107 protein-coding genes, 2 pseudogenes and 1 riboswitch are annotated in these 111,030 nt (G+C 72.8%); of the genes and pseudogenes, 51 read left to right on the plus strand and 58 right to left on the minus strand.

Annotated elements, in window-relative coordinates:
- Positions 1-164: 164 nt before the first annotated feature.
- The gene (locus ABT070_RS29375; protein WP_351764894.1) at positions 165-1,838 is read right to left on the minus strand and encodes an FAD-binding dehydrogenase; all 1,674 of its coding nucleotides are present in this window, start codon (positions 1,836-1,838) and stop codon (positions 165-167) included.
- Between the two features lie 28 nt (positions 1,839-1,866).
- The gene (locus ABT070_RS29380) at positions 1,867-2,523 is read right to left on the minus strand and encodes a TetR/AcrR family transcriptional regulator (RefSeq protein ID WP_351764895.1); all 657 of its coding nucleotides are present in this window, start codon (positions 2,521-2,523) and stop codon (positions 1,867-1,869) included.
- Between the two features lie 141 nt (positions 2,524-2,664).
- Here ABT070_RS29380 and ABT070_RS29385 point away from each other — a divergent pair, with 141 nt between their 5' ends.
- The 3 genes from ABT070_RS29385 (at position 2,665) to ABT070_RS29395 (ending at position 5,596) form a co-directional block, all read left to right on the plus strand.
- A complete protein-coding gene (locus ABT070_RS29385; protein WP_351764896.1) occupies positions 2,665-3,294 on the plus strand; it encodes an alpha-ketoglutarate-dependent dioxygenase AlkB in 630 nt (209 codons plus the stop codon).
- A gap of 307 nt (positions 3,295-3,601) precedes the next feature.
- A complete protein-coding gene (locus ABT070_RS29390) occupies positions 3,602-4,351 on the plus strand; it encodes an MBL fold metallo-hydrolase (protein ID WP_351764897.1) in 750 nt (249 codons plus the stop codon).
- Positions 4,352-4,360: 9 nt separating this feature from the next.
- Positions 4,361-5,596, plus strand: a complete 1,236-nt coding sequence (locus ABT070_RS29395) for a DUF4032 domain-containing protein (protein WP_351764898.1) — start codon at positions 4,361-4,363, stop codon at positions 5,594-5,596.
- A gap of 1 nt (position 5,597) precedes the next feature.
- Here ABT070_RS29395 and ABT070_RS29400 read toward each other — a convergent pair whose 3' ends face one another.
- A complete protein-coding gene (locus ABT070_RS29400) occupies positions 5,598-6,470 on the minus strand; it encodes a universal stress protein (protein ID WP_351764899.1) in 873 nt (290 codons plus the stop codon).
- A gap of 62 nt (positions 6,471-6,532) precedes the next feature.
- Between ABT070_RS29400 and ABT070_RS29405 the strand changes: the two genes are divergently transcribed.
- From ABT070_RS29405 to ABT070_RS29450, 10 genes are all read left to right on the plus strand, one after another.
- Positions 6,533-6,889, plus strand: a complete 357-nt coding sequence (locus tag ABT070_RS29405) for a VOC family protein (protein WP_351764900.1) — start codon at positions 6,533-6,535, stop codon at positions 6,887-6,889.
- A 144-nt stretch (positions 6,890-7,033) separates the two neighbouring features.
- Positions 7,034-8,710, plus strand: coding sequence for an NAD(P)/FAD-dependent oxidoreductase (locus ABT070_RS29410; protein ID WP_351764901.1), 1,677 nt, complete (start codon positions 7,034-7,036; stop codon positions 8,708-8,710).
- Positions 8,707-10,188 (plus strand): ATP-binding protein, encoded by a 1,482-nt coding sequence (locus ABT070_RS29415; RefSeq protein ID WP_351764902.1) that lies wholly within the window; start codon positions 8,707-8,709, stop codon positions 10,186-10,188. The genes ABT070_RS29410 and ABT070_RS29415 overlap by 4 nt, the downstream gene beginning before the upstream one ends.
- On the plus strand, positions 10,185-10,538 hold the full coding sequence (locus tag ABT070_RS29420) for a UBP-type zinc finger domain-containing protein (RefSeq protein WP_351764903.1): 354 nt from the start codon (positions 10,185-10,187) through the stop codon (positions 10,536-10,538). The genes ABT070_RS29415 and ABT070_RS29420 overlap by 4 nt, the downstream gene beginning before the upstream one ends.
- Before the next feature lie 69 nt (positions 10,539-10,607).
- Positions 10,608-13,604 carry an ATP-binding protein gene (locus tag ABT070_RS29425; protein WP_351764904.1) on the plus strand — a complete coding sequence of 999 codons (2,997 nt, stop codon included), beginning with the start codon at positions 10,608-10,610 and terminating at the stop codon, positions 13,602-13,604.
- Between the two features lie 180 nt (positions 13,605-13,784).
- Positions 13,785-15,221, plus strand: coding sequence for a CAP domain-containing protein (locus tag ABT070_RS29430; RefSeq protein WP_351764905.1), 1,437 nt, complete (start codon positions 13,785-13,787; stop codon positions 15,219-15,221).
- 147 nt (positions 15,222-15,368) lie between these two features.
- Complete coding sequence (locus tag ABT070_RS29435; RefSeq protein WP_351764906.1) at positions 15,369-16,610, plus strand: tetratricopeptide repeat protein; 1,242 nt, start codon at positions 15,369-15,371, stop codon at positions 16,608-16,610.
- Positions 16,607-17,662 (plus strand): polyprenyl synthetase family protein, encoded by a 1,056-nt coding sequence (locus ABT070_RS29440; RefSeq protein WP_351764907.1) that lies wholly within the window; start codon positions 16,607-16,609, stop codon positions 17,660-17,662. Before ABT070_RS29435 ends, ABT070_RS29440 begins: the two co-directional genes overlap by 4 nt.
- A 374-nt stretch (positions 17,663-18,036) precedes the next feature.
- The gene (locus tag ABT070_RS29445; RefSeq protein WP_351764908.1) at positions 18,037-19,668 is read left to right on the plus strand and encodes a serine/threonine protein kinase; all 1,632 of its coding nucleotides are present in this window, start codon (positions 18,037-18,039) and stop codon (positions 19,666-19,668) included.
- A 121-nt stretch (positions 19,669-19,789) separates the two neighbouring features.
- Positions 19,790-23,185 carry a hypothetical protein gene (locus tag ABT070_RS29450; RefSeq protein WP_351764909.1) on the plus strand — a complete coding sequence of 1,132 codons (3,396 nt, stop codon included), beginning with the start codon at positions 19,790-19,792 and terminating at the stop codon, positions 23,183-23,185.
- Between the two features lie 142 nt (positions 23,186-23,327).
- Here the strand turns inward: ABT070_RS29450 and ABT070_RS29455 are convergent, their stop codons facing one another.
- Entirely contained in the window at positions 23,328-24,026 is a 699-nt protein-coding gene (locus tag ABT070_RS29455; RefSeq protein ID WP_351764910.1) for a tectonin domain-containing protein, read from the minus strand.
- 209 nt (positions 24,027-24,235) lie between these two features.
- The gene (locus tag ABT070_RS29460) at positions 24,236-24,757 is read right to left on the minus strand and encodes a hypothetical protein (protein WP_351764911.1); all 522 of its coding nucleotides are present in this window, start codon (positions 24,755-24,757) and stop codon (positions 24,236-24,238) included.
- A 222-nt stretch (positions 24,758-24,979) separates the two neighbouring features.
- Here ABT070_RS29460 and ABT070_RS29465 point away from each other — a divergent pair, with 222 nt between their 5' ends.
- Positions 24,980-25,684, plus strand: coding sequence for a hypothetical protein (locus ABT070_RS29465; protein WP_351764912.1), 705 nt, complete (start codon positions 24,980-24,982; stop codon positions 25,682-25,684).
- Between the two features lie 183 nt (positions 25,685-25,867).
- A complete protein-coding gene (locus ABT070_RS29470) occupies positions 25,868-26,098 on the plus strand; it encodes a hypothetical protein (RefSeq protein WP_351764913.1) in 231 nt (76 codons plus the stop codon).
- 85 nt (positions 26,099-26,183) lie between these two features.
- Here ABT070_RS29470 and ABT070_RS29475 read toward each other — a convergent pair whose 3' ends face one another.
- The 3 genes from ABT070_RS29475 to ABT070_RS29485 all read right to left on the minus strand — a co-directional run bounded on the left by ABT070_RS29475 (position 26,184) and on the right by ABT070_RS29485 (position 28,881).
- Complete coding sequence (locus ABT070_RS29475; RefSeq protein ID WP_351764914.1) at positions 26,184-27,359, minus strand: cytochrome P450; 1,176 nt, start codon at positions 27,357-27,359, stop codon at positions 26,184-26,186.
- A gap of 107 nt (positions 27,360-27,466) precedes the next feature.
- Positions 27,467-28,144 (minus strand): NAD-dependent epimerase/dehydratase family protein, encoded by a 678-nt coding sequence (locus ABT070_RS29480; protein WP_351764915.1) that lies wholly within the window; start codon positions 28,142-28,144, stop codon positions 27,467-27,469.
- Between the two features lie 56 nt (positions 28,145-28,200).
- Positions 28,201-28,881, minus strand: a complete 681-nt coding sequence (locus ABT070_RS29485; protein ID WP_351764916.1) for a TetR/AcrR family transcriptional regulator — start codon at positions 28,879-28,881, stop codon at positions 28,201-28,203.
- Between the two features lie 307 nt (positions 28,882-29,188).
- Here ABT070_RS29485 and ABT070_RS29490 point away from each other — a divergent pair, with 307 nt between their 5' ends.
- Positions 29,189-29,638: a spore-associated protein gene (locus ABT070_RS29490; protein WP_351764917.1), complete on the plus strand. Its 450-nt coding sequence runs from the start codon at positions 29,189-29,191 to the stop codon at positions 29,636-29,638.
- A gap of 274 nt (positions 29,639-29,912) precedes the next feature.
- Here the strand turns inward: ABT070_RS29490 and ABT070_RS29495 are convergent, their stop codons facing one another.
- Both ABT070_RS29495 and ABT070_RS29500 read right to left on the minus strand, forming a co-directional pair.
- Positions 29,913-30,683, minus strand: a complete 771-nt coding sequence (locus ABT070_RS29495) for an aminoglycoside phosphotransferase family protein (RefSeq protein WP_351764918.1) — start codon at positions 30,681-30,683, stop codon at positions 29,913-29,915.
- Positions 30,684-30,872: 189 nt separating this feature from the next.
- Positions 30,873-31,553: a class I SAM-dependent methyltransferase gene (locus ABT070_RS29500; protein WP_351764919.1), complete on the minus strand. Its 681-nt coding sequence runs from the start codon at positions 31,551-31,553 to the stop codon at positions 30,873-30,875.
- Between the two features lie 243 nt (positions 31,554-31,796).
- On the opposite strand from ABT070_RS29500, the gene ABT070_RS29505 reads away from it, so the two are divergent.
- From ABT070_RS29505 to ABT070_RS29525, 5 genes are read left to right on the plus strand one after another with little or no spacing between them, the layout of a single operon-like run.
- Entirely contained in the window at positions 31,797-32,360 is a 564-nt protein-coding gene (locus ABT070_RS29505) for an RNA polymerase sigma factor (protein ID WP_351764920.1), read from the plus strand.
- Positions 32,357-33,175, plus strand: a complete 819-nt coding sequence (locus tag ABT070_RS29510) for a zf-HC2 domain-containing protein (protein WP_351764921.1) — start codon at positions 32,357-32,359, stop codon at positions 33,173-33,175. The genes ABT070_RS29505 and ABT070_RS29510 overlap by 4 nt, the downstream gene beginning before the upstream one ends.
- Entirely contained in the window at positions 33,172-34,005 is an 834-nt protein-coding gene (locus ABT070_RS29515) for an ABC transporter ATP-binding protein (protein ID WP_351764922.1), read from the plus strand. Before ABT070_RS29510 ends, ABT070_RS29515 begins: the two co-directional genes overlap by 4 nt.
- Positions 34,002-35,399 (plus strand): hypothetical protein, encoded by a 1,398-nt coding sequence (locus tag ABT070_RS29520; RefSeq protein ID WP_351764923.1) that lies wholly within the window; start codon positions 34,002-34,004, stop codon positions 35,397-35,399. Before ABT070_RS29515 ends, ABT070_RS29520 begins: the two co-directional genes overlap by 4 nt.
- Positions 35,396-35,971, plus strand: coding sequence for a hypothetical protein (locus ABT070_RS29525; protein ID WP_351764924.1), 576 nt, complete (start codon positions 35,396-35,398; stop codon positions 35,969-35,971). The genes ABT070_RS29520 and ABT070_RS29525 overlap by 4 nt, the downstream gene beginning before the upstream one ends.
- Positions 35,972-36,167: 196 nt before the next feature.
- On the opposite strand, the gene ABT070_RS29530 is transcribed toward ABT070_RS29525, so the two are convergent.
- Complete coding sequence (locus ABT070_RS29530; RefSeq protein ID WP_351764925.1) at positions 36,168-36,761, minus strand: MBL fold metallo-hydrolase; 594 nt, start codon at positions 36,759-36,761, stop codon at positions 36,168-36,170.
- Between the two features lie 130 nt (positions 36,762-36,891).
- Between ABT070_RS29530 and ABT070_RS29535 the strand changes: the two genes are divergently transcribed.
- On the plus strand, positions 36,892-37,806 hold the full coding sequence (locus ABT070_RS29535) for a GlxA family transcriptional regulator (protein WP_351765078.1): 915 nt from the start codon (positions 36,892-36,894) through the stop codon (positions 37,804-37,806).
- Between the two features lie 14 nt (positions 37,807-37,820).
- A complete protein-coding gene (locus ABT070_RS29540; protein ID WP_351764926.1) occupies positions 37,821-38,780 on the plus strand; it encodes a phosphotransferase family protein in 960 nt (319 codons plus the stop codon).
- 52 nt (positions 38,781-38,832) lie between these two features.
- Here ABT070_RS29540 and ABT070_RS29545 read toward each other — a convergent pair whose 3' ends face one another.
- Positions 38,833-39,678, minus strand: a complete 846-nt coding sequence (locus ABT070_RS29545) for an RNA polymerase sigma factor SigF (RefSeq protein WP_351764927.1) — start codon at positions 39,676-39,678, stop codon at positions 38,833-38,835.
- Positions 39,679-39,951: 273 nt separating this feature from the next.
- Between ABT070_RS29545 and ABT070_RS29550 the strand changes: the two genes are divergently transcribed.
- Positions 39,952-41,670, plus strand: a complete 1,719-nt coding sequence (locus ABT070_RS29550) for a SpoIIE family protein phosphatase (RefSeq protein ID WP_351764928.1) — start codon at positions 39,952-39,954, stop codon at positions 41,668-41,670.
- Positions 41,671-41,707: 37 nt separating this feature from the next.
- Here the strand turns inward: ABT070_RS29550 and ABT070_RS29555 are convergent, their stop codons facing one another.
- From ABT070_RS29555 to ABT070_RS29580, 6 genes are all read right to left on the minus strand, one after another.
- Positions 41,708-42,901 carry a PP2C family protein-serine/threonine phosphatase gene (locus tag ABT070_RS29555; protein WP_351764929.1) on the minus strand — a complete coding sequence of 398 codons (1,194 nt, stop codon included), beginning with the start codon at positions 42,899-42,901 and terminating at the stop codon, positions 41,708-41,710.
- 217 nt (positions 42,902-43,118) lie between these two features.
- A complete protein-coding gene (locus tag ABT070_RS29560; RefSeq protein WP_351764930.1) occupies positions 43,119-43,415 on the minus strand; it encodes an antibiotic biosynthesis monooxygenase family protein in 297 nt (98 codons plus the stop codon).
- Positions 43,416-43,537: 122 nt separating this feature from the next.
- Positions 43,538-44,752 (minus strand): MFS transporter, encoded by a 1,215-nt coding sequence (locus tag ABT070_RS29565; protein ID WP_351764931.1) that lies wholly within the window; start codon positions 44,750-44,752, stop codon positions 43,538-43,540.
- Positions 44,753-45,172: 420 nt separating this feature from the next.
- A complete protein-coding gene (locus tag ABT070_RS29570; RefSeq protein WP_351764932.1) occupies positions 45,173-46,039 on the minus strand; it encodes a bifunctional 5,10-methylenetetrahydrofolate dehydrogenase/5,10-methenyltetrahydrofolate cyclohydrolase in 867 nt (288 codons plus the stop codon).
- Between the two features lie 23 nt (positions 46,040-46,062).
- Positions 46,063-46,151: riboswitch (ZMP/ZTP riboswitch) on the minus strand.
- 59 nt (positions 46,152-46,210) lie between these two features.
- Positions 46,211-46,708 carry a GNAT family N-acetyltransferase gene (locus ABT070_RS29575; RefSeq protein WP_351764933.1) on the minus strand — a complete coding sequence of 166 codons (498 nt, stop codon included), beginning with the start codon at positions 46,706-46,708 and terminating at the stop codon, positions 46,211-46,213.
- The gene (locus tag ABT070_RS29580) at positions 46,705-47,112 is read right to left on the minus strand and encodes a PPOX class F420-dependent oxidoreductase (RefSeq protein ID WP_351764934.1); all 408 of its coding nucleotides are present in this window, start codon (positions 47,110-47,112) and stop codon (positions 46,705-46,707) included. The genes ABT070_RS29575 and ABT070_RS29580 overlap by 4 nt, the downstream gene beginning before the upstream one ends.
- A gap of 333 nt (positions 47,113-47,445) precedes the next feature.
- Here ABT070_RS29580 and ABT070_RS29585 point away from each other — a divergent pair, with 333 nt between their 5' ends.
- Complete coding sequence (locus tag ABT070_RS29585) at positions 47,446-48,495, plus strand: aromatic acid exporter family protein (protein ID WP_351764935.1); 1,050 nt, start codon at positions 47,446-47,448, stop codon at positions 48,493-48,495.
- 227 nt (positions 48,496-48,722) lie between these two features.
- On the opposite strand, the gene ABT070_RS29590 is transcribed toward ABT070_RS29585, so the two are convergent.
- Entirely contained in the window at positions 48,723-49,385 is a 663-nt protein-coding gene (locus ABT070_RS29590) for a GAF and ANTAR domain-containing protein (RefSeq protein WP_351765080.1), read from the minus strand.
- Positions 49,386-49,611: 226 nt separating this feature from the next.
- Between ABT070_RS29590 and ABT070_RS29595 the strand changes: the two genes are divergently transcribed.
- Entirely contained in the window at positions 49,612-50,583 is a 972-nt protein-coding gene (locus tag ABT070_RS29595; protein ID WP_351764936.1) for an LLM class F420-dependent oxidoreductase, read from the plus strand.
- 120 nt (positions 50,584-50,703) lie between these two features.
- Positions 50,704-51,768: a hypothetical protein gene (locus ABT070_RS29600; RefSeq protein ID WP_351764937.1), complete on the plus strand. Its 1,065-nt coding sequence runs from the start codon at positions 50,704-50,706 to the stop codon at positions 51,766-51,768.
- 60 nt (positions 51,769-51,828) lie between these two features.
- On the opposite strand, the gene ABT070_RS29605 is transcribed toward ABT070_RS29600, so the two are convergent.
- From ABT070_RS29605 to ABT070_RS29625, 5 genes are all read right to left on the minus strand, one after another.
- Positions 51,829-52,326 (minus strand): DUF6328 family protein, encoded by a 498-nt coding sequence (locus ABT070_RS29605; RefSeq protein ID WP_451099816.1) that lies wholly within the window; start codon positions 52,324-52,326, stop codon positions 51,829-51,831.
- A gap of 94 nt (positions 52,327-52,420) precedes the next feature.
- Entirely contained in the window at positions 52,421-53,404 is a 984-nt protein-coding gene (locus tag ABT070_RS29610; RefSeq protein ID WP_351764938.1) for an aldo/keto reductase, read from the minus strand.
- 117 nt (positions 53,405-53,521) lie between these two features.
- A complete protein-coding gene (locus ABT070_RS29615; RefSeq protein ID WP_351764939.1) occupies positions 53,522-54,157 on the minus strand; it encodes a TetR/AcrR family transcriptional regulator in 636 nt (211 codons plus the stop codon).
- Entirely contained in the window at positions 54,154-55,647 is a 1,494-nt protein-coding gene (locus ABT070_RS29620; RefSeq protein ID WP_351764940.1) for an MFS transporter, read from the minus strand. The genes ABT070_RS29615 and ABT070_RS29620 overlap by 4 nt, the downstream gene beginning before the upstream one ends.
- Before the next feature lie 110 nt (positions 55,648-55,757).
- Complete coding sequence (locus ABT070_RS29625) at positions 55,758-56,975, minus strand: FAD-dependent monooxygenase (protein WP_451099814.1); 1,218 nt, start codon at positions 56,973-56,975, stop codon at positions 55,758-55,760.
- 350 nt (positions 56,976-57,325) lie between these two features.
- Between ABT070_RS29625 and melC1 the strand changes: the two genes are divergently transcribed.
- Positions 57,326-57,703 carry an apotyrosinase chaperone MelC1 gene (gene melC1 / locus ABT070_RS29630; RefSeq protein ID WP_351764942.1) on the plus strand — a complete coding sequence of 126 codons (378 nt, stop codon included), beginning with the start codon at positions 57,326-57,328 and terminating at the stop codon, positions 57,701-57,703.
- 41 nt (positions 57,704-57,744) lie between these two features.
- Positions 57,745-58,569, plus strand: coding sequence for a tyrosinase MelC2 (gene melC2, locus ABT070_RS29635; RefSeq protein ID WP_351764943.1), 825 nt, complete (start codon positions 57,745-57,747; stop codon positions 58,567-58,569).
- 8 nt (positions 58,570-58,577) lie between these two features.
- On the opposite strand, the gene ABT070_RS29640 is transcribed toward melC2, so the two are convergent.
- Together ABT070_RS29640 and ABT070_RS29645 are read right to left on the minus strand one after the other, a co-directional pair.
- Positions 58,578-59,294, minus strand: coding sequence for a ribonuclease H family protein (locus ABT070_RS29640; protein ID WP_351764944.1), 717 nt, complete (start codon positions 59,292-59,294; stop codon positions 58,578-58,580).
- Positions 59,295-59,325: 31 nt separating this feature from the next.
- Entirely contained in the window at positions 59,326-60,126 is an 801-nt protein-coding gene (locus ABT070_RS29645) for a VOC family protein (protein ID WP_351764945.1), read from the minus strand.
- 314 nt (positions 60,127-60,440) lie between these two features.
- Here ABT070_RS29645 and ABT070_RS29650 point away from each other — a divergent pair, with 314 nt between their 5' ends.
- The 4 genes from ABT070_RS29650 to ABT070_RS29665 are packed head-to-tail and all read left to right on the plus strand — an operon-like array spanning position 60,441 to position 64,815.
- Entirely contained in the window at positions 60,441-61,883 is a 1,443-nt protein-coding gene (locus ABT070_RS29650) for a family 2B encapsulin nanocompartment shell protein (RefSeq protein ID WP_351764946.1), read from the plus strand.
- Between the two features lie 16 nt (positions 61,884-61,899).
- Entirely contained in the window at positions 61,900-62,952 is a 1,053-nt protein-coding gene (locus ABT070_RS29655; RefSeq protein WP_351764947.1) for a family 2 encapsulin nanocompartment cargo protein terpene cyclase, read from the plus strand.
- A 50-nt stretch (positions 62,953-63,002) separates the two neighbouring features.
- On the plus strand, positions 63,003-63,881 hold the full coding sequence (locus ABT070_RS29660) for a geranyl diphosphate 2-C-methyltransferase (RefSeq protein WP_351764948.1): 879 nt from the start codon (positions 63,003-63,005) through the stop codon (positions 63,879-63,881).
- 58 nt (positions 63,882-63,939) lie between these two features.
- Positions 63,940-64,815 (plus strand): aminoglycoside phosphotransferase family protein, encoded by an 876-nt coding sequence (locus ABT070_RS29665; protein WP_351764949.1) that lies wholly within the window; start codon positions 63,940-63,942, stop codon positions 64,813-64,815.
- Positions 64,816-64,836: 21 nt separating this feature from the next.
- On the opposite strand, the gene ABT070_RS29670 is transcribed toward ABT070_RS29665, so the two are convergent.
- Positions 64,837-65,319, minus strand: a complete 483-nt coding sequence (locus ABT070_RS29670) for a VOC family protein (RefSeq protein ID WP_351764950.1) — start codon at positions 65,317-65,319, stop codon at positions 64,837-64,839.
- Positions 65,320-65,690: 371 nt separating this feature from the next.
- Here ABT070_RS29670 and ABT070_RS29675 point away from each other — a divergent pair, with 371 nt between their 5' ends.
- Together ABT070_RS29675 and ABT070_RS29680 are read left to right on the plus strand one after the other, a co-directional pair.
- Entirely contained in the window at positions 65,691-66,329 is a 639-nt protein-coding gene (locus ABT070_RS29675) for an ATP-dependent Clp protease proteolytic subunit (protein WP_351764951.1), read from the plus strand.
- A 1-nt stretch (position 66,330) separates the two neighbouring features.
- Complete coding sequence (locus ABT070_RS29680; RefSeq protein WP_351764952.1) at positions 66,331-66,933, plus strand: ClpP family protease; 603 nt, start codon at positions 66,331-66,333, stop codon at positions 66,931-66,933.
- A 21-nt stretch (positions 66,934-66,954) separates the two neighbouring features.
- Here the strand turns inward: ABT070_RS29680 and ABT070_RS29685 are convergent, their stop codons facing one another.
- A complete protein-coding gene (locus ABT070_RS29685; protein WP_351764953.1) occupies positions 66,955-67,392 on the minus strand; it encodes a helix-turn-helix domain-containing protein in 438 nt (145 codons plus the stop codon).
- A gap of 216 nt (positions 67,393-67,608) precedes the next feature.
- Between ABT070_RS29685 and ABT070_RS29690 the strand changes: the two genes are divergently transcribed.
- Positions 67,609-68,499, plus strand: coding sequence for an RNA polymerase sigma factor SigF (locus ABT070_RS29690; RefSeq protein ID WP_351764954.1), 891 nt, complete (start codon positions 67,609-67,611; stop codon positions 68,497-68,499).
- A gap of 103 nt (positions 68,500-68,602) precedes the next feature.
- Here the strand turns inward: ABT070_RS29690 and ABT070_RS29695 are convergent, their stop codons facing one another.
- Both ABT070_RS29695 and ABT070_RS29700 read right to left on the minus strand, forming a co-directional pair.
- Entirely contained in the window at positions 68,603-69,055 is a 453-nt protein-coding gene (locus ABT070_RS29695) for an ATP-binding protein (RefSeq protein ID WP_351764955.1), read from the minus strand.
- A 353-nt stretch (positions 69,056-69,408) separates the two neighbouring features.
- Positions 69,409-70,680, minus strand: a pseudogene (locus ABT070_RS29700) (DUF6777 domain-containing protein); the annotation flags it as partial.
- Positions 70,681-70,885: 205 nt separating this feature from the next.
- Between ABT070_RS29700 and ABT070_RS29705 the strand changes: the two are divergent.
- Positions 70,886-72,166 (plus strand): streptophobe family protein, encoded by a 1,281-nt coding sequence (locus tag ABT070_RS29705; RefSeq protein WP_351764956.1) that lies wholly within the window; start codon positions 70,886-70,888, stop codon positions 72,164-72,166.
- Between the two features lie 93 nt (positions 72,167-72,259).
- Here the strand turns inward: ABT070_RS29705 and ABT070_RS29710 are convergent, their stop codons facing one another.
- The 4 genes from ABT070_RS29710 to ABT070_RS29725 are packed head-to-tail and all read right to left on the minus strand — an operon-like array spanning position 72,260 to position 76,603.
- Positions 72,260-73,243: a serine/threonine-protein kinase gene (locus ABT070_RS29710; protein WP_351764957.1), complete on the minus strand. Its 984-nt coding sequence runs from the start codon at positions 73,241-73,243 to the stop codon at positions 72,260-72,262.
- A complete protein-coding gene (locus ABT070_RS29715; protein ID WP_351764958.1) occupies positions 73,243-73,791 on the minus strand; it encodes a hypothetical protein in 549 nt (182 codons plus the stop codon). The genes ABT070_RS29710 and ABT070_RS29715 overlap by 1 nt, the downstream gene beginning before the upstream one ends.
- A 10-nt stretch (positions 73,792-73,801) precedes the next feature.
- Positions 73,802-76,141, minus strand: coding sequence for an ABC transporter ATP-binding protein/permease (locus ABT070_RS29720; RefSeq protein WP_351764959.1), 2,340 nt, complete (start codon positions 76,139-76,141; stop codon positions 73,802-73,804).
- 51 nt (positions 76,142-76,192) lie between these two features.
- Entirely contained in the window at positions 76,193-76,603 is a 411-nt protein-coding gene (locus ABT070_RS29725; RefSeq protein ID WP_057605152.1) for a hypothetical protein, read from the minus strand.
- A 308-nt stretch (positions 76,604-76,911) separates the two neighbouring features.
- On the opposite strand from ABT070_RS29725, the gene ABT070_RS29730 reads away from it, so the two are divergent.
- Complete coding sequence (locus tag ABT070_RS29730) at positions 76,912-77,313, plus strand: nuclear transport factor 2 family protein (RefSeq protein ID WP_351765084.1); 402 nt, start codon at positions 76,912-76,914, stop codon at positions 77,311-77,313.
- Positions 77,314-77,385: 72 nt separating this feature from the next.
- Positions 77,386-77,673, plus strand: a complete 288-nt coding sequence (locus ABT070_RS29735; protein ID WP_351764960.1) for a DUF1905 domain-containing protein — start codon at positions 77,386-77,388, stop codon at positions 77,671-77,673.
- On the opposite strand, the gene mgrA is transcribed toward ABT070_RS29735, so the two are convergent.
- The gene (mgrA, locus tag ABT070_RS29740; RefSeq protein ID WP_351764961.1) at positions 77,663-78,655 is read right to left on the minus strand and encodes an L-glyceraldehyde 3-phosphate reductase; all 993 of its coding nucleotides are present in this window, start codon (positions 78,653-78,655) and stop codon (positions 77,663-77,665) included. The genes ABT070_RS29735 and mgrA overlap by 11 nt on opposite strands.
- A 123-nt stretch (positions 78,656-78,778) precedes the next feature.
- On the opposite strand from mgrA, the gene ABT070_RS29745 reads away from it, so the two are divergent.
- Both ABT070_RS29745 and ABT070_RS29750 read left to right on the plus strand, forming a co-directional pair.
- Positions 78,779-79,663, plus strand: a complete 885-nt coding sequence (locus tag ABT070_RS29745; protein ID WP_351764962.1) for a LysR family transcriptional regulator — start codon at positions 78,779-78,781, stop codon at positions 79,661-79,663.
- Positions 79,664-79,688: 25 nt separating this feature from the next.
- Complete coding sequence (locus ABT070_RS29750) at positions 79,689-80,204, plus strand: mycothiol transferase (protein ID WP_351764964.1); 516 nt, start codon at positions 79,689-79,691, stop codon at positions 80,202-80,204.
- Here ABT070_RS29750 and ABT070_RS29755 read toward each other — a convergent pair.
- Together ABT070_RS29755 and ABT070_RS29760 are read right to left on the minus strand one after the other, a co-directional pair.
- Entirely contained in the window at positions 80,186-81,256 is a 1,071-nt protein-coding gene (locus ABT070_RS29755) for an adenosine deaminase (RefSeq protein WP_351764966.1), read from the minus strand. The genes ABT070_RS29750 and ABT070_RS29755 overlap by 19 nt on opposite strands.
- Positions 81,257-81,283: 27 nt before the next feature.
- Entirely contained in the window at positions 81,284-81,679 is a 396-nt protein-coding gene (locus ABT070_RS29760) for a VOC family protein (protein ID WP_351764968.1), read from the minus strand.
- Between the two features lie 183 nt (positions 81,680-81,862).
- Between ABT070_RS29760 and ABT070_RS29765 the strand changes: the two genes are divergently transcribed.
- Complete coding sequence (locus ABT070_RS29765) at positions 81,863-82,321, plus strand: pyridoxamine 5'-phosphate oxidase family protein (protein WP_351764969.1); 459 nt, start codon at positions 81,863-81,865, stop codon at positions 82,319-82,321.
- A gap of 79 nt (positions 82,322-82,400) precedes the next feature.
- Here the strand turns inward: ABT070_RS29765 and ABT070_RS29770 are convergent, their stop codons facing one another.
- The 4 genes from ABT070_RS29770 to ABT070_RS29785 form a co-directional block, all read right to left on the minus strand.
- Entirely contained in the window at positions 82,401-83,321 is a 921-nt protein-coding gene (locus ABT070_RS29770) for an aldo/keto reductase (protein WP_351764971.1), read from the minus strand.
- A 243-nt stretch (positions 83,322-83,564) separates the two neighbouring features.
- On the minus strand, positions 83,565-84,890 hold the full coding sequence (locus ABT070_RS29775) for an aldehyde dehydrogenase family protein (protein WP_351764973.1): 1,326 nt from the start codon (positions 84,888-84,890) through the stop codon (positions 83,565-83,567).
- A 202-nt stretch (positions 84,891-85,092) separates the two neighbouring features.
- Positions 85,093-85,287: a hypothetical protein gene (locus ABT070_RS29780; RefSeq protein WP_351764974.1), complete on the minus strand. Its 195-nt coding sequence runs from the start codon at positions 85,285-85,287 to the stop codon at positions 85,093-85,095.
- Positions 85,288-85,309: 22 nt separating this feature from the next.
- Positions 85,310-85,660, minus strand: a complete 351-nt coding sequence (locus ABT070_RS29785; RefSeq protein ID WP_351764975.1) for a YciI family protein — start codon at positions 85,658-85,660, stop codon at positions 85,310-85,312.
- 97 nt (positions 85,661-85,757) lie between these two features.
- Here ABT070_RS29785 and ABT070_RS29790 point away from each other — a divergent pair, with 97 nt between their 5' ends.
- Positions 85,758-86,786 carry an acyl-CoA dehydrogenase family protein gene (locus ABT070_RS29790; RefSeq protein ID WP_351764976.1) on the plus strand — a complete coding sequence of 343 codons (1,029 nt, stop codon included), beginning with the start codon at positions 85,758-85,760 and terminating at the stop codon, positions 86,784-86,786.
- 70 nt (positions 86,787-86,856) lie between these two features.
- Here ABT070_RS29790 and ABT070_RS29795 read toward each other — a convergent pair whose 3' ends face one another.
- The 7 genes and pseudogenes from ABT070_RS29795 to ABT070_RS29825 form a co-directional block, all read right to left on the minus strand.
- Positions 86,857-88,122: a hypothetical protein gene (locus ABT070_RS29795; protein ID WP_351764978.1), complete on the minus strand. Its 1,266-nt coding sequence runs from the start codon at positions 88,120-88,122 to the stop codon at positions 86,857-86,859.
- Positions 88,123-88,155: 33 nt separating this feature from the next.
- Positions 88,156-88,593 (minus strand): peptidoglycan-binding protein, encoded by a 438-nt coding sequence (locus ABT070_RS29800; RefSeq protein WP_351764979.1) that lies wholly within the window; start codon positions 88,591-88,593, stop codon positions 88,156-88,158.
- Positions 88,594-88,704: 111 nt separating this feature from the next.
- Positions 88,705-89,850, minus strand: coding sequence for an LLM class flavin-dependent oxidoreductase (locus ABT070_RS29805; protein WP_351764981.1), 1,146 nt, complete (start codon positions 89,848-89,850; stop codon positions 88,705-88,707).
- Between the two features lie 98 nt (positions 89,851-89,948).
- The gene (locus ABT070_RS29810) at positions 89,949-91,133 is read right to left on the minus strand and encodes an SfnB family sulfur acquisition oxidoreductase (RefSeq protein ID WP_351764983.1); all 1,185 of its coding nucleotides are present in this window, start codon (positions 91,131-91,133) and stop codon (positions 89,949-89,951) included.
- A gap of 7 nt (positions 91,134-91,140) precedes the next feature.
- Entirely contained in the window at positions 91,141-91,695 is a 555-nt protein-coding gene (gene ssuE, locus ABT070_RS29815; protein ID WP_351764985.1) for an NADPH-dependent FMN reductase, read from the minus strand.
- Between the two features lie 73 nt (positions 91,696-91,768).
- Positions 91,769-91,951 (minus strand): annotated as a pseudogene (locus ABT070_RS29820) (dimethylsulfone monooxygenase SfnG); the annotation flags it as partial.
- Between the two features lie 145 nt (positions 91,952-92,096).
- A complete protein-coding gene (locus ABT070_RS29825) occupies positions 92,097-92,180 on the minus strand; it encodes a putative leader peptide (protein ID WP_350760414.1) in 84 nt (27 codons plus the stop codon).
- 137 nt (positions 92,181-92,317) lie between these two features.
- On the opposite strand from ABT070_RS29825, the gene ABT070_RS29830 reads away from it, so the two are divergent.
- Positions 92,318-93,235, plus strand: coding sequence for a LysR family transcriptional regulator (locus ABT070_RS29830; RefSeq protein WP_351764987.1), 918 nt, complete (start codon positions 92,318-92,320; stop codon positions 93,233-93,235).
- A gap of 69 nt (positions 93,236-93,304) precedes the next feature.
- On the opposite strand, the gene ABT070_RS29835 is transcribed toward ABT070_RS29830, so the two are convergent.
- The 3 genes from ABT070_RS29835 to ABT070_RS29845 form a co-directional block, all read right to left on the minus strand.
- Complete coding sequence (locus ABT070_RS29835) at positions 93,305-93,472, minus strand: DUF8839 family protein (RefSeq protein ID WP_199920247.1); 168 nt, start codon at positions 93,470-93,472, stop codon at positions 93,305-93,307.
- 73 nt (positions 93,473-93,545) lie between these two features.
- Complete coding sequence (locus ABT070_RS29840) at positions 93,546-95,654, minus strand: MMPL family transporter (protein WP_351764990.1); 2,109 nt, start codon at positions 95,652-95,654, stop codon at positions 93,546-93,548.
- A 201-nt stretch (positions 95,655-95,855) separates the two neighbouring features.
- Complete coding sequence (locus ABT070_RS29845; RefSeq protein ID WP_451099803.1) at positions 95,856-96,362, minus strand: MarR family winged helix-turn-helix transcriptional regulator; 507 nt, start codon at positions 96,360-96,362, stop codon at positions 95,856-95,858.
- A gap of 124 nt (positions 96,363-96,486) precedes the next feature.
- Between ABT070_RS29845 and ABT070_RS29850 the strand changes: the two genes are divergently transcribed.
- Entirely contained in the window at positions 96,487-98,004 is a 1,518-nt protein-coding gene (locus tag ABT070_RS29850) for an SDR family oxidoreductase (RefSeq protein WP_351764992.1), read from the plus strand.
- 102 nt (positions 98,005-98,106) lie between these two features.
- Positions 98,107-99,480, plus strand: a complete 1,374-nt coding sequence (locus ABT070_RS29855) for a cryptochrome/photolyase family protein (RefSeq protein WP_351764994.1) — start codon at positions 98,107-98,109, stop codon at positions 99,478-99,480.
- A gap of 44 nt (positions 99,481-99,524) precedes the next feature.
- Here ABT070_RS29855 and ABT070_RS29860 read toward each other — a convergent pair whose 3' ends face one another.
- Positions 99,525-100,472 (minus strand): LysR family transcriptional regulator, encoded by a 948-nt coding sequence (locus ABT070_RS29860; protein WP_451099801.1) that lies wholly within the window; start codon positions 100,470-100,472, stop codon positions 99,525-99,527.
- A gap of 130 nt (positions 100,473-100,602) precedes the next feature.
- Between ABT070_RS29860 and ABT070_RS29865 the strand changes: the two genes are divergently transcribed.
- Positions 100,603-101,298 (plus strand): type 1 glutamine amidotransferase domain-containing protein, encoded by a 696-nt coding sequence (locus ABT070_RS29865; RefSeq protein WP_351764997.1) that lies wholly within the window; start codon positions 100,603-100,605, stop codon positions 101,296-101,298.
- Between the two features lie 28 nt (positions 101,299-101,326).
- Here ABT070_RS29865 and ABT070_RS29870 read toward each other — a convergent pair whose 3' ends face one another.
- Complete coding sequence (locus ABT070_RS29870; RefSeq protein ID WP_351764999.1) at positions 101,327-102,292, minus strand: MerR family transcriptional regulator; 966 nt, start codon at positions 102,290-102,292, stop codon at positions 101,327-101,329.
- 139 nt (positions 102,293-102,431) lie between these two features.
- Here ABT070_RS29870 and ABT070_RS29875 point away from each other — a divergent pair, with 139 nt between their 5' ends.
- The 3 genes from ABT070_RS29875 to ABT070_RS29885 all read left to right on the plus strand — a co-directional run bounded on the left by ABT070_RS29875 (position 102,432) and on the right by ABT070_RS29885 (position 104,514).
- Positions 102,432-103,025: a sigma-70 family RNA polymerase sigma factor gene (locus ABT070_RS29875; protein ID WP_351765001.1), complete on the plus strand. Its 594-nt coding sequence runs from the start codon at positions 102,432-102,434 to the stop codon at positions 103,023-103,025.
- 155 nt (positions 103,026-103,180) lie between these two features.
- The gene (locus ABT070_RS29880) at positions 103,181-103,765 is read left to right on the plus strand and encodes a sigma-70 family RNA polymerase sigma factor (protein WP_171395289.1); all 585 of its coding nucleotides are present in this window, start codon (positions 103,181-103,183) and stop codon (positions 103,763-103,765) included.
- Positions 103,762-104,514, plus strand: coding sequence for an anti-sigma factor (locus tag ABT070_RS29885; RefSeq protein ID WP_351765003.1), 753 nt, complete (start codon positions 103,762-103,764; stop codon positions 104,512-104,514). Before ABT070_RS29880 ends, ABT070_RS29885 begins: the two co-directional genes overlap by 4 nt.
- Before the next feature lie 22 nt (positions 104,515-104,536).
- Here the strand turns inward: ABT070_RS29885 and ABT070_RS29890 are convergent, their stop codons facing one another.
- From ABT070_RS29890 to ABT070_RS29910, 5 genes are all read right to left on the minus strand, one after another.
- Positions 104,537-105,337 (minus strand): DUF1295 domain-containing protein, encoded by an 801-nt coding sequence (locus ABT070_RS29890; RefSeq protein ID WP_351765005.1) that lies wholly within the window; start codon positions 105,335-105,337, stop codon positions 104,537-104,539.
- Entirely contained in the window at positions 105,334-106,653 is a 1,320-nt protein-coding gene (locus ABT070_RS29895) for a class I SAM-dependent methyltransferase (RefSeq protein WP_351765007.1), read from the minus strand. Before ABT070_RS29895 ends, ABT070_RS29890 begins: the two co-directional genes overlap by 4 nt.
- On the minus strand, positions 106,650-107,936 hold the full coding sequence (locus ABT070_RS29900; protein WP_351765009.1) for a class I SAM-dependent methyltransferase: 1,287 nt from the start codon (positions 107,934-107,936) through the stop codon (positions 106,650-106,652). The genes ABT070_RS29895 and ABT070_RS29900 overlap by 4 nt, the downstream gene beginning before the upstream one ends.
- Positions 107,933-108,661, minus strand: a complete 729-nt coding sequence (locus ABT070_RS29905) for a DUF1365 domain-containing protein (RefSeq protein ID WP_351765088.1) — start codon at positions 108,659-108,661, stop codon at positions 107,933-107,935. Before ABT070_RS29905 ends, ABT070_RS29900 begins: the two co-directional genes overlap by 4 nt.
- Before the next feature lie 122 nt (positions 108,662-108,783).
- The gene (locus tag ABT070_RS29910; protein ID WP_351765011.1) at positions 108,784-110,106 is read right to left on the minus strand and encodes an NAD(P)/FAD-dependent oxidoreductase; all 1,323 of its coding nucleotides are present in this window, start codon (positions 110,104-110,106) and stop codon (positions 108,784-108,786) included.
- A gap of 236 nt (positions 110,107-110,342) precedes the next feature.
- On the opposite strand from ABT070_RS29910, the gene ABT070_RS29915 reads away from it, so the two are divergent.
- The gene (locus ABT070_RS29915; protein WP_351765013.1) at positions 110,343-110,783 is read left to right on the plus strand and encodes an SPW repeat protein; all 441 of its coding nucleotides are present in this window, start codon (positions 110,343-110,345) and stop codon (positions 110,781-110,783) included.
- Positions 110,784-111,030 lie beyond the last annotated feature (247 nt).

Consider the following 111,030-nt stretch of genomic DNA (forward strand, 5'->3'; position numbering starts at 1 on the left):
ACGGGTCCGGCCGACGGGTCCGGCCGACGGGTCCGGCCGACGGGTCCGGCCGACGGGTCCGGCCGACGGGTCCGGCCGACGGGTCCGGCCGACGGGTCCGGCCGACGGCCCGTCAGCCTGCCCGTCAGCCGGTCCGCCCGTCAGCCGATCTTTCGGTCTGCCCCTCAGCCGGTCTGTCGGGCCGCGGCCCGGCCGGCGGCACGGCCGGAGAAGAGGCAGCCGCCGAGGAAGGTGCCTTCGAGGGCGTTGTAGCCGTGCACGCCGCCGCCGCCGAAGCCGGCCACCTCGCCCGCCGCGTACAGGCCCTCGACCGGCTGTCCGTCGGCGCCCAGGGCGCGCGAGTCGAGGTCGGTCTGGATGCCGCCGAGCGTCTTGCGGGTGAGGACGTGCAGCTTGACGGCGATGAGCGGGCCTGCCCCCGGGTCCAGGATCCGGTGCGGGGTGGCGACCCGCCCGAGCCGGTCGCCGATGTAGCGGCGGGCGTTGCGGATGCCCTGGACCTGGGAGTCCTTGGCGTACGGGTTGGCGATCTGGAGGTCGCGGGCCTCGATCTGACGGCGCAGGCCGTCCACGTCGAGCAGCGCCTTCTCCGTCAGGCCGTTCATCTTCCCGACGAGCTCGTCGAGGGTGTCGGCGATGACGAAGTCCGCGCCGCAGTCGAGGAACGCCTGCACCGGCGCCGGGGCGCCCTTGCCGAGCAGCCGGTCGCGCAGGACGGCCTTGCGGTCCTTGGCGGTGATGTCGGGGTTCTGCTCGGAGCCCGAGAGCGCGAACTCCTTCTCGACGATCTTGCGGGTGAGGATGAACCAGGAGTGGTCGTGCCCGGCGATGTCCTCGGTCGTGCGCAGGTACTTGAGCGTGTTGAGGGTGTCGTAGCCCGGCAGGCACGGGTCGGGCAGGCGGCGGCCGAGGGCGTCGAACCACAGGGAGGACGGGCCGGGCAGGATGCGGATCCCGTGGCCGGGCCAGATCGGGTCCCAGTTCTGGATGCCCTCGGTGTAGTGCCACATGCGGTCGCGGTTGACCAGCCGGACGCCGGCCTCGGCGCTGATGTCGAGCATGCGGCCGTCGACGTAGGCGGGGACACCGGTGACCATCTCGGCGGGTGGGGTGCCCAGCCGCTCGGGCCAGTAGCGCCGCACGATCTCGTGGTCGGCGCCTATGCCGCCGCTGGTGACGACCACGGCTTGGGCGGTCAGCTCGAAGTCGCCGAGGCGGTCGCGGTTGGAGGCGACGCCGCGCGCGGAGTCGTCGGGGGCGAGGACCGTGCCGCGCACCCCGCGGGCGGCGCCGTCCTCGAGGACCAGCTCGTCGACCTGGTGCCGGTGGTAGAAGGTCAGCAGCCCGTCCTTCGCCGCCTGCTTGGCGTAGCGCACGAACGGGGCGACGACGCCGGTGCCGGTGCCCCAGGCGACGTGGAAGCGGGGCACGGAATTGCCGTGTCCGTCGGCGCGCAGGTCACCGCGCTCCGCCCAGCCGACGGTCGGCACGAAGGAGATCCCGTGCCCGGCGAGCCAGGTCCGCTTCTCCCCCGCCGCGAACTCGACGTAGGCGCGCGCCCAGCGCACCGCCCAGGAGTCCTCGTCGTCGGCGCGGTCGAACTGCGCGCTGCCCTGCCAGTCGCTCCAGGCGAGGTCGAAGGAGTCCTTGATGCCGAGGCGGCGCTGCTCCGGCGAGTCGACGAGGAAGAGCCCGCCGAAGGACCAGAACGCCTGGCCGCCGAGGTTGGCGGCGTTCTCCTGGTCGACCAGGGCGACCCGCCGGCCCCTGCTGGTGAGTTCGTGCGCCGCGACCAGGCCCGCGAGGCCCGCTCCGACGACGATGACGTCCGCGTCCATGGCGTCCGCTGCCTTTCTCCTGAAGAGGTCATTGGGGGGTGCCGCTGCCGTCGGTCAGCAGCGCGGTGAGCAGTTGCTTCAGCCAGACACGGGCGCCCTCGACGTCCTTGTCCAGCAGCAGTTGGGCGGTGACTCCGTCGTAGGCGGCGACCACGGCGTGCGCCGCGCTGTCGACGTCCCCGAGCACGGCCGGCGGTGCGGCGAGGCCCCGGGCCCTGGCGAGCCGGTCGGCGATCGCCCGCCGCAGCCGCGCCCGGTGTTCGAGCAGGGTCTGCGCGACGTCCGGAGCCCGCGCGGCGTGCACCAGGAAGTCCGTCTTCACCAGGAGCCAGTCCAGGTCGAGGAGGAGCACCTCGGTGACCCGGTCGACGGCCGCGGGCACGTCGAGGTCGGGTCCGTCGAGGGCCAGGGCCCCGGACACCTGCTCGGCGATCAGGTCGGCCCGTTGCCGGTAGAGGGCGAAGAACAGCTCGTCCAGGCTGTCGAAGTTGGAGTAGAAGGCGCCCCTGCTGTAGCCGGCGGCCTCGCAGACCTCCTCGATGGAGACCCGCCCGAAGCCCTTGGCGGCGAACACCTCGAAGGCGGCGTCGAGCAGCTTGGCCCGGGTACGGACCCGGCGCCTGGTGACGCGCCCGGTCGTCGGCCCGGTCCGCTCGGCCGTCTGTTCGGTCTGCTCCGCCGCCATACCGGACCTCCGTTCGATACGGGAATGTATCCGATACACCGATGTATCGAAAGCCCTGTCGAAGGCGGCCGCACCGCCCCACCACCCCCGGGCACGGCCACCGAAGGGAACATACTTTCGATTAAGGCGTACGCTGGAACCATGACCGCGCACCACCTCCAGGGCTCCCTCTTCGACCAGACCGACGACCTGCGCCTCGGCCCCCTCGACGGCATCCGCCGGACCACCCTCGGCGCGGGCGCCTGGATCGACGTGCTGCCGGGCTGGCTCACCGGATCGGACGCCCTGTTCGAACAGCTGGCGACCGAGGTCCCGTGGCGCGCCGAGCGCCGGAAGATGTACGACAACGTCATCGACGTACCGCGCCTGCTCGCGTTCTACGGAGCCGACGAGGAACTGCCCCACCCGGTGCTGGCCCGGGCACGCCGGGCCCTGTCCGCGCACTACGCCGAGGAACTGGGCGAGCCCTTCGTCACCGCCGGTCTGTGCCACTACCGCGACGGCCGGGACAGCGTCGCCTGGCACGGCGACCGGATCGGCCGCGGCGCCCGGCAGGACACCATGGTCGCGATCCTCTCCGTGGGCTCCCCGCGCGACCTGCTGCTGCGCCCGGCACGCGGGGGCGAGACGGTACGGCGCCCGCTGGGACACGGCGACCTGATCGTGATGGGCGGCTCCTGCCAGCGGACCTGGGAGCACTGCGTCCCGAAGTCCACCCGCGCCGCCGGGCCGCGCATCAGCGTCCAGTTCCGCCCGCGCGGGGTGCGCTGAAGCGATCCGACGTAGCTGTGTCTGGACGCGGGCTCCGGTGGGTCGCTCACGCGGTCGGCCCGTGTACCCCTGGGAGCGGGGACACAGCTACCGTCGGATCGCGGCCGGCCGGCGCCGATCAGCGTCAAGTACGCGGCGATCGCGACCGCTTCGCCGACGGTGATCCAGCCGGTCCACGAGCACGGGGTGCGCCCGACGCGGGTGACGGACTCCTGTTCGGGATGCGTGGAGCCCCACCGTCCGCATCCACCCGGTGATCTGCTTTGCTGTCCCCGTCGGGCACGAATCTCCAGGACACGGGACGGCCATGCGGGCAGACGTACGGCAAGTGGCGGACGGCACCTACCTGGTGCACGGCAGCAACACCAACTGGGTGATCCTCACCGAGGGGGACGCCGTCACCCTGATCGACACCGGCTACCCGGGAGACCGGCAACTGGTCCTGGACTCCCTCGCCTTCGTGGGCAGTTCACCGGAGGCCGTCACGGCCGTACTGATCACCCACGCCCACAACGACCACCTGGGCTCCGCCGAACACCTGCGCTCGGTGTACGGCACGCCGGTGTATCTGCACGAGGCCGAAGTGCCGCACGCCCGGCGGGAGTTCCTCCAGCAGGTGACCGTGGGCGAGGTGCTGAGGAACGCCTGGCGGCCCGGCGTGCTGCCCTGGACGGTGCACGCGCTGCGCTCCGGCGGCACCGAGCAGCACCCGGTCACCGCGCCCCAGGCGTTCCCGGGCGACGGCGGACCGCTCGACCTGCCCGGCCGTCCCGTCCCGGTGCACACCCCCGGCCACACCGACGGCCACGCCGTCTTCCACCTTCCGGGGGCGGGCGTCGTCGTCTCCGGCGACGCCCTGGTCAGCGGCCACCCGACCTCGCGCCTGAAGGGGCCGCAGCTGCTGCCGGACATGTTCCACCACGAGCGGAGCCGCGCGGTGGAGTCCCTGGACGTGATCGAGGGACTCGCGGCCGACCTGCTGCTGCCCGGGCACGGCCCGGTGCACCAGGGGTCCGTGCGGGTGGCGGCCCAGCAGGCCCGCGAACGCGCCGTCTAAGGTCAGGCCATGGCTTTGCAGATCAGCGCCACCAACCCGGAGCATCCGGCACTCCTGCTGGAGCTGCCGTGGCACCTGCCCCTGGAGGAGTGGCCCGAGGAGGTCCTCGTCCCGCTGCCGCGCGGCATCTCCCGCCACGTGGTGCGCTACGCCCAGGCCGGCGACGAGGTGATCGCCGTCAAGGAGCTCGCCGAACGCCCCGCGCTGCGCGAGTACGAGCTGCTGCGCGACCTGGACCGGCTCGGCATCCCCGCCGTCGACCCGCTGGCCGTGGTCACCGGCCGCGCCGACGAGGACGGTGTGCCGCTGGAGTCGGTGCTGGTCACCCGGCACCTGGGCGGCTCGATGCCGTACCGCTCGATGTTCGAGACGACGATGCGCCCGGCGACCATGCACCGGCTCATGGACGCCCTCGCCGTGCTGCTGGTGCGGCTGCATCTGGCCGGGTTCGCGTGGGGCGACTGCTCGCTGTCCAACACGCTGTTCCGGCGCGACGCGGGCGCCTACGCCGCCTACCTCGTCGACGCCGAGACCGGCGACCTGCACCCCCAGCTGAGCCCCGGCCAGCGCGACTACGACCTCGACCTCGCCCGCGTCAACATCAGCGGCGAACTGCTCGACCTCGAGGCGTCCGGGGCACTGCACCCCTCGGTGGACCCGATCGAGTTCGGCACCGAGATCTGCGCCCGCTACGGGGCCCTGTGGCAGGAGCTGACCCGCACCTCGGTCTACCCGGCGGGCAAGTACCACTACATCGAGCGCCGGATCCGCCGGCTCAACGAGCTCGGCTTCGACGTCGCCGAGATGCAGATCGAGCACTCCACCAACGGCGACACGGTCACCTTCGTGCCGAAGGTCGTCGACGCGGGCCACCACCAGCGTCAGCTGCTGCGCCTCACCGGCCTGGACACCGAGGAGAACCAGGCCAGGCGGCTGCTGAACGACCTCGAGAGCTGGATGGCCACCCAGGACGACTACGCCCCGGGCGACCCCCTCGCGGCCCGCCCGGAGGTGCTGGCGCACCGCTGGGTACGCGACGTCTTCCGGCCCACCGTGCGCGCGGTCCCCCTCGAGCTGCGCGGCTCCATGGACGCGGCGGAGATCTACCACGAGCTCCTCGAACACCGCTGGTACCTCTCGGAGCACGCGCAGCACGACATCGGGCTCGACACGGCGGTCGAGGACTACATCAGGAAGATCCTGCCCAAGGCCCGGGAGACCCTGGAGCCGACGATCCCGGAGTGAGTCACGCGTGGGGCACGACGGCGACCGGGCAGTCCGCGTGGTGCAGGACGCCGTGCGCCACCGAGCCGATCCGGGCGCCCACGGCCGTGCGGTGGGCGCGGCGGCCGACCACCATCAGCTGCGCCCGCCCGGACACCGACAGCAGCACCTGCCCGGCGCTGCCCATCTCCACGTGCTCCACCACCGGCACGTCGGGGAACCGTGCCCGCCACGGCTCCAGTGCTTCGGCCAGCGCCTTCTTCTCGTACGGCTCCAGGCCGCCGGCGTCGTCCGCGAGCTTGAGCGAGCCGGGGCTGTAGGCGAACACCGGCGGGAGCGTCCAGGCCCGCACCGCACGCACGCCCGCGCCCCGGGCCGCCGCCGTCTCGAACGCGAAGCGCAGCGCGGAGGCGCTGTCCTCGGGCTCTCCGTGCTGGCCGACCACGATCTCGTGCCCTGCCACCTCGGACGACGGCTTGTCACCGGCCCGGACCAGCACGACCGGGCGGGCGGCCTCGGTGATGACCTGCTGGCCGACCGAGCCCAGCAGGAACCCGACGACCGGTCCGTGCCCGCGCGAGCCGAGCACCAGCAGATCCGCTTCGGCCGCGGCGGCGATCAGCGTCCCGATCGGGCTGCCCTCGCGGACGTCGGTGGTGACGGCCAGTCCCGGGTGCCGCTCGGCGACCGTCGCGACGGCCTGCCGCACGGAGTCCCGCACCCACCGCTCCTGCGCGTCCCGGTCCGCCACGTCGGCCGCCGCGTTCGGCTGGAACCGCCAGGCGTGCACCACCCGCAGGTCCAGGTCTCGCCGGACGGCCTCGCGGGCCGCCCAGGCGAGCGCCGCGAGGCTCTCGTCCGTCCCGTCGACCCCTGCCGTGATCGGGCCCGTCATCCCGCCGCCTCCTCGTGTCGTGATCACATCCGTCGGCCCCCAGTCTTCACTACGCTTCGGACATGGCATTGGAGTGGGAGCAAGTGATCGTGGACGCGGCCGACCCGTTGGCGCTGGGGCGCTGGTGGGCCGCGGCCCTCGGATGGGTCGTGGTCAACGACGCACCCGACGAGTACGAGATCCGACCGGAGCAGGAGCGGACGCCGGGCCTGCTCTTCGTCCCGGTGCCCGAGCGGAAGACGGTCAAGAACCGGCTCCACCTGGACTTCCGCCCCGACGACCAGGACGCCGAGGTGGCCCGGCTGCTGTCGCTGGGCGCCCGCCACGCGGACATCGGACAGGGCGAGCAGCCGTGGGTGACGCTGTTCGACCCCGAGGGCAACGAGTTCTGCGTGCTGGGGGCGCGGCGGCCGTCTTGACCGCGTGTGCCCTGCCCTGTGCCGAGAGCGCACGGTCCGCCGGTATCCCGGAGCGGACCGCGGCGATCGAACATACGATGGGCGGAGCCGGCGCGGGCTTCGCCGTGCCGCCGTGAGTGACGACCCTCTCGGGGTGGGAGACGTATGGCACAGGCCGCCGATTCGGCGCGGACCGTCATCCTGACCGTGGACGACGACCCGGGGGTATCCCGCGCCGTCGCCCGGGACCTGCGGCGCCGTTACGGCGCCGCGTACCGGATCGTGCGCGCCGAGTCCGGGGAGTCCGCGCTGGAGGCGCTGCGCGAGCTGAAGCTCCGCGGCGACCTGGTGGCGGTCATCCTCGCCGACTACCGCATGCCCCAGATGAACGGCATCGAGTTCCTCGAACAGGCCCTGGACGTGTATCCGGGCGCCCGGCGCGTGCTGCTGACCGCGTACGCCGACACGAGCGCGGCGATCGACGCGATCAACGTCGTCGACCTCGACCACTATCTGCTGAAGCCGTGGGACCCGCCGGAGGAGAAGCTCTACCCCGTCCTGGACGACCTGCTGGACGCCTGGCGCTCCAGCGACTACCGGCCCGTGCCCGCCACGAAGGTGGTCGGGCACCGCTGGTCGGCACGGTCGTCGGAGGTGCGGGAGTTCCTGGCCCGCAACCAGGTGCCCTACCGCTGGTACTCCGCCGACGAGCCGGAGGGGCAGCGGCTGCTGGCCGCGGCCGGGGTCGACGGGCAGCGGCTGCCGCTGGTGGTCACCGCGGACGGCACGCCCCTGGTCGAGCCGGACGCGCCCGAACTGGCCGCCCACGTGGGGCTGGCGACGACGCCGACGGCCGACTTCTACGACCTCGTGGTGATCGGCGGCGGCCCGGCCGGGCTCGGGTCGGCGGTGTACGGGGCCTCCGAGGGGCTGCGGACGGTGCTCGTGGAGCGGTCCGCGACCGGTGGACAGGCCGGGCAGAGCTCCCGCATCGAGAACTACCTGGGCTTCCCCGACGGCGTGTCCGGGGCCCAGCTCACCGACCGGGCACGGCGGCAGGCCACCAAGTTCGGCGCCGAGATCCTCACCGCGCGCGAGGCCACCGGGCTCGAGGTCAACGGCTCCGCGCGTGTCGTGCGGTTCTCGGACGGGTCGGCGGTGGCGGCGCACAGTGTGATCCTCGCGACGGGTGTGTCGTACCGGCAGCTGGCCGCGCCGGGCTGCGACGACCTGACCGGCTGCGGGGTCTTCTACGGATCCGCGCTCACCGAGGCGTCCTCCTGCCAGGGGCAGGACGTGTACATCGTGGGCGGTGCCAACTCGGCCGGCCAGGCGGCCATGTACCTGGCCAGAGGCGCCAAGTCCGTCACGCTGCTGGTGCGCGGGGAGTCCCTGGCGGCCTCGATGTCGTACTACCTGATCCAGCAGATCGAGGAGTCGCCCAACATCTCCGTGCGTCCCGGCACGGTCGTCGACGCCGCCCACGGGGACGGCCACCTGGAGCAGCTGACGCTACGGGACGTCACGACCGGCGAGACCGAACTCGTGGACGCGCAGTGGATGTTCGTGTTCATCGGCGCGGCCCCGCTGACCGACTGGCTGGACGGCACGGTGCTGCGCGACGAACGCGGGTTCATCCTCGCCGGGCCCGACCTCACCCCGGACGGGCGGCCGCCGGCGGACTGGGCGCTGGACCGGCCGCCGTACCACCTGGAGACCAGTATTCCCGGCGTGTTCGTGGCGGGCGACGCGCGCGCCGAGTCCGCGAAGCGCGTCGCGTCCGCCGTAGGAGAGGGAGCCATGGCCGTGATGCTCGTCCACCGGTATCTGGAGCAGTCATGAGCGGGCAGTTGATGCCGTGCAGCCCGACCGAGATCAGCTCGCTGTTCCTGTTCGAGAAGCTCTCCCCCGAGCAGTTGGGACGGCTCTGCAGCGAGGGCCGGGTGGAGAGGTTCGAGCCCGGTCCGGTGTACACCGAGGGCGATCCGGCGACCTGCTTCTATGTCATGGTCGAAGGGACGGTCGTGCTGTACCGCCGGGTCGGCGGGGACGACGTCGAGGTGAGCCGCACCTCCCAGCGCGGGGTGTACGCCGGGGCCATGCAGGCCTACCTGGGGGACCAGGTGCCGCAGGTCTACAACAACTCGATGCGGGTGACCGAGCCGACGCGGTTCTTCGTGCTGCCCGCCGAGTCGTTCTCGGCCGTCATGCGGGAGTGGTTCCCGATGGCCGCGCACCTGCTGGAGGGGCTGTTCTTCGGTTCGAAGAACACCCAGCGGGCCATCGGGCAGCGCGAACGGCTGCTGGCCCTGGGCTCGTTGTCGGCGGGCCTCACCCATGAGCTCAACAACCCGGCCGCGGCGGCCGTACGCGCCACCGCGACGCTGCGCGAGCGGGTGGCGAAGATGCGGCACAAGCTGGCCGTCATCGCCTCCGGCGCGTACGACCCGGAGGCGCTGACCCGGCTGATCGAGATCCAGGAGCGGACGGCCGAACTGGTGGCGAAGGCACCGGTGCTGAGCCCGCTGGAGGCCTCCGACCGGGAGGACGACCTCACCGACTGGCTCGACGACCACGGCATCCAGGAGGGCTGGCGGATCGCGCCGACCTTCGTACAGGCCGGGCTGGACGTGGACTGGCTGGAGCAGATCGCGGCCGCCGTCGACGAGGAGATCCTGCCGGGCGCGATGGGGTGGCTCAACTACACGGTCGAGACCGAGCTGTTGATGGACGAGATCGGCGACTCCACCAACCGCATCTCGCACCTCGTCGACGCCGCCAAGCAGTACTCGCAGCTCGACCGCGCCCCCTACCGGGTCGTCGACGTGCACGAACTCCTCGACAGCACCCTGCTGATGCTGTCGGGCAAGATCGGACAGCGCATCGAGGTCGTCAAGGACTACGACCGTGCGCTGCCGGCGATCCCGGCCTACCCGGCGGAGCTCAACCAGGTGTGGACGAACCTCGTCGACAACGCCGTCTTCGCCGTCGACAGCGCGGGCGGCGAGGGCACGTTGACCGTGCGGACGGCCCGCGAGGGCGACCGGCTGCTGGTCGAGTTCCGCGACACGGGCCCCGGGATCCCGCCCGAGGTCCGGGGCCGCATCTTCGACCCGTTCTTCACCACCAAGCCGGTGGGCGAGGGCACGGGGCTCGGTCTGGACATCTCCTGGCGGATCGTCGTCAACAAGCACCACGGCAGCCTTCATGTGGAGTCCGTGCCGGGCGACACCCGCTTCCAGGTGCTGCTGCCGCTGACCGCCCCCGATCCCGACCCCGAGAGCGCACCGGATCCCGACACCGCCGAGGAGCCTGTATGACCGACGTAGACGCGATCGACCCGAGCGTCCCGCCCAGCAGCGCCGGCTGCGTGGACTGCGACTCGGCGGGCGGCTGGTGGTTCCACCTGCGGCGCTGCGCGACCTGCGGCCATGTCGGCTGCTGCGACTCCTCCCCCGCGCAGCACGCCACCGCGCACCACAAGGCGACCGGGCATCCCCTGGTCCGCAGTTTCGAGCCGGGCGAGGAGTGGTTCTGGGACTACTCCACCGACGAGCTGTACGAGTCCGGGCCCGCACTCGCCCCACCGGCCAGTCACCCCGCGGACCAGCCCGTGCCGGGCCCGGCCGGGCGCGTGCCGAAGGACTGGGCGCAGGCACTGCACCGTTGAGATCGTCCCGGCAGGGTTCCGTTCCTGGTCGCGGGCCGCGTTGTCGGTGGCGCGTGCCAGGATGGAGTCGTGTCGCAGACCGTGTTCGCCACCCCGTTCATCGGCCGGGAAGAGGAGCTCGCCCGGCTCTCCGGCGTACTGGAACGCGCCCGGGGCGGTGAGTCGCGCGCACTGCTGATCGCCGGGGACGCCGGCGTGGGCAAGACCCGGATGCTGGACGAGGTCGCCACCCGGGCGGTCCGCTCCGGCATGACCGTGCTCACCGGGCACTGCGTCGACCTCGGTGACGTGGGGCTGCCGTATCTGCCGTTCACCGAGATCCTCGGCCTGCTCGCCGCCGACGAGCGGTTCACCGCCGTCCTGGCCGCGCACCCCCTGGTCGACCGGCTGCTCGGCGCGGGCACGGACACCGTGCGGGACGACGCGGGGCACGCCCCGCGGTCCGGCGGCAGCGGGGAAGGACGGCTGAGACTGTTCGAGGGGATGGCGGCGCTGCTCGCCGACCTGTCGGACGTCACACCGCTGCTCCTCGTCCTGGAGGACCTGCACTGGGCCGACCAGTCCTCCCGGGACCTGCTGCGCTTCCTGCTCAGCCGGGGCTTCCTGCAACGGCCCACGGGCGGCGGATCCGGTCACCGGCTGGCGATCCTGGCCTCCTACCGGGCGGACGACCTGCACCGCCGGCACCCGCTGCGTCCGCTGCTGGCGGAGCTGGTGCGGCTGCCGGCCGTGGACCGGCTGGAACTGCGGCCGCTGGCGGACGCCGAGGTGGCCCTGCTGCTGCGCGCCCTGGAGGACCGGCCGCTGCCGGACGCCACGGTGCGCCGCATCGTGGAGCGCGCGGAGGGCAACGCCTTCTACGCCGAGGAGCTGCTGGCGGCCACGGACACGGAGGCCGGCGGGATGCCCAGCGGGCTGGCCGACCTCCTCCTCATCCGTGTCGAGCAACTCCCCGACACCGCCCAGCAGGTGCTGCGCACCGCCGCCGTCGCCGGCCGGCGCGTGGAACACGACCTGCTGCGGGACGCGGTGGGACTGCCGGAGGACGAACTGGAGTCGGCGCTGCGGGAGGCCGTCGGCCACCAGCTCCTGGTCGCGGGCGGCGACGGCGCCTACGCCTTCCGGCACGCCCTCGCGCGCGAGGCGGTGTACGCCGATCTGCTGCCGGGTGAACGGTCCCGGCTGCACGGCGCGTTCGCCGCTCTGCTGGCCGGGCGGGGCCACCGTGCCGAGACCGCGGCGGAACGCGCCCACCACTACCGCGAGAGCCATGACCTGCGCGAGGCCCTCGCCGCCTCGCTGGAGGCCGCCGACCACGCCCGCCGGGTCGGCGCGCCCGCCGAGGAACTGCGCCATCTGGAGGCCCTTCTCGACCTCTGGGAGTCGGTGCCCACGGCGGCCCTTCCGTCCGGTGAGGGGTCCGACCGGGTCACGCTGATGCTGCGCGCCTCGGCGGCGGCCGCGCACGCCGGGGAGGCGCACCGCGCGGTCTCCCTGAACCGGGCCGCGCTGGCCGGCGTCGGCCGGACGACCGACGCCGAACTCGCCGCCCGCGTGCGGTACACGCTGGCCGGCACGCTCATGGGCGTCGACAGTCTGACGGCCGCGTTCGCCTACAGCAGCGAGGCGTTGGCGATGATCCCCGCCGAACCGCCGTCGCCGACCTGGGTGTGGGCCGCCGCCACGCATGTCCTGGCGGCCCGTCAGGTCGGTGACTCCGAGACCGCCCTGCGGGTCGCGCGCCGGGCGTTGCGCGCCGCCGAGCAACTCGATCTGACGGACGCACGTGCCGACCTCCTGGTCTCGCTGGCCAACCTCGAGGGCGACGGCCGCCGCTCCGCCGAGGGCCGTGCGAGGCTGACGGAGGCGCGGGAACTGGCCCGGCGCGGCGGCAACGCTCCGGTGGAGATGCGGGCCCTGTTCACCCTGGCGATCGGCGCCTACGAGGCCGGGGAGCTGGCGGAGTGCCTGCCCTGGCTGGCCGAGGGCCTGGACCGCGCCCGCCGGGCGGGGCTGCTGTCCTCGCCGTATCCGCTGGAGATGCGGTACCTCCAGCTGCTGGTGCTCTACACGCTGGGCCGCTGGGACGAGTGTCTGCGGACGGCGACGACCGACCTGGCGGTGCTGCCGGTGTCGGGTGGATTCGCGGTGGGTCCCGCCCTGTACGTGGGCCTCGCGCGCGGCGACAAGGGCGTCGTCGACCGGGCCCGGGCCCTGCTCGACGGGCGCTTCGACTGGATGGCGGAGCTCGTCGCGGGCATCGTGCTGACCGACGCGGCGGTACTGAGCGGTGACGCCGAGGGGGCGGTGGCCCGGCTGCGGTCCTCGGTCGAAGCTCTCACGGACGACGTGGGCATGCTCCCGGACGTCACGGTCAGACTCACCGCGCTCGCCCTCACGGCGGTCGCCGAGGCGGCGGCCGAGGCACGGCGCGGCGGCGACGAGGCGGCGGCCGGCCGCTGGTCGGCGGTCGCGACGGAACTCCTGGAGCCGGCGCGGGCGGTGGCCCTGCGGGGCGCGGCCGGTGTGCCGCAGGGCCCGGAGGGGCGCGCCTGGCTGGCCCGCGCGGAGGCCGAGTGGACGTGGGCCACCACCGGGCCCGATCCGGCGGCCTGGGAGAGGACGGTGGCGGCGTTCGACTACGGCGACGTCTACGAACTCGCCCGCTGCCGGCTGCGGTACGCGCGGGCCCTGCTGGCGGCCGGGCGACGCGAGGACGCGGCGGCCGAGGCCCGCGCCGTCCGCGAGACGGCCGTACGGCTGGGCGCCACGACCCTGCTGGAGCGGTGGGACGACCTGGTCCGCCGCGGACGCCTCACCGACGCCGGGACCGCCGCCCGGGGCGGTCCGGTCGCCCTGACGGCCCGGGAGCGGGATGTCCTGCGGCTGCTCGCGCTCGGCCGGAGCAACCGGCAGATCGGCGAGGAGCTGTTCATCAGCGGCAAGACGGCGAGCGTGCATGTCTCCAACATCCTCGCCAAGCTGAGCGCGGCGAGCCGTACGGAGGCCGTGGCGATCGCCTACCGCGAGCGGCTGCTCGAACCGGAGCTCGGCGCGTCGGGCTGATCCCGGCGGCCTCGGCCCGGCCACGACGGACGGGCGTTCAACGAGACGTGCAGGTGCGGGCGTACACATGCGGGCGGGCACATGCGGGCGGGCAGATACGGGCGAGGAACCCCGGCGGGCCGCCGCCCGTTGTCCGGGCAGGCCCGCGGCGTGGCCGTACGACGACATCGGGGCGGCAGGATGAACGAGTTGGTTCCCGGGGGCAACCTGCCCCTCCCGGGCGGCGCCCTGGCCGTCAGGGTGCCCGGCCCCTTCGACGTCTGCGCGCTCGTCACGGACGACAGCGGCAAGGTCCGGGGCGACGCCGACTTCGTGTTCTACAACCAGCCGACCGCGCCGGGAGCCCGGCTGCGGGGCGACACCCTGACGCTGGAACCCGACCGGCTGCGGGCCGGCGCCACCCGCGTCACCGTGGTCGTCGGCGCGGCCGATCCGGGCACGCCCCTGGCCCGGCTGCCCCTGCCCACGCTGCAGGTGGCCGATGCGCCGGGCCGTGTCCTGGCCCGGTTCACCCCACCGCCCACGCAGGGCGAGACGGTGCTGCTGCTCGCGGAGTTCTACCGGCGTGGCGGCGGCTGGAAGCTGCGGGCGCTCGGCCAGGGGTACGCGGACGGACTGGCGGGTCTGGCCCGGGACTTCGGGGTGGAGGTCGTGGCGCAGGACAGCGCGTCCCCGGGTGGACAGGCGGTCGCGGGGCCGGCCCGCGGGTACACCGGGGCCGGCGGCGCCGTCCCCGCGAGCCGGCGGCCGACGACCGCACCGCGCCCGACGACGGCACCGGGCCGCGTCCTCGCACCGCACGGCCCGTCCGCCCCGCACGGCTCCGCGGTGTCAGCCGCCGATCCCGACGGCTTCCTCGCCCTCGTCAACCCCGCCCGCGCCACGTCCGGTTCGCCGCCCGTGTCCCTCGACGCCCGCCTCGACTCGGCGGCCCGGGCGCACGCGGCCGCCCTGGCCGCGGCCGGGCGGCTCGGTACCGAGGGCGCGGACGGCGTCTCGGTGTACCAGCGGGTCACCGCCGCCGGATACCGGTATCTCGCCGTCGGTGAGCACCTGGTCTCCGGTCCCCATACCACCGACGAGTTCGTGGCATACTGCCTGCGCACCGACCAGGCCCGGCAGACCCTGCGGGACCCGGCGTTCACACACGCCGGGGTGGCGCGGGCCACCGACGCGCGTACCGGCGACACCTACTGGACCGCCCTGTGGGCGAGCCCGTTCACCCCGGACGGCCTGGCCCGGACCGCGGCCGAGGTCGTCGGCCTCACCAACCGCGAGCGGGCGAAGGCCGGGTTGCGCGCCCTGGCCGTCGATCCCCCGCTCACCACGGCGGCGCAGGCGCACAGCGCGGACATGGTGGCGCGCGCCTTCTACTCCCACACCTCGCCCGAGGGAAGCCAGCCCTGGGACCGGGCCGCCGCCGCGGGCTCGACCCGGCGGACCATCGGAGAGAACATCGCCTGCGGCCAGCGTTCCCCCGCCGAGGTGGTGGAGGGCTGGATGAACAGCCCCGGTCACCGCGCCAACATCCTCAAGCCCGGCTTCACCCACATCGGCGTCGGCTTCGCGGGCGGCGGCCCCTCGGGCACGTACTGGACGCAGCTCTTCGGCGCCTGACGCCCCACCGGCCGCCGGGGTGATCTACGCCTCACAGGCAACCCCTGTCACGGTGCCCGCGTCTTGACCGGCAGCACACCGCACTATACCCACCGTGTATACACAGAGTGCATACGTGAACACCCGGTGGTCTGCCGAAGGGAACCGATGTACGGCAAGGCATTCGCCCCGGAGTACCAGGGCGCTCTCACCACCCTGTCCGTGAACTCCTCGCTGGACGACGTACTGGCCGTCGGCACGGAGCAGTTGCGGGCGGCGGAGCAGGCCGGGGAACACGGCGAGGCGGCCCGCTCGGGGCTCGCGGTCGCCGAGGCGCACCGACGGCTGGGGCAGGTGCGCGAGGCCGACCGGGCCTGGAAGGCGAGTTACCGGGCGGCCCGGGACGCCGGGGACGTCGCCGCGATGGCGTGGGCCCTGTGGAGCGGCGGCACCCTGGCCCGGCAGCGGGGCGCGTTCCGGCTGGCCCGGCGGCTGCTGGGGCTCGCGGCCGATCTCGGCGAGCAGGGCGGTGACATCGTCGTCCGTGGCTACTCGCTGGCCGGTCTGGCGGAGACCGGGCGCATCCAGGGCGACTACGAGGCGGTGGGCCGGCTGCACGAGCAGTTGCTGGCGGAGGCGCGCAGGCGCGGCGAGGCGCGGCACACGGTGTGGGCCCTGGAGGGCATCGCGCAGATGCACCGCAACTCCGGCGCCCACGACACGGCGTACGCCCTCTTCGAGGAGGCGGCCCAGATCGCCGCGGGCGCCGAGGACCGCCGCGGTCACGCCTGGGCACTGCGCGGACTGGCCGACATCGTCTCCGCGCGGGACGGGGACACCGAACGCGCGCTCGGCCTGCTGACCGAGGCCGAGGAGTCCTGCCGCGCGATGAACCTGTCCGGCGCACTGGCCTACAACCACAAGATGCGTGGCAACGTGCTGTACCGCGCTGGGCGTTACCCCGAGGCCAGGCAGCTGTACACACAGGCGCTCGGCGAGTTCCGCAGCATGGGCGAACCGCGCGGCGAGGCGCTGGCCCGGCTCGGCCTGACGAAGGCGCTGGCCCGACTGGGCCGCGACCGTGCGGAGACGGCGGCCGAACTGGCCGGGCTGGCACGGGAGCTGGAGCGCATCGGCCTGCGGCACGCACGGGAGATGGTCGCCCGGGCACAGAGCGAGCTGGAGGTCGAGACGGCGACCCCGGATGCAGCGGCACCGGCACCGGCACCGGCACCGGCGTCGATCTCGGCATCGGCACCGACCTCGGCGTCGGCGTCGGCGTCGGCATCCGCACCGACCTCGATGTCGGCACCGGCACCGGCACCGGCACCGGCACCGGCACCAGAACCGGCACCAGAACCGGCACCCACGACCGGGGTTTCCCACGAGCGCGCGGCGGTCGCCCGGTGACGGCGCTCGGCGCGACCGTGCGGGAAGCCACCGCCACCCGGTCTCGCACGCCCCAGGTCCTGGCCCGCTGCCGGTCGTTGGTGCGCCCCGCGCTCATGGAGGCCGTCGGGCGGTCGCACCCCTGGGTGGGCGAGATGGCCGGCTACTCGTTCGGCTGGTGCGGGGTGGGCGGGGTGCCCGCGGCCGGCTCCGGAGGCAAGGGCCTACGGCAGGCCCTCGCGGTCCTCGGCGCCGAGGCGGTCGGTGCGCCCGCGCGGGCCGGAGTGCCCGCGGCGGTGGCGGTGGAGCTGGTGCACGCCTTCTCCCTGCTCCACGACGACATCATGGACGGCGACGCGACCCGGCGCGGGCGTGCCACGGTGTGGACGGCGTACGGCACGGGACCCGCGGTCCTGGCGGGCGACGCCCTGTTCGCCCTGGCGGTGGAGACCCTCGCGCTCCAGCCGCCCCCGGCCGGCGCCGAAGCCGTACGTCTGCTGTCCGGCGCCCTCGGGGACCTCGTCCGTGGGCAGGCCGACGACCTGCTGTTCGCCGCGCGCCCCTGGTCGGGGCCGGAGCGGGTGCGGCCGGACGCCTACCGGGCGATGGCCGAGGGCAAGACCGGTGCCCTGCTCGGCTGTGCGGCCGCGCTGGGTGCCGTGCTGGGCGGCGCGTCCCCGGCCGCGTCGGCCGCGCTGGACCGGGCGGGGCGGCATCTGGGGGTCGCGTTCCAGGTGGTCGACGACCTGCTGGGCATCTGGGGCGACCCGTCGGTCACCGGCAAGCCGGTCCACGGCGATCTGCGTGAGCGGAAGAAGACGTTCCCCGTGCTGGCCGCGCTGGACTCGCCCGCTCCGGCCGCGCGCCGGCTGGCCGTACTCCTGGAGCGGGGCGGCGACCCGGGTGAGGCGGCAGCGCTGGCCGAGGCGGCGGGTGGTCGCGCGGCGGCGCTCGCCGAGGCGGGCCGGCAGGTGGCCGCCGCCGAGTCGGCGCTGGCGGACGCCCCGCTGGCCGCCGGCGCCGTCCGCGACCTGCGCTCGCTGGTCGACTTCGCGGTGCGCCGAGACCTCTGACCCGGCTCCGCCCGGCCCGGCCGTGCTCACGCGACGAGCTTCCGGCAGTGCCCGGCCGGAGCCCTGCGCGGAAGCGATTGCGCCGGATTGGGAAATCCGCCGGGAGTGCCTCCGAGCAGGAATGCATGACGGTCGAGGAGGTCGTTCCCGGGAACCCCGGCGAGTCCGGCCCGGCCTGTTTACCGCTGGTTACACCGCAGGACGGGCCCAGGACGACCCCCGGCAATTCCCTTTTCTCGTACATGCACTCGGACCAAAGCGACGCCCCTTTTGAATAAAAGACAGGAATCACACCGGAGTTGCGCTCCAATTGAACGGACCCCCTCACGCCGGTCGTACCACTGGGAAAGGTGAGTCCGGCGGTTCAGCGAGGGATGGCCATGGTCAAGACGCACGTCTCCACGCACGAGTTGGTCGCCGGGAGGTACCGGCTGCTCGACGTCGTCCACCGGGAGACGAACCGCGTCGGCTGGTACGGCGAGTACGTCGAGGACACCGGGGCGGCCCGGCCCTGCCTGGTGACCAGAATCGGGCTGCCGGCCGGCCAGGGCGAGGAGAAGGCCCGGCAGGCCGCCGACCGGGTCCTGCGCATGTCCGAGACGATGGCGCGGCTGTGCCCCGGCCGGATCGCCGCGGTCGTCGACGCCGTGGAGGAGGCGGGCTCCCTGTGGACCGTCACCGAGTGGATCGACGGTCTGCCCCTGAGTCAGCTCCTCGATCAGAAGGGGGCGTTCAGTCCGGCCAAGGCCGCGACGATCGGGCTGCAGCTGCTCGACGTGCTCGAGGTCGCGCACGGTGAGGGCATCACCCACGGCGAGCTGAGCCCCGGTCAGGTCTTCGTGCGGGCCCGTGGCCCTCTCGTCCTCACCGGGTTCGGGCTGGCGGGCGCGACCCTCGCCCCCCGGGTGGCGGCCCCCGCGTACGCCTCCCCCGAGCAGGCCCGGGACGACCGGATCGGCCCGGCGGCCGACCTGTGGGCGCTGGGCGCGATCCTGTACACGATGGTCGAGGGGCGGCCGCCGTACCGGGACCGGGACCGGCCCGAGAGCACGCTGAAGGGGGTGGACCGGCTGCCGCTGCGCACCCCGCTGCGGGCCGGTTCGCTCACCCCGACCGTGCAGGGGCTCTTGCGCAAGGACTCCCGGGAGCGGCTGACCAGGACGGTCGTACGCCAGTCCCTGACCCGGGTGCTGGACGAGGACCCGCACGCGGTCATGCACGCTCCCCGGCTGAAGCGTGCCTGCGCCGCCGCCCGGTACGTCGGTCCGCGGTGGAGCGGCCGGGCGATGGCGGCCGGGACGGCGCTGGCCGTCGTCACCGTCGCGGTCGCCGCCCTCGCCGTGACCCACCAGCTGCCCGACACCGAGGACACCGCGGGGGGCGGCGCGCCGGCCCGGCCGTCCGCTTCCGCCGCGGCACCCGGCGAGGACGCCGGCGAAAGAGACTCCGCGACGCCGGCGCCGACCGCGCCGGGCAGCCCGTCGCCGAGCACGTCCCCGGAGTCCTCCCCCTCGGCGCCCGCCACCGCCGACGCCCTCCCCGAGGGTTACCGCGTGTACCGCGCGCCCGAGGGCTTCTCGGTCGCGCTCCCGGCGGGCTGGAAGGCGCTGGAGACCACGCGCGGCACCGACCGGGCGTACCGCGTCACCTTCGGGGCGACCGGCGATCCGCGCACCCTCGCGGTCACCTACAGCGAGAGCGCCGGACCCGACCCGGTGACCGTCTGGCGCGAGGACGTCGAGCCCGGCCTGAAGAAGGACGACGGTTTCCGTCGCCTCGGCGACATCGAGGCGACGACGTACCAGGGCTACAAGGCCGCCGACATGGAGTGGCTCGTGGACGTCGACGGCGCCCGGGTGCGCACGTTCGGCCGCGGTTTCCTCCTCGGCGGGCACCGCAGCTTCTCGCTGCGCTGGACGACGCCCGCCGCGGACTGGGGCAAGAGCGCCAACCGCGAGGCCCTGGACACGTTCCTGAAGACCTTCCGGCCGGGTTCCGCCGCCTGACCGTCTGGTCCTTCCCGGCCTCGCGGGGCCCTTCGCCGCTACCGGCGACTGCTGCGCCTCCCCGCACCGGACACCGTCTTATTCGATCGCGTGAACAGATCACGCCGGGCACAATCGGCGGATGCCGACCACCGCGGAGCAGCTGCTCTCCGCCCTCGAACCGCTGCCGTTCCCCGCCCGCCTGACCCTGACGGCGCGGACCGCACGCAGGCTCGCGGACGACGGGACGCTCGCCCCGCTGCTGTCCGCGCTGGACGGGCGCGGGCCCTACGAGCGGCGGCTCGCGGCGTTGGCGGCCCTCGTCGGACGGGACGCGGATTTCCTCGCGGACCGGCTGGCGGACGCGGACCCGGTCGTCGCCGGGTACGCGCGCCGCGCCGCACGGGACCTGCCCGTACCGGACCGGGCGGTGGAGGCGGCGTACGACGACGCACCGGCCGTGCTGCGGCAGCGGCTGGCACGTCTGCTCGCCGCGGGAGGCCGTACCGGACTCGCCGAGCGGCTGGTGGCGCGACTGCGCGCGGAGTGGGGCGACACCGAGGCGGCGCGGCTGCTGCCGGCCTGCTCCACCCCCTTCGTGGCAAGGGAGTTGCCGGGGCTCGCGCACGCCGTCGACGGGTGGACGCGGCTCGCGTGCCGGCATCCCGACCCGGTGCTGGACCACGCCGAGCAGGCCTTGGCGGAGCGGGCCGGCGGGCAGCAGCGGGACGACTGGTGGCGCGTCCACGCCACCACGGTCGCGGCACTCGCGCCCCTGCGCCCCGAGCGGGTGCTGACCCTGCTGGAGCGGCACGGCCCCGGCAGTCTGCCGCCCGCGTTGAACAACGCGCTCGGCCCGCTGGTGAGCGCCGACGCCGAACGCGTGATCCGCTGGATCACCTCCCCCGACCGCCGGCAACAGCGCCACGAGCCGATACCGCCGCCCGGGGTGCTGCACAGGCTCGTGCGGGCCGAACCCGCGTCACTGACCGCGCTGGGCCGTCACTGGCTGAACCGCGGCGCCCACTTCACCGCACTGGTGAAGGCCCTCGCGCCCGGCCGGCGCCCCGCGTTCGTGGACGCGGTCGCCGACGGAGGGACGCGCTCCGACCCGGCGCTGAGCGTCCTCGGTCTGCTGCCGCGCGAGCGCCGCCGGGCGGAAGTGCGGCGGGCGGTGGCCGAGTTCGACGGCACCGACTACTGGTGGGACGACCTGGACACCCTCGCCCACGGTCCGATCGACGAGGCGCGTCCCGCGCTGCTCGCCGCGATCGGGCGGTCCGACGCCGACGACCGGGCCGCCGCCTGGCCGCTGTTCGTGGCCTGCGCCGCCCGGGAGGGCAGCCGGGAAGCGATCACCGAGCTGCTGACCACGGCGGGCCGCCGTCTGCGCAACGAGCGGGACCCGGTACGCGCCGAGGCGCTGCGCGCACTCGAAGAGACGCACCCGCGGCTCTTCGGCTCCGACGACGTCCCGCTGCTGGACGCGATCGCCGCCGACGCGCTGGAGGCACGGGACGGTTCCGCCGCCACCCTGACGGCGCTGCGCACACTCGCCGTACGTCTGCTCGTCGAGCACGCCACGGACGAGGTCACGGACCTGCGGCACTGGGCGCTGCGCACCCTGGAGCGCATCACGAGCCGCGTCGGCGTACCCGACTTCGGCCCGCTGCACCGTGTCCTGCGGCGGGGACAGGAACACCAGGTGTTCGACGCCCTGCGCCCGTGGCTCGACGCCGGGGCCGGGCGGGCCGACTTCCGGCTGCTGCTGGGCCTGGCCGCCGCGCTGGGACCGCGCGCCCGGCGGCTGCCCGAGCTGCAGGAGAGGCTGGCCACGGCCCTGGAACGCGGCGACGACGAGACGTTCCGGGCGGCGGCCCGACTGTGGCTGGCCGCACCGGCGACCCGCGACGAACGGGTCGCCAGGATCGTCGCACTCGAACCGTCGTCGGTCGTCCTCCCGTCCGTGCAACGGGCGCTGACCCGGCGGCGCACGGATCTGCTGGACATCCTGCTCGACGCGCCCTCGCCGTACGGCCGCTTCCTGGTGGACGGGGCCCGGCGCCCGCTGCCCGACCTCGGCGACAGCGACCGCTGGCTGCCCCGCCAGCAGCGGACGGCGGTCCGGCTGGCCGGAGAGGCGGTCGCGGACGATTCTCTTCCGCTCGACGAACGGGCCGCCCTGGTCCGGGCCGCGGCCCGGGTGCCCGCGTTCGGGCGGGCGCTGGCGCTCGCGCACAAGGACGACACGGAGGTGGTCGTCGCCGAGGCGGCGCTCGGCGCGCTGCCCTGGACCGACCGGCCCCACGACACCCTGCCGGTGCTGCTGGAGCAGGCGGGCAGCGACCGGGCCCGGGTCGCCGTGTACGCGGCGTCCCGCGCCGCCCGTTTCACGGCTCCGTCCGAACTCGCCGGTGCCCTGGGCGCGTTGCTCACCGGGGAGCGGCCCGCGAAGGTGACCTCCCGCAAGGAGGCCGTCCGGCTCGCCGCTACCTTCCTGCCGCCCCGGCGGGCGGTGTCCCTGCTGGCCGGCGCCTTCCACGCTCCCGACCGTCACCCGGACGTGCGGGCCGCCGTCGTCCGCGCACTGCCGCCGCTGCTCGGCGAGCCGGAGGCCTGGCATCTGCTCGACGACGTCGCACGCGACGACGCCCGGCCCGTACACGAGGCCCTCCTGGCCGTCACCCCCTGGGAGCTGGCCGAGACCCACCGCCGCGCCTACGCCGCGGTGGTCGTCGCGGCGTACGACACGTCCCTCGCGCTCACGGAGGGTTTCGGGGGCGGGTACGCCCTGCTGCTCGCCATGGGGGTGTGGTGCCGCTGCTCACCCGAACTGGCCGTCCGCATCTCCCGTACCGTCTGCGACCTCGGCGAGCGTACGCACTGGCAGTTCGCGGGGTGGGTGCTGCGCGATCTGGCCGTGTCCGAACTGCCGCACCCCGTGGGCGGTGCCGCGCCGGACAGCGTGTTCCACGGCACGGTGGCCGAGTTGCTGACCGCGATGCACACCACGGAGGGCGGCGGTGACGCCCTGGAGGGGCGGGACCTGCCCGCGTTGCAGCGGCTCCGGAACCTGACCTCGTTCGGCCACGTCGACGGAGTACGGCCCGAGTTGCTCGAAGCGGTCGCGGAACAGCTGGCGCCGGAGCCCCTGCTCGCGCCCGAACGCGCCTACTTGCTCGGCCAGTTGGTCGACCACGCCGTGGAGCCGACCGCACTGCTCGAACGGCTGCGGGACCTCGCGGACGCTCTCGAGGGCGCGGGGGCGGCCGTCGCGACACACACGTCCGGCCGGTTGCGGACGCCCTCGGCGTATCACACTCTTCCGCCGCGGGCCGAGACCCTGCTGACCGCGGCCGACCGGTTCGCCCGCGACGGCGGCACCGCGACGGGACTCCTGGCGGTCGGCCTCGTGACGGGAACGGGCGCGGCGCTCGACTGGCCCGAGGAGTGGCGGTCGCTGCTGCGCCTGTTGCGTGGGCACAGGAGCGCCGACGTACGCCACCAGGCGTACAGGACCATGACGAAGAACGAATGACAGCCGTGGACGGCTGACGGCGGATGCGGCCGACGACGGCCTGCGCGGTCGTCGGCCCCGTGGGGTACTGCTCGAAGCCGGGCGAGCGGCGTGCGGGTCCCGGTCACCGCGGACCGGGACCCGCACGGCCTGGCTCACAGGGTCAGCTCGGCTGGTCTCCGGTGTAGCGGTAGATGCCGCCGGCGGAGTTGACGACCCAGACGGTGCCGTCGGCGGCGGCACCGACGTCGCCCGCGCCGCCGGGGATGCCGGTCCAGGGGTTGGCGTCGTGGCCCGTGTAGCGGTAGATCTGGCTGGAGGCGTTGACGCCCCAGACGTTCGTCCGCGAGCCGACGGAGATGCGGGACAGGCCTCCCGAGACGGAGACCCAGTCGGTGGAGCCCTGGTCCCCGGTGTAACGGTAGATCCCTCCCGCGGAGTTGACGTGCCACACCGTCCCGTCCGCGGCCACACCGATGTCCACCGCCCTGCCCGGGATGCCGACCCACGGGTTCGCGTCGTGCCCGGTGTACCGGTAGATCTGCCCCAGGGAGTTCACCCCCCACACATGGGTCCGCGACCCCACCGAGATACGGGTTAACCCGCCGGCGACGCCCACCCAGTCGGTGGAGCCCTGGTCCCCGGTGTAACGGTAGATCCCTCCCGCGGAGTTGACGTGCCACACCGTCCCGTCCGCGGCCACACCGATGTCCACCGCCTTACCCGGGATGCCGACCCACGGGTTCGCGTCGTGCCCGGTGTACCGGTAGATCTGCCCCAGGGAGTTCACCCCCCACACATGGGTCCGCGACCCCACCGAGATCGTCGTCAGACCGCCAGAGATCTGCTTCCAGTCAGCCATGTCTGTGCCCCTTTCACGTCGCACGTTGCACCCGGTACATGCGGTGCGACCAGGACAACCAAACAGGGCTATATACCGATTGACCGCTCAAAATATCCAGAAATCGATGTTTGGTGCAGCCTCGCCCTCCGAGTGCACGGGAACCGGAAAGTCGGCGCCCGTTCCCCAAAGGCCAGAAACGCCGTAACCCACATGGAGGCACCACACCCTCAGCGAAGGGCCGGTGCGGGAACGCCGCCGTTCATCGCCTCCAGCCGCTTGATCTTCTTCCGCACCACGTACAGCGGGATCACCCCGAACACCCCGAACGACATGTCGATCACGCTCCACCAGAAGGGAATCCCCCGGATCGGTCCACAGATCAGCGCGAGCGGGATGATCCCGGCGCAGGCGATCATCGAGAACTCGACGACCCAGATATTGCGGACGGGGTCGCGGTAGGGGCCGTAGAAGGCGACGGCGATGACGAGATGGGCGAAGGCCAGCCAGTCCGTCCCGTAGAGGAGAAAGGGGTGGTCGGCGTCGGCGGTGTCGAGTCCGCGCCGCACGCGCCCGATCCACTCCATGAGGCCGGGCAGTTGCTCGGGGACGGACAGACGGCGCAACAACTCCTCGGCCCAGCGCAGCTCGTGCACCAGCGGGAAGGCGGTGGCGCCGCTGAGCGCCAGACAGACGACGAAGAGGGCCAACCATGCGCGGATGCCCTTCACCAGGGCGGCTCGGTCGCTCATGGAGGCAGCGTACGCCTACAATTGAACACGTTCAAAACCGGCCCTCCACTCGCAGGTCGCACGACGAACCCGACACGGCACGCACGGCCGACACGGGACACGCCACGCCGTGCGGCATACAAAATCCGGCCAGGCCGCAACTGCCGACGGCTGAAACTCGTCCCTTCCTCCCGAGCCCACGAGCTCACGGAGATCGCGGACAAGCAAGATGGGGGACGAACCATGAACCTGACGCCGAGGAAGAGCAGACGCAGACCGGGCGCCGTCCGGGCAGTCGTGCTGGGCGTGTGCGCCGCGGGCGCGCTGAGCCTCACCGGCTGCTCCGGTGACGGCGGCACGGCGAGCGCCGGCAGCGGCGTGAAGCCGAGCGCGACGACGGCGACCGGCACCGGCGACACGACGGGGGCGGACGCCGGCACGACGGGCAAGAAGCCCGGCGCGGAGCCCTCGACGAGCGCGGGCAGCGACGTCAAGTCGCCCAGTGTGGTTCCCATCGCCTCGAAGTCCCCGGCTCCCCCGACGGCGGGCACGGCGGGTGCTGCGGGCAGTGGCGGTGGTGGCGACAGCGGTGGCGACGACTGCGACCACAAGATGCCCATCTCCCCGGACGAGGTCGCGGTCTACCGCTACACACCGGAAGGGGGATCGCTGAGCCTGATCGTCAGGCACGGCAACTGGGGGTGCGGCACGCCCGACTCGGACGGCGCACCGTTCGAGACGGTCGGCAAGGAGACCTACATCCCGATGGACCAGGCCGCGGACGTCACCGTGACCAACCCCATCGTGGAAAGCACCGAGAACCAGCCCATCGGCGTCCAGGAGTTCCTCGACTGGCTCGAGGCACACCCGAACTCCGGACTGGTCTTCACCTACCACCTCGGCAGCGACGGGGCCATCGACCGCCTCGACGAGGTCTTCACCCCCTAGTCAGGGCTCTCGTCGCTGACGGCAGGAGCCGGTGTCTCGGGCGGGTGAGCCGTACGGGGCGGCTGACGCGCCGACCTGCCGTCAACCGGCACCGTCCCGGGACAGGTCTGCCCCGCGCCCTACCGTTCGCCCGTCCGCACCTGTTGACTGGTTCGCCGGCCGGACGAGCGCCTCGGAGGACCTGTGCTGATTCTGCTGGTGCTCCTGCTCGGCTGGGTCGTGCTGCTCACCGGGGGTGTCGGTCTGTCGTCACTGCAAGGCCCTCCCCGGGCGGCCCTGCGGTGGTGGATCCTCTACGTGTGCGCGCTCGCCGCGGTCATCACCGCGCTGGTCCTGGCCTGGCAGGCCCTGGACGCACACTGCGGCACCCACCCGACGAGCCGCCAGTGCCCGCCCTACCCCATCGGAGAATGACGCGCCCTCCCCCGGTACACGGCCACGGCCACCACCACGACCACGTCCACGCCGGGACATCGGGGATGCGCGAGGCCGAATCGGCTCAGGCCGCCCGGTCCCATCGCACGTGCAGGGTGCCGGGCTTGCGGAAGACCAGGCCGTACGGGGCCGCGGGGTGATCGGGGTCGAGGCGCAGGGCGGGGAGGCGTTCGAGCAGGTGCTGCAGGGCGATGCGGGCTTCCAGGCGGGCGAGATGTGCGGCGAGGCAGTAGTGCGGGCCGTGTGCGAAGGCCAGTTGGAGGCGGGCGTTCTCGCGACGGACGTCGAAGCGGTCGGGTTCGGGGAAGACGGCCGGGTCGCGGTTGGCCCCCGTCAGGGAGACGGTGACGAGGTCGCCGCGGTGGATCGTGGCCGGGCCGAGGACGGTGTCACGGGTGGCATAGCGGTCCACGACCGCCGCGCCGGGTTCGAGGCGCAGTGATTCCTCGATCGCCCCGTCCAGCAGAGCGGCGTCCGCCCGGACGAGAGCGAGTTGGTCGGGGTGCAGGAGGAGGTGCAGCAGCGCGTTGGTGATCATCGCCTCGGTGGTCTCGATGCCTCCGAACATCAGCACCGCGGCATTGGACGCCACCTCGGGCACCGTCAGCTGCCCGGCGGCGGAGACGAGGAGGGAGGAGGCGCCCCGGTCGGCGACGGTGACCTCCACCGCGGTGCGCAACCGCGCGTACGCCGCGACGCCCGCGGGCCCCGCCTCCTGGCCGGCGGTGATGTCCGAGACCGACTGCACGATGGAGTCGTACCAGGCGAGCACCGTGTCCCCGGTGGTGCCGACCAGCCCCAGCGCCTCGGTCACGACCGCGACCGCGAGGGGTCCGGCAAAGGCACGTCGCAGTTCGGCGGCGCCCGTCGGCTCCAGCGCGGTGACGAGTCGGTCGGTCTCCCGCTCGATGAACGCGGCGAAACCGTCGCGCACGGCCCGGGGGCGGAACGGAGCGGTGAAGGGCTCGCGGTGCCGGGTGTGGTGGTCGCCGTCGAGGGACAGCATGCTGGGGCCGACGACCTGCGCGGTGGAGAACCGGGGGTCGTCGACGGTGAAGGTCTCGGCGTCCCGCATCACGCTCAACGCGAGATCACGACGGGTCACCAGCCAGCCGCCCAGCTCGGGAAGCCAGGACACCGGCTCCCGCGCACGGAGCAACGCCAGCCGCGGATGCGGATCCCGGGCGAGTTCGGCGAGCGTGGTCGCGGCACCGAGAGGGCAGGAATCGACGACGCTCACGGCGCACTTCGGCCCGGCAGGGAGGAACGGTTCACGCTGCCGAGGCTAACAAACGGCTCCTGAGCTGCGGAGGCCGAGGGATCTTCGACGAAGCCGGCCGAGGTGGATCAGTGCTCTGCGCGGGCGGCGAGGCGGTTGATGTCAGGGTTGCGTACGACGGCGGGGGCGGTGCTGTCCGGCCGGGTGACGGCGAGCATGGCGCGGCCGACGGCCTCCGTGGTGGTGATGTGCCGGGGGAAGAGGCGCTTGAGCAGTGGGTGCAGGGCTGCGGTGGCGCGGTACATCGTGCGGTAGAGCGGGGTGCGGGAGACGGCGCCGTCGACCGGCTGGATGAAGCCGGGGCGGAACATGTAGGCGGTCCGGAGCAGGACTTGGAGGTCGTTCTCGGTGCGGCCCTTGACGCGGGCCCACATCTGCCGGCTCTTCCCGGTGGTGTCGGTGCCTTCGCCGGAGACGTAGACGAAGGTGAGTTCCGGGTTGGCGGCGAGCAGGGCGCGGGCGGTGGCCAGTGCGTAGTCGTAGGTGACACGGGTGTACTCCGCCTCGCTGCGGCCGACGGCGGAGACACCGAGGCAGTAGAAGCAGGCGTCCAGGTCGGCTAGTTCGTCCTGGATCGCCGTGTAGTCGGTGAAGTCGGTGTGGACGATCTGCCGCAGCTTGGGATGCTCCACGGCGAGAGGTGTGCGAACGACGGCGAGGACCTCGGTGACGGCGTCGTCCCGCAGGCAGGCGCGCAGTGCGCCGTGCCCGACCATTCCGGACGCTCCGAAGACGATGACGCGCACGAGTGCTCCTGGTGGTGAGGGATGGGTGCCCGGAGGCGGGTTTCAGGGGGTGGGTTTCAGGGGGCGAGGGTGGCGCGGGCGATCGAACCGGCGGCGAGGGTGGCCACCACGTCCCGCAGGGAGGCGGTGAAGTCCATCCTGGCCGCGGCCAGATCGGGGTCGGCCTCGTAGGCGGAGAGCATCGCGGGCGAGGGGCGGGAGTGGGTCCACACCGCGCCGATCGTCATGGTGATCGAGGCGGCCAGGCGGAAGGTCCGCTCGCCGAGGCCGGGCAGGTGGGCGTCGGCAAGGGCGGCGAGTACGCCGACGTTCGCGAGGGCGGCCCGCTTGTAGTGGGCGGCGGCCTGCGGGGAGGCGTTGTGCTCCAGCACGCCGGCCTGCGCGCTGAGCAGGTCGCAGAAGACCGTGCGTCCTGCCAGGGAGGCGGCCAGGGCGACGGCGAACTGCTCCGCCCGCCGCACCGGGGGCGCCTGGGGGTCGACCGCCCCGTCCAGTACTTCGGGCAGGTCGGCCGTCCACTGCTTCCAGGCCCGGTCCAGCAGCTCCAGCAGGATCACCTCGCGAGAGTCGAAGTACCGCAGTACGTTCGACTTGGCCAGCCCCACCCGGCGGCTCAGCTCGTTGAGGCTGATCTCGGCGACCGGCATCTCCTCGAGCATCGCGGCGGTGACGTCGAGGATCGACCGGCGCCGGATCTCCCGCTGCTCTTCGCTGCGCGCGCGCTGGAAGCTCGTCATGCCCCCACTTTACAGACCGCCGGTCCTTTGTCATCAGACCGGCGGTTTCTTATGTTCGGCACGGCCGCCAGACGCTGTCCCGCTTCGGCTGTTCGTCCGCGTCGTGGTGCGCGACCGACGCCCTGAGTGAGCCCATGCGGCCAGAACCCCGCACACACCGCCCACACCCCTCCGGTTGCGTCCCAACTCGGCCAACTATGCCGCCAGTTATGACTGAAAACACCAGTAACTCCGGCACAACCATCCGAAGGCGTCGCCCGTCACATAAGGCAGGAGTAACCAACTCCTAAGCACACAAGGGGGAAATATGCGTTTCACTCACTCCATACTGGGCGCCGCCGCACTGGCCGCTCTGTCGGTGGGGGTCACCACCGCCCTGGCGGCACCCGCGTCCGCGACGCCCAACACCACCCCGCAGAAAGTCTGCGGAAGCGGCTACAAGACCGTGAACTCCGCCGCCGTCGGCTCGCTGGGCACCGTGTACCTCGCCTACAACGCCGCCAACGCCAACAACTGCGTCGTCACCATCCGCAACAACCCCGGCACCGCCGTGGACATGTCCGCCTGGATCTACGTCCCGGACACCAACGAGGGCGACGACGACTTCGGGCGCTACACCTCGTACGCAGGACCCTCCTACGTCATCGGCAAAGGCCACTGCGTCGACTGGGGCGGCGGCATCGGCAACACCTACGTGCAGGTGATCGGCTCCAACTGCGGCTCCCTCAAGGAGACCCGGACCACCTACACCCGCTGACCCGCCCCACCCGGCAGACCGCCGGCCCACGCCATGCGACTGCCGACCGGAACACCCGCCGACCGTCAGGCCGGAGACCGCCGGGTCCGGCCGGTGGGCGCCATGGCGCGGGACGTGACAGAAGGCCGTAGCAGTCCGGCCGGCCCTGGCGGAACCCACCCGGTTCCGCCAGGGCAACCGCCCAGGATCCGCGGGTGGTGACGGGGTGGCGTGACCGACCGATGTCCGGCTCCGGGCGGCGGCGTGGTGACCGTGGGCCGGCGGGCGTGGACCGCTACTCGAACAGGCCGCGGTTCTCGCGGCTCCAGGCGAGTCGGCTGCCCAGTTCTTCCAGCAGACCGTCGCGGACCCACGTGGCCTGCGGCTCGTGCCCCTCGGAGGCCAGTCGGCGCACGAGGTCGATGTTCTGCCGTTGTCTGTCGATCACGGCATCCACGACGCCGACGGCCGTGGTGAGGCCGTAAGCCGTGCAGAACAGCTCCAGACGGCGTCGGCGGTCGGGCGCCTCCGTGAAGTGCAGCCACCTCAGGCACTCGACGTCATCGCGAAACGGGGCCACGTATTGCAGCGCGTAGGCCACATCGTGCAGCCGTGGCGCCGGGCGGGCGAAGTCCCAGTCGATGATTCCCACAGGACGGTTGCCCTGCCACACCACGTTCCACGGACCGAAGTCGCCGTGGCAGACCACGTGGTCCTCGTCGGCCTCGATGACGCCGTCGGCCCAGGCCGCCCCGCTCGGGGGTGAGAAGCCCACGGTCGCGTCGTGGTAGTCGCGCAGCAGCCGGGCGAAGGCCGCCAAGCCCCGGTCGTCCACCACTTCGGTCCAGCTCCGGGGCCCGGACTCACCGTCGATGTAGGTGAGCACCTCCCGGCCTTGCTCATCGAAACCCAGGGGCCGGGGTGCGTAGGGGAAGCCCACCGCTTCCAGATGTCCGAGCAAGGCGTGCACCGTCGATGTCCAGGACTGGACGGGGCGGCGAACGGTGTCTCCCACCCGTACCACCTCCCGGTGGGGCTGGTTCTGCAGCACTTCCTCGCTCGTCATGCCGGGGACGCTATCGCCCTCGCCGCCACCCTGGCCTCCCCATTTGCGGAGCGCGAGGGCCCGGCGGCCGGACACCTCCCGCGAGACGGCAGCCGGCGGGGAATCCCGAGCGGCTACGGCGATCACCGCCGTGCCGCGGCTGGCGAGAGTCGGCGGTCCGGGTTCGGGAAGCTGTGAGCCGAGGGGGGCTCAGCGCAGCCGGCGCACGCGTAGCACCACGTCGTCGGTGTGGTGCGCGCCGGCGCCGCCGTCGGGTGCCACGCGTGGCCGTTGCTCGTCCACCTCCACCTCCCAGTCGTCGTCGAGCAGTTCGGCGACCATGGAGGGCCAGACGTAGTCGGCCGGGTCGAAGCCGCCGTCGTCGGCGTGCCGGGTGTCCATCCCCGCGTGGTGCACGAGCAGCAGCACACCGCCGGGCGCGACGGCCGCGAGCAGCGCTCGCTCGGCGGCAGCGTCGGGGGTGCGCAGCAGGGCCGGGTACTGCGCGGAGACCAGATCGAAGGAGGCCGGCGGGAGCGCCGCCTCGGTGAGCGCGGCGTGTACCCAGCGAACGGCGAGGCCGGCGTCCCGCGCGTGCCCGGCCGCCCGCTCCAGCGCCACGCCGGAGACCTCGAGCGCGGTGACGTCCCAGCCGCCACGCGCGAGCCAGACGGCGTCCGCGCCCTCGCCGCAGCCGACGTCGAGCACCCGCCCCGGGGTGAGCCCGGCGGACTCGGCCACGAGCGCGCCGTTGGGGCGGCCGCTCCACAACTGCTGTCGGTCGGCGTACCGGTTGTCCCACTCCGCCCGTACCGCCGGGTCCCCGACGTATCCGTCGGCGGGCGCGGGGGTGTCGGACGCGGCTGATCCTGCTGCGATGTCGTCGGTCACTGGCCCACCGTCGCCCACCGCGTCCCGGGCTGCCACTCCTGTTGCCGGTCCGGCAAAAAAACGGCCTCCACTCGGTCCACGTGGTCTGCGCGCCTCCGTCTCTTTCGCGTTCGAGCCGACCGTCCCCGTCGCCGTCGCCCTGCTCGGCTACCGCGTTCTGAGTGGAGCCCACGGATTCTGTCCCATGTGGCGGGGATCACGTGGGAGGGAAAACCTGCGGCCGGTCCCGGGCGTCTAGCTGGCGTGAGATCAGTCAAGGCGGCGGCGCTGCACGAGCTGGACGAGGAGCGTCTCGTCCGGCTGGTGGCGAAAGGCGACCGTGCCGCGTTCGAGGAGCTGTACCGGCGTACGTCGCCGTGGCTGGCGGTGCGGCTGCGCCGCCGGTGTGTGGACGAGCAGATCGTCGCGGAGGTCCTGCAGGAGACGTATCTGGCGGTGTGGCGCGCGGCGGGTGCCTTCGCCGGGGCCGCGGTAGGCGGATCGGCCACCGGTTGGCTGTGGACGATCGCGGCGCGCCGTCTCGTCGACGCGTTCCGGCGCAGGGCCCACCACGCGGAGCCGCCGCCGGCCGCCGCCGTGCCCGACGCGGCGCCCGCCGCCGAGGAGGAGGCGCTGTCGGCGACCGTGGGCGGCGATGTCGGGGACGCGCTGCGGCGCCTCGCGCCGGAGTTGAGGCAGGTGTTGCAGGCGATGGTGCTCGACGGGCTGTCCGTCCGGGAGACCGCGGTCCTGCTCGGGCTGCCCGAGGGAACGGTCAAGACCCGGGCCCGCCGGGCCCGTATCGCGATGCGGAGGGCGCTGACATGAGCAGGGAACACGCGTCGGAGCGGATCATCGAGGGTTACGCGCGCGGCGGCGGGGACCTCACCGCCGACGAGGTGTGGGCCGTGGAGGCCCATCTGGAGACGTGCCGGGGGTGCCGTGACCGGCTGTCCGCCACCGTCGGGGCCCAGGTGCCCGCCGTGGCGGCGCTGGTGGACACCGTCTGGTCCGGCCTCGAACCCCAGTTGGCGGCCACCGCCACGATGCCGCGCGGACGGCGCCGGGCGGCGCCGCTGTCGAGATGGATGACGCCCTCGATGGTGCCGTGGCTGGCCATGGTCGTGGGCGTGACGCTGCTGGCCCTGCTGCTCGACCTGGCCGACACCGGCTCCGGCGAGGTGTCGCTGGTGCTGCTGTTCGCACCGGTTCTGCCCGTGCTCGGCGTCGCGGCGTCCTGGTCGCGCGGCCTGGACCCGGCGTACGAACTGACGGCCTCGGTGCCCAGGGCCGGGCTCCATCTGGTGCTGCGACGCACCGCGTCCGTGCTCGCCGTGGTCGTCCCCGCACTGCTGGTCGGCGGATGGGCGACGGGGGTGATGGTGGCTCAGTGGCTGCTGCCCTGCCTGGCCTTCACCGCGACGACGCTGGCGCTGGGCGGTGTCGTCGGTGTGACCCGCGCCGCCGTCGTCCTGGCCGCGGTGTGGGCCGCCGTGGTCGTGGCGCCGACCCTGGCCGCCAGCCGTACGTCCTTCGCCCTGCAGACGGGCGGTCTGCCCGTGTGGGGGCTGATTCTCGCGCTCGGCACCGGTGTCGTGATCGCCCGCAGAGGCGCGTACTCCGTGCTGGGAGCCCATCGATGAACATCGGAGAGGAACACCACATGACGTCCGCGGTGAGCGCGGCCGACATCGCGCCGACGGCCTACGCCTGGGAGATCAAGGCGACCGGGCTGAAGGTCAGGGTCGGCAGGAAACGGATGGCCGTCGACGGCCTCGACCTGTCACTGGGCATCGGCGTACACGGCCTTCTCGGCCCCAACGGGGCGGGCAAGACCACCCTCATCAGGACGCTGGCCACCGTGCTGCGCCCCACCGAGGGCACCCTGGAACTGCTCGGCGAGTCCGCCGGAGGCATGGGCGAGCACCGTGCGCTGCGCCGCCGGATCGGTTACCTGCCGCAGGAGTTCGGCTACTACAAACGGTTCACGGTGCGCGAGTTCGTCGAGTACATGGCGTGGCTGAAGGAGGTGCCGAAGGCGGAGATCCCCGGGGCGGTGCAGCGCGCCGTGGAGCGGGTGGGTCTGGCGGACCGCGCCGACGAGAGGATGAAGGCCCTGTCGGGCGGCATGGTGCGCAGGGTCGGCATCGCCCAGGCCATCGTCAACGACCCGACGATCCTGCTGCTGGACGAGCCCACGGTGGGCCTGGACCCGGCGCAGCGGCTGCGCTTCCGCGAACTGCTGCAGGAGTTGGGTGCGGACACCTGCGTGCTCGTCTCGACCCATCTGGTGGAGGACGTCGCCGCCGCCTGCACCGACGTGGTGCTCTTCGCGGAGGGCCGGCTGGTCTTCCAGGGCCCTCCGGACGAACTGGCCTCGATGGGCGGCCCCGAGCACGTGGGTGACAGCCCGCTGGAGCGCGGCTACTCGGCGCTGCTGCTCAACCCTGATCAGGCAAGGGGCACTTGGTGAACGTCTCCGTACTGCGTACCGAGTTGAGGCGCTCCGTCGCCCCGTGGGCCGGCGCCGTGGTCCTCACGAGCGCGCTGGCGTTCCTGTACCTGATTCCCGGATCGTGGTGGACGGGGACCACGGCGTGGACGGCCCAGTGGACGTCCATGGCACTGTGGACGCGCTCCCTGCTGTTCTACCTGTGGCCGCTCGCCGTGGGGTTCGGGGCGCTGCAGGGCCTGCGCGACCACCGCTCGAAGATGTCCGAGCTGCTGACGAGCACGCCGCGGCCCGCCCGGCACCGCGCGGCCGCGCCGGCGGGCGCGACGGCGATCACGCTGGCCTCGGCCTTTGCGCTCCTCGTCCTCGTGGGCGCGGTCCAGGTCGTCGCCAACACCGCCTACACGCACCTCGGATGGCTGCCGATCTCGCTGGTGGGGGCACTCTCTCTCGTCGCGGGGGCCGTACTGGGCATGGGGGCCGGGCGGGCCCTGCCCTCCGTGCTCACCCCGCCCGCGCTGACCATGGGCGCCTTCGTCTTCACGGCCCTGATGCAGACGTCGTTGGGCCGGACGGAGACGACCACGGCGACGGAGCTCCCGAGCACGGAGCCGAACCGGGTCTCCCTGCTGTCACCGACGGTGGACCAGGTGCGCCATGCACTCGTCACACTGTCCGCCTCCGTGCACATCGGGCAGACGATCTGGCTGCTCGGCATGGCCGCGACCGGCTTCGCGCTGCTCGTCGCCGCGACGCCGCGCGCCCGGCTGATCGCCCTGACGCCCGTCCTGGCGGGCGCGGCCCTCGCCCTGCTCGTCCTGCCCTCCGACCCGCGCCGGATGTATGTCGTCGACGAGGCCGCAGCGGAGCTGGTGTGCGACGGCCCGGTGTGCGTGACGAAGACGCAGCAGGCACGACTCACCGATCTCGCGGGCCCCGGCGAGGAGGCGCTGCGCCTGCTGCGAGGCGCCCTGGGCAGCCGGGCGCCGATGTCGGTCCGGGAGAACGCCACCGTGCTACCGGAAGGCTCCACGCCGCAGTGGTCCCGCAGGACCCTGCTCTTCGACTTCGACGACGACGTCATCGCCGCCGCGAAGGGCGAGGAGCTGACCCGGGCCCTGATCGCCCAGGGCATGGTGCCGGGGTGCGCCCCCGTCGGCTGGAGCAGCTTCGGGGGAGACGAGTTCGCGCAGACCGTCGCCGTGGGCTGGGTCCTCGGGGACCTCGAGCCGCTTCCCGGCACCTTGCCGCCGGGTCTGCGCCGCGAGGCCGACGCGCAGACCCGCCCGGTGTGGAAGGAACTCATGGCGCTGCCGCGGGCGGAACAGCTCTCGCGGATCGACGCGATGCGCGCCGCCGCGTTCTCCTGCGAGGGCGACGCGTTCGACGCGCTGAAGGGCGGTGCGTCCCGGTGAGATGGCTGACGCTGTACGCGCGCTCTCGTCAGGTCCCCGCGTCGCTCGTCGCGGTGGTGATCAGCGCGGTGGCGGTGTGGGCACTCGCCCGGGACGGCAGTGGGGGGCCCGGCGATCTCCGGCCGCCCGTGCTCGTCCTGGCCACGGGGGTGATGGCGGCCTCGATCGGGCTCAGCGGGCAGGACCTCGCGCTGGACCGGACGGCCGCGATCCGCTGGATGCTCCGCAGAGCGGCGCACGTGCTGCTCTGCGGAGCGGTCGTGGGCACGGTGCTCCTGACGGTGCAGGCCGTGGGCGAGGACATGGCCACCACCGCGTTCGTCGTCCGGGACAGCGCGGGCCTGATGGGACTGGCCGCCCTGGGCGCGGCGCTCTCGGACGGCCGGTACGCCTGGACGCCACCGTTCGCCTGGCTCTCGTGCTCGATTCTCGCCCCGCCCCCGACCAGTACGCCGATGCAGGTGGCGAGCTGGATGCTGCTGCCGCCCGGCACGGCGGCGGGCACCTGGACGGCCCTGGTCCTCGCGGTCGCCGGCGCCGCGGCCTACGCCGTCGCGGGACCGAGACGGTGACGACGGCAGCGGCGTCGCGTGCGGGATGCGCAGGCGGAAGGTGCCGCAGCCGTACGGGGCGGCGCCGGACCGGAGCAGCGCGGTCGGGCCACACCGGTCCTCGCCGCCGAGCTCCATCGCCCGCTTCGGCTCGGCCAGGACGGGCGTCGCCGAAGCCGGTCCGGACGGCGTTCCGCAGCTCAAGCGGCCGGAGCGGCTAGCGCGGCGTGGTCTCGTCGGCCCTGAACGGGCCGCCGTGGCCGGGCACGATCAGGTCCGCGGCGGTCAGCACCCGGAGCCGCGAGGCGCGCAACACCTCACGGTCGGGGGCCACCGGGTCGTCCGCCGGGCCCTCCGCGTGCCACCACAGGTCACCGGCGAAGGCGACCACGCCCGACTCCGTGCCCGCCAGCAGGGTGATGTCCTCGGCGCTGTGGCCGGGGGTGCGAATCAGCCGTAGCGACGGGGTGAGTTCGTAACCCTCCGCGTCCCGGTTTCTCCACTGATCGCCGAGGTACTCCACCTTGTGGTCGTGCACCCGGGCCCGTCCGAACAGGCCCACGTTCATCGTGTTGTCCGGGTGGTGATGGCTGAGCACCACGTCGGTGATGTCGTCGGGTCCGAGTCCCAACTCCGCGAGCGGGGCGAGGATACGGTCGCGATCCGCCACCATGCCGGGGTCGAAGATCACATGCCGGCCGGCGTCGGCTGTGTAGGAGACGGTGGCGGCGACTCCGGGGCCGGTGGAGCCGACGTATCCGGTGGTCAGGATCGTGTACACGGCGCTGCGGCCGAGCGGTGCGTCTGTCATGGCCTCAATCCTGCCGGGCAGGGCGGCCGTTCACGAGTGGCACGGTTGCCACTGATCGCAGGATCAGTGCCACACTGCGCGTGTGCCTCCTTTCACGACCGTCGCCGCGTACACCCCGCCCGGAGTCGGCATGCTCGCCGTCGGCATCGTCACCGAGGTCTTCGGCCCGCACGGGCCGACACTGCCCGGCTTCGACCTCGCCCTGTGCACCGACCGGCCCGGGCCGGTCCCCACCGACTTCGGCGTGCCGCTCACCGTCACGCACGGCCTGGACCGGCTGGCCTCCGCCGATCTGGTGATCGCCCTGCCAGGGGCCGGCTTCCGCACACCGCCCGCACCCGCCGTACTCGATGCGCTGTCGGCCGCGCACGAACGCGGCGCACTGGTCGCGGCCCACTGCGTCGGCGCCTTCGCACTCGCCGCCGCCGGACTGCTCGACGGCCGGCGGGCCACCACCCACTGGCGGTTCGCCGAACTGCTCGCCGACCGCCACCCGGACGTCACCGTCGAACCCGACGCCCTCTACATCGACGAAGGACGCATCATCACCGGCGCGGGAGCGGCCGCCGGCTTCGACCTCTGCCTGCACCTGCTGCGGCGGGAGTACGGAGCCTCGATGGCCAACGCCGTCGCCCGGGACGTGGTGCTGCCCTCCCACCGCGACGGCGGGCAGGCGCAGTACCTCGCCGCTCCCGTCCCGGAAGACTGCCGCGACGAGCGTCTCGCCGAGGTGCTCGCCTGGGCCCGCGAGAACCTCCACCAGCCGCTTCCCGTCGCGGAACTGGCCCGACGCGCCGTGATGAGCAAGCGCTCCTTCGCCCGCCGCTTCACCGCCGCGACCGGCACCACCCCCCACGCCTGGCTGCGGAGCCTGCGGCTGAGCAGCGCCGAGGAGTTCCTGGAGACCACGGACCTGCCCGTCGAGGAGATCGCCCGCCGCGTCGGATACGGAAGCGCGGCCGTCCTGCGCGAACAGTTCGTACGCCGCCGGGGGGTCCCGCCCCGCTCCTACCGCCGCTCCTTCACCACCACGCCCTCCGGGTGACGGGCGGCACGGCGATGAATGACGAAGGGGCCGGATCCCTCCGCCCGTCGACCCTGGCCTGGGTGGGCCGTCAGCTGGACGCCCGCGAACGGATCGTCGGAACCGAGGTGCTGCACGGCGGCATCACCGCCGAAATGCGACGGCTGACCGTCGGCACGCGGGACGGAGACACCCGGGAACTGGTGCTGCGGACGTTCGTCGACCCGTTCTTCGTGGAGAACGCCGAGGACCTGCTGAACTGCGAGGCCGACGCCCTCACCCTGCTCGCGGGGACGGGTGTGCCGGCTCCCGGGCCGGTCGCGGTCGATGCGACCGCCACGCACTGCGAGTATCCGTCGCTCCTGATGACGCATCTGCCGGGCCGGACGGTCCTCGACGACGAGGGACTGGAGGCGCGCATCCCCCTGCTGGCCCGTCAACTCGTGGCGATCCACGCGGTTCGACCGGCCGAGCGGCCCCAGCCGTACAAGGCGTGGACGACCGCCGACGCCGTCGTCCCTCCGGACGGCGCCGACGCGGCGGCATGGGCCGCGGCCACCGAGGTGATCCGCAGGCCTGCGCCGCGGTACGAGGGGCGGTTCCTGCACCGCGACTTCCACCCCGGCAACGTGCTCTTCGACATGACGTCCCCGAGCCCGACGGGCCTTCGGATCACCGGAGTCGTCGACTGGGTGCAGACCTCATGGGGCCCGGCGGACCTCGATGTGGCGCACTGCTCCACCAATCTCGCACTGCTGCACGGCCCCGCGTGGGGTCTGCGGTTCGCCGAGGCGTACGAGGAGGCCGGCGGGGTGCCGGCCGCTTCCGCGAGCGAGCGGCTGTACTGGCGGCTGCTGGACGTACTGGCCTTCGCGGGGGGCCTGCGGTGGGTGGCGCGGCCGTGGCAGGAGGCCGGAAGGGCGGAGCTGACGACGCGGGCCGTGGAGGAGAGGCTGGATGCCTACGTCGTCGCCCTGATGGACACGCCGGGCTGAGGCGGACACGGCGCAGGCACCGCATGCCATGCCATGCCTGCGGTGGTGAGGCTCAGTGCGGGGTGAGCATGCCTTCGCGCAGCCGGGCGAGGGTGCGCGACAGCAGCCGGGAGACATGCATCTGTGAGACACCCAGGTGTTCGCCGATCTGGGCCTGGGTGAGTTCCTCCACGAACCGCATGTGGATGATCTGCCGGTCCCGCTCGCCGAGTCCGGCGATCAGCGGGGCCAGGGCGTGGAAGTCCTCCACCAGTGCCAGCGCCTGGTCCTCGGCGCCGATGAAGTCCTGCAGCGCCGCTTCGCCGTCCTCGCTGCCGCCGATGGCGGCGTCCAGGGAGGAGGAGTTGTAGCCGTTCGCGGCGAGGCGGGCCTCGCACACCTCTTCCTCGGGAAGGCTCATCAGCTCCGACAGCTCCTTCACCGTCGGGGTGCGGCCCAGACGGCTGCGCAGTTCCTCCGTGGCGCGCGCGAGCTGGACGCGGGCCTCCTGAAGCCGGCGGGGCACGTGCACGGCCCAGGTGGTGTCGCGGAAGAACCGCTTGATCTCCCCCACGATGTAGGGGATGGCGAAGGAGGTGAACTCCGCTTCCCGGGAGAGGTCGAACCGGTCGATCGCCTTGATCAGGCCGATCATGCCGACCTGGACGATGTCCTCCATCTCCTCGGGACCTCGGCTGCGGAAGCGGCCGGCCGCGAAGCGGACCAGGGACATGTTCATCTCGATCAGCGTGTTGCGCGCGTACTGGTGCTCCGGCGTGCCTTCCTCCAGCACCGCGAGCTGGTCGAAGAACAGCCTGGACAGTTCGCGCGCGTCCCTGGGCGCGACGCGAGAGGGATCGGCGACCTCCGGCAGCTCCCGTGCCTTCGTCCCCGTAGCCGTCGCGCTCATGAACACCATGACGAACCCCTCCCACCATCGAAGCCGACCACCGCTGCCGGTGGATACGACCGGCGCACCGCGCGGTTACCCGCTCCTCCCGCATCCATGCCTGCGCTCACCCGAAGGTGGGAAACGACCTTTCCACCGCCGCCGCTCCGGCGGGCCCGGCGGCGGCGGGCCGCCTGCGGCGACCGCCAGACGAGAACAGGTGGGATTCATCGGCGCATGGGCAGTCGGGAGGGGCGGACACGTCGTACCGGCGTGCCGCCCGTCAGCTGAGGAGACCACGGCATGGCAGGACCGGAGGATACGCAGAGTCAGGGCAGACGGCTCCTGCCGGCGCCCGCCACCGAGGTCGCCGAGGTGCTGGAAACCATCGGGACCGGGGCCTACGTCGTCGACGAGCAGGGTCGCATCCTCGCCGTGAACTCCCACGCCGAACAGCTCCTGGACCGGCCCGCCGGAGATCTCCTCGGCCATGACGCGCACGACCTGCTGCACCGGGACGCCCATGGTCAGCCCTTGGCGAGAACTCGATGCCGTATGCGGCCGGCTTTCCACGCCGGGCGCACCGCGCAGGCCGACGAGGACTACTTCGCCCGCGCCGACGGCTCGGTGGTGCCCATCTCCTGGCTGATAGCCCCGTTCGATCTCGGCGAGTGCGAACGCGGCACGCTCGTCCTGTTCCACGCCCGGCAGCCGCGGGAGGCCGACGTGCGGCCGGAACCGGCGGCCACCCTGCTGCCGGACCTCGAACGGCTCGCGCTGCTGGCTGCGACCACCACGCAGCTGACGTCCACCCTCGACGTCGACGAGGCACTGCGGCGGCTGGTGACCCTGGTGGTGCCCCGGCTCGCGGACTGGGCCGTCATCGATCTGATCACCGAGCGCGACGAGGTGTGGCGCACCGTCGTCGTCGAGGCGGACGGTGACGCTCTGGTCGCCCACGAGGAGCTCCAGGGGCCGATGCCGCCGGTCCCCGAGGAGTCCCCGATGCCCTTGTCCAGGGCCCTGCGCGGGGTCGCCTCGACGCTGGCAGGGCCGCAGACCTACCAGGGGCCGCCGGACTCCGGTATCGCGGTCGAACAGCGCCGCCTCTTCGACGCCGCCGCGATCCACTCCGCGGCCATCGCTCCCATCCGCAGCACCCGCGCCGTCCTCGGCGCCCTGACCCTGGGCCGTGCCAGGCAGCCGGGGGACTTCAACACCGCCGACCTTCCCCTGATCGAGGACATCGCCCGCCGCGCCGGGCTCGCCCTGGACAACGCGCGCCTCTACCAGCGCCAGCGCAAGGTCGCCGAGACCATGCAGAACCATCTGCTGCCCCAGATGCCGCGCGTGTCCGGGCTGCAGATGGCGGTCCGGTACCTGCCCGCGCCCGACGCCTCGCAGGTGGGGGGCGACTGGTACGACGCCTTCTCCCTGTCCGACGGCGCCACCGCGCTGGCCGTCGGCGATGTCGTCGGACACGACCTGGAGGCCGCGGCCGGCATGGCGCAGGTGCGCAACATGCTCCGCGCCTACGCCTGGGCGTTGCCCGAGCCCCCCAGCCGGATCGTCGAACGCCTCGACGAGGCGGTCATGCACATCACCGACGTCACCATGGCCACCCTGATCCTCGCCCGGGTCGAAGAGGCCGACGAGGGCCGGTGGAAGCTGTCCTGGACCAACGCGGGCCACCCGCCGCCACTGCTGATCAGCCATGACGGCCTGGCCGACTACCTCACCGGCGGCCACGGCATCCTCCTGGGCACCGGGGTCGGCAAGCCCCGCACCGACGCCACCGCCCTGCTGCCGCCCGGAGCCACCCTCCTGCTCTACACCGACGGCCTGATCGAGGAACCCGGCCACACCCTCGACGAGGGCCTGCACCGACTGCGCCGGCACGCCGCCGCCCTCGCCCACCGCCCGCTGGCCTCCTTCACCGACCAGCTGCTGCACCGGGTCCGCCCCGCCGCCAACGACGACGACGTCGCCCTGCTCGCCTTGCGGGCGCCCGCTCGGAGGTGACCCACGCGCCACGGTGACGCTGTCGCTCCGTCTCCCGTCATCGCTTCGGGTCGGGTCTGGACTCGTCCGGTCGGCGGCTGTCGCCGTGCCAGTCCAGTATGAGGACCGTGGCGTCGTCCTTGAGGCTGCCGTGGCAGGCGTCGAGCACCGCGGCGGTCAGGCTCCGGACGGCTTCACGCGGGTGCAGCGCGCGGGTGTCGTGAACGACCGAAGCCAGGTCGACGGCCGCGGCGCCGCGTTCCTGCATTCCGTCGGTCAGCAGGACCAGGCGGTCGCCGGGGCGCAGTTGCAGTTCCTGCAGGCGGTAGCCGGTGGGTGCCAGCACTCCGAAGGGCAGGTTGACGGCGAGGCCGACCTCTTCGACGGTGCCGTCGCGCAGCCGCAGCGGCCGGGGGTGGCCTGCGTTGACCAGTTCGCACAGGCCTGTTGCGAGGTCGACGCAGAGCAGTTGTCCGGTGGCCAGGCCGCGGCTGTGGCTGAGCAGGGCCTCGTGGGCGTGGCGGGCTTGCCTGAGGGCGTCGCAGCCGCTGCGGCGTGCCCGGCGCAGTGCGCCGACCAGCAGGGTGGCCAGCAGGGCCGAGTCCGTGTCGTGGCCCATGGCGTCGGTGATGGACAGGTGCAGGGTGTCCCGGTCGAGCGTGTAGTCGTAGGTGTCGCCACCGATGTCGTCGGCCGGGACCAGCCCGGCGGCGAGGGTGAACTGGGCCGCCTCGCAGCACGGCGCCGAGGGAAGCAGCTGGTGCTGGATCTCCGCGGCCAGACTGGTCTCGGTGGTGCGCCGGCCCAGGTGGTACAGATCGGTGAAACGGCGGTCCGTGACGATGATGTAGGCCAGCGCGTGTGCCGCTTCGCGGACCTGCCGCAGCACGGTGTCGTCGGCGGACTGGAGGGTGACCTCCAGGACGCCGATGCAGTCGCCGCGGTTGGTGACCGGTGTGATGACGCGCCGTCCGCCCTGGCCGTCCGGTTCCACATGCTGGCGCTGGCTGCGCAGAACGCCGTCGTAGACGCTGCCGTGCAGATCGATCGGCTCGCCGTCGTCGGCGGGCTCGCCGCCGGCCGCGGCGAGGCGGACCAGCCGCTGACCGATGAGGTCGACGAACAGGAACGACACGCGCTCGGCACCGAACCGCTTCTGCAGATCGTGTGCCACCACATCGACGGACTCACCGGGCGGGGCTGCTTCCGCAGCGGCCAGCAACTCGCCCAGTTCCAGATCTCCACCCTCCACGACAACCTCCTATCGGTTGCCGCAACTTCTTCCCCGAGTCTCCGCAACATCACCTGATGTGCCCATCTTGGCTGGTCAGGACAGCGGGTCGGGTCGGGGTGAGCAGGTCCTGGGTCCGTCGGGCGGCGCCTTTCCGGCCGCGCGGCTCACGGAACGGCGGAGCCGCCGGCGGCCAACTCGCCTGGGCGGCCGGGCAGGAGCGGCCCCCGCAGCGGGATCAGCTCAGCGAGGCGAGCGTGAAGTGCCGCAGCTCCAGCGGTGCGACGAGGTACTCGTCCTCGCCCGGCAGAACCACGGGCTGGTCACGCCAGTGCTCGCCGGCGTAACCGACCAGGTCCTGCTCGCTGCGCCAGCGACTCACGTACAGCAGCGAATCGGGCGGCGCGAGCAGGACCTCGTGGCCGACGAGCCCTGGGTGGCGGCCGGGAAACTCGCGCACCGCGGAGACGATCATGTCGCGGAATTCCTCGAACCGTTCAGGACGTACGCGTGCCTCACTCACCCTGATGATCACGGTCGTCAGCGTGTCACGCGAGCAGACGCGGCGCCACCTTCCCGCCGACTGCTCCGGCGCCCTCCCCTCGCCGGGATCGGGCCGTTGCCCGCGGACCGGACGCCGGTACGAGACGGCCGTCGTCAGGCCGCCGGGACCTGTCCGACCTCCGTCGAGGCCTCGGCCCCCGACGAAGTGATCACCTCGGATCCTCCGCTCCCGCGGTCCGTGAAGCCGCTGAGGAGGGCGAGTCCGAGGCCGCCGGCGGCGAGGGTCGCGCCGACCAGGGCGGGCGAAGCCCAGCCCCAGCCCGCCGAGATGGCCAGGCCGCCGAGCCAGGCGCCGCCCGCGTTGGCCAGGTTGAAGGCGGAGTGGTTGGAGGCCGCCGCCATCGTCGGGGCGTTCTTCGCCTTGGCCATGAGCAGCATCTGCACGGGTGTGGTGACCAGGGCGCCCATCGCGCCCATGAACGCGAGTGTCACCAGGGCGGGAACGGTGCTGTGGACCGTGAAGTAGAACGTCACCAGCGCCGCGCCGAGCAGGGCGAGCCCTCCGTACAGCGTCGGGCGCAGGGCACGGTCGGTCAGCGGGCCCGCGATCAGCGTGCCCACCGTCATTCCGACGCCGTAGAGCGCGAGGACCCAGGTGGTGGAGGAGTCGGAGAAGCCGGTCAGATGCGTCAGGATCGGCACCAGGTAGCTGTAGACGGCGAAGAAGCCGCCGAATCCCACGACGGCGATGGCCAGGCCGAGCGCGACCTGCCTGTTCGCCATCGCCCGCAGCTCGTGCCGGATGCCGGCCTGGTCGCTGCGCGGGTGATGGGGGACGAAGGCGGCCAGCGCGGCGAGGGCGACGAGACCGATGACGGCGACCGCGCAGTAGGCGTACCGCCAGCCCAGTTGCTGCCCGAGGGCCGTGCCGGCCGGGACGCCGACGATGTTGGCGATGGTGAGTCCGAGGAACATCCTCGACACGGCCCGCCCGGCTCGTTCGGGGGCGACCAGCCGGGAGGCGACGACGGCGCCCACGCCGAACAGCGCTCCGTGGGGCAGGCCCGCGAGGAATCGTGCGGCGAACAGCAGACCGAAGCTGGGCGCGAGGGCGGACGCGACGTTGCCGACCACGAACAGCCCGGACAGCAGGAGCAGGAGTCGCTTGTGGGCGATGCGCGCGCCCATGCCCGTCAGCAGGGGGGCGCCGACGACGACGCCGAGCGCGTAGGCGGAGACGATGTTGCCGGCGTGCGGCACGGACACGCCGACCCCGTCGGCGATCTGGGGCAGCAGCCCCATCGTGGCGAACTCGGTCGTACCGATACCGAACGCGACGAGTGCAAGGGCCAGCAGGGCCAGTGGCATGGAGCGGGAGTACCTTTCGCGGGCGGCGGTCCGGATGCGGCGGAGCAGGCGGGACCACGGGTGTCCTGCTCCTGTGGCCAGTCGCGCCGGCCACCGTTGCCCGGTGCGCCCCCCAGGACAGGGGAGGCCCACAAGCAATGCAGCCGCGGCACGGGCTCACGCATTCCACGATCGGGCGACAGGAATTATGGCCTCCGTCACACTCCGCCGGGCGGACTCCCCCGACCTCGGCTCCGTGCGAGGTGCTTCGTGCTCCGTGCGAGGTGCTTCGTGCCCCGTGGCCGTGCGAGGTGCTTCGTGCGAGGTGCTCCGGGCTCCGGGCCGGCAGCCGGCCCGGGGCGCTCCGTCGGTGAGGTTGCCCGGCCGGCCAGGGGGACGGGGCAGCGGGTGGCCGGCCGGGGTGTGCGCTCGGGGAAGCGGTCAGTGGTGCTGGAATCCGAGCTGGTTCGCGGCGGCGTCCACGGTCTGGGCGAGCAGGACCGCGATGGTCATCGGCCCGACGCCGCCGGGCACCGGGGTGATCAGACGGGCCCGGGTGAGGGCGGTGTCGAAGTCCACGTCGCCCACGTTGCCCGGGTTGTACCCGGCGTCGATGACCACCGCGCCGGGCTTGACGTCCTCGCCCCGGATCAGCCGGGGCCGCCCCACGGCCGCCACCACGACATCCGCTTCCCGCACGATCGCCGGGAGGTCCGCCGTGCGGGAGTGGCAGTAGGTCACCGTCGCGTCCTGGGCGAGCAGCAGCATCCCCACCGGTCTGCCGAGAATCGCGCTGCGGCCCACCACGACGGCGTGCTTGCCGGTGAGGTCGACGTCGTAGGCCTCCAGCAGTCGCATGATCCCGCCCGGGGTGCAGGACACGAAGCCGGGCAGCGCGAAGCTCATCGCGGCGAAGGAATGCGTCGTGACCCCGTCGACGTCCTTCTGCGGGGCGATGGCCTCGAACGCCGCTCGCTCGTCGATGTGCGGGCCGCAGGGATGCTGGAGCAGGATGCCGTGCACGTCCGGATCCTCGGACAGGCCGGCGAGGGTGTCGATCAGCTCGGCCGTCGTGGTGGTGGCGGGCAGCGCGATGTGCCGGGACCGGATGCCTGCCTTCGCGCACCGCGCCCGCTTCATACGGACGTACGTGACCGAAGCGGGATCCTCTCCGACCAGCACCGTCGCCAGACAGGGACTGGTCCCCGTGCGCCGTGAGATCTCCGCAGCCTTGGCGGCAGCCTCTTCGACGATGCGTCCGGCAGGGCCGGTGCCGTCCATGAGCTGGGCCGTCCGAGTCAGGGACATGGTTGCCCTCCGGGGTGTGGTTGACCACTCGCCCAGGCGCACGGCAACAACGACGTCTCGTCAGACCGCTCCCCGGTGGTGCTCCACCTCAGCGCCAGTCACGGCCCACTCGCACTGTAGTGGACGGCGTACGGGCACGCGCCGGCCGCGAGGACGAAGGGCTGTGGCCAGTCACACGGCACGCTCCATGCAGATCAGTTGGGCCCGTGTCTCCCACGACTCGACGACGGTGAAGCCGAAGCGCTCGTACAGGGCGACGGCGCTCGTCCGCCACCTCCACACCGACAGCCGCACCGTCTTGACGCCGTTCTCCGCGGAATGCGCCAGCGCGGCACCGACCAGGCCCGACGCGACACCCCGGCCCCGGAATGACGGGTCCGTCCAGAGTCTTTTGATCTCCGAGCGCCCGTCGACGGGGGCCGTCACCACGAGGCAGCCCACGGCCGTGTCACCGCTCAGGGCCATCAGCACGACATCGTCCGCGAACGCGGCCCACGGGTCCGCGATCTCTGCCCGGTAGCGCTCCGGAAGCCCGTCCACATCCGCCACGCCGACGCCCTTCTCGGCCTCCGTCCGCAGGTGGTAGGCCGCCAGCAACTCGGCCAGCCGGTCCGCCGAAGGTCCCTGACCCGACCGGCGGACGATGACGACCTCGCGTCGATCGGTCATCGCGCCGGCGTCACACGGCCCGTACCGGACCCCGGCCGGTCCTCGAAGCCCCAGCTGTGGATCCGCCTCGGGTGGACGCGGATCACCTCCTCGCTGAAGTGCGGCCCCAGCTCATGGGGACCGGTGTGGAGTTCGGCCTCGCCACGGATGTCCACACCGCGCACCTTCCAGGGCTGCAGGCTCACGATGTCGTCCACGACGAGCGCGACCTTCGGGTTCTTGCGAAGATTGCGCCACTTCTTCGTCTGTCCCATCGCGTACCCGCCGATCAGGATCGTGCCGTCCTCCTGCAGGAAGAACGCCACGGGATTGGCCTGCGGCTGCCCCGACGGGTCGACCGTCGCCAGGCGCCCCAGTCGCTGTGCCACCAGGTACGCACGCTCGGTCGCGCTGAATTCGGTCATGGCAGCAGCCAAGCACGTCCCCTGCCACGCGCGCATCGGATCAGGGACCTAGGTCCGGGGGCTGAGCCCGGGTCCGGCGAGGCGCCCGACCCGCACGATCCTGACGTCCTGACGGGCTCCTGGGCCGGCCCCTTCCGCCGCGCCGGCCGCGCCGGCCGCGCCGGCCGGCAGCGGGCAGACGGACGCGGTGGGCGGGAGACACGTCGCGCGGAGACCCGCGGGAGTGGGGTCGGCTCGTAATCTGGTCGGGTCTCATCGCCTGTGGGAGGGGAGTGTGCTCGTGCCGCCGTACGGGGCAGGGACTTCCGGCCTGGCCGCATGATGCCGTCGGCCGTGACCGCCCTCGGCCGCCGGGGACACCTGGTGTCCGGCGGCCTGCGCCGGGTGAGCGCGCAGGAGGTACGCGGCGGCGCCCGGATGGTCGTGTGCGCCACGCTGTCGTGGTACTTGTCGGTCGAGGCGGGCATCAGCAGTGCCCCCGTCGCCGCAGTGCTGCCGGCGGTGTTCACCCTGTCCGGGATCCCGCTGTGGGCGCCCCGGCTGGGGCTCTACCGGCTGGGCGGTGTCCTGCTGGGGGTGGGCATCGCGGCGGTCGCCCTGCGCTGGCTTCCCGTGTCCACCCTTTCCCTGGCCCTCGTGGTGAGCGCCGGATACCTCGCCGGTCTGCTGCTGCGCATCGACGGGGTTCCCAGTCCGCAGGTGCTCGTCAGCGCCGTGCTCGTCTTCGGTGTCCCCGTCTCCGGCTACCCGGAGCAGCGCGTCCTGGAGAACCTGGTCGGTATCGCGGTGGTCGTCCTCCTCGGCCCCCTGCTGTGGCCTCCCGACCCCTGCCGCCTCCTGTCCGGCCGGCTCGACGCCTACCGCGACCGGCTCGACCGGCTGCTGAAGGACCTGGGCCGCCCTTCCGGCCGGCCCCCGCTCGGGCAGGGGGCGGAGCGGGGCATGGGCCTGTGGCAGCAGCCCCACGACCTCGCACGGGATCTGGACCGGGCCCGGAAAGCGCTGCGCTGGAGTGTGATCCACCGCCGTTCGGCCCCCGCGCTCGACGAGGTCGGACACCGCATCCACCTGGCCGAACGCACCGCGGCTCCCCTGCACTGCCTCACCTCTCAGCTGCGTCCGGCGAACGGGCCGCCGACGGCCGAGCCCCCTGCCGGTCACGCCTCGGACGGCCCCGGCCCGTTGCTGGACGCCGTGCGGCACGCGTGGGTCCGCGCGCTGGACGGCGCCGATCCGACGGAGCCGATCGCCCGGGCCCGGGCGATCGACGGACAGGACGGGCTCCTCCGGAGCGGTCGGCACGACAGTCTGTCTCGCGGCCTGCTGCTGCTCGTCCTCGACCGGCTCGACGACTACCGCGAAGCGCACTTCGCCGGCCGCTGAGCAGCCGGCGACAGCACAGGCACCGGGTGCCGGCCGGCCCCGGGGCGGGATCGGTGCGGCCGTGCGGTGTGTGCGGAGGCCAGGACTGGGGACTTGAATGCGCAAGCCGGTTCAGTGGCGTTCCCCCAGGGCGCTGGCCCGGCCAGGCCTCGCTGGTTCAGCCCACGAGCCAGGGAGGCCGTCTCGGCCGCTGCACGAGACAGGGAGGCCGTCCGCCCTCTCCGCGGCTACGGCAGGCCGCCGCCCTCGCAGACCTTGCGGGCTACTTCACGGAGTTTGATGTTGTTCTCCTGCGAGTAGCGGCGCAGCACGTCGAAGGCCTGGTCCTCGGTGAGGTGGTGGCGGCCCATGAGGATGCCCATGGCCTCGCCGATGGCGTGCCGGGTGGCGACGGCCCGCTCCATCTGGGCGTGGGTGCGGGCGCTGGAGAAGGCGACCGCTGCGTGCGAGGCCAGCAGCCAGCCGGCCGTCTCGCTGGCCTCGCTGAACGCGCCGGGCTTGCGTGAGTAGAAGTTCAGCGCGCCGAGATCCTCGTCCTCGGTGAACAGCAGGAAGCCCATCACGCTGCCCACACCGAGCGCGTGCGCCCTGGGGGCGTAGGCGGGCCAGCGCTGCCGCTCGCCGGTGAGGTCGGCGATGCGGAAGACCCGCTCTCCCCGCGCGCTGTGGGCGGCGTCGAAACAGGGTCCTTCGCCCAGCCGTTCCTGGAGCCGGTCGCTGTCGACGACCAGTTCGTCGGTGGGGGCGAGGGTCTCCACCTTCGCGTCGTGCAGCACGAGAATGCCTGCCGCGTCGCAGCCCTCGACCAGCTCGGTGGCCGATGCCGTGATCCGCTCCAGCGTGGCGTCGACCGAATTCTGCGCCAGCAGGTCACGCGCCATCGAGGCCATCTGCTGCCCGAACCGACCCCAGTCCACTTCGACTCCCGTCCATCGCCCGCCTGGACAAGCCTCATACCCAGCCTTTCACGCAACCTGCACAGCGGCGCCTGTGAGTGACGCGCCGGACAGGACGCGTGAGGACACCGCCGGGCGCGTCGAGATCGCTCGTCGATCACCGGCGCGTTTCCCGTCACGGTGCCCGTTTCCTCCCCCGGCGGCCGGGGACTCGGGCCCCATGGTGCAAATCGGATACACGATGATGACCGAGCAGGCCGGCCCCCGTGACCTGGTCGACCACGTGGTGCGGGCCGAGGAGGCGGGCTTCGACTTCTCGGTGACCTCGGACCACTACTTTCCGTGGCTGCGCTCGCAGGGCCACGCGCCGTACGCGTGGAGCCTCCTCGGCGCCGCCGCCCAGGCCACGTCACGCATTCCGCTGATGACGTACGTGACGTGTCCGACCTTCCGTTACCACCCGGCGGTGGTGGCGCAGAAGGCCGCCACGATGCAACTGCTGTCCGAGGGACGCTTCCGGCTGGGGCTGGGCTCCGGGGAGAACCTCAACGAACATGTGGTGGGCGGTGGCTGGCCCTCCGTGGAGGTGCGGCACGAGATGCTCGAGGAAGCCGTGGAGATCATCCGCGCCCTGTTCGAGGGTGGCCATGTGACCCGGCACGGCACCCACTACGACGTGGACTCCGCCCGGCTGTGGGACCTGCCCGACGAACCGCCGCCGATCGGCATCGCCGTCTCCGGGGAGCGGTCGTGCGCACTCGCGGGACGGCTGGCCGACCTCGTGATCGCCACCGAGCCCAAGGCGGACCTGCTGGCGGCGTACGACCGCCACGGCGGCTCGGGCAAGCCGCGCGTGGGCCAGCTTCCGGTCTGCCACGACCCCGACCGGGACGCGGCCGTGAAGCGGGCGCACGACCAGTTCCGCTGGTTCGGCAGCGGCTGGAAGGTGAACTCCGAACTGCCCCACCCGGACTCCTTCGACGCGGCGACCCGGTTCGTGACGCCCGACGACGTCGCCGCCTCGATCCCCTGCGGCGACGATCCGGACGACTTCGTCGAGGCCGTACGTCCGTACGCCGAGGCGGGGTTCACGGAGATCGCCCTGGTGCAGATCGGCGGGGACGCCCAGCCCGCGTACCTGGACTGGTCGGAGAAGACCCTGCTGCCCGCGCTGCGCAACGCCTTCGGCTGACCGGCCGGCCGGCCCGCGCGCGGGTCCGGCAAAGCATCGCCAAGAGGTGCATATAGGCTGCCGGTCTGCACTTTCGCAGTGCCGATCCTACGTCCAGCAGCCCGCAGAGGAGAGTCATCCGTGACCCTGGCGATCGACCTGCCCGAGACGTCCGCCCAGACGTCCGCCCCGACGTCCCCCGCGCCCCTGTCCGACCTCGTGGCGCGGGACGCCCGTGAGTTCGGCGTCTACGCGCGGACCGGTGGGTGGGCCTTCGGCCTGATGGTGGCGCGCAGCGTGCGGCCGGGCGGGCAGAGCGTGGACGAGACGCCGAAGGTGTCGGCGAAGGAGTTCGCCGGGCTCGCCGGCTGCTCCCCCGACCGCGTCATGCGGTACTACAAGGCCTGGGACCGGGCCGCCGACGACGGTCTCGTCCCGCACTTCGAGGAGCTCGCGCCGGGCCAGGAGGTCGAGCTGCCGGACGCGGAGGTGTGGCTGACCTACTACGTCTCCCGCTCCAGCGCCGGCTCGGAACGCGGTACCGCGATCGCCGAGGCCGCCGAGGCCGAGGGCATCCGCCCGACGAAGGCGCTGGAGGTCGCGGAGAACCCCACCGCCCTGCGCGCCGCGATCCTCGCCGACCCCTCGACCGCCCGCGCGGCCCGCGCCGCCCTCCTGGACCGCATCAAGGAGGACCCCGACCTCCAGATCGAGCTGGCCCGGGACGTCGTGCGCACCGACGACCTCAAGAAGGCCGTGGCCACCGAGAGCCGCTCGGCCGACCGCATCGGATACGTGCGGCAGATCGCCGAGTCGGGCCAGATCAAGACGCCCGCCGGACAGACCCTCGACGCGCCGGCCGAGCTGCGCCAGGAAGCCGAGCGGCACCTGTCGCTGCTCGACGAGCTGAACGACGACGAGGACGCGGGCGAGTGGGCGAGCGATGCCTACGACACGATGAAGAGCCTGGTCGTGGAGACCGTCGAGGCCGACCCCGAGCTGCGCGTCCAGGAGCGGCGCACGAAGTTCTACAGCGGCCTTCAGCGGGCGACGAAGGTCTTCGAGGAGCTGACCTTCGACGACGCCGACGCGCAGGAGTTCTACGAGGACGACATGGTCCAGCGGCTGGAGGAACTGCAGCAGGCGATCGGCAGCTGCATCACCGCGCTCCGCGGAGCCCGGGGCATCACGCCCGAAGCCGGCTAGTCGGGCGCCGGCCGGTCCGGCGTCGGCGCGCCGGCCCGTCCGGCGTCGGCCCGTCCGGCGTCAGCCCGTCGTGTAGCGGCGCCGGGTCCACAGCGGCAGCACGAACCAGCACAGGCCGTACCAGGTGACCACGCCCGCGACGAGATAGGGCACGAACTCGTCGTGGGTGGCCACGCGCAGGATCAGCAGCAGCGAGGCGGTCATGGTGGCCAGCAGCAGAAGCAGGCCGACGAACGTCAGCCGGGACGCCCACTGCACCGCCTGCGGCTTCACCCGCCGCCCGGAGACCAGGCGGTGCAGGGAGACGGGGCCTATGAGGGCGCCGGTCGCGCAGGCGCCCAGGACCACGGTCACGATGTAGATGACCTGGTCGGCGTGCTGGAGATCCGCGTAGCGCGGGGTGAACACGACGGTCAGCAGGAAGCCGAAGAGGATCTGCACACCCGTCTGGGCGACCCTGATCTCCTGGATGAGCTCCCCCCACATGCGGTCGGCTCTCTCCTCCTCGGTCTCGTCCCGCCCCGTCCGCTGCTCGGCCTTCGCCGCCGTATCCGTCACGTGTGCCGTCCTCCCGGTTCGAGTGGGTCGGTCCCCTCTCCCCGCGAGTACCCCGTGGGCGGCGGTTCTCTCCGGTCCGCCGCCCCGTTCCCGGCTACCAGCGTCCCTCGACCTGCTCCTTGACGCGCCGGTCGTAAAGGTCGCGGACGGCCGCGAGGGTCTCACCGGTCAGCTCCGGGAGCTTGGCGGCGGCGGCGTTGGCGCGGGCCTGCTCGGGCGAGCGGGCGCCCGGGATGACGGTGGTCACGCCGGGCTGCTGGATGATCCAGCGCAGGGCCAGCTGGGCCGGCGTGTACCCCTCGGGCGCGAGGGCCGCGAACTCGACGGCGGCCTCGACGCCGGTGGCGTAGTCGACGCCGGAGAACGTCTCGCCCTGGTCGAAGGACTCGCCGTGCCGGTTGTAGGCGCGGTGGTCGTTCTCCGGGAAGACGGTGTCCTTGGTGTACTTGCCGGAGAGCAGGCCGGAGGCGAGGGGGACGCGGGCGATGATGCCGACACCGGCCGCACGGGCCGCCGGGAGCACCTCGTACAGGGGCTTCAGACGGAACGGGTTGAGGATGATCTGCACGCTCGCCACCCCCGGCCGGGCGATCGCGGTGAGGGCCTCGGCGCAGGTCTCCACGCTGACGCCGTAGTGCGCGATGCGCTCCTCCTCGACGAGGGTGTCGAGGGCGTCGAAGACCTCGTCGCTGGAGTAGACGGGGGTGGGCGGGCAGTGCAGCTGCACCAGGTCGATGCGGTCGACGCCGAGGTTGCGGCGGGAGCGGTCGTTCCAGGCGCGGAAGTTGTCCAGGACGTAGTTCTCGGGGATCTGGTCGACGCGGCGGCCCATCTTGGTGGCGACCAGCACATGCAGGTCGGGCCGGCCGCTCAGGAAGGCGGCGATGGTCTGCTCGCTGCGTCCGTCGCCGTAGACGTCGGCGGTGTCGAAGAAGGTGACCCCCGACTCGGCCGCCGCCTCCAGAACGGTCAGGGCCTCCTTGTCGTCGACGTCTCCCCAGTCGGCGCCCAGTTGCCAGGTGCCGAGACCGACGACGGATGCGTGCTGACCAGACCTACCGAATTCGCGCTCGTCCATGGCGTCAGTCTGTCATCCGCCGTGACCTGGTGCGGAACGGGCCGCTCCGGGCCGCCACCGGTGAAGGCCGGGCCCGCGCCGGGTGTCCGGCGCGCCCCCGCACGGACGGCTGTTCCCCTAGGGGCGGTCGGGTTCGGCCGGGGGCTGCCCGGGACTGTCCAGATGGGCCTGCACCGTAGGTCCGTACCGGTCGACGATGTGCTCGATCGGCGCCGCCCTGAGCTCGCTCCCGCGGGCGATGCCGAACATCACGCCCAGGCCGAGCACGGTGGCGACGGCGAGTTCGGCGCGGATCCCCCGGTCGGGGCCGGTGAGGCGGGCGGCCAGGCGTTCGGTGACCTGGGCACGGAAGTTGGCGCGCAGGATGTCGCCGTGGTCGCCGTGCAGGGGCGCGAACACGATGCGCAGCACGGGGTCGGCGCCGCGCTCGCGCTGACTGGTCACCACGTGCCGGACCATGTGCGGGCCCAGGTCCGCCGGCGGGGCGTCGAGCAGGGCGTCGGCGTCCTCCTCGAAGGACATCACCCGGGCGAACAGGGCGTCCTTGTTGCCGAAGTACTTCAGGACCAGCGGCGCGCTCACCCCGGCGCGCTCCGCGACGGCCTTGAGTGTGATGTCGGCGTGCGACTGACGGGCGAGGAGGTGCCGGGCGGCGCGCAGGATCGCCGCCTTGGTCGCCTCGGCGTCGCGCCGGGCGGGAGCCGGGGGGCCGGTCGCGGCCGAGGTGCCGGGTGGGATGCTCACGCCGCTCATGCTCCCTCCAACGCCCCGTCGGTGACGGAGCGGGTACGGCCACGGGCGCGCCGCGTGCCCTCCGGTCCGTCCGGTCCGGCGTCGCCGGGGATGGTGAGCGCCACCGCGCACGCGGCCAGGGCCACCGCGCCCGCGACGCCGAACGCCAGCAGATAGCCGTGCAGGGTCGGTACCGGCGCTCCGCCGACGAGGCCGGTGTGGTGCACGAGGACGGCGGCGACGGCGGCGCTGGAGGTGGCCTGGCCGATCGTGCGCATCAGCACGTTGAAGCCGTTCGCCGAGGCGGTCTGTCCGGGCGGGACGGCGCGCAGGATCAGCGAGGGCAGCGCCGAGTACGCGAGAGTGGTGCCGGTCGCCACGACCGTCGCCCCCACCATGATCATCCACAGGTCGCGGCTGTCGACGATGCGCAGGGCGTACCCGGAGGCGATGACGGCGGCGCCGAGGGCGAGGGTGATCCGCGGCCCGCGCCTCTCGGAGATACGGGCGGAGAGCGGCGAGAACAGCAGCATGGTGATACCGCCGGGGAGCAGGCACAGGCCCGTCTGGACGATGGACAGCCCGAGCCCGTATCCGCTCGCCTCGGGCGCCTGCACCAACTGGGCGGTCACCAGGGAGTTGGCGTAGAAGGCGAAGCCGGTCAGGAGCGCCGCCACATGGGACAGACCCACCCGGGGCCGGGACACCAACCGCAGGTCCACCAGGGGCTGTTCGGCACGCAGCTGGTGCCACCACCACAGGCCGAGGACGAGCACGGCGGTGAGGAACAGACCCACGATCCGGGCGCTCCCCCAGCCCCACTGGCCGCCCTGGGACACGGCGAGGAGCAGGCTGATCAGCCCGGCGGCCAGTCCGAGCGCCCCCGTCACGTCGAACCGGCCGGGCTCGCGCACGGGCGATTCCGGCACCGCCCACCGGATCAGCGCGACACCGGTCGCGCCCAGCGCGGCGGTCACCCAGAACATCACGTGCCAGTTGGCGTACTGCACGACCACGGCCGCCGCCGGCAGTCCGAGCGCGGCGCCGATGCCGACGGTGGAGCTCATCAGGGCCACGGCGGATCCCCGGCGTTCCGGCGGCAGTTCGTCGCGCAGGATGCTGATGGACAGCGGGACGACGGAGGAGGCGGCGCCCTGGAGGGTCCGGGCCGCGATGAGCACGCCGATGTCGGAGGTGAGGGCGCAGATCACCGAGCCGGCGGCCATCAGGCCGAACGAGACGATCAGCACCCGCCGCTTGCCGTACATGTCCCCGGCGCGCCCGAGGACGGGGGTGAGGACCGCGCCGGACAGCAGCGAGGCGGTCACCATCCACGAGACGGCGCCCGCCGAGGCGCCGGTCAGCCGGGGCAGGTCGGGCAGCAGCGGGACGACGACGGTCTGCATGACGGCCATGAGGATGCCGCAGTACGCCAGGACCCAGATGGTGAGGCGGGCCCGCAGACCGGCGGCTCCCCCGGCCGGGGCGGGTATCGGAGCGGGCGACGCCATGGGCACTCCAGCGGCCTGAAGGTGACGAGAAAGGGTGAATGACAATTCACCGTAGCAGTGAATTGTCATTCACCCCATGCCGGACCTGGGCCGCCGTGGCCGCCCCCCGGCTACTTCCGCGAGGTCAGCGCCCTGGCATGGGCGCCGCGCGCCAGCTTCGGACCCAGCCAGCGCTTGAACCGGCGCAGGGCGCCCAGTTGTCCGGCCGCCCGGTCGAGCCGGTAGTACAGCTGGGGCGGGACGTACGGCAGCAGGGGCGAGTGACGCTGGCCGAGCAGGGCGAACATCTGCTCCGGGGGGAGGTCGATGTAGCGGGTGAGGTTCTCGTACCACTGGGCGCTGTAGCGGGCGGCGCTCTGCAGCGACAGCAGGGCTGACTTGCGTTCCTGTTCGTAGCGGGCAAGGGCGCCGGGGAGGTCGGCGCTCTCGCGCAGGGCGTCGGCGAGGGCAATGGCGTCCTCGAGGGCGAGGGTGGTGCCGGCGCCGATCGAGTAGTGGGTGGTGTGGGCGGCGTCGCCGAGGAGGACGAGATTGCCGCGGTACCAGCTGCGGTTGGTGAGGGTGCGGAAGGTCAGCCACTGGGTGCTGCCGTCGGCGGCGGCGCGGCCGATCAGGGGCCGGCCGTCGAGGATGTGCGCGAAGAGCTTCTCGAGGTGGGCCAGTCCGTCGCCCTCGCTCGCCCGGTCGAGGCCGAGTCCGGCCAGCGTCTCGGGGGCGCACTCGATGACGCAGGTGCTCTGCTCGGAGCTGAAGGGGTAGCCGTAGCACCAGATCCAGCCGTGCTCGGTCTCCACGAACGCGAAGGTGAAGGAGTCGAACACCTTGGTGGTGCCGAGCCAGATGTAGGCGTTGCGCCCCGGGGTGAGTTCGGCGCCGAAGCCGTCGGCGTGGTGCGTGCGCAGGGCGCTGTGGACACCGTCGCCGGCCACGACGAGATCGGCGTCCGGCAGGTTGCCGGCGGTGACTTCGCTCTCGTACTCCAGCCGCACGCCGAGGGCGCGGGCGCGGGCGGCGAGGATCTCCAGCAGCTTGTGCCGTCCGATGCCGTGTCCCTCGTCGCCCGGCTGACGGGTGGCCAGGTCCCGTACGTGGGCGACGCCCTCGTTCCAGCGGACGGACTCCGCCTCGATCGCGCGCGCCGACTCGGGGTCGCAGACGCGGAGTCTGTCGAGGAGTGCCTGCCAGTACGTGACACCCCAGCCGTAGGTCGAGCCCTCCGGGTTGCGCTCGTGGACGGTGACGTCGTGGGACGGATCCTGGCGCTTGAGCAGGATCGAGAGATACAGGCCGGCGGGCCCGCCGCCGACACAGGCGACCTTCACGCACACTCCCAGGAGTTACCAGACGTGGTTGATTGACGACGCAGGGTAGCAGGGCGTGACGCACGCGGCCGGACGCCCCACCTGCCCGATCGCGCCACTTTCCCCACGTGGGCCACACCACCGCGGACGCACCGGCGCGCGAAAGATCACCGGAAGCGGTGCGTTCACGGAAAGGAATTGCCCCTTCCGCCCGGCCCGGCCCCTCGCCCACAACAAGATCATCTTCGTTAAAGATTGCACGACATGTAATTGATTGTCCGGATCACAGCCAACCCCTCTCGGGCGATTTCTCCCTTTCTCCCCCGGGTCGATAGGCATACGGGGTCGTCAACCGAACGCACCCCAGGAGGTCCCGCATGCCGGAACTCAGCCGTCGTCGCGCACTCACCGCGGCGGCCGTCGTCGCCGGTGCCCCGCTGGTCGCCGTCCCCGTCGCCCGGGCGGCGGACCACGACCACGGCTCCCACCCCTCCCCCGCCTCCCCCGATTCCTTCGACGAGGTCTACAAGGGCCGCCGGATACAGGGCCGGTCCGCCGGCGGGAGCGGCCATCACCACGGCGGCGGCTACGGCGTGTACGTCGACGGGGTCGAACTGCACGTGATGCGCAACGCCGACGGAACCTGGATCAGCGTGGTCAGCCACTACGACCCGGTGCCCACCCCGCGGGCCGCCGCCCGTGCCGCGGTCGACGAGCTCCAGGGCGCGCGACTCCTGCCGTTCCCCACCGGCTGACCGGCCGACCGCCCCCTTACCGCACACTTGGAGCACCGCACATGACCGTCCGCAAGAACCAGGCGTCCCTGACCTCCGACGAGAAGCGGCGCTTCGTCGCCGCCGTGCTCGCCCTCAAGCGCAACGGCCGCTACGACGCCTTCGTCACCACGCACAACGCGTTCATCGTGGGTGACACCGACAACGGCGAGCGCACCGGCCACCGTTCGCCCTCCTTCCTGCCGTGGCACCGCAGATTCCTGCTGGAGTTCGAGCGGGCCCTGCAGTCCGTGGACGCCTCGGTGGCACTGCCGTACTGGGACTGGTCGACCGACCGATCACCGCGTTCCTCGCTGTGGGCGCCGGACTTCCTCGGCGGCAGCGGGCGCAGCCGGGACGGCCAGGTGATGGACGGCCCGTTCGCCGCCTCGGCGGGCAACTGGGCCGTCAACGTCCGGGTGGACGGCCGCACCTACCTGCGGCGCGCGTTGGGAACGGGCGTCCGTGAACTGCCGACCCGGGCCGAGGTCGACTCGGTGCTGTCGATGGCGACGTACGACATGGCCCCCTGGAACAGCGGTTCGGACGGCTTCCGCAATCACCTGGAGGGCTGGCGCGGGGTCAATCTGCACAACCGGGTCCATGTGTGGGTCGGCGGGCAGATGGCGACCGGGGTGTCCCCCAACGACCCGGTGTTCTGGCTGCACCACGCCTACATAGACAGGCTGTGGGCCCAGTGGCAGCGGCGGCATCCCGGGTCCGCGTACCTCCCGGACGCCGGGACGCCGGACGTGGTCGACCTCCACGAGACGATGAAGCCCTGGAACGACACCACCCCGGCGGACCTTCTCGATCACACCGCCCACTACACCTTCGACACCGACTGACGTGGCGCTCAGCCCGCGTCGGTGTCCGCCGTACGGCACTGCGGGTGCCCCCAGCCCTGCGCGTTCTTGGCGATGTCCTCGCCGGCGGCGTACGGACGGCCGCACACACAGCGGCCGGGGAACTTGGCCTTGATCGTGCGGGACGCCGTACCACCGCTCCGCCGGGGGGACTTGCCCCCGGCGGAGCGGCCGGTCTTCGCGGACTTCGTCTTCGGGGTGTCCGGCGAGGCCGGCGGCGCCGGGGAGCCCTGGTCGCTGCCGGCCGGCTGCTGGACGATCGCCGCCTGGCTGGCGGCGCGGTCGGCGAAGTCGTTGAGCGGGTCGCCGTCGACCTGGTGCGCGGGCACGTAGCGGAAGTCGACCGAGCGGCCGTCGAGCAGCTCGTCGATGCGGACGACCAGCTCCTGGTTGGCCACCGGCTTCCCCGCGGACGTCTTCCAGCCGTTGCGCTTCCAGCCCGGCAGCCAGGTGGTGACGGCCTTCATCGCGTACTGCGAGTCCATCCGGACCTCGAGCGGCACGGCGGGGTCGGTGGAGGCCAGCAGGCGTTCCAGCGCGGTGAGTTCGGCGATGTTGTTGGTCGCCTTGCCGAGCGGCCCCGCCTCCCAGCGAGTGGGTGTCTGCGCGTCGTCCGCGACCACCCATGCCCAGCCCGCCGGTCCGGGATTTCCCTTCGAAGCCCCGTCGCACGCGGCCACCACTCGTTCACGCATGGGCCCGATCATGCCACGGTCGCGCCGGTGCCCCGCCGGGCGGCTAGGACACGTCCGTGGTCTGCGGCATGTCGCCCGCGGTGGTGGTGACGTCGATCACCGAGAAGCTCGCGCCCTGCGGATCGCTGATCGCCGCGAACCGTCCGAACGGGGTGTCCATCGGGCCGAAGCGCAGGACGCCGCCGAGCTTGGTGGCCCTGGCCACGGCGTCGTCGCAGTTGTCGACGGTGAAGTACACGTTGACGTACGACGGCACCTCGGGCGGGAACTCGTCCGTCATCTTCATACGGCCGAGGACGGTGTCGCCGTCGACCTCGAACAGCCGGAAGTCGACCGCGTCGTCCTGGAGCTGCTTCGCCGTGTACGGGAACACGGCCGGCAGGAACGCGTCCGTCTTCCCCGGGTCGCGGGTGAAGACCTCGGCCCAGCAGTACGCGCCGGGCTGCTCGGGCGGCGCCTCGAAGCCCTCGTGGACGCCCGCCTGCCACACGCCGAACACGGCACCGCCGGGCTCGCGGCCCAGGCACATCGTGCCGAAGTCACCGACCTGCATCGGCTCCATCAGCACCTCGCCGCCGTGCTCCCGGATCTTGCCCGCGGTCACCGCGGCGTCCGGGGAGGCGAAGTAGAGGCACCACTGCGACTGGCCCTCCTGTCCGGGCATCGGCGGGACGACGGCGGCGACCGCCTTGCCGTTCGCATAGGCCTGTGTGTAGTTGCCGTACTCCGACGACGCATCGCCGAAGGTCCAGCCGAGGACCTCGCCGTAGAAGGCCTTGGCGCCCTCCACGTCGCTGAACATCGCGTCGGCCCAACAAGGGATTCCCTCTGGTCGTACGACCATGACCGCAGCCTTCCGGTGAGACGGTTTTTCCGGTTCCTCACGCTAGTCACCGGGTCGTCCACTCGCGCGCCGAACACACGGGTAACCCTGAGTGACCCACGAGCGCTCCGGCGTGCGGGAGCACACACGGGAAGCGGTTGCGCGCACAAGGCGCCTTCCGCCCCATCCGGCAGGTGTGCACCCTGCGAGCCACGAAGCCGCCCCCTTCACGCCGTACCCACCCGTCACCCAGGGTGTTTGGCTGGTGCACGCGGATCACCGGACGGAACCACTCCGGATGGTCCGTCCGTCTCCGTGCACCTCCTGGAGGGAAAGTGTCCACACCGGACAGCGCCACCGGTCCCGCCCTAGACGAACCCGCCCCCGAACCCGCTGCCGACGCGCAGCTCACCAGTCTCAGCACCCGAGCGGCCCGCCAGCTCGCCACGACCCACAAGTCCGAACCGCAGATGCAGGCCATCAGCTCGCGCTGGCTGCTGCGGATGCTGCCCTGGGTGGACGTCAAGGGCGGCACCTACCGTGTCAACCGGCGCCTCCAGCTGCGCGTCGGCCGGGGCCGGGTGCAGTTCGAGCACAACGGCGGGAACGACGTACGGGTCATCCCGGAGACCCTCACCGAGCTGCCCGCGCTGCGCGGCTACAGCGACAACGGAACCCTCGCGGAGCTCTCCTCCCGGTTCCAGGCGCGTGAGATCCGGGCCGGTCAGGTGGTCTTCGAGGCCGGACAGCCGGTCACCGAGGCCTATCTCGTGGTGCACGGCCGGTTCACCCGCTTCACCGCCGGCAAGTACGGCGGCGAGGAGATCGTCGGGGTGGTCTCCGGCGGCGACCAGCTCGGCGACGAGGCCGTCGGGCAGCACGACCCGCTGTGGCTGACCTCGGTGCGCGCCGAGACCGCGGGCGTACTGCTGGCGCTGCCCTGGGACACCCTGCGCGAGTTCGTGGGGCGCGTGCCGTCCCTCGCCACCCATCTGGAGGCCTACGCCGCCCGGCAGCGGCTGCCGATGAACCGCAGGGGCGAGGCCGAACTGCCGGTACAGGCGGGCCACACCGGGGAGCCGACGCTGTCGGGGGGCTTCGTCGACTACGAACTCTCCCCCCGCGAGTACGAGTTGTCGCTGACCCAGACCGTGCTCAAGGTCCACACCCGGGTCGCCGACCTCTACAACAACCCGATGAACCAGACCGAGCAGCAACTGCGCCTGACCGTCGAGGAGATCCGCGAGCGGCAGGAGTGGGAGCTGGTCAACAACCGGGAGTTCGGGCTGCTGCACAACGCCGACCACTCCCAGCGCGTCAGCACGTTCACCGGACCGCCGACCCCGGACGACATGGACGAACTGCTGTCGATGCGGCGCAAGACCAAGCTGTTCCTCGCCCACCCCAAGGCGATCGCGGCCTTCTTCCGCCAGTGCAACCGGCGCGGTCTGACGCCCGGCACGGCCACCGTCGAGGGGCACGAGATCCCGGCCTGGCGGGGGGTGCCGATCTTCCCCTGCAACAAGATCCCGATCAGCCCGCAGCACACCAGCAGCATCCTCGCGCTGCGCACCGGCGAGGCCGACCAGGGGGTCGTCGGGCTGTACCAGACGGGCATCCCGGAGGAGTTCCAACCCGGCCTGAACGTACGGTTCATGGGGATCGACCCCAACTCGATCATCCGCTACCTGGTGACCGCCTACTACTCGATGGCCGTCCTCGTGCCGGACGCCGCCGGGGTCCTGGAGAACGTCCAGGTCGGCCGGACGGCCGAGTGACGGCGGGGAGTTCGCGATGAGCACACCCACGAGCACCGGGAGTGCGCTGCCCGGCCCGCCGAACCTCGCGCGCAGCATGCGGGCCCGGCGCGGCGGGGCGATCCCCGGCCTGCGGTACCGCGAGGTCGAGCCCGCCGACCCGGAGAAGGCCGCGGAGATCGACCGCAGGCTGGAGGAGTGGGCGCGCGGCCTGGACCTGTTCCCGGCCGCCTGGAACGGGGACTTCGCGGGCTTCCAGTTCGGCCGCGCCGTGGTGCTCCAGCATCCGCGCGCGCTCGACCTGGAGCGCCTCACGGTGGCCGGCAAGCTGCTGCTGGCCGAGAACATCGTCGACAACTGCTACTGCGAGGAGGACGAGGACAAGGGCGGCTCGCGCAGCGGACTGGGCGGCCGGCTGGTCATCGCCCAGTCGGCGCTCGACCCCTACCACGGCCCGCCCGACCTCCAGGAGGAGTGGGCACGCGGAGTGCAGGCCGACGGGCCGCTGCGCTCGTACCACTGGGCGCTCAAGGACTACGCGGCTCTCGCCACACCCAGCCAGAGCGACCGGTTCGTGCACGACATCGCGCGGCTGCACCTGGGCTACCTCGGCGAGGCGGCCTGGGGGGAGACGCGGTACGTGCCGCGGATCTGGGAGTACCTGGCGATGCGGCAGTTCAACAACTTCCGGCCGTGCCTGTCGATCGTCGACGCGGTGGACGGCTACGAACTGCCCGAGCAGCTCTACGCCCGCCCGGAGATCCAGCGGGTCACCGCGCTGGCCTGCAACGCCACCACGATCGTCAATGACCTGTACTCCTTCACCAAGGAGCTGGCGGCCGACCCCACCCATCTCAATCTGCCGCAGGTCGTCGCCGCCAACGACCGGCGCGGGCTGAAGGCCGCCTATCTGAAGTCGGTCGGGATCCACAACCAGATCATGGAGGCGTTCGAGGAGGAGTCGGCCGCGCTCGCCGCCGCCTCACCGCTTCTCGAACGGTATCTCCAGGGCCTGTCGGACTGGGTGGCCGGCAACCACGAGTGGCACGCGACCAACACCCACCGCTACCACCTGCCCGACTACTGGTGAGCGCCGACTTCCTGACCCACCGTCATGTACAGCACCATGAGGAGCCACTGTTGACCACAGCCCACGACGCCGGCACCAAGACCGTCCCGGTGCCCACCCAGTCCACGTACCAGAACCGCGTCGCGGACTACTGGAACGCCGAGGAGAACCCGGTCAACCTCGAACTCGGCAGGATCGACGATCTCTACCACCATCACTACGGCGTCGGCGCGGCGGACTGGACCGTGCTCGACGAACCCGACGCGGATCGGCGCCGGGACCGGGTCACCGCCGAGCTGCACCGGCTGGAGCACGCCCAGGCGGAGCTGCTGGCCGCACGGCTCGGCCGGCTCACTCCCGCCGACCGCGTCTTCGACGCGGGGTGCGGGCGCGGCGGCGGCAGTGTCACGGCCCATCTGCGCCACGGCTGCCACGCGGACGGCGTCACCATCTCCGCCAAACAGGCCGCTTTCGCCAACGAGCAGGCCCGCAAGCGGGGCATCGACGACCAGGTGCGCTACCACCACCGCAACATGCTCGACACCGGTCTGGAGACCGGCGCCTACGCGGCGTCGTGGAACAACGAGTCGACGATGTACGTCGAGCTGGACCTGCTGTTCGCCGAGCATGCCCGGCTGCTGCGCCGCGGCGGACGCTACGTCGTCATCACGGGCTGCTACAACGACGCCTACGGACAGGCCTCGCGCGAGGTGTCGCTCATCAACGCCCACTACATCTGCGACATCCACCCGCGCTCGGCGTACTTCAGGGCGATGGCCCGCAACCGGCTGGTGCCGGTCCATGTGGAGGACCTCACCGAGGCGGCCATCCCCTACTGGGAGCTGCGCAGTCAGGCCGACCACCTGGTCACCGGCATCGAGGAGACGTTCCTGAACGCCTACCGCAACGGCAGCTTCCAGTACCTGCTGATCGCGGCCGACCGGGTCTGAATTCCGTTGGACAGCAACGAGGTCGGTCCTCTGCAATGGGCGCATGTGCGCTGTGAGGATGCATACGGACGAGGCCGACCTCGATGCCCCGCTGGTGAGCCGGCTCGTCGCCACCCAGTTCCCGCGGTGGGCCGGGCTGCCCGTGCGGCGGCTGGACTCCTCCGGGACGGAGAACGCGATGTTCCGGCTGGGCGCCGACAAGGTGGTGCGGCTGCCCCGGCATCCCGGCGCCGTCGAGAGCGTGGCGCACGAGCAGCGCTGGCTGGCCCGGCTGGGGCCGGCGCTGTCCCTCCCCACGCCCGTGCCCCTGGAGCTGGGCGGGCCGGGTGAGGGGTTCGCCTGGCCCTGGTCGGTCTACCGCTGGCTGGACGGCCGCAATCCGGTCGCCGGTGCCGTCGAGGAGCCCCAGGCGCTGGCGGCGGACCTCGCGGCGTTCGTCACCGCCCTGCGCGGGATCGCGACGGACGGCGGGCCGCCGAACGGCCGGGGTGTCCCGCTCGCCGAACGGGACACCCCCACGCGCGACGCCCTCGCCCTGCTGGAGGGACGGATCGACACCGCCGCGGTCGCCGCCCTGTGGGAGGAGGCGCTGCGGACGCCGGGCCGGACACGGCCGCCCGTCTGGGCCCACGGAGACCTGTCCCCCGGGAACGTACTGGTCCGGGACGGACGGCTGACGGCGGTGATCGACTTCGGCGGCGTCGGGGTGGGTGACCCGGCCGTCGACCTGATCGTCGCCTGGAACCTGCTGCCCGCCTCGGCGCGCGGAACCTTCCGGGAGGCGGTGGGCGCGGACGACGACGAATGGGCGCGCGGCCGGGGCTGGGCCCTGTCGATCTCGCTGATCCAGCTGCCGTACTACTGGGAGACCAATCCGCCGCTGGCGGAGAACTCCCGGCATGTGATCAAGGAGATCCTGGCCGAGGCCCGTTAGCGCGCCCTCGTGTTCGGGCGCCTACTCGCCTTCGTAGGCCTTCCTCAGGGCGGCGACGTCGAGCTTGCCCATGGCGTACATGGCCTTGGTCGTGCGGGTGGCCTTCTCGGGGTCGGGGTCGCTGATCATCTCGATCAGTCCGTCCGGGATGACCTGCCAGGACAGGCCGTACTTGTCCTTGAGCCAGCCGCACGGGCCGGGCTCGCCGCCGTTCTCGGTGAGCCTGGTCCAGTAGTAGTCGACCTCCTCCTGGTCCGCGCAGTAGATCTGGAAGGAGACCGCCTCGCTGAACGTGAACTGCGGGCCGCCGTTGATGCCGACGAACTTCTGCCCGTTGGCCGTGAACTCCACCGCCAGCACGGAGCCGGCCGGCCCCGGGCCTGCCTCGTTGTAGCGGCCGATGTCGCCGATGCTGGAATTCTTGAAGATCGAGACGTAGTGGTGGGCGGCTTCCTCGGCCTGGCCGTCGAACCAGAGACACGTGGTGAATCCGTCGGTGGTCATGAGTACCTCCTGGGCGTGGAACGCGGTCATCAGTGTCGACTGCCGGTCGTCCCGGAACTCATCGCTTCGGCCGTGGGGTAATCCGGACGGCCGATGCGGTCCGCCCCGCCGGCGAAGGCCGAGCGCACCGTGGACCCGGCGCGCTGGACGGAGTCCGACCGGGGCGGCCGCTCCGCGGCGCCGGAGGAGCCGCTCCGCCGGTGGGCGATGTGCGGGCGTGCTTCCGGCAGTTGTGGGAGAAGGAGGGCGTCCGCGCGAGGGCCGGAGGCGCTCTGCCCAGGGCGAATCTGCCACGGGCAGAGAAACCGCGTGCGGGCACCCCCCGGGGTCAAGAGTGGAGTCGACGGCAGTCACCACGACGAGGAGAACCGATGACTCCACTCACCACGCTCGCTCCCCGTGCCGAGGAGGGCGACACCGCGCCCTCCCGCTTCGACGACCAGCTCGCCTCCCAACTGCTCGGCCAGCGGATCGTGTTGCTCGGCACCCAGGTCGACGAGGTCTCCGCGAACCGGGTCTGCGCGCAGTTGCTGATCCTGTCGGCGGAGGACCCGCGCACCGACATCGCCCTCTACATCAACAGCCCGGGCGGGTCGGTGCACGCGGGACTCGCCATCTACGACACGATGCAGCTGATCCCGAACGACGTCACGACGCTCGCCATGGGCTTCGCGGCCAGCATGGGCCAGTTCCTGCTGAGCGTCGGCGCGCCCGGCAAGCGGTACGCGCTGCCGAACGCGCGGGTCATGATGCACCAGCCGTCGGCCGGGATCGGCGGGACCACGGCGGACATCGAGATCCAGGCCGAGAACCTGGAGCACACCAAGCGGACCATCGAGCAGATCACCGCCGAGCACACCGGCCAGTCCCCGGAGACCATCTCGCGCGACGGCGACCGCGACCGCTGGTTCACGGCCGAGGAGGCCCGGGAGTACGGCATCGTGGACCGGGTCGTGGAGTCCCTCGCGGACGTCCGCCCGGCCGCTCAGAAGCGACGGGTGGGGATGTGACATGGGGACCTACACGATTCCGAACGTGGTCGAGCGGACCCCGCAGGGCGAGCGGTCCTACGACGTGTTCAGCCGGCTGCTGTCCGAGCGGATCATCTTCATCGGCACCGAGATCGACGACGGCGTCGCCAACGTCGTCATCGCGCAGCTCCTCCATCTGGAGTCGGCGTCACCGGAGAGCGAGATCTCGATCTACCTCAACTCCCCCGGCGGCTCGTTCACCTCGCTGATGGCGATCTACGACACGATGACGTTCGTCCAGGCGCCGATCTCGACGCTCTGCGTCGGGCAGGCGGCGTCCACGGCGGCCGTGCTGCTGGCGGGCGGGGACCCCGGCCGGCGGCTCGTCCTGGAGCACGCGCGCGTACTGCTCGGGCAACCGGCCAGCGGCGGCCGCCAGGGCACGGTCTCCGACCTCGCGCTCCAGGCCAAGGAGATGGTCCGCGTCCGCTCCCAGGTGGAGGAGGTGCTGGCCCGCCACACCCATCACGACATCGCGAGCCTGCGCGCGGACATGGACCGCGACAAGGTGTTCACCGCGCAGGAGGCGGTGGCGTACGGCCTGGCCGACGAGGTGCTGAGCCGGCGTCCCGCGCTGGTGTGAGACGCCGGCCCGCGCGGCCCGTCAGGCGGCCAGGCAGAGTCCGTCGTACGACGCCCTCGTGGCCGTACGGCTCCGGGCGGAGTGCCGGCTGCTGAGCCGGATCAGCTCCCCCTGCGCCCGGGCGAGCAGGTCGCCCAGGCTCAGGCCGAGGGCCTGGGCGGCGGCCGCGAGAACCTCCGAGGAGGCCTCCTTGCGGCCGCGCTCCACCTCCGAGAGATAGGGCATGGAGATACGGGCCGAGTCGGCGACGTCCTTGAGCGTGCGTTCCTGGGCCTGGCGCTCACGGCGCAGGACGTCCCCGACCAGGTCGCGCCACAGGGGCTCGCGCGGCGCGGCCCGCGGGCCGATCCCGGGTGCGGGAGCCGGAGCGGTGGGAGAGACGGTGGCGGCGGTGCCCGGGCGCTCGGCAGGCGGGCGCAGCGGGATCACGCGGGCTCGGTTCGGCGCTTGGTTGCTCACCTCCCCAGCCTAGGAAAGCGGGCCGCCAGCGGAAGGGCCGGGCGTTGCGCCCTCGGTGGAATCGGACGGAGAACCCCGGTGGCCGCGGCGCCGGGAAGTCCGCACGCATGGGTCCTCCCGGACGGGGTAGTCGCACCCGGAGTGGGTTTGCCCGCAGGTGCCCGCTCACGGACCGAGTACACCGGACGTCGCACCGTGACCTTTCTGGGAGAGGCAATGGAGACCGCTGTGATCCGGACAGACGCCAAGGCCGTCGAGGACACCGCCGGGACCGTCGGCACGGCCGGCGCGCCGCTCCCGGGTATCGAGGCACCCCGGAGCGTGGCTCCGCGGGACGCGCGGGAGCTGTCCCGTCAGTTCTTCCAGCGGCTGGCCGTCCTCGAAGAGGGAAGCCACGAGTACCAGTACGCGCGCAACACGCTCATCGAGATGAACATGTCCCTGGTGCGGTTCGCGGCCGGCCGGTTCCGTGGCCGCGGGGACGACATGGAGGACATCGTCCAGACCGGGATGATCGGCCTGATCAAGGCCATCGACCGGTTCGAGGTCTCGCGCGAGGTGGAGTTCACCTCGTTCGCGCTGCCGTACATCGTCGGTGAGATCAAGCGCTTCTTCCGGGACACGACGTGGGCGGTGCACGTGCCGCGGCGGCTCCAGGAGCTGCGCGTCGAGCTGGCCAAGGCGCGCGACGAGCTCTCCAGCCGCCTGGACCGGGACCCGACCGTGCCCGAGCTGGCCACGCTGATGAACCTGGCGGAGCACCAGGTGGTCGAGGCCCAGATCGCCGCCAACGGCTACAACTCCTCCTCCCTCGACGCGGCGCTCACCGGAGACGGCCCCGAGCACGGCGAGGCGGTCCTCGCGGACTTCATCGGCGTGGAGGAGGAAGGGCTGCGGCTCGTCGAGGACTTCCACTCGCTCGCCCCGCTGATGGCCGAGCTCAGCGAGCGCGACCGGCAGATCCTCCACATGCGGTTCGTGGAGGAGGCCACCCAGGCGGAGATCGGCGAGCGGCTCGGCTGCTCGCAGATGCATGTGTCCCGTCTGATCAAGCGGATCATCACGCGACTGCGTCACGGGATGCTGGGCGAGCTGGGCTGCGCCTGACCGCCCGGCCGACCGCTCGGCAGGCGGTAGATCGCCGGGCCCGCGGGGCACGCGCCCTGCGGGCCCGGGGCCCGGCTGGTCCGGCCCAGGGCTCGAAGGTGGCCTAGGGTTCGAAGGTGAGCACGGCTCGGACCCGCTTGCCCACCGGCACGCGCTCCGCGGTGACCTCCGCCGCCACCGCGTGCACGATCTCCAGACCGTGCCGGCCGATGCGCTCGGGGTCCTTCGGGAACCGCAGGGGCAGGGCGTCACTGCTGTCGTAGACGCAGACCGTGACCGAGGCCTCCGAACCCTCCAGCTCGAGGATGTACGGCCCGTTGCTGTGCCGGTCGGCGTTGGTGATCAGTTCGCTGACCACCAGCAGCACCTCTCCGCTCGCCCGGTCGCCGATCGTGGCGCACCACTCCGTCCTGAGCTGGTCGACGAAGTGCGCGGCGAAAGCGCGGGCGTCGGCTATGCAGCCGGGCTCCCCCGTGTAGTGCGCCGCCCGCCGCAGCGGTTCCACGGGTACGTCGAAGCCAGTAGGTATCACTGCCCCGTCCAGGTGCTCGATCATGCGTTTCTCTCTCGAAGGCCGGAATGGCCGGACGCCGCTGGGTGTGCATCTGTGCTCGTACCCCGTGCCGCGCCGCGCAGTCCAGGTCAGTTTTCCTCCCGTTCGCGTGGCGGCCGAGGAGCGTCTCACACGGCCGGTGAGCCGGCGGGTGGGCCGGGGGCCGGAGAGCTGACGCCGGAGGAGACCGCCGAGGTCGGCGGCGACTGGCTCGTGCTGTCGTCCGTCAGCGGAAGCCGCGAGGGCGAGGCCGAGGAGCTCTCGGGTTCGCTCGTGGGTTCGGACGGTGAGCCGGGCGGTTGCGACGCGGAACCCGGCGGGTCGGGCACCAGCTGCCGGGCGGACCGGGACTCGGAGGACGACGGCTCGGAATCCCGCGCCCCGGAGGACCGGGACTCGGAGGACGGGGGCGCGAGTCCCCTCGACTCCGAGCTCGAGGACGGCGAGGACGGCGGTTCGGGGGAGGACGGTTCCCCGGACGGGGGTTGCGACGACGGAGGTTCCGAGGACGGGGACCCCGTGGACGATCCGGAGGACGGCGGCAGCGGACAGCCCGGCGGCCGGTCGGCGGGCGGCGAGACACACGGCGGGGACGTCCGCGGGCCGTCGCTCGCCGGTGTGCTCGGCGTGCTGACCGTGATGGACGGCGTGAGCCTCGCCGGGGGCCGGGTCGGCCGGTCCTGGTGCGGCTTGTCGCCCGGCCGGCGGGCGAACCAGTGGTGGTCGTGTTCGGGGTCGTAGAGCACGAACTCGTCGACCACGGTCACGGACGGCTTGACCACGACGGTGGTCGCGGGACTGTACGAGGGCCACGACTCGCCGGTCCGCTTGAACCCGGACCGCTGGGCGAGCGGCGGGGTCAACGGGTTGCCGCAGGCGCAGCGCACCCGCGGCACGCCGTGCCGGTCGACCAGGACGGCCGTACCGGCCTGGAGGACGGCCTGGTAGGTGGTGGCGGCGCCGTCGCGGTATCCGTGGTTGGTGACGCGGGTGTCCAGACGCAGCTGTACGGGGGTGAGGGAACGCAGGTGGGCCGGGACCCCGGAGGGGGCGACGCCGGCCACGGAGGCGAACGCCCTGTTCTTGGCGGGATCCGCCCGGAGGGCCTTGATCTGCCGCTCCACGTCACAGCTGGAGACGTTGCGGGTGCCGCCGTACAGCCCGTCGTCCCCGCCGTCGACACCGGAGACAGTGTCCGTGGGCGGCGAGGCGCCGGCAGGGGCGACGGAGGCAGGCGGGAAGGAGGTGTCCGTGGCGGGAGCCTCGGTGTAGGGCTCCGGGCCCGTCTTGCCGGCCGGCTGCATGAAGACCTCGCCGACCTGGCCGGAGCCGCCGCCGGAGCCGGAGCCGCCGCCGTTCATCAGGGCGAGCACCAGGGCGATCGCCGTCACGGCCACGACCGCGGTGGTGATCAGCGCGATCCCGGGCGCGGACCTCCACCGGCTCCGGCGCGGTTCTCCGTCGCCGTCCTCCGGGGAGCCGGCGCCCGACGGCTGGGAGGGCGGGCCGGAGGGGGGCTGGGAGGGCGGACCGGAAGGCCGGCCCGGAGGGGGCTCGGAGGGTGGGCCCGACAACGGGCCGGAGGGCGGTCCCGTGGGGCGGCCGGAAGAGGGCGGTTCAACGCTCACGAGCACTCCCGACGTGGGTTTCCCGCAGCGCTTCGGCAGATGCCCCGAGGAGGCCCGGTGGGACTCAACGCGAGCGATTTGTCAGATACGCGCCGCTTTCTTCCACAACGCACCATTGTGTGCGCCGGTCGGGCGCGGCTCGCAAGCGGGGCGCGGACGGCCCTCCCGACAGGCGCGCTCCCCCGGCGCTGCTTAGCGTGGCAGGGTGAGCGCGCACACCCCGCACGACCAGGCAGTCTCCCGCCACGGCTGGGTGCGGGCGATCGTCGTGGCACTGGCCGGACTGCTCGCCATGGCGGCGGTGGCCGCGCTGGGACTGTGGGCGGCCGGTGCCGGGGACCTGCCGCAGGGCGCCTTCCCGCGGGTGCTCGCGGCGACCGTGGTGACGGGCGTCGGCGGCACGGTCGAACTCTCCGGGAACGCCGGCGGGCTCGCCGACACCGAGGCCGGTCTGACGGTGATCCCGCTGTCCGTGACCCTCGTCGGGGCGCTCGTGGTGGGCGCCGGATTCCTGCGGCCGCTGAGGCACCGGGCGGTGGCGGGCGCCGCGGAGCTGGCCGGGTGGGCGGCCCGGATCGCCGTGGTGTGGCTGCTCGGCCTCCTCGGCATCGCCCTGGCCGCACGGCAGACCTTCAAGGTCTCCCTCGGCGACGACACGCTGAGCGACCTCGGCGAACTGTTCGACGTGAGCCCCGAGGTCGGCTTCACCACGGACGTCCCCGTCACCCTCCTCGTCGGGCTGGTGTGGCTGGCGGGTGTGCTGGTGCTGGCGCTGCTGGTCTCGCCCGGGGCCCCGTTGCCGCCGCGGTTGCTGCGCCTGCAACGGTCGGTGCGGCCGGCCGCGTACGCGATGGTCCTGCTGCTGCTCTGCTGCGTCGTCCTGGGCCTCCTCGTCGCGCTCGTCGTCGCGGCGACCCGGGGGCACGCCGCCGAGACCTTCGCCGTGGTCCTGCTCGGCCTGCCCAATCTGGTGTGGCTCACCTTCACGATCGGGCTGGGCGCCTCCTGGAACGGCCGGGTCGAGGGTCCGTTCGGGCTGCCGATGCCGCACGTGCTGGACGAGGTGCTGCGCGGCCCGGACGACGCCCGGCTGAACCTCTCCACCCTCGCCGAGCACGACAGCCGCGTGTGGTGGCTCCTCGCCGTGGACGCGGTGCTGCTGCTGGTGGCCGCGTTCGTGATGGCGGCCCACTCCCCCGCCGGGACGCGGGCCTGGCGGCACGCGGTGCACCTGGCGGTGGCGCTGGTGCTCACGGTGCTGATGATCTGTCTGGTCGGCCGGGTCTCGGCGCACTACGGCCTGTCGGTGCTCGGCCTCGGTGATCTGGGCGGCGATCTGTCCGGGGAGCTGTACCTGCGCCCCGAGGTGTGGTCGGCGCTGGGTCTCGCCGCGCTGTGGGGGCTGGTCGCCGGTTTCCTCGGCGGCCTGCTGGCGGGGGCGGCGCGTCGCCGGGGCGCCGCGGAACCCCCTCGTCACCAGCGGTGACGACCCCTCGGGACCCCTAGATCTCTCGGACCACTCGGACCACTCGGACCACTCGGACCACTCGGATCACTCGGATCGCTCGGGACCCTCCGGTCACCGGGGACCGAGGGAGTGGAAGACCGGCCGGGCCCAGCGCGGAGGCTGCGGCGCCGACACCGGGGTGCCGGCCAGTTCGGTCGGCGGGTGAGCGGGCCTGAGCCCGCCGCCCGGCGTCGGCCTCAGCTCGGCGACGAAGGCGCCGCAGGTGGGGTGGCGCGCCTCGGGGCTCTTGGCGAGGGCCCGGGCGAACACCGCGTCCATGTACGCGGGGAGGCCGGGGCGGGCCTCCGTCAGCGGGGGCGGATCGGCGTTCTGATGCGCCCAGAGCAGGGCCACGTCGTCGTCGCGGAGGAAGGGCGGGCGGCCCGCGAGGCACTCGTAGACCACGCAGGCGAAGCCGTAGACATCGCAGCGGCCGTCGACCGGTTGCCCGGAGATCTGCTCGGGGGCCACGTAGTCGAGCGTGCCGACGAACTGGCCGACCGAGGTGAAGCCGGTCAGGGACAGCGACTTCTTCGTCAGGCCGAAGTCGGTGAGGTAGACGTGCTCGGGGTGGTCGCTGTCGGTGCCCCGGGCGACGAGGATGTTGCCGGGTTTGACGTCCCGGTGGACCAGCCCGTGCTCATGGGCGGCGTCGAGCGCGGAGGCGACCTGCGCGGCGATGCGAACGGCGGTCGCCGGGGGCAGCGGACCCTCGCGGTCGAGGAGGTGGCGCAGATCGCTCCCCTCGACGTACCGCATGGCGATGTACAGGACCCCGTCGGTCTCGTCCGCCTCGAAGACGGGCACGATGTGCGGGTGGTCGATGGCGGCCGCCACCCGCGACTCGTGGGTGAAGCGCTTGCGGAACACGTCGTTGCGGGCCAGCTCCGGGGCGAGCAGTTTCAGCGCGACGGTCCGGTCCAGCCGCAGGTCGTGGGCTCGGTACACGACGGCCATGCCGCCGCGTCCGATCTCGCTCTCGATGCGGTAGCCGGCGATCCTTCGGCCGACCAGTTCGGAGGGCCGGCCGGCGAAGGGGGTGCTTCCGTGGGCCATCAGGCACCCCGGCCGGGGTTCACGATCCGGGTGGCGGTGTGGTCCTGGTCCTCGGCCGCCGCGTCCGGCGCCCGGTCGGTCGCGTAGGTGCTGAGGCGGGTGCCGTCGCCGTACAGCCAGCTCTCCCGCGCAGGGTCGTACAGCCACACGTCCTCGCCGTCGACGACCACACCGATCCGCAGTCCGTGGGTGCGGCGCCGGAAGGCCTCGCCGTCGAGGCCCGCGTCGGCCAGTTCCTCCACCGCCGCCCGGTACCGGGCGAGGGCCTGTTCGGCGCGGCCGAGGAGCGGGCGCGGGTCGGCGGCGGTCGCGAGGGGGGCATCGGCGGGGGGCGGGTCCTGGGGGACGGCGACCAGATAGCGGCCGTCGACCCAGGCCGACCAGCCGTTGGAGCACAGCACGCGCCCCCAGTCGCCGCGCCGCTCCATGAGCCGCACGGGCAGCAGCGGATCGAGGGGCACGGTGGGGCGGGCCGGGTCGGGGGCCTCCCAGGCGGGCATGCCGTGCTGGGGGACCACGTGTGTGGGCCGGAATCCGGGAGTCGTCATGAGCCCGCCCCTACTTCCGCATCACGGCGGGCTCGTGCCGGCGCAGCAGCCGGGAGACGAGGAATCCGCAGACCACCGAGAGCACGACGAGCATGCCCACGTCGAGCAGCCACACCGCCGCCGAGTGCTCGAACAGCGGATCGGCGGTGATCTCCCCGGGCACGATCCTGGCCAGTCCGATGGTGCCGGCCATCGCGCCGAGCGCCCACCGGGCGGGCACCAGCCACGACAGCTGCTCCAGACCGGGCACGCCGTCCAGCGTCAGCAGCGCCCCGCAGAAGACCACTTGGACGATGGCTAGCAGCACCAGCAGCGGCATCGTCACCTCCTCCTTGTGGACGAGCGCGGAGATCAGCAGGCCGAGCATCATCGCCGTGAAGGCCAGCAGGGCCACGGCGACGGTGATCTCGATCAGGGGTGGCATCAACACGCCCTCGCCGCCGGGAGCGTTGAGGTCGACGCCGAGCAGGGCGACGAGGGTCAGCACCACCGCCTGGACGACCGTCACCGCGCCGAGGACGACGACCTTGGACATCAGGTACGCCGATCTGGACAGGCCGACGGCGCGTTCCCGCTGGTAGATCACGCGTTCCTTGACGAGTTCGCGCACCGCGTTGGCCGCGCCGGTCAGGACGCCGCCGACGCACAGGATGAGCAGCACGTTCATCGCGTGCTCCCGGTCGAGCTCGCCGCCGGACAGGGCGCGGGCCATGGCACCCATGACGAAGGGCAGGGCGATCATGATCGCGAGGAAGGTGCGGTCGGCGGCGAGCGCGGTCGCGTAGCGGCGGACCAGGGTGCCGAGCTGGGCGCTCCTGCTGCGGGGGTGGGGCGGCGGCAGCACGATGACCGGGCCGGAGCGGGGCAGCCTGGGCTGCTCGCTGTCGTTGACGACGTACTGCCGCCGGAACGGCGAGTCGCGGTACTCCCCCGCCCAGTCCCGGTCCTGGTCGCGCTCGAAGGCCTCGAAGGCCTCCGGCCACTGCTCGAAGCCGAAGAAGGCGAGGGCGTCCTCGGGCGGTCCGTAGTAGGCGACCCTGCCGCCCGGCGCGAGCACGAGCAGCCGGTCGCAGACGTCGAGGCTGAGGACGCTGTGCGTGACGACGATGACGGTACGGCCGTCGTCGGCGAGGCCGCGCAGCATGTGCATCACCGAGCGGTCCATGCCCGGGTCGAGGCCCGAGGTCGGCTCGTCCAGGAACAGCAGCGAGGGTTTGGTGAGCAGCTCCAGGGCCACGCTGACGCGTTTGCGCTGGCCGCCGGAGAGGCTGTGCACGGGCTGGCCCACGCGCTGCTCGAGTCCCAGTTCGCGGATGACCTCCTCGACCCGCTCGCGGCGCTCGGCCTTGGCGGTGTCCTGCGGAAAGCGCAGCTCGGCGGCGTAGACGAGGGCGCTGCGCACGGTCAGCTGGGCGTGCAGGATGTCGTCCTGCGGGACGAGTCCGATGCGCTGGCGCAGCTCGGCGTAGTCGCGGTAGAGGTCGCGGCCGTCGTACACGACCGTGCCGTGGTCGGCGGGGCGCTGACCGGTGAGGGCGCCGAGCAGCGTGGACTTGCCGGCGCCGCTGGGGCCGACGACCGCGAGGAGGCACTTCTCGCCCACCGGGAAGGACACGTGGTCGAGCAGGACCTTGCGGCCCCGGTCGACGGCGACCGTCAGGTCCTGTACGTCGAGGGAGACCTCGCCGGTGTCGACGTACTCCTGGAGCTGGTCGCCGACGAGGCAGAAGTCCGAGTGGCCGATGCCGACGATGTCGCCGGGGTCGAGCGGGGCACGGGTGACGGGCAGCCCGTTGAGGTAGGTCCCGTTGTGGCTGCCGAGGTCGACGATCTCGTGGCCGCCCTCGGGCAGCGCGCGCAGTTCCGCGTGCCGGCGCGAGACGACCAGGTCGTCGACGACGAGGTCGTTGTCGCCGGCGCGGCCGATGCGCACGGTGCGCGACGGCAGCGGCCGGACGGAGGTGGGCTCCCGGAAGGTACCGGTCACGCCGGGCATGGAGACCGCCGAGGGGCGTTCCGCCGGGGGTGGGGGGCGGCCCGACAGGACGAGGCAGGGGCCGTCGTCCGGGCTGCCGATGCGGATCACGCTGCCGGGGCCGACGCCCCACTCGTCGATGCGCCGGCCGTCGGTGTAGGTCCCGTTGGTGCTGTGGTTGTCTGCGAGGGTCCAGTGGTCGCCGTGGGGGCGCAGTACCGCGTGGTGCCAGGAGACGCGGGTGTCGTCGATGACGATGTCGCTGAGCGGGTCCCGTCCGATGCGGTAGTCGTGGCCCGGGATCAGCACGCTGGAACCCGTCTCGGTCTCCAGCACGAGTTCGGGCGCGGTCGAGGAGACCGGTCGCTCCACCATGTCCGAATTCTATCGATTAGCACCTCTGCGTGCCCAACGGGCGGCGGGGTCTCAGCCGACGGGGAGGACGAGCGCCGGGACGGTCCGCTGCATCCGCAGCGCGTCGACGGATTCGGCCAGCAGCTCGTACTCGGTGGTCTCGTCGCTGATCGCGATCCGCACCAGCCGCCCGCCCGCCAACTCGTCGGCCACCAGCTCCTGGCGTCCCATGTCGGCGCACCAGGCCCGCAGGAGTTCGGGCACGTCCGGCACGTTGTCGGCGACCGGGACCAGGGCGCCCGGCGGGATGTGCTCGCTCTCGGGCCGCGGATCCAGCCGTTCGGCCATCCAGGAGGCCCGGTCGCGCAGCCACCACAGGGCGAGCGCCAGCGTCGGCGCACGGTAGGTGCCGAGCGGTACGCCGATGCGCCGGCCGTCGCAGACGCCGTACGCGGTGACATGGCACAGGAATTCGTCGTGCACGTCTCTCTCCCCCGGTGCTCGCCGGCCGGTCGTGCCTCGCTTTCCGTGCGGCTCCTGTGGGGTGAACTGCCCCTGACCTTCGAGTATGTTCACTCTTGAAACACTGTCACCATGACTTTTTGGCCAGTCTCTTGGCATATTCCGTGTCGTTCATGGCCGAAATGCGGCGAGCACAGGATCCCGCCGTCATTACCCGACAGGTAATCGACCCGGACGGCGGGCGCGGGCAAGGTGGTCACACCGGATCGGCGATAACCGAGATCCGGGACCTGACCAGTATCGATGACCTCATGGGAGGACGATTCACGATGTCCGCGCACACCGATCGTTACGAGAATGCCGTCGCCCGCTACTTCGAGGCCTGGAATGCACGGGACCCCGAGGCTTTGGCCAAAGCTGTTACCGCCGCATGGGCCGTGGACGGAGGCTATACCGACCCCCTGGCCGACGTCCGGGGCCATGAGGGGATCGCGGCCTTGGTCGCGGCGGCACACGCGCAGTTCCCGGGCTTCGCCTTCCGCCTCACCGGCGGTGTGGACGGCCACCACGACACGGCCCGCTTCTCCTGGGAGCTGGTGAGCGAAACCGGGGGTACCCCCTCCGGGGGAGGCTCGGCGCCGGTGGCCGGATCCGACGTGATCACTCTGGACGCCGACGACCGGATCACCTCCGTCCTCGGATTCCTCGACCGGGTGCCCGCCGGAACCTGAGGCCGGCCACCGGTGAATTCCCCCGCCCGCGGCGGTCTGCCCGACAGGAGATCACCGCGAGCGGAGGACGTCATGAGTACAAACGGAACCGTGAACGCCGAATTCACGGCCGTCCTCCGCAAGAGCCCGGTGAAAGGCGGCTGGTCCTATGTCGCCCGGCCGGAGTCCGTCGAATTCTTCGGCACCCGCGGACTGGTCAAGATCCGCGGAACGGTCGACGGACATCCTTTCCGGAGTTCGCTCATGGCCCTCGGGGACGGCACCCACAAACTTTCCGTCGATGCCGAGGTGCGCAAGGCGATCGGAAAGCAGGAGGGCAACACCGTGACCGTACGCCCGACCGAACGGCTCAGCCGTTGATCACCGCGTCGATCCGGGTCAGCTCCTCGGCGTCGAAGTCCAGGTTGGCGAGGGCGCCGACGCTGTCCTCGATCTGCCGGGCGCTGCTCGCGCCGACCAGCGCGGAGGTCACCCGGCCGCCGCGCAGCACCCAGGCCAGTGCCAGCTGGGCGAGGGACTGGCCGCGCGACTTCGCGATGTCGTCGAGGGCGCGCAGCTTGCCGGTGAGCTCCTCGGTGACCGCGTCGGAGTTCAGGAACGGGCTGTCGCTCGCCGCCCGTGAGCCCTCCGGGATGCCGTCCAGGTAGCGGCCGGTCAGCAGGCCCTGCTCCAGCGGCGAGAACACGATCGAACCGACCTGGAGCTCGTCCAGGGCGTCGAGCAGGCCCTCGCTCTCGGGGCGGCGGTCGAGCATCGAGTAGCGCGGCTGGTGGATGAGCAGCGGAGTGCCCAGCTCACCGAGGATGCGGGCGGCCTCGCGGGTCTGCTCCGCCGAGTAGTTGGAGACACCGACGTAGAGCGCCTTGCCCTGCTGGACCGCGGTGTGCAGGGCGCCCATCGTCTCCTCCAGGGGAGTCTCCGGGTCGGGGCGGTGCGAGTAGAAGATGTCGACGTAGTCCAGGCCCATCCGGGTCAGGCTCTGGTCGAGCGAGGACAGCAGGTACTTGCGCGAGCCCCATTCGCCGTACGGGCCCGGCCACATCAGGTAGCCGGCCTTGGTGGAGATGACCAGCTCGTCGCGGTAGGGCGCGAAGTCCGCCTTCAGCGCCTCGCCCAGGGCGGACTCGGCGGCGCCGGGCGGCGGCCCGTAGTTGTTGGCCAGGTCGAAGTGGGTGATGCCGAGGTCGAAGGCGCGGCGCAGGATCGCCCGCTGCGTCTCCACCGGACGGTCCGGGCCGAAGTTGTGCCACAGTCCGAGCGACAGCGCGGGAAGCTTCAGGCCGCTGCGTCCGGTGCGCCGGTAGGGCATGTCGGCGTAGCGGTCGGTGTGTGCGGTGTACAACGCGACTCCAGGAAGGGTTGGCACGGAAGAACGGTTTCGGGAACCTTCACCCACTCTGGTCGACCTGCGGGTAGTGGTCCAACAGAAGAATCCGATGGAATTGAGCGGCTACGCTTCTCAATCATGGAACTGCGCCACCTCCAGCACTTCGTCGCGGTCGCCGAGGACCAGCACTTCACCCGGGCCGCCGAACGCCTGATGGTCTCCCAGTCGGGCCTTTCGGCGTCGATCCGGGCCCTGGAGCGGGAGCTGCGCGCTCCGCTGTTCGTCCGGACCACCCGGCGGGTGACGCTCACGGAGGCGGGCCGGGCGCTGCTGGCCGAGGCCGAGCGGATCCTGGCGCAGGTGCGGGCGGCCCACGAGGCGGTGGCGGCCGTGCAGGGAGTGGTGCGCGGAACCCTCTCCGTGGGCACCGAGCAGTGCATCGCCGGAGTGGACGTGGCCGGGCTGCTGGCGGCGTTCCGCCGGCGTCACCCGGATGTGGAGATCAGACTGCGGCAGACCGGTTCGGGCGCGCTCGGCGAGGAGGTGGCGGCCGGCCGGCTCGACCTGGCCTTCGCCTACCGGACCCAGCCGGACACCGACCAGCTCCGCTGCGCGCCGCTGGCCACCGAGCCGATGTACGTGCTGTGCCATCCCGACCACCGTCTCGCCGGGGTGTCGGCGGCGCTGACGCCGCAGGACGTCGCGGGCGAGGTGTTCGTCGACTTCCATCCGGACTGGGGGCCGCGCCGCGCCACCGACGCGGCGTTCGCCGAGGTGGGCGTGCGCCGCACGGTCGCCCTGGAGGTCAACGACGTGCACAGTCTCCTGGACCTGGTGGACGAGAACCTCGGCGTCGCCGTCGTACCGCGCCACTTCCGGCACAAGCGGGAGGCGCTCACCGCGCTGCCCCTCAAGGGCACGGGCGAGGCGGTGTACGAGACGGTCGCGCTGCTGCCGCCCGCACGGTCGACCAGTCCGGCGGCCCGGGCGCTGATGGCGCTGCTGGAAACGGGGAGCGGGTGAGCGCGGGGTGCGCGATGGTGGACGTATGCATGCCAAGGACATCCTCATCGACGGTTACCAGCGCATCCGGGAAGAGGTCCACGCCGCCGTCGAGGGCCTGGACCCCGACGACCTGAACGCCCGGCCCGGCGACGGGGCCAACTCGATCGCCTGGCTCGTCTGGCATCTCACCCGCGTCCAGGACGACCATCTCGCCGACGCCTTCGGACTCGACCAGGTGTGGCTGGCCCAGGACTGGGAGAAACGGTTCGGCCTCGATCTGCCGCGCCAGGACACCGGCTACGGGCACACCGACGCGAAGGTCGCGAAGGTACGGGTCTCCGACGGCGGCCTGCTGACCGGCTACCACGACGCCGTGCACGCGCAGAGCCTGGAGGCGCTGCGCGCGCTGACGGCGGCGGACCTGGGGCGCGTCGTGGACGAGCGCTGGGACCCGGCCGTCACCCTGGGCGTACGGCTGGTCAGCGTCCTGTCCGACGATCTCCAGCACGTCGGACAGGCCGCCTACGTCCGCGGACTGCTTCAGAGCGCGGCGGCGTAACCCGGGAGGACGACGTCCTCGATGAGGGCCTTGCGCTCGTCGAACGGCAGGAACGCGCTCTTGAGGGCGTTCACCGTGACGGTGCGCAGGTCCTCGAGGGTCCAGCCCGCCTCCTGGACGAGCAGCGACATCTCGCGGGTCATCGTCGTGCCGGAGACCAGACGGTTGTCGGTGTTCAGGGTGACGCGGAAGCCGAGGTCCTTCAGCGCGGTGATCGGGTGCTCGGCGATCGAGGTGGCCGCGCCGGTCTGGAGGTTGGAGGTCGGGCACATCTCCAGGGCCACCCGGCGGTCGCGGACCCAGCCCGCGAGCCGCCCGAGCTTGCCGTCCACGATGTCGTCGGTGATGCGGACACCGTGGCCGATGCGCTGGGCGCCGCAGACCTGAAGGGCCTGGTGGATGCTGGGCAGGCCGTGGGCCTCGCCCGCGTGGATGGTGAAGGGGACGCTCTCGCGGCGCAGGTGCTCGAAGGCGGCGAGGTGGTCGGCGGGCGGGAAGCCGTCCTCGGCGCCGGCGATGTCGAAGCCGACGACGCCCGCGTCCCGGAAGGCGACCGCGAGGTCGGCGGCCTCGCGCACGCGGTCGAACATCCGCATGCCGCAGAGCAGCGTGCCGACGCGGACGGGGGTACCCGCTGCCGACGCCTTCGCCATGCCGGCCGCGAGGCCCTCCTGGACGGTCTCCACGACCTCGGCGAGGCTCAGCCCGCCGTTGACGTTCAGCTCGGGGGCGTAGCGGACCTCGCCGTAGACGACTCCGTCGGCCGCCAGGTCGAGCACGTACTCCTCCGCGGTGCGCAGCAGGCCCTCGCGGGTCTGCATGACGGCGAGGGTGTGCTCGAAGGTGGCTATGTACCGCACCAGGTCACCCGAGTTGGCGGCCTCGAAGTACCAGGCGGCGAGCTCGTCGGGGTCGGTGGTGGGCAGCGTGTGGCCGATCGCGTCCGCCAGTTCGACGACGGTGGCGGGGCGCAGGCCGCCGTCGAGGTGGTCGTGCAGGACGGCCTTGGGGAGGCGGCGGAGGGTGTCGGTGTCGATGTGGGACGCGGTCATGAGTCTGTGTTCCTCGGCAGGTGGTTCTCAGGTGGTGGCGGGCTGGAGCAGATCCCAGCGGTTTCCGTACACATCCCGGAAGACGGCGACGGAGCCATAGGCCTCGTGCCGGGGCTCCTCCAGGAAGGTCACGCCGGCGGCGAGCATGCGGGCGTGGTCGCCGGCGAAGTCCTCGGTGTGCAGGAAGAACCCGACGCGGCCGCCGGTCTGGTCGCCGATCCGGGCGCGCTGGGCGTCGCCCTTGGCCCGGGCGAGCAGCAGCCCGACGCCGTCCTGGCGGTCCCCGGGCCGCACGACGACCCAGCGGGCGCCGTCGGGACGGGGTTCGTCCTCGACGAGCCGGAATCCGAGCGCCTCGGTGTAGAAGCGGATCGCCTCGTCGTAGTCGTCGACGACAAGCGTGACCAGGGCGATGCGACTCATCGTGGCCTTTCGGGGAGCGTGCGGGAGGTGGTCGGGAGGTGCGATTGACGGGAGAGGTTATACGTAAAACCCTCCGCACGCCAGTCGCCTCCGCGGCGGCGGTGACCTAGGTCGCTCGCCCGAGGCGCGGTCGGGACCGTGGTCCGAGGCGGAGGGGTCCTCGCCCTCGCTACCGTGCCGGCCATGAAGATCACGGAGCCGCCCCGTACCGCCGGGCAGCGCAAGCGGGAACTGCTGGACCGGCTGGAACGCGAAGTCGACATCTGGGTCGCCACGGCGGACCGGGAGGGGCTGCCCTGTCTCGTCGCGCTGTGGTTCGTCTGGGACGGCGAGCATCTGTGGCTGTCCACCCGCCTCACCAACCCCACCGGCCGCAACCTCCGGGAGGGCGGCCGGGCCCGCCTGGCCTTCGGGGACACCCGGGACGTGGTCCTCGTCGACGGCGAGGTCGAGACGTACACGCGGGAGGAGGTACCGGAGGGGGCCGCCTCGGCGTTCCTGGCGAAGACGGGCTGGGATCCGGGCCGGGACAGCGCGTCGTACGCCTATTTCCGGGTGCGGCCGGTGGCGGTCCAGTCGTGGCGCGAGGCGCACGAGCTGCCTCGGCGGCATCTGATGCGGGACGGGGTGTGGGTCGTGTAGACGCCGCCGGACCCGTCGACGCCGGACACAGCAGGCGTCGGGCCCGGCAGGCGCCGGACCCGGCAGGTGCCTCGCGGGATCAGTTCTCCGGTGTCGCGCCGGCGCCGTGGTGCGCGGCGTTCAGGCGGTTCAGTTCCTCGGCCGTGAGGCGCAGGGCGCCCGCCGCCACGTTCTCCGCGAGGTGGCCGGGGTCTCCGGTGCCCGGGATGGCCAGCACCTGCGGCCCCAGGGCGAGGGTCCAGGCGAGGCGGACGGCGGCGGGTGACGTGCCGTGGGCGTGGGCGACGGCGAGCACCGCCTCGTCATGGGCGGTCGTGGCGCCCTGGGCTCCGCCGTCGCCGGCGATGGCGAAGAACGGCACGAAGGCGATGCCCTGTTCGCCGCAGACGCGCAGGAGTTCCTCGGTCGCGGGGGCGTGGTGCCCGAGGCCGTAGCGGTTCTGCACGCTGACCACGGGGGCGACGGCCTGCGCCTCGGCGAGATGGCGGGGTTCGACGCCGGAGATGCCGAGGTGGCGGATCAGTCCGGCTTCGCGCAGCTCGGCGAGGGCGCCGAAGTGCTCGGTGATCGACTCCTGGCGCATCCGGCGCAGGTACACCAGGTCGAGGTGGTCACGGCCGAGCTGGCGCAGGTTCTCCTCGACATGGCCGCGCAGGTCCTCGGGGCGGGCCGAGGTGCCCCACTCCCCCGCGGAGTCGCGGAAGGGGCCGACCTTGGTGGCGATGAGCAGGTCGTCCGGGTAGGGGGAGAGCGCGCTGTTGATGAGCTCGTTGGCGGAGCGGAGGGCGGAGAAGTAGAAGGCGGCGGTGTCGATGTGGTTGACGCCGAGGTCGATCGCTCGGCGCAGGACGGCGATGGACCGGCCGCGGTCGCTCGGCGTGCCGAGGTGGAAGGCCGCACTGCCGGTCAGCCGCATCGCGCCGAAGCCGATGCGGCCGACCGGCAGGCCGCCGATGTCCCAGGTGCCCGCGGCATCCGCGGCGATCGTTCCGGAGGTCATCCGGGCAGTCTCGCACGCACCGCGGCCACCGGCCGGAGCCGGCCCGGAGCCGGCGACGCGGGCCCTCAACAGGCCACGTTCTCCTCGCACTTGCACACCGCCTCCTGGACGTCACGGCTCCGGTGCCGGGCCGTGCCGACGGAGGGCCCAGGACACGGTGCGCACGGTGGACTCCCGGCGTTCGGGCCGCGCGGCGGACCTGGCGCGCCGTCGCTCCCTGACGGGCGACCCGTGCCTCGCCGCTCAGTGCAGCGGCTTCTCCAGCACCGCCTTGCGGTGGCTGAACGTCTCGATCGACCAGCGGCCGTGGTAGTTGCCCATGCCGCTCTCGCCCACCCCGCCGAACGGCAGGTCGGAGACGGTGAGATGGGCCAGCGGCAGGCCGTAGCCGAGGCCGCCGGAAGACGTCTCGGCGGCGATGCGGCCGCGGGTGTCGCCGGACTCGGTGAAGACGTACAGGGCGAGGGGCTTGTCGCGGTCGTTGATGAAGGCGATCGCCTCGTCCAGTCCGTCGACGGTGACGATCGGCAGGATCGGGCCGAAGATCTCCTCCCGCATGACGGGCGACCCGGGGTCGACGTCGGCGAGGACGGTGGGCGCGAGGTACTTGTCCGTACGGTCGTTGCCGCCGCCGACCACGATCCGGCCGGAGTCGAGCAGAGCGGTGAGCCGGTCGAAGTGACGTTCGTTGACGATGCGGCCGTAGGCGCCCGAGGCCTGCGGGTCGGCGCCGTAGAGCGTCTCGACCGCGCGGGTCAGCAGGGGTTCGAGGGCGGCGGCCGTCTCCGGGTCGGTGAGGACGTAGTCCGGGGCGACGCAGGTCTGGCCGGCGTTGAGGAACTTGCCGCGGGCCAACCGGTCGGCGACGACGGAGAGATCGGCGTCCCGGTCGACGAACGCCGGGGACTTGCCGCCGAGTTCGAGGGTGACGGGGGTGAGGTGCTCGGCGGCGGCGCGCAGCACGACGCGTCCGACGGTGCCGTTGCCGGTGTAGAAGATGTGGTCGAAGCGCTCGGCCAGCAGAGCGGTGGTCTCCGGGATCCCGCCCTCCACGACGGCGACCGCGTCGGTGTCGAGATACGCCGGCAGCAGCCGGGCCAGCGCGGCGGAGGTGGCGGGCGCGAGCTCGCTGGGCTTGACGACCACGGCGTTGCCGGCGGCGAGGGCGCCGACCAGCGGGGCGAGCAGAAGCTGGGCGGGGTAGTTCCAGGGCGCGATGGCGAGGACGACGCCGAGCGGGTCGAACTGCGTCCACGCGGTGGCGTCGGCGCCGAGGTGGGCCGGGACCGGAGCGGACTCGGGGCGCAGCCACGCGTCCAGGTGATCGAGGGTGTGGTCGATCTCGCGGACCGTGAAGTCGATCTCGGTGCGGTACGCCTCGGTGGAGCTCTTGCCCAGGTCGGCACGGAGGGCTTCGGCCAGGTCGGCGCCCCGCTCCGTGAGCAGTTCGCGCAGGCGGCCCAGTTGCTCCGTGCGCCAGGCGAGGGGCTTGGTGCGGCCGGTGCGGAACGTGGCGCGCAGCCGGGCTACGACGTCGGCGGGCTGCTCGGGAGTGGCGGCGGTGGTCACGGTGCCTCACTGGGGTGCGCGGGCCTCACGGCCCTGGGGTCTCGGTGCGAGCGGTCGGCTCGCTCCGGGGGCGAGCTGGTCGGCTCGGTCTGGGGGCGAGCTGGTCGGCTCGGTCCAGGGGCGGACGACGAGCTCGATGTATATGCCAACCTTTCATGCACCAAAATACATTCCCGAGGACGCGGACCACTTCACCGGCGGCTCACCGGCACCTCACCGGCACCTCACCGGCACCTCCGGCGAGCGCGCGTCCGCGCCGGTCGAGGAAGGCCCGTTCCGCAGGGCTCTCGCTCGGCGCGAGGGCCGCCACGCAGGCCGCCGCGGCCTCGGTGACCCGGCCCGGGCGGCGCAGCAGGTCGGCTCGGACGGCGTGCCGGACGTGGTGGTCGCGCGGCACACGGCCTCGCCGTCGAGAGGCGTCAGGCCTCGCCCATGAAGGGCCGCACCTCGATGGGAAGGGTGGTGGCCCAGGTCGCCCGCCGGCCCCAGTGCAGGGCGGCGTCGAGGTCCGGCGCCTTGATCAGGCAGATCCCGCCGAGGTACTCCTCGCCCTCGGCGTACGGCCCGTCGGTGACGAGGACGTCGTCGTCGCCCGGCCGCAGCACGGTGGCGGTCTCCGGTCCGTGCAGGCCCCCCGCGAACACCCAGGCGCCGGCCTCGCGCAGCTCCCGGTGGAACGTCTCCAGGTTGCGGCCGATCTCCGCCATCCCCTCGGCCGACGGCGGCTCGCCCCCGCTGGGCGTGATCACACTGAGCAGGTAGTACTGCATGACGTCCTCCAGGTCTCGTGCCGTTCTGTCACCTCCTACACGAACGGCGGGCCCCTGGATCGACACCCCGCGCGACGGAACCGGAAGAATCCCGCCCATGACCGCACCGCACCCCCTCGTCACCCGCGCCCGCAGCCTCGCGGACGATCTCCTCGCCCCGCACGCCGAACAGGTGGACCAGGAAGGGGTTCCCGCGAGCCACCTCGCGCGGATCCGGCGCTCGGGCCTGCTCGGGCTGAACGCGCCGACGGAGTACGGCGGGGCCGCGGCACCCGGCGCGGTGGTGCGCGAGACGGCGGAGATCCTGGCCGGGGCGTGCTGCTCGACCTGGTTCGTGCAGGCGCAGCACCACACCCCGGTACTGACGCTGGCCGGGAGCGAGGGCCCGGTGCGCGAGCGCCTGCTGGGCCGGCTGGCGACCGGTGAGCTGCTGTCGGGGGTCGCGTACGCGCATCTGCGGGCGTATCCGCGCGTCCCCGTCCGGGTCACCCGGGAGCGGGCCGGCTGGCGCTTCGACGGGACCGTCCCCTGGTACACGGGGTGGGGCCTGAACGATCTGCTGCTCCTCGCCGGAGTCACCGACACCGGCGAGGTCCTGTTCGCCTTCACCGAGGCGCGGGAGCAGCCGGGTCTGCGGGCCTCGGCCCCGATGCGCCTCGCCGCGCTCACCGCGGCCCGCACGGTCTCCCTGGAACTGGACGGCCTGTGGCTCCCGGAGGAGGCGGTCGCGCTGCGCACCCCGCACGAGCGCTGGTCGGCGGCGGACCGGCTCAGGACGGTGAACGCCAACCCTGCCGTCTTCGGGCTCACGGAGGCGGCCCTGACCCTGCTGGACGAGGACGCGGCGCGTCCGCTGCGCGCCCGTCTCACGGAGGTCCGCAGCCGGGCCTACGCGCTGGCCGACGATGCGGCGCCGCAGGAGCATCTGGCGGACCGCCTGGCCCTGCGGACACAGGCCTCCGAGGTGCTGCGGGCGGCGACCACGGCAGCGGTGGTGACCGGCGGCGGCCGCTCCATGCTGCTGACGAACAGGGCCCAACGCCTGGCCAGGGAGGCCCTGTTCCTCATGGTCCAGGCCCAGACGCGGGAGTCACGCGCGGCTCACCTCGACGCGCTGACCGGCTGACCGACGGACCGACGGACCGACGGACCGACGGACGGGCTGACGGGCTGACGGAGCACGCCCGCGATCCGGTTCACCGGTCGGCTTCCCCTCCGGGTCGCGTCACCGTCGTCGCCTCCGCCGGGCCGCCGTCCGGGTGCTCGTCCGGGCCACCCGGGGATCCGGCGCCGGCTCGCCGCACGGCAGCCGGTGCTCCGCCCGCCCCGGCCGGCCGGGACTCGTCCTCCTCCATGACGGCGGCCTTCTCCCGGTCACCCACCGCTCCGGTCGGTCCGCCCACCTCCGACAGCGTCAGCTGCGCCCGGTCGTCGACCAGGCGGGTCACCAGGTGCTGGGCGGCGCCGAAGACCGCGGCCCAGGCGAGAACCTGCGCCCTGCTGTCCAGGTCGCTGAGCCCGGGCACGAAGGCGCCCCTGATCAGCAACACCCCGAGGAAGGCCGACAGGGCGCCGGTCGGGAACTTCAGCGCCGCCGACGCCAGCGGGAGCATGTAGGGGGCGCTGGTGCCCCGGATGCGGCGCAGCGAGGCGATGACGGTGAGCGCCGCGCCGACCAGCCCGGCGATCTCGACCGTGAGGATGTCCTGCGGCCGGGCGAGGTCGCTGGGGACGGTGTTCGCCGTTCTGTCGTGGTACTCCGCGCTGGGGCACACGACATGCATCTGGTTCGGGTCGCCTGCACTGGCCTTGGGCGCGAAGCACAGGCTGAGCGAGCGGGGGTCCAGCCAGCCGTAGAGCGCGAGGCCCGCCACACCGACCAGGACGAGGACCGTCGCGGTCCAGAGCATGTTGCGCAGGCTCCGGACCCGGGCCAGTTCGGCGTCCAGGTTGCTGTACGCGCTGTCGAGCGCCCGGGCCAGCAGTTCGCGGTCGCCCGGCGTCAGCTCGCCGGAGACGATGTGCCGGAGCCGTTGGGCGAGCCTGACGCGCCGTGGGTCGCCCTTGTCCAGATGCCGCTCGACCAGCGCCATGACCTCGCTCGCGCGGCCGACGGCCTCCGCGTCGGGCACCAGTCGGAGCAGCAGCACGTCGGCGCCGCGCAGATTCGACCAGACGCCTTCACGGGCGATGGAGCCGGACCAGGGCCGCCGCCATCCGAACACCTCGTCGGCCGCGGAACGGGCCTTGTCGAGATGGCCCTTCACCCCGTCGAGGTAGGCCCTGCGGCAGTCGTCGCACGGTTGCCTGGTCTCTTCCCGGCTCAGCTGCACCTCGAGACAGGCGAGTCGCGCTTTCGCCAGGGCCCGCCATCGCGACCGCGGGGGCCGGGTACGCGGTCCGAGGGCGACGCGTCGGGCACTGCCCCGGGTACTGTCCCCGGCCGCCAGGGAAATGCCCATTGCCGACCTTCCTTCGTCAGCGCCGCGGGCGGGCTAATCACTCATGTGGAGAGCGGGTACATGAAGTTTCTCCCATGAACTCCGCCCCGGAATGCCGTCGGCGTCGCTGCCGTGGAAGCCGAGTTTCTGCTGCCACTTGGCGTAGGACCTCCGATCGGCCTCGCTCCACTGGAGGTCGGGCTCGTCGGGATAGGCCGAGCAGCCCTCGTCGATGAGGCGCCAGCCCATGACCTCGATGATCGGGCTGCTCACGGACGGCTGGAAGAAGTCCTTGCCCGGGAAGGGCTCATCGTCGACCGGCACCACGTCCGGCTCCGTCACGCGGACCCGCTGGCCCGGGTGAATCAGATTCGGATTCTTGATCTGTGGATTCCACTTTCTGACCTGGGCCAGTGTCACATGGAACATGGCCGCGATTTCGGAGAGCGAGTCGCCCTCCCTTACCACATAGAAGTCCGGTGTCGCGTTCATACGTCCATGCTAGTGACGGATCGAGAAGAATTCGACACGGGAAAAACGGCCGCACGACGGCCAGTTGAATATTCATTGAATTCCGGCAGTCGTGCGGACGGAACGCGTTCCTCAGCTCGTGAAAGGCACCTGCGCCGAGGGAGCGCCCTCGGTCCGGAACGGGTGCCGCCACAGCCCCTCCCCGGCCAGCCGGGGCAGCACGCCCTCCCCGAACCAGTACGCCTCCTCCAGATGCGGGTACCCCGACAGCACGAACTCCTCGATCCCCAGGGCCGCGTACTCCTTGATCAGCGCGGCGACCTCGGCATGGCTGCCCACCAGCGCGGTGCCCGCGCCGCCACGGACCAGACCGATACCGGCCCACAGGTTGGGATGGATCTCCAGGCCGTCCCGGCTGCCGCCGCCGTGCAGCGCGAGCATCCGCTGCTGTCCCTCGGACTCGCTGCGCGCCAGCCCGGCCTGGACGGACCGCACGGTCTCCGCGTCGAACCCGGCCAGCAGCCGGTCCGCCTCCGCCCAGGCCTCCTCGGAGGTGTCCCGGGTGATGACATGGAGCCGGATGCCGAAGCGGAGCGTCCGCCCCTGCTTCGCCGCGAGCCCTCGGATCCAGGCGATCTTCTCCGCGACCTGGGCCGGCGGCTCGCCCCAGGTGAGGTAGACGTCGACGTACTTCGCGGCGATCTCACCGGCGATCGGCGAGGACCCGCCGAAGTACACCTCGGGCACCGGATCCGGCACGCGGGCCAGCTTCGCGTCCTCGACCCGCAGGTGCTCGCCCTCCAGGTCGACGGTCTTGCCCTCCCACAACTCCCGGACGATCCGGAGGAATTCACCGGTACGGCGATAGCGGTCGTCCTTGTCCAGGAAGTCGCCGTAGGCCCGCTGCTCGTGGCTCTCGCCGCCGGTGACGACGTTGAGCAGGAGCCGTCCGCCGGTCTGCCGCTGAAACGTGGACGCCATCTGCGCGGCCAGCGTCGGCGAGACGAAGCCGGGCCGGAACGCGACCAGGAACTTGAGCCGCTCGGTGTGCTGGCTGACCATCGCCGTGGTCAGCCAGGCGTCCTCGCACCAGGCCCCGGTGGGGGTGAGCACGCCCACGAAGCCGAGGTCCTCCGCGGCGCGGGCGATCTGGCTCAGGTAGGCGACCGTCGGCGGCCGGTCCCTTCCGGAGGCGGTGGCGGGAGTGCCGTGGCCACCGCCGACGACATGGCGGCTGTCGCCGTTGGTGGGGAGGAACCAGTGGAAGGTGAGGGACACGTGGGGTCTCCGATCAGGAATGTCCGTCAGTGCGTCTGCCGGGCTGCCGGTCGGCCGGACCGTCCGGCCACTGCCCGGCCGAGGCGGTCCGTCGCGCGCTAGAGCAGGCCGTGGCGCGGCGGCCGGGTGCCGTTCAGCGCGAACCGTCCGAGGTGCTGGATCTTCCAGCGGGTCGGATCGTGCAGGGTGTGGGTGCGGGCGTCGCGCCAATGCCGGTGCAGATTGAGCGAGTCGAGGGCGGACCGGGTCCCGGACACCTCGAACAGGGCACTGGAGACCTCCACCGCCGCCCGTGCCGCCTGCACCTTCGCGGCGGCCACCGCGAGGGACGCCTCGGCGGCCGTGTCGTCGGTCAGATCGGCGCGCGCCGCGTCGACCGACCGGGCGGCCTCACGCAGCAGGGCCTGCGACGCCCTCACCTCCAGCGCGAGTTCACCGAACCGCTGGATCAGCAGCGGATCCTCGGCGGCCGTCCCGACGCCGCTCTCGAACCACGGCCGGCTCTTGGTCCGCACGAACTCCGCCGCCTCGGCGAGCGCGCCCGCGGCGATCCCCGCGTCGATCGCGGAGTGCAGCAACTGGGCTACCGCACCGTGGAGTTGCGGCCCCTCGAAGGTCAGGTGGTGGGGCAGTACACGGTCACCCGGTACCGGCACGCCTTCGAGGCGGACGGTGCCGCTGGCCGTCGTCCGCTGGCCGAGCCCGTCCCAGTCGTCGATGACGGTGAGGCCGGGCGCGTCGGACGGCACATAGGCGACGTGCAGCCTGTCGTCCTCGGCGCGGGCCAGCACCGGGATCCAGTCGGCGAAGAGGGCCCCGGTGGAGTAGTGCTTGACGCCGGTCAGGACGTACGAGCCGTCGGGCCGGGGCTCCAGGCGGGTGCGGATGTCCTGGACGTTCTTGCCGCCGGCCTCCGACTGGGCGTTGCCGAAGCGCCGGCCGGCGAGCAGCTCGGCGAAGAAGAACTTCCGCTGCTCCGCTGTGCCCTGACGGCTGATCACGTTGACGTAGGCGAAGTGGCTCTGCGGGATCTGGGCGAGGCTGGCGTCGGCGCTGCCGAGCAGACGGAAGATCTCCGCGAGGGTCCCGGCGCTCACATCGGCCCCGCCGTGGTCGGCGGGGACGGTGACGGCGAGCAGCCCGGAAGCGGACAGCCGGTCCAACTCGGCACGGGGCAGTCGCCGTTCGGTGTCGCGCGCGGAGGCTCCGGCGCGGAACTCCTCGGCCAGCGAGGCGGCGACGGCGAGAGCCTCGGCGTCGTCGGCGATGACGTGGGCTGACATCGTGCGCTCAGCTCGCCGCGGCCAGGTAGGGCGTCCGCCCGAGCGCCACCGAGAACTGGTCGAGGACGTGGGTGAGCGCCTCGGTGGCGGTCGGGGCGACCGTGATGGAGCCGTCCTCGTGGGCGGTGATGTCCTTGTCGAGGGTGAACCAGCCCTGGACGATATGGGCCGCGCCCATGGAGTTGAGCACGGGACGCAGGGCGTAGTCGATGGCGAGGACGTGGGCGGTGGAACCGCCGGTGGCCAGCGGCAGCACCGTCTTGCCGGTGAGCGCGTACTGCGGGAGCAGGTCGAGGAGCGCCTTCAGGACACCGGAGTAGGACGCCTTGTAGACCGGGGTGGCCACCACGACACCGTCGGCGCGTGCGAACAGCTCGGTGGCCTCGACGATCGCCGGGTGGCGGAAGTCCGCGCCGAGCAGGGCCTCGGCCGGGATCGTCCGGACGTCGAGCGGGATCACCTCGTGCCCCTGGGCGGCGAGCCGCTGGTCGAGGTGGCGCAGCAGACGGCCGGTGCGGGAGGAGGCGGAAGGGCTGCCGGAGACGGACAGGACGGTGGCCATGGGTCCTCTTTCGAAGGAGCCCGGGGCACCCCGGCAGGGCGGGGCGCTCCGGTGGGAGCGGTCAGGAGTACCAGCCGTAGCCGGCCAGGTGAGGGACCTGGCCGAGGACGTGGCGAAAGCCGTTGTTCTCGGCGAGGACGGCGAGTTCCCGGTGGTGGTCGTACCCCCGGCCGGCGCGCTGCTCGATCCTGCTCGTGCCGCGTCCCCCGCCGACATGGGGGACCCGGCAGGCGAATTTCACGGACGCGGCAGGCATACGGAACTCCTGGTGCGGATTTCTTCGGGCACGTCGAATTCACGGGGCGCACCGGCGCCGACGCGGTTGCGGATGCCACGAGGCGGACGGGCGCGGTGAATTCAGGCGGGGAGAAGGAAAAGCGCGGCGGATCGCGGGGAGTTGATCAGGCCGCGGCGCAACAGGAGGCACTGGAGACGCGCGCGAGGTCGACATGGCGTCGCCGCGTGAGGTCCAGTCGCATCTTCATGTCCTCGATCGTGGCAGCCGCCCGCGACGGCAGTCAAGGCAAACCCGACCGGTCTCGTATCGCGGACCATTGAATTTCACGAAGGTGTGACAGGGAAACCCTTGAACAGGGGTCCGACGGGCCCGCATTCTTCCGTCGTGCGAACAGAACAGCTGGAATACATCGCGGCGGTCACCCGGCTCGGTTCGTTGCGTCGGGCCGCGGAGGAACTACGGCTGTCCCAGCCCGCGTTGAGCGAGACCGTGCGGAACCTGGAGCGGGAGCTCGGAGTGGATCTCCTGGAGCGCAAGCGGTCCGGCGCCACCATGAGCGCGTCGGGCCGGGAGCTCCTGCCGCACATCATCGGGGTGCTGGACGCGGTGGACCGGCTGCGTTCGGCGGCGGGCGAGCAGCACCGGATCAGCCGGATGGTGCGGGTCGGCACGGTGAACGCGGCGACCGTGCCGCTGCTCATCCCGGTGGTGCGGGAGTTCCGCGCGGCGCATCCCGTCACCCAGGTCGAGGTGGTGGGCGCCCAGCAGACCGACATCCACCGGATCCTGCTGGAGGGCGGGTTCGACCTGGGCCTGGTCAACCATCTGGAGGGCGACGACGTGCCCGCCGAGTTCGAGTCGACCGAGTTGCTGCGCGGCCGGCCGGTCGTGTGCGTGCGGCCGGACAGCCCGCTGGCCTCGGGCCCGTCGGTGTCGGTGGACGACCTGCTCGACGTACCGCTGATCGGGATGCGGTCGGGCTATGTCATGCATCGCTACGTCCATCGGCTGCTCGACGGGCGCGGCCTGTCCTTCGCGTACTCCACCGACGGGGCGGAGATGGGCAAGCTCATGGTGGCCGAGGGGCTGGGCGCGACGGTCCTGCCCGACTTCAGTGTGATCGGCGATCCGCTGGAGCGGCTCGGGGCGCTCACCCACCGGCCGATCAGCGGCGACACGACACGGGTGCTGCTGATGCTGCAACGGCGTCGGGCGGAATCCGTGCCCCAGGCCGCGCGGGACCTGCACGAGGTCTTCGTACGGACGGCACGGACGCTGAGCGCGACGCCCGAGGCGCCGTAGGGACGGGGCCTGCCGGGGCCACCGTCCCGCAGCGCCCGGGCCGCGTCCGCCCGCCCGGCCGCGGGGGATTCAGTCCTCGTCGCCGAGCGGAACCACGACGAGGAAGGCGTCCGACTTCAGGTCCATCACCACGGTCGCGGGCTCCCCCTCGGCCCGCCGCCGCGCCGCGTACTCCTCCGCGGGCCACGATCCTCGTGGGGATCCTGCGGGGAATCGCTCCAACACCTTCGCGCCCATAGCGGCAGACACCTCCCGTGCGAAACGGACAACCTCTCCGGGGAGCGGTTGCCCCGGATCGGCGCGATCATGTTCAGTCCCGTGCCGACGCCTCGTCACCCGCCTTGCCGCGGCCGTGGCCGAGCCGTCCCGGCCACCAGGCGGGGGCGCCGATGTCCCGCACCAGCGCGGGCACCAGCAGCGAGCGCACGACGAGCGTGTCGAGCAGGACACCGAAGGCGACGATGAAGGCGATCTGGGCGAGGAAGGCCAGCGGGATCACCCCGAGCGCGGCGAACGTGGCGGCGAGCACCACGCCGGCCGAGGTGATGACGCCGCCGGTGGTGACCAGACCCCGCAGGACACCCTCCCGGACCCCGTGCCGCAGGGACTCCTCGCGGACCCGGGACATGAGGAAGATGTTGTAGTCGACGCCCAGCGCCACGAGGAACACGAAGCCGTACAGCGGCACGGACGGATCGGTGCCGCTGAAGCCGAACACATGCCGGAACACCAGACCGGAGACGCCGAGGGTGGCGAGGAAGTTCAGCGCCACCGTTGCCACCAGCAACGCGGGCAGCAGCAACGAGCGCAGCAGGGCCGTCAGGATGAGGAAGATGATGGCGAGGACGACGGGGACGATGAGGGTGCGGTCGCGTTCGGCGGTGCGCAGGGTGTCGTACCGCTGGGCCGTGTAGCCGCCGACGAGGGCGTCCGCGCCGGGCACGGCGTGCAGCGAGGTGCGCAGGCGCGCCACGGTCCGCAGGGCCGCGTCGCCGTCGGCGGCGAGGGTGACGTCGACCCGGACCCGCCCGTCGACCACCAGGGGTTCGCCCCCGGGCCGGCCGGACGCGGTGGCCCCGGCCGCCGAGGCGACGCCCTCGGTACCCCGGGCCGCGGTGAGGACCTCCGCCAGCCGGCCGGCGTCCGCGATCACCACGGTGGGGTTGCCGGAGCCGCCGGGGAAGTGCCGGCCCAGGGTCTCCTGCGCCGCGACGGAGGGGGCGTCGTTGACGAAGGTCTCGTCGAGGGGGACGCCCTTCGAGGCGAGCGTCGGGGCGAAGGCGGCCCCGGCCAGCAGGACGGCGAGCGTCACCGCCCAGACCCGGCGCGGCGCCCGGTCGACCAGGTCGGCGACGCGCCGCCAGACGCCTTGGCCCGCGCCGCCCGCGGTCGTACGGGCGGGCCAGTACGCGGCCTTGCCGAGGAGGACCAGCACGGCGGGCAGGAAGGTCAGCGTGCTGAGCACGGCGCAGCCGATGCCGATGGCGCCGACCGGTCCGAGCGCGCGGTTGTTGGTGAGGTCGCTGAGCAGCAGGGCGAGCAGCCCCAGGGCGACGGTCGCGGCGCTGGCCACGACGGCGCCCCAGGACTTGCGCAGCGCGGCCGTGATGGCGGCGAACCGGTCGGTGCGCGCGGCGAGTTCCTCCCGGAAGCGGGCGGTGAGCAGCAGGGCGTAGTCGGTGGCGGCGCCGATCACGAGGATGGAGAGGATGCCCTGGACCTGTCCGTCGACGCGCACCACGTCGTGGTCGGCGAGCGCGTACACGACCGCGCAGGCGAGGCCGAGGGCGAAGACCGCGCCGAGGATGATCACCAGGGGGAGCAGCACGCTGCGGTACACGAGCAGCAGGATGACGAGGACGGTGGCCAGCGCGACGCCGAGCAGCAGCCCGTCGATGCCGGCGAAGGCGTCGGACAGGTCGGCCTGGGTCGCGGCCGGGCCGGCCAGCCGGACCGTCGCGCCGGGGACGCGTTCGGCGGCGGCGCGGATCCGGTCGAGAGCGGGGGCGAGGTCGTCCCCGAGGTCGGGGCGCAGGGGCACCACGCCCTCTATGGCCTCCCCGTCCTCGGAGAGCAGCGCGGGCGACACGTCACCGGACACGCTGCGGTCGTCGGCGAGGGAGGCGAGGGCCCGGCCGGCGGCGTCCAGCCGGCCCTCGATGGCGGTCCCGCCGGTTGCGGCCTCGGCGTCCTGGGTCCAGACGACGATCGCCGGGAGCGTCTCGTTCTGCCGGAAGGCGCGTTGCGCGGCGATGACCTCGGTGGACTCGGCGCTGCGCGGCAGGAAGGCGGCCTGGTCGTTGGTGGCGACCTCGCCCAGCCGTCCGGCGTAGGGGCCGAGGACACCGCCGACGCCGAGCCATACGGCGACGAGGAGGACCGGGACGAGCCAGCGGGCGCGTCGGGGGGTGGTGGACATCGTTCTCCAGCTCGGAAAGGGCCCAGAAGGGATGCAAAAGGGCTCTGAAAGGGCTCGGGCAGCGGCACAGACAGCTCGACGACACAGGTATCTCAACAACAAACAATCTCAATGATTGAGTAAGTTGCCGCCGAGTGATCGTAGACGCTGCCAGTCCTTCTGCCCTCGGCCGGTCCCCGGATGCGGCGGCCCGCGGCTTTTTCAGCGCCCGGGAGCGGTGATCCCGGAGAGTTCCTCACCCATCGCCGTGAGGAAGCGCAGCACCACCGACAGCTCCTCCTCGGTGAACCGCGAGCGCGCGGCCGAGGTCGCCTCGGCCAGCGGCCGGAAGTAGGTGCGGGCCACCGACCGGGCGTCTGCCGCGTAGTACAGGTGGACCACCCTGCGGTCGGCGCTCTCCCGGACCCGGCGGATGTGTCCCGCGCGCTCCAGCCGGTCGACACACGCGGTGACCGCGCCGGAGGTGAGCCCGAGATGCTCGCGCAGCCGCTTCGGGGTCATCGGCCCGTCCGCGTCCAGGATCGCGGCGAGCGCCTGGACGTCCGTCGCGTGCAGTCCCTGGTCGCCCGCGAACCCGTGCGTCAGCCGGTTGATCTCGCCGTTCATCCGCCGCAGCCGAACGGCGAAGGCGTGCAGGTCGGTCGGCGTCCCGGACGCCTCGGACGGCTGTTCCGGCACCCGCCCCTCACGGTCGTTCGCTGTGGCCACGGGACCAGCGTAGTCGCCGCCCGCGATCACTCGTTCGTGCGCACAAGCCCCGGACGCATCCGTGGCACTCCCGCGCGTGGAAGCGATCTGCGAGAGGGCCACCGACGCGAAGGAGCGAGGACTCATGACCGCAGACGGCAGCGGCACACTGTGCCTGGTGACCGGCGCCACGGGATACATCGGCGGCCGGCTCGTCCCGGAGCTGCTGGCGGCGGGCCACCGGGTGCGCTGCCTGGCCCGCTCCCCCGACCGGCTGCGCGACCACCCGTGGGCCGGCGACGTCGAACGGGTGCGCGGGGACGTCACGGACGCCGCGTCGGTCGCCGCGGCCCTGGAGGGCGTCGACGTCGCGTACTACCTGGTGCACGCGCTGGGCAGTGGCGACGACTTCGAGGAGACCGACCGGCGGGCGGCACGGATCTTCGGCGAGCGGGCGCGGGCGGCGGGCGTGCGCCGCGTGGTCTATCTCGGCGGCCTCACACCGGCCGGGGTGCCCGAGCGGGAGCTCTCGCCGCATCTGCGCTCACGCGCCGAGGTGGGGCGGATCCTGCTGGACTCGGGCGTCCCCACCACCGTGCTGCGGGCCGCGGTGGTGATCGGCTCGGGCTCGGTCTCCTTCGAGATGCTGCGCTATCTGACCGAGCGGCTGCCGGTGATGGTCACTCCGAGCTGGGTGCACACCCGGATCCAGCCCGTGGCCGTCCGTGACGTGCTGCGCGCCCTCGTCGGCTCCGCCGGGATGCCGGACGACGTCAGCCGGGCCTTCGACATCGGCGGCCCGGACGTCCTGACGTACCGCGAGATGATGATCCGCTACGCCGCCATCGCCGAACTGCCCCGCCGGCTCATCCTGTCCGTGCCGATGCTCACCCCCGGCCTGTCCAGCCACTGGGTCGGCCTGGTGACCCCGGTACCGGCCTCGATCGCGCGGCCGCTCACCGAGTCGCTGCGGCACGAGGTGGTCTGCCACGAGCGGGACATCGCCCGGTACGTGCCGGACCCGCCCGGCCATCCGCTCGGCTTCGACGAGGCGGTCCGGCTCGCCCTGCGCAGCGTGCGGGAGGCGCGGGTCGCCACCCGGTGGTCCTCCGCTTCCTTCCCGGGCGCCCCCAGCGACCCGCTGCCCACCGACCCCGGCTGGGCCGGCGGCAGCCTCTACACCGACCGCCGCGAACTGCCCGTCGACGCCCCCAGGGAGTCGCTGTGGCGGGTGATCGAGGGCATCGGCGGCGACAACGGCTGGTACTCCTTCCCGCTCGCGTGGGCCGTCCGCGGCCGGCTCGACCGGCTGGTCGGCGGGGTGGGGCTGCGCCGCGGCCGCCGGGACGCCGCCAGGTTGCGGGTGGGCGACTCGCTGGACTTCTGGCGGGTCGAGGAGATCGAGCCGGGACACCTGCTCCGGCTGCGGGCCGAGATGCGGCTGCCGGGCCTGGCCTGGCTGGAGATGTACGCGGAGACGGACACCGGCGGCCGCACCCGCTTCCGTCAGCGCGCGCTGTTCCATCCGCACGGGCTGCTCGGCCACGCCTACTGGTGGAGCGTCTCCCCCTTCCACGCCCTCGTGTTCGGCGGCATGGCCCGCAACATCGCCCAGGCGGCGGTGGCGGACGCGGCGGCGCGGGCGCGGGAGCCGGTCCGCTGACCGCCGGGTGCGGAGACCCGCCCGTCGGCCGCCCCCTGCATCCGCCGAACCCCGCTTCCCGGAAGCAGTTGACCGTCCGAACCCCTGCCCCGGAGCCCTGCCATGAACGTCTCGGTCGTCCTGTTCACCGCGGACCTGCGTCTGCACGACCACCCGCCGCTGCGCGCGGCCCTCGACGGGGCGCGGCAGGTGGTCCCGCTGTTCGTGCGCGACCGGGCCGTGGACGCCGCCGGGTTCGCCGCGCCGAACCGGCTGGCGTTCCTCGCCGACTGTCTGCGCGATCTCGACGCGGGGCTGCGCGAGCGGGGCGGCCGGCTCGTCGTGCGCTCGGGCGACCTGGTCGAGCAGGTGTGCCGGGTGGCAGCCGAGGCGGACGCGGACGAGGTCCATCTGGCCGCCGACGGGAGCGCGCACGCGCGGCGCCGCGAGGAACGGCTGCGGCGCGCCCTGGAGTCGGAGGGCGTGCGGCTGCATGTGCACGACGCGGTGACGACCGCCGTCGGTCCCGGCGCGGTGACCCCGGCCTCCTCGGACCACTTCGCCGTCTTCACCCCGTACTTCCGGCACTGGTCGCAGTGGCGGCTGCGCGAGCCGCTCGACGCGCCGCGCACCGTGCGGGTGCCGGACGGGGTCGGTTCGGAGGAGCCGCCCTCCCGGAAGGGACTGCCGGGGCTGTCGCCGGGGCTGGCCGAGGGGGGCGAGGAGGAGGGCCGCGAGCGGGCCGCCGCCTGGCTGCGGTCGGGCATCGGCGCCTACGAGGACCGGCACGACGACCTGGCGGGCGACGCGACCTCCCGGTTCTCGCCGCATCTGCACTTCGGCACCCTGTCCCCGGTGGAGCTGGTGCACCGGGCCCGCCGCGCGGGCGGGCCGGGAGCCGAGGCGTTCGTGCGGCAGCTGGCCTGGCGCGACTTCCACCGTCAGGTACTGGCGGCCCGGCCCGCCGCGGCGAGCGCCGACTACCGCACCAAGCACGACCGCTGGCGTTCGGAGCGGACGGCGGGCGAGGACGTCGAGGCCTGGCGGGACGGCCGTACCGGCTATCCGGTGGTGGACGCGGCGATGCGGCAGCTGCGCCACGAGGGGTGGATGCACAACCGGGGCCGGCTGCTCACCGCGAGCTTCCTCACCAAGACGCTGTACGTCGACTGGCGCGTCGGCGCCCGGCACTTCCTGGATCTGCTGGTCGACGGGGACGTGGCCAACAACCAGCTCAACTGGCAGTGGATGGCGGGCACCGGCACCGACTCACGGCCCAACCGGGTCCTCAACCCCGTCACCCAGGCGAAGCGGTACGACCCCGACGGGACGTACGTACGGCGCTGGCTGCCGGAGCTCGAGGGGGTGGCGGCGCCCGCGGTGCACGAGCCGTGGAAGCTGCCGGGCCCGGACCGGGCGGCGCTCGACTACCCGGACCCGATCGTCGAGCTCTCCGAGGGACTCGCCCGCTTCAAGCGGGCCAGGGAGCGCTCCTGAGCGTCCGTCGCCCTTCGCCCTTCGCCCGCCCTCCTCGCCCCTCCTCACCAGCGGGGTGCCGCGCTCAGCAGCAGGTCGCGGACCCGGGTCACGTCCGGGTTCTCCACCGCGCCGGGACGCTGGACGAGGAACGCCGTGTTGATCGGCGGGTCCGCCGGCTCGTGGAGCGGGACGAGGGCGCCGGAGGCCAGTTCGCCCAGGCAGAGGTAGCGGGGCAGCACGGTGATCCCCGCCCCCGCGACGACCGCGGCAAGCACCCCGCGCAGGTCCGGCACGGTCACCGCGGCGGAACCCGACAGCCGCCGGCCGAAGACGTGCCGCCAGTAGCGGCGCGCGATGGGGAGGTCCTCGGCGTAGGTGACCAGCGGGACGGAGTGCAGGGCCGCCGGACCGTCGGCGGCCAGCGGCCCGCGCAGCCGGTCGGCCCACGCCGGCGCGGCGACCAGCACGAACTCCTCGTCCGTCAGCGGGACCGAGGTCAGCGTGCGGCCGCGCGGCCGGGTGGTGGCGATGACCAGGTCGTGCCGTCCCGCCCGCAGCTCCTCGAGCAGCGGGTCGGTCAGTCCGGTGGCGACGCGCAGCCGGACTCCCCCGGCCACCAGCGGCGCCAGCGCCGGGAGCGCGCGGGTGCACAGGATCTCGGCGGGCCCGGCGAGATGCACCGGGTCGGCCCGGCCGGCCGCCGGGTCCGGCCCGGCCACGGTGGCCAGTTCGTCGAGCGGCGCGGAGACGCGGGCCGCGAGCTCGTCGGCGACGGCGGTCGGCGAGACGCCTCGCGGGAGCCGCTCGAACAGCTCACGCCCGGCCTGTCGCTCCAGTGCGCGCATCTGCGTCGTCACGGTCGGCTGGGACAGCCCCAGCAGCTGCGCGGCTCCGGTGAACGAGCCCGAGCGGTACACGGCGAGGAAGGTGCGCAGCAGGTTCAGGTCGAGATGCTCGGCGGGTCGGCCGTCGGTGTGTTCCACCGGGCCCAGTATTCCTTCCTCAGCCATAGGAAGCCCTATGCCGGGCATTGGAATCCTCATTGGATCCCTATGCCTCGACCGCCTAGGTTCGGCAGGGCACCACACGCGCCGGGTCCGCGATCGCGAAACCCGGCACCGACACCCCCGGAGTTCACCCATGGCCAAGATCCTCTTCGTGCTGACCGGCGCCGACCACTGGACGCTCGCCGACGGCACCCTGCACCCCACCGGCTTCTGGGCGGAGGAGGCCGCCGCCCCGTACGAGGCGTTCCGGGCGGCCGGCCACGAGGTCGTCGTCGCCACGCCCGGCGGGGTCGTCCCCACCGTGGACCGGGGCAGCCTGGCCGCGGCGGTCAACGGCGGTCAGGAGGGCGCCGACCGGGTCGCCGGCGTGCTCGACGCCATGACGGAGCTGCGTCGGCCGGTACGGCTGGAGGACGTGGACCTCGACGAGTACGCGGCCGTCTTCTACCCGGGCGGGCACGGCCCGATGGAGGACCTGGCGGTCGACGCGGTCTCCGGCCGGATCCTGGTCGACGCCCTCCGCTCGGGCAGGCCCCTCGGCGTCGTCTGCCACGGCCCCGCGGCGCTGCTCGCCGCGGTGACCGAGGACGGCTCCAACGCCTTCGCGGGCTACCGGGTCGCCGCGTTCACCAACGCGGAGGAGTTCCAGGCCGGTCTGGGCGAGCGGGCCGAGTGGCTGCTCCAGGACCGGCTGACCGAGGCGGGCGTCGAGGTCCTGGTCGGCGAGCCGTGGGCGCCGCACGTGGTGGTGGACCGCAACCTGGTCACCGGACAGAACCCCGCCTCCTCCGCCCCGCTCGCCGCGGAGCTGCTCAAGCACCTCGGCTGACGCGCGCGGGACGGGCGGACGGGGCTCGTCAGGCCGTGTAGGCCCCGGCCAGGATCGTCAGGGCGTCGCCCAGGCCGGTCGGGCGGGGCAGGCCCGGGGTGGGGCGGCCGGCCCAGCCGGGTCCTGCGAGCACCACGGTCGGGGCCCGCCGGGCTCCGGTGACGCCCCAGCGGGTCTCGGCGACGTGCCGGGCGAGGGGCAGGCTCGCGGTGGAGCGGGCCTGGGCCCACAGGACCACGGCGACCGGGCCCAGCCGCTGCACGGCCGCGGTCAACGCCTCGACGGGCACGGCCGCACCGAACATCCGGGTGGGGACGTCGAGTTGACCGAGCCCCGCGTTCAGCGCCTCCAGCGGCAGGCTGTGCTGCTCGCCCGGCACGCAGGCCAGCACCACCGGCCCGGGACCGCCCGCCGCGTCCCCCGACACGACAGGGCGGGTGGCGCTGCGCAGGGCGGTGGAGACGTGCCAGGAGAGCAGGTGCTCCACCTCGACGTACCGGTCGCCGGACGAGGCCCACTTGCGCCCCACGGCGTGCAGCGTCGGGACCATCACCTCCTGCCAGGCGACGGTGAGTCCGTGTCGTTCGACGGCCGTGGTGAGCTGCTCCGCGACGGCCGGCGCGTCGAGCCGCACGGCGGCGCGGGCCAGCCCCCGGCACTCCTGGCGGACGTCACCGCCGAACGGGAGGGCCCCGGCCGCGGCGGGCCGTTCGGCGACCGCGCCCACCGCCTCCGGGGACGGCGGCAGCACCCCCTCCTTCGCCGCCCGGGCCGCGTCCGCCGGCGGCACACCGGACGAGGTGAGCCGGCACATCGTCTCCAGTACCGCCACGTCGCCCGGCCGCCAGCGCCGGTGCCGTCCGTCATCGCGGACGGCGGGCCCGATGCCGTACCTGCGGTCCCAGGAACGCAGGGTGGTGGGTGCCACGCCCAGTCGGCGGGCCAGCGCCCCGGTCGTCAGGCCGGCGTCGTCGGGGCTCGGGAATGCGCTCATAGGGCGACGATACGACGCAGAAACGACGCATGTTGAGGCGCCTGGTGCGCGGCTCGCAGGATGAGCTCACCGGGGCCCGCCCCGGAGGACGTCCCGGAGCGGCCTGAGCGCAGGCCGCCCGACGCGAGGAGCCGTCGTCATGAGCCCGCAGCCGACCGTCGTACCCCGTCCCGTCCCGACCGAGGAGTCGCTCGCCGACGAGGAACTCGCCCGGGGCCTGGCGTCGGGGGACGAGGAGTCCCTGGCCGCCGTGTACCACCGCTGGCGCACCCTGGTGCACACGCTCGCCCGGCGTTCCCTGGGCGACACCAGGGAGGCCGAGGACGTCACCCAGCAGGTGTTCCTCGGGGTGTGGAGCGGTCGCGCCGGCTACCGGCCGGAGCGGGGCGCGCTCGGCGGCTGGATCGTGGGCATCACCCGGCGCAAGATCGCCGACGCGCTGGCCGCCCGGACCCGCCGCCAGGAACTCGTCGTCTCGGCCGGCTCCTGGCTGACCCTGCGCGACCCCGGCCGCGGTCGTCCCGAGGAGGCCCTCGACCGGGTGCTGGTGCGCGGCGAGCTCGCCCGGCTCCCGGCCCCCCAGCGGCAGGTGCTGCGGCTGACCTTCTACGAGGACCTGACACAGACGCAGATCGCCGAGCGCACGGGCTGGCCGCTGGGGACGGTCAAGAGCCACGCCCGGCGCGGCCTGCTGCGGCTGCGCGGCCGCCTGGAGCCCGGGCCGTACGGCTGAGACACCCCTTCCGCACGCGCGTTCCCCGGGCGAACCCGATTTCGACGCACAAACGCTGCATTCGAGTCGGCCGAGGAATCGCGGGCGCGGACCAATCCCCCGCCCCTCGCGCACCGGATTACGCCCGGACATACCGCACTCCCGAAGGATCCCCCGTGAAAGAAGCCGTTCACATCGGCCGGAACCCGGCCTCCCAGCCGGATCCCCAAGAACTGCTCGGCGCGGTGGCCCTGGGCGACCAGGAGGCCTTCGCCGGTCTCTACGACATCGTCGCGGGGCCGGTGCTGGGGGTGGTGCGCGCGGTGCTGCGCGACCGGGCGCAGTCGGAGGAGGTCGCCCAGGAGGTACTGGTGGAGGTGTGGCGCTCGGCTCCCCGCTACCGGCCCGAGCGCGGCTCGGCCGTCAACTGGGTCCTGACCATGGCGCACCAGCGGGCCGTGGACCGGGTCCGCTCGGTGCAGGCCGCGGCCGCGCGCGAGCACCGGGCCGCCCTGCTCGACCACGCGCCCGAGTACGACGAGGTCATCGAACAGGTGGAGGCCCGGCTCGAACGGGAGCAGGTACGGCGCTGTCTGCGCACGCTGACCGAGCTCCAGCGGCAGGCGGTGGAGCTCGCCTACTACCGGGGGCTGACCTACCGGCAGGTCGCCGAGGCCCTGGCCGTGCCCCTCGGCACGGTCAAGACCCGGCTCCGCGACGGACTGATCCGGCTGCGCGACTGCCTGGGGGTGAGCGCGTGATCACGTCGGATCTGCACACGCTGTCGGGCGCGTACGCCCTGCACGCCCTGGAGGACGACGAACGCGCCGCCTTCGAACGCCATCTCGCGGACTGCGAGGCCTGTGCCCGTGAGGTCGCGGAGTTCACCGCGACGGCCGCCCGGCTGGGGCTGGCGGTGTCGCTGCGGCCGACGCCCGGCGGCCGGGACCAGGTGCTGCGGCGGATCGCCGAGGTGCGGCAGGCCACCCCGGCCAGGACGCCCTGGGACCGCTCGGAACGCAGGTCACGAAGGGCGTGGTGGGCGTCCCGCTGGGTGCTGGCCGCCTGCCTGGCGGCGACGGCGGGGCTGGGCGGCACGACCGTGTGGCAGTACCAGCGCGCCGAGGACGCCCGGGCCGAGGCCGGCCGCTCCGAGCGCGCGTCCGCGGAGCTGTCCGCGGTGCTCGCCGCGCCCGACGCCCGCTCGCGCACGGTCCGGCTGGCGGACGGGGCCGAGGGGACCGTGGTCGTGTCCGCGAGCCGCGACCGGGCCGTGTTCCTCGCCGCCGGGATGGCGGAGCCGCCCGGCGGCAAGGTCTATCAGCTGTGGTTCGACGAGCACGGCGTCATGCGCGACGCGGGGCTGATGGACCCGCGTCGCACGAGTCAGGCGGTGGTCCTGCGGGGGGCGGTCGACGACGCGTCCGCGGTGGGCATCACGGTCGAGCCGGCGGGCGGTTCGAAGGAGCCCACCTCGGCGCCCGTCGCGCTGCTGCCGTTCCCCGCCTGACCGGGCCGGACGGCCGCCCGGGTCAGCGCCCGGGCGGCCACGGGAAGAAGCCGCTCGTTCGCGAGACGTACTCGGCGTAGCCGGGCCGCTCGGCCATGTGGCGTTCCAGGAGCGGCATTCCGCTGCCCCTGATCAGCAGGAAGCTCATCACGACCGGGGAGACGAAGCCGACCAGCGCCGAGGAGGCGGAGTCGCACGCGACGAGGAAGAGACCCCACCAGACACAGAAGTCACCGAAGTAGTTCGGGTGCCGGGTCCAGCGCCACAGGCCGCGGTCCATGACCCGGCCCCGGTTGGCCGGATCCGCCTTGAAGCGGGCGAGCTGGGCGTCGCCCACCGCCTCGAAGAACATCCCCGCCGCCCACAGCGCCGTGCCGGCCCAGGCGAACGCGGTCATCGGCGCCGGCACGTACTGCGCGGCCTGGACCGGCAGCGACACCAGCCAGACCAGCGCGCCCTGGAGCAGGTACACCATGCGCAGCGCGTACAGGTTCCGGCTGCCGGGAGCCTTCGCCAGCATCGCCTCGTAGCGCGGATCCTCTCCGTGGCCCCGGCCCCGGCGTGCGATGTGCACGGCCAGCCGCATCCCCCACACGGCCGTCAGGACGGTCACCAGGACACGGCGCCCCGTGTCGCCGTGTCCGGCGGAGACCGCGCAGGTCACGAGGGCGACGGCGGTGAAGGCGACTCCCCAGGCGACGTCCACGAGACGGTGCACCCCCTTGCGCACGGCCAGCGCGAAGGTGACGAGCAGCACGGCGAGGACGGCCGCTGCGGCCCAGGCGAGGTTGAGCGCGAACGCGCCCCAGGGAAACCCGCTCATGACCGCTCCAGCCCTCGGTACCAGTTCTCCGGACTGCCGGGCATCCCGCTGTCGCCCAGCGAGGTCGGCCGCACGCAGAGGATCTGGTCGACGCCCATGCGGCCCTCCTCGAAGGCGAGCGCCCCGCCGACCAGGTAGAGCCGCCACACCCGGGCCGTCTCCTCGCCGACGAGCCGCACCACGTCGGCCCAACGGTCCTCCAGGGTGCGGTGCCAGGCGGCGACGGTGCGCACGTAATGCTCGCGCAGCGACTCGGCGGACCGCACCTCGAGCCCGGCGCCCTCCAGGAGCGTGACGGTCTCGCCGAGCGGCCGCATGTGCATGTCGGGAGCGATGTACGCCTCGATGAACGGACCGCCGCCGGGCGCGTTCCGCCCGCGCGACATCTGCTGCACGAGCACCCGGCCGCGCGGGCGGACCAGCCGGCGCAGCGCGGCGGCGAAGGCGGGGTACTCGGCGTCCCCGACGTGCTCGCCCATCTCGATGGTGGCGACGGCGTCGTAGGCCCCGCCGTCGATGTCCCGGTAGTCCTGGCACACCACCTCGACCCGGTGCTCCAGGCCCCGTTCACGCACCTTGCGCCGTACGTACGCGGCCTGCTCGTGCGCCAGGGTGACGGCGGTGACCTGCGCCTTGTGCTGCTCGGCGGCGTACAGGGTGAGCGAGCCCCAGCCGCACCCGATGTCGAGCAGCCGGGCGCCGGGGACGACGGCGAGCTTGCGGCAGACCAGCTCCAGCTTGGCGTACTGGGCCTCGGCCGGGGTGCGGTCGGGTTCCTCGTCCGCCCAGTAGCCGCAGGAGTAGGCCATCGGCTCGCCGAGGAGGAGGCGGTAGAAGTCGTTGGACAGGTCGTAGTGGTGGCTGATCGCGGCCCGGTCGCGGGCCCGGCTGTGGAGGCCGCCGCGGAGCCGGGCCTGGGCGGCGGGCGGGGCCGGACGCGGTCCGACGGCGCCGAGCCGCAGCGCCTCGGCCGCGGCGCGGGTGCGGTCGGCGAGGGCGGGCCGCGGGGTGTGCGGGCCCCGTTCCCGGGCGGCCGCCCAGAGGGTGCGCAGCGCGTGCGCGAGATCGCCCTCGATGTCGAGTTCGCCGGTCACATAGGCCTGGGCGAGGCCGAGTTCGCCGGGTTCCCAGAGCAGGCGGCGCAGGGCGCGGCGGGAGCGTACGACCACGACGGGGCCGTCGGCCGGGCCCGCCTCGCTGCCGTCCCAGGCGCGCAGCCGGACGGGCAGCGCCGTGCCGAGCGCGTCCTCGACGAGAGCGGCGAGCCGTCGGGCGGTGCCGGGCCGCGTGGTGCGGGCGGTGCGCGGGTCGGTCATCGGGTCGGGTCCTCCTTGGCGAACAGGTACTGCTGGACGTCGAGGTAGCCGGAGCGGAAGCCGGCCTCGGAGTAGGCGAGGTAGAGGGTCCACATCCGGCGGAAGGTGGCGTCGAAGCCGAGGGCGGCGACCTCGTCGGCGCGCTCGGTGAACCGCTCGCGCCACAGCCGCAGCGTCTCGGCGTAGTGCGCGCCGAAGCCGTCTCGGCGGGCGACGGTCAGCCGGGTGTGGTCGCGGACCGTGCGCTCGACGGCCTCGACGGAGGGCAGCAGGCCGCCGGGGAAGATGTACTTCTGGATCCAGGTGTGGGTGTCCCGGCTGGCCAGCATCCGCTCGTGGGGCATCGTGATGGCCTGGAGGGCGGCCCGGCCGCCGGGGGCGAGGCGGTCGTCGAGGGTGCGGAAGTAGACCGGCCAGAACTCCTCGCCGACGGCTTCGACCATCTCTACGCTCACGACGGCGTCGTAACTGCCGCGTGCCTCGCGGTAGTCGCACAGCTCGACCGAGACCCGGTCGGCGAGGCCGGCGTCCCGGACCCGGGCGAGGGCGAGGTCGCGCTGTTCGCCGGAGAGGGTGAGCGAGGTGACCCGGGCGCCGCGCGCCGCGGCCCGGAGCGCCAGTTCGCCCCAGCCGGTGCCGATCTCCAGCAGCCGGGTGCCGCTGCGGACGCGGGCGAGGTCGAGCAGCCGGTCGATCTTGCGGTGCTGGGCGGCGGCGAGCAGGTCCCAGTGCGCGGGGAAGCCGCGGAAGAGAGCCGACGAATAGGTGAGCGTGTCGTCCAGGAACAGCGTGAACAGGTCGTTGGACAGGTCGTAGTGGCGGCTGATGTTGGCGCGGGCGTTGTCCGGGGTGTTGCGCCGGTGGTGCGGCTGGCGCTGTGCCCAGCGACCGCGCAGGCGCTGGAGCGGGGCGGGGATCAGGTCGGCCGCGTGGGCGGCGAGCACCGTGAGCGGGGCGACCAGGTCGGGCGCGTCCCACTCGCCGGCCATGTAGGACTCGCCGAAGCCGATCAGGCCGTGGGCGCCGATCCGGGCGTGGAAGGCGCGCGGGTCCCGGATCTCCAGCAGCGGTCCGCCCCGGCCCACTGTGGTGCCGTCCGCGTAGCGTGCCCGCAGGGGCAGCCGGTCCAGCGCCCGGCGGACGACGGCGCCGGTCACGGCGGTGCGAAAGCGTGAGGCGGACGGCGGTGCGGTCACGCCGGGCCGGTGTGCGGCCTCCGAGTGCGGGACGGCGTGGCAGTCGCCCCGCCGCGCGGTGGCGGGACGGGGCTCGACGTACGTCATGGGTTGTTCTCTCCGGTGCGGTGGTCGGGACGGGGTCGGACGGGCAGGCCGCGCAGGTACAGGCGGATGCCGTGCAGTCGGATGGCCGCGGATACGGCGACGGTGGACCAGGGGCGGCGCAGCGCCAGGCGCAGCAGCCGCCCGTTCGTCGCTTCCCGTCGTGTGCCCCGCACGGTTGCGGTGAAGGGGCGTCCGCCCTCGCGGTCGAGGTGCACGGTGAGGTCCAGCCGCTCGTCCGGCCTGGGCAGCCGCATGCGGTAGTGGCCGTCGACGGGGAAGAACGGCGAGACGTAGAACTCCTTGTCGGTCCGTGCCCTGCCGTCGGCGTCCGTGTCGAGCAGGTAGCAGTGGCGTTCGCCGTAGGTGTTGTGGACCTCGGCGACCACGCAGCGCGGCTCGCCGTCGGGGCCGTGGCACCAGTAGAGGGTGAGCGGGTTGAAGACGTGTCCGAGCACCCGGGCCTGGGTGAGCATGAGCACCGGGCCGCCCGCCAGGTCGACGCCGCGCGCCGCCAGGAAGGCGTCCAGGCCCGCCCTGAGGCCGGGCCCGTCGCCGGTGAAGTGGTCGCGCGCGTCGAAGCGGGCCAACGCCCGTAGCGCACGCGGGAGTTCGGGCGGACGGTCGACGTCGACCAGCCACAGGTGGGTACGGTGGCGCAGCACGTACCGGACGGGTGCGGTGCGCACGTGGGTGATCGTGCAGGGGTACAGGGCGGGTGTCGTCACGGTGACCCGCTCGGACCGCTCGGCCCGCTCGGCCCCCTCGCCCCGGCCGGTCCCCTCGGCCGTCTCGACCCGGCCGGCGCCCTCGGTCCCCTCGGCCTTCGCGGTCCGCGTGCTCCGGGGCGTCACCACCGCACCCCCAGCGCGGCCGCCGCCGTCACTCCGGAACGGCAGCCGTCCTCGTGGAACCCCCAGCCGTGGTAGGCGCCCGCGAACGCGGTGACGGTGGTGTTCAGGCCGGGCAGTTCCCGCTGGGCCGCGACCGACTCCGGTGTGTAGACCGGGTGTTCGTAGGCCATGCGGGCGAGGATCCGGCCGGGGTCGACGCGGTCCTCGCCGCCGAGGGTGACCAGGTACGGCTCGGCCGCGTCGAGCCGCTGGAGCCGGTTCATGTCGTAGCTGACCCGGACGTGGTCGGCGCCCGTGCCGCAGGACGGCATCAGGTAGTTCCAGGAGGCCCGGGCGCGACGGGCGCGCGGGAGGACCGCGGTGTCGGTGTGCAGGAGGGTGACGTTGCGCGCGTAGCGGAACGCGCCGAGCACCTCCTTCTCCCGCGGGGTGGCGTCGGCGAGCATCCGCAGCGCCTGGTCGGGGTGGACGGCGATCACCACGGCGTCGTAGGCCTCGGTCACGCCGTCGTCGGTGGTAATCTCGGCGCCGCCAGCGGTGCGCCGCACGGCCCGTACGGGGGCGCCGGTGCGGACGGCGTCCAGCTGCTCGGCGACCCGGTCGACGTACGCGCGCGAGCCGCCGGTCACCGTGCGCCACAGGGGGGAGCCGCCGATCCCGAGCATCCCGTGGTGCTCCAGGAACCGGAACAGGTAGGCGGCCGGGTAGCGCTGGGCGGTGACGGCGTCGCAGGACCAGACCGCCGCGACGACCGGCGTCATGAAGTGCGCGCGGAAATAGGCGGAGAAGCCCTCGCGGTCGAGGAACTCCCCCAGGGTGAAGGTGTCCTCGGCTCCGTGGGCGAGCAGTCGGCGGGCCGCGCGGTGGAAGGCGGGCACCTCGGCGAGCATGCGCAGATAGGGAAGGCGCACGGCGTTGCGCGGCCGGGCCAGGAGGCCGGCGGGGCCGCGGGCTCCGGCGTACTCGAGTCCGCAGCCGTCGCACCGTACGGACATGCTCATCTCCGACTCCTGGGTGGAGACGCCCAGATCGTCGAAGAGCCGCAGCAGATGGGGGTAGGTCCGTCGGTTGTGCACGATGAACCCGGAGTCGACGCGGTGGGTCCGCCCGTCGGGTGCCGTGAGGTCGTGGGTGTGGGCGTGTCCGCCGAGCCGGTCGTCGGCCTCGTAGAGGGTGACCCGGCGGTTTCCGCGACGCAGCACATGCGCGGCGGTCAGCCCGGCCACCCCGCTGCCCACGACCGCCGTCCGCCGCCCGTCGGACCCGCCTGCGGGTCCCCCGCGCGGCTCGCCGCCGGTCGCCGCTGTCGTCCGCACCATCGTCCGCTCCTCCCGCTCGGCCCCGGTCCGGGCCCGTCGCGGGTAATCCGAGACCGCGGCGGGCGCGGATTGGCCGTAGGACGGGATTCTTTATCAGGAGGGACGAATGATCGGATATGCGAACAGTATGTTCGACCTCTACACATAAAGACCAAATAAGAGCAGAATGAAGAGGCGCGGCACTTACCGCACACCGCTCCGCAGCGGTCGGGCCTGCAAGTCGAAGGAGACGAATCATGGCCAACGTCTCGCCCACCAGAGGTGACATGTCGACGCACCCCGATGTTCCCGAGATGCAGGCGAGGTACGCCCGCATGCTCGGCGGTCGTGATGTGGCGCTCGTGGACGGACCGGTGTTCCTGCTCGGTCTGTACTGCGCCGTGTCCCCGTGGATCCTCCACTACACCGCAAGCCAGCCCGCGCTCATGACGCACAACCTGATCGTCGGGATCGCGATCGGCCTGCTGGCCCTCGGCTTCACCGCGGCTCCCGCACGGATGTACGGCCTGAGCTGGGCCATGTGCGCGCTGGGCATCTGGATGATCATCGCGCCGTGGGTCGTCGGCGACAGCCCCGACGCCGGCGTCGTGGTCAACAACATCGTCATCGGCGCCCTGGCCCTGATCCTCGGGCTGATGTGCACCGCGACGGTGGCCAAGAGCACCCCGCAGTCGTAGGGACCCCGTCGCAACCGGACGACGGCCGGGCCGGTCCGCCCACGCGGACCGGCCCGGCCGTCGTGCGGGTTCCGCCGGGTCACGGCGGGTCACGGCGGGCCGGACGACGTCGGCGTGCGGCCAAGGGTCGAAGCCGACCCGGGAGCGCCGGTCACGGCTTCCCGGGCTCGTCGCTCGGCGCCGGGGAGCCGGCGCGGCCGCGGGCGCTCGGACTCGTCGATCCACCGATCCTCGATCAGGCCGGCGA

The organism is Streptomyces sp. NPDC002884 (genome assembly GCF_040295245.1).
Classification (GTDB): domain Bacteria; phylum Actinomycetota; class Actinomycetes; order Streptomycetales; family Streptomycetaceae; genus Streptomyces.

Excerpts from the sequence above, each read along its gene's own strand:
- ABT070_RS29690 (WP_351764954.1), top strand. The coding sequence starts at position 67,609 with ATGGAGACCGCTGTGATCCGGACAGACGCCAAGGCCGTCGAGGACACC.
- ABT070_RS29870 (WP_351764999.1), bottom strand. The coding sequence starts at position 102,292 with ATGAGCGCATTCCCGAGCCCCGACGACGCCGGCCTGACGACCGGGGCG.
- ABT070_RS29530 (WP_351764925.1), bottom strand. The coding sequence starts at position 36,761 with ATGACAGACGCACCGCTCGGCCGCAGCGCCGTGTACACGATCCTGACC.
- ABT070_RS29390 (WP_351764897.1), top strand. The coding sequence starts at position 3,602 with ATGCGGGCAGACGTACGGCAAGTGGCGGACGGCACCTACCTGGTGCAC.
- ABT070_RS29535 (WP_351765078.1), top strand. The coding sequence starts at position 36,892 with ATGCTCGCCGTCGGCATCGTCACCGAGGTCTTCGGCCCGCACGGGCCG.
- ABT070_RS29915 (WP_351765013.1), top strand. The coding sequence starts at position 110,343 with ATGGCCAACGTCTCGCCCACCAGAGGTGACATGTCGACGCACCCCGAT.
- ABT070_RS29840 (WP_351764990.1), bottom strand. The coding sequence starts at position 95,654 with ATGTCCACCACCCCCCGACGCGCCCGCTGGCTCGTCCCGGTCCTCCTC.
- ABT070_RS29395 (WP_351764898.1), top strand. The coding sequence starts at position 4,361 with ATGGCTTTGCAGATCAGCGCCACCAACCCGGAGCATCCGGCACTCCTG.
- ABT070_RS29825 (WP_350760414.1), bottom strand. The coding sequence starts at position 92,180 with ATGAAGATGCGACTGGACCTCACGCGGCGACGCCATGTCGACCTCGCG.
- ABT070_RS29750 (WP_351764964.1), top strand. The coding sequence starts at position 79,689 with ATGCATGCCAAGGACATCCTCATCGACGGTTACCAGCGCATCCGGGAA.
- ABT070_RS29795 (WP_351764978.1), bottom strand. The coding sequence starts at position 88,122 with ATGGGCATTTCCCTGGCGGCCGGGGACAGTACCCGGGGCAGTGCCCGA.
- melC2 (WP_351764943.1), top strand. The coding sequence starts at position 57,745 with ATGACCGTCCGCAAGAACCAGGCGTCCCTGACCTCCGACGAGAAGCGG.
- ABT070_RS29595 (WP_351764936.1), top strand. The coding sequence starts at position 49,612 with ATGGTGCAAATCGGATACACGATGATGACCGAGCAGGCCGGCCCCCGT.
- ABT070_RS29770 (WP_351764971.1), bottom strand. The coding sequence starts at position 83,321 with ATGACCTCCGGAACGATCGCCGCGGATGCCGCGGGCACCTGGGACATC.
- ssuE (WP_351764985.1), bottom strand. The coding sequence starts at position 91,695 with ATGGCCACCGTCCTGTCCGTCTCCGGCAGCCCTTCCGCCTCCTCCCGC.
- ABT070_RS29665 (WP_351764949.1), top strand. The coding sequence starts at position 63,940 with ATGCATACGGACGAGGCCGACCTCGATGCCCCGCTGGTGAGCCGGCTC.
- ABT070_RS29720 (WP_351764959.1), bottom strand. The coding sequence starts at position 76,141 with ATGGTGGAGCGACCGGTCTCCTCGACCGCGCCCGAACTCGTGCTGGAG.
- ABT070_RS29445 (WP_351764908.1), top strand. The coding sequence starts at position 18,037 with ATGGCCATGGTCAAGACGCACGTCTCCACGCACGAGTTGGTCGCCGGG.
- ABT070_RS29860 (WP_451099801.1), bottom strand. The coding sequence starts at position 100,472 with ATGGCTGAGGAAGGAATACTGGGCCCGGTGGAACACACCGACGGCCGA.
- ABT070_RS29545 (WP_351764927.1), bottom strand. The coding sequence starts at position 39,678 with ATGGTGTTCATGAGCGCGACGGCTACGGGGACGAAGGCACGGGAGCTG.
- ABT070_RS29485 (WP_351764916.1), bottom strand. The coding sequence starts at position 28,881 with ATGACGAGCTTCCAGCGCGCGCGCAGCGAAGAGCAGCGGGAGATCCGG.
- ABT070_RS29575 (WP_351764933.1), bottom strand. The coding sequence starts at position 46,708 with ATGACCGATCGACGCGAGGTCGTCATCGTCCGCCGGTCGGGTCAGGGA.
- ABT070_RS29695 (WP_351764955.1), bottom strand. The coding sequence starts at position 69,055 with ATGATCGAGCACCTGGACGGGGCAGTGATACCTACTGGCTTCGACGTA.
- ABT070_RS29680 (WP_351764952.1), top strand. The coding sequence starts at position 66,331 with ATGGGGACCTACACGATTCCGAACGTGGTCGAGCGGACCCCGCAGGGC.
- ABT070_RS29735 (WP_351764960.1), top strand. The coding sequence starts at position 77,386 with ATGAGTACAAACGGAACCGTGAACGCCGAATTCACGGCCGTCCTCCGC.
- ABT070_RS29570 (WP_351764932.1), bottom strand. The coding sequence starts at position 46,039 with ATGTCCCTGACTCGGACGGCCCAGCTCATGGACGGCACCGGCCCTGCC.
- ABT070_RS29855 (WP_351764994.1), top strand. The coding sequence starts at position 98,107 with ATGAACGTCTCGGTCGTCCTGTTCACCGCGGACCTGCGTCTGCACGAC.
- ABT070_RS29490 (WP_351764917.1), top strand. The coding sequence starts at position 29,189 with ATGCGTTTCACTCACTCCATACTGGGCGCCGCCGCACTGGCCGCTCTG.
- ABT070_RS29710 (WP_351764957.1), bottom strand. The coding sequence starts at position 73,243 with ATGGCCCACGGAAGCACCCCCTTCGCCGGCCGGCCCTCCGAACTGGTC.
- ABT070_RS29790 (WP_351764976.1), top strand. The coding sequence starts at position 85,758 with ATGACCGCACCGCACCCCCTCGTCACCCGCGCCCGCAGCCTCGCGGAC.
- ABT070_RS29765 (WP_351764969.1), top strand. The coding sequence starts at position 81,863 with ATGAAGATCACGGAGCCGCCCCGTACCGCCGGGCAGCGCAAGCGGGAA.
- ABT070_RS29410 (WP_351764901.1), top strand. The coding sequence starts at position 7,034 with ATGGCACAGGCCGCCGATTCGGCGCGGACCGTCATCCTGACCGTGGAC.
- ABT070_RS29900 (WP_351765009.1), bottom strand. The coding sequence starts at position 107,936 with ATGACGTACGTCGAGCCCCGTCCCGCCACCGCGCGGCGGGGCGACTGC.
- ABT070_RS29865 (WP_351764997.1), top strand. The coding sequence starts at position 100,603 with ATGGCCAAGATCCTCTTCGTGCTGACCGGCGCCGACCACTGGACGCTC.
- ABT070_RS29645 (WP_351764945.1), bottom strand. The coding sequence starts at position 60,126 with ATGGTCGTACGACCAGAGGGAATCCCTTGTTGGGCCGACGCGATGTTC.
- ABT070_RS29590 (WP_351765080.1), bottom strand. The coding sequence starts at position 49,385 with ATGGCCTCGATGGCGCGTGACCTGCTGGCGCAGAATTCGGTCGACGCC.
- ABT070_RS29455 (WP_351764910.1), bottom strand. The coding sequence starts at position 24,026 with ATGGCTGACTGGAAGCAGATCTCTGGCGGTCTGACGACGATCTCGGTG.
- ABT070_RS29755 (WP_351764966.1), bottom strand. The coding sequence starts at position 81,256 with ATGACCGCGTCCCACATCGACACCGACACCCTCCGCCGCCTCCCCAAG.
- ABT070_RS29875 (WP_351765001.1), top strand. The coding sequence starts at position 102,432 with ATGAGCCCGCAGCCGACCGTCGTACCCCGTCCCGTCCCGACCGAGGAG.
- ABT070_RS29760 (WP_351764968.1), bottom strand. The coding sequence starts at position 81,679 with ATGAGTCGCATCGCCCTGGTCACGCTTGTCGTCGACGACTACGACGAG.
- ABT070_RS29640 (WP_351764944.1), bottom strand. The coding sequence starts at position 59,294 with ATGATCGGGCCCATGCGTGAACGAGTGGTGGCCGCGTGCGACGGGGCT.
- ABT070_RS29460 (WP_351764911.1), bottom strand. The coding sequence starts at position 24,757 with ATGAGCGACCGAGCCGCCCTGGTGAAGGGCATCCGCGCATGGTTGGCC.
- ABT070_RS29800 (WP_351764979.1), bottom strand. The coding sequence starts at position 88,593 with ATGAACGCGACACCGGACTTCTATGTGGTAAGGGAGGGCGACTCGCTC.
- ABT070_RS29465 (WP_351764912.1), top strand. The coding sequence starts at position 24,980 with ATGAACCTGACGCCGAGGAAGAGCAGACGCAGACCGGGCGCCGTCCGG.
- ABT070_RS29655 (WP_351764947.1), top strand. The coding sequence starts at position 61,900 with ATGAGCACACCCACGAGCACCGGGAGTGCGCTGCCCGGCCCGCCGAAC.
- ABT070_RS29715 (WP_351764958.1), bottom strand. The coding sequence starts at position 73,791 with ATGACGACTCCCGGATTCCGGCCCACACACGTGGTCCCCCAGCACGGC.
- ABT070_RS29510 (WP_351764921.1), top strand. The coding sequence starts at position 32,357 with ATGAGCAGGGAACACGCGTCGGAGCGGATCATCGAGGGTTACGCGCGC.
- ABT070_RS29730 (WP_351765084.1), top strand. The coding sequence starts at position 76,912 with ATGTCCGCGCACACCGATCGTTACGAGAATGCCGTCGCCCGCTACTTC.
- ABT070_RS29910 (WP_351765011.1), bottom strand. The coding sequence starts at position 110,106 with ATGGTGCGGACGACAGCGGCGACCGGCGGCGAGCCGCGCGGGGGACCC.
- ABT070_RS29495 (WP_351764918.1), bottom strand. The coding sequence starts at position 30,683 with ATGACGAGCGAGGAAGTGCTGCAGAACCAGCCCCACCGGGAGGTGGTA.
- ABT070_RS29895 (WP_351765007.1), bottom strand. The coding sequence starts at position 106,653 with ATGACCGACCCGCGCACCGCCCGCACCACGCGGCCCGGCACCGCCCGA.
- ABT070_RS29450 (WP_351764909.1), top strand. The coding sequence starts at position 19,790 with ATGCCGACCACCGCGGAGCAGCTGCTCTCCGCCCTCGAACCGCTGCCG.
- ABT070_RS29385 (WP_351764896.1), top strand. The coding sequence starts at position 2,665 with ATGACCGCGCACCACCTCCAGGGCTCCCTCTTCGACCAGACCGACGAC.
- ABT070_RS29435 (WP_351764906.1), top strand. The coding sequence starts at position 15,369 with ATGTACGGCAAGGCATTCGCCCCGGAGTACCAGGGCGCTCTCACCACC.
- melC1 (WP_351764942.1), top strand. The coding sequence starts at position 57,326 with ATGCCGGAACTCAGCCGTCGTCGCGCACTCACCGCGGCGGCCGTCGTC.
- ABT070_RS29810 (WP_351764983.1), bottom strand. The coding sequence starts at position 91,133 with ATGTCAGCCCACGTCATCGCCGACGACGCCGAGGCTCTCGCCGTCGCC.
- ABT070_RS29835 (WP_199920247.1), bottom strand. The coding sequence starts at position 93,472 with ATGGGCGCGAAGGTGTTGGAGCGATTCCCCGCAGGATCCCCACGAGGA.
- ABT070_RS29380 (WP_351764895.1), bottom strand. The coding sequence starts at position 2,523 with ATGGCGGCGGAGCAGACCGAACAGACGGCCGAGCGGACCGGGCCGACG.
- ABT070_RS29850 (WP_351764992.1), top strand. The coding sequence starts at position 96,487 with ATGACCGCAGACGGCAGCGGCACACTGTGCCTGGTGACCGGCGCCACG.
- ABT070_RS29675 (WP_351764951.1), top strand. The coding sequence starts at position 65,691 with ATGACTCCACTCACCACGCTCGCTCCCCGTGCCGAGGAGGGCGACACC.
- ABT070_RS29785 (WP_351764975.1), bottom strand. The coding sequence starts at position 85,660 with ATGCAGTACTACCTGCTCAGTGTGATCACGCCCAGCGGGGGCGAGCCG.
- ABT070_RS29415 (WP_351764902.1), top strand. The coding sequence starts at position 8,707 with ATGAGCGGGCAGTTGATGCCGTGCAGCCCGACCGAGATCAGCTCGCTG.
- ABT070_RS29610 (WP_351764938.1), bottom strand. The coding sequence starts at position 53,404 with ATGGACGAGCGCGAATTCGGTAGGTCTGGTCAGCACGCATCCGTCGTC.
- ABT070_RS29615 (WP_351764939.1), bottom strand. The coding sequence starts at position 54,157 with ATGAGCGGCGTGAGCATCCCACCCGGCACCTCGGCCGCGACCGGCCCC.
- ABT070_RS29745 (WP_351764962.1), top strand. The coding sequence starts at position 78,779 with ATGGAACTGCGCCACCTCCAGCACTTCGTCGCGGTCGCCGAGGACCAG.
- ABT070_RS29515 (WP_351764922.1), top strand. The coding sequence starts at position 33,172 with ATGAACATCGGAGAGGAACACCACATGACGTCCGCGGTGAGCGCGGCC.
- ABT070_RS29405 (WP_351764900.1), top strand. The coding sequence starts at position 6,533 with ATGGCATTGGAGTGGGAGCAAGTGATCGTGGACGCGGCCGACCCGTTG.
- ABT070_RS29420 (WP_351764903.1), top strand. The coding sequence starts at position 10,185 with ATGACCGACGTAGACGCGATCGACCCGAGCGTCCCGCCCAGCAGCGCC.
- ABT070_RS29430 (WP_351764905.1), top strand. The coding sequence starts at position 13,785 with ATGAACGAGTTGGTTCCCGGGGGCAACCTGCCCCTCCCGGGCGGCGCC.
- ABT070_RS29540 (WP_351764926.1), top strand. The coding sequence starts at position 37,821 with ATGAATGACGAAGGGGCCGGATCCCTCCGCCCGTCGACCCTGGCCTGG.
- ABT070_RS29565 (WP_351764931.1), bottom strand. The coding sequence starts at position 44,752 with ATGCCACTGGCCCTGCTGGCCCTTGCACTCGTCGCGTTCGGTATCGGT.
- ABT070_RS29890 (WP_351765005.1), bottom strand. The coding sequence starts at position 105,337 with ATGAGCGGGTTTCCCTGGGGCGCGTTCGCGCTCAACCTCGCCTGGGCC.
- ABT070_RS29620 (WP_351764940.1), bottom strand. The coding sequence starts at position 55,647 with ATGGCGTCGCCCGCTCCGATACCCGCCCCGGCCGGGGGAGCCGCCGGT.
- ABT070_RS29580 (WP_351764934.1), bottom strand. The coding sequence starts at position 47,112 with ATGACCGAATTCAGCGCGACCGAGCGTGCGTACCTGGTGGCACAGCGA.
- ABT070_RS29375 (WP_351764894.1), bottom strand. The coding sequence starts at position 1,838 with ATGGACGCGGACGTCATCGTCGTCGGAGCGGGCCTCGCGGGCCTGGTC.
- ABT070_RS29670 (WP_351764950.1), bottom strand. The coding sequence starts at position 65,319 with ATGACCACCGACGGATTCACCACGTGTCTCTGGTTCGACGGCCAGGCC.
- ABT070_RS29550 (WP_351764928.1), top strand. The coding sequence starts at position 39,952 with ATGGCAGGACCGGAGGATACGCAGAGTCAGGGCAGACGGCTCCTGCCG.
- ABT070_RS29400 (WP_351764899.1), bottom strand. The coding sequence starts at position 6,470 with ATGACGGGCCCGATCACGGCAGGGGTCGACGGGACGGACGAGAGCCTC.